This window comes from Pandoraea bronchicola (assembly GCF_902459805.1).
Lineage (GTDB): Bacteria > Pseudomonadota > Gammaproteobacteria > Burkholderiales > Burkholderiaceae > Pandoraea > Pandoraea bronchicola.
Window position 1 is genome coordinate 1 of the sequence record NZ_CABPST010000010.1, and the last position, 114,971, is coordinate 114,971.

The following is a 114,971-nucleotide window of genomic DNA, read 5'->3' on the forward strand; positions in this document are numbered from 1 at the left end:
TACCTGAAACTAGTGCGTCTACCAATTCCGCCATCTGGGCCCCGTCAGCTCGCTTACTGCTTGCTCGCTGCGAAGAAGTGAGATTATGCGGATACCGTGCGGGAGTGTCAACAGTTCTGCGGAAAAAAATTTCTTTTCCCTCGCACGCTGCCAACCCGACGCTCAAATTCCGCACAGGTGGCAGTTTTCGCGAGGTTTGCCGTATGATTGTCCCTGACTGTGCGACACCGCTATCCGCGCTACGCACAACCATCACGGACCGTCGGGCGCATGGTGCGCCACTCGGCCGGACTCAACCGGCACAGTAACGCTAGCGACCTTTGAGCAAATATCCCTATCCGATCCCGAGCCGCGAAGAAATCCTCGGTGTCCTGCGCACCGCCGACTCCGCGCTGTCCGCCAACGATATCGCCGAAGCCCTGGCCATCAAAAAGCAGGAACGCGAAGGCTTCTTCAAACGCCTCGCCGCGATGGAACGCGATGACCAGATTCGCCTCGACCGCCGCGGCTACTATCAACTGACCCACCCCTCGAACTTCATCGCCGGCCGTGTCATCGGACACCGCGACGGCTACGGCTTCGCCGTGCGCGACGATGACGGTGACGACCTCTTCCTTCCCAACGAGGAAATGAAAAAGGTCATGCACAACGATCGCGTCCTCCTGCGCATTGCCGGCTACGATCGCCGCGGCCGCCCAGAAGGTCACATCGTCGAAGTGGTCAGCCGCGCTAACACTTACGTTATCGGTCGCCTCCTGAACGAAAACGGCGTGATGGTCGTCGCCCCCGAAGACAAACGCATCGGACACGACATCCTCATTCCGCCTCGCGCCCAAGGCAAAGCCAAGGTCGGGCAGGTCGTCTCCGTCGAACTCACCGATTACCCCAGCCGGTATAGCCAGCCCATCGGCCGCGTCTCGGAAGTCCTCGGCGATATCGATGACCCCGGCATGGAAATCGAAATCGCCGTGCGCAAGTACGGCGTCCCCCATCAGTTTTCCGCCGAAGCGCTGGCCGCCGCCGGTGCACTCCCCGACGACGTTCGCGCCCCCGATCTGCGTCACCGCATCGATCTGCGCGATGTCCCGCTCGTGACCATCGACGGCGAAGACGCGCGCGACTTTGACGACGCGGTCTACTGCGAACCCGCCAAAATCGGCCGCACCAACGGCTTCCGCCTGATCGTCGCCATCGCCGACGTCTCGCACTATGTGACCCCCGGCGGTCCGCTCGACGCCGACGCACTCACACGCAGCACCTCGGTCTACTTCCCGCGACGCGTCATTCCGATGCTCCCGGAAAAGCTCTCGAACGGCCTGTGCTCACTGAACCCCGATGTGGATCGCTGTGTCCTCGTGTGCGATGCGCTCGTCGCCCTGAACGGCGAAGTGAAGGCCTATCAGTTCTACCAGGCCGTCATCCACTCGGCAGCACGCTTGACCTACACGGAAGTCGCCGCCGTCCTGGGTAACACCAAGGGCGCCGAAGCCCAACGCCGCGCCGCACTGCTGCCGCATCTGCAAAATCTGTACGAGCTGTACAAGGTGCTGGCCAAAGCCCGTAAGTCGCGCGGCGCCATCGAGTTCGATTCCACTGAGACCTACATCGTCTGTAACGCACAAGGCAAGATCGAGCAGATCCTGCCCCGCACGCGCAACGACGCCCACCGTCTCATCGAGGAATGCATGCTCACGGCCAACGTGTGCGCCGCCGATTTCCTCAAGCGTCACAAACAGCCGGGGCTGTACCGTATTCACGCAGGGCCGTCGGGCGAGCGACTTCAGGTGCTGCGCACGTTCCTCAAAACCCTCGGGCTCTCGCTCGGCGGCGGCGACGAACCTGCCACGTCCGATTACGCGGAACTGATGACGCAGATCGAATCCCGTCCCGATGCGCCCATGCTCCAGACCATGCTTCTGCGCTCGATGCAGCAAGCCGTCTACAGCCCGGACAATATCGGTCACTTCGGTCTCGCCTATCCGGCCTATACGCACTTCACCAGCCCGATTCGCCGCTACCCGGACTTGCTCACGCACCGCGCGATCAAGGCGATTCTTGTCGGCAAGAAGTACGAGCCGGAAATCCCTGCCGGTGTCGAGATGACGACCGGCCTGTCGCCGCACGCACGCAAGCTGCAAAAGGACGACGAAGCTGCCAAGGCCAAGAAGCCCGCCGGCGCGAAGAAGCGTGACGCCATCTGGGACGAACTCGGCCTGCATTGCTCCGCGAACGAGCGTCGTGCCGATGAGGCCTCGCGCGATGTCGAAGCCTGGCTCAAGTGCTACTTCATGCGCGACAAGCTGGGCGAAGAGTACGGCGGCACGGTCAGCGCCGTGACGTCGTTCGGCATCTTCGTGCAACTGGACGATCTCTTTATCGAAGGCCTCGTACACGTCACGGAACTCGGCAGCGATTACTTCCAGTTCGATGAAGTCCGCCACGAACTGCGCGGCGAACGGACCGGCATTCGCTATCGCCTCACCGATCGCGTTCGCGTGCAAGTGAGTCGCGTGGATCTGGACGCGCGCAAGATCGACTTCCGTCTCGTGCGCGAACCGAACGCGCGCACGCTCGCCAAGACGTCAGGTCGCGGTGAACGCGGTGGTGCCCCGGTGCCCGTGCCCGCTGCCGGCGCGCCCGGTATTGCCGGGTCGGCGAGCGTGGGGCCGGCCATCCGTCAGTTGCCCAAGGGCGGCGCACTGCTCAACGGCGTGCAGCCGGCGCCGGCAGGCAAGCGGCCCGCCAAGCCAAAATCGGCGAAAGTGAAAGACGCGCGTGCCGAGCGTGGCGCGGCACCGCCGATCCAGCGCACGGGCGGGGGCGGCAAGGCGCCTGCCAAACGTCCCGGAGGTCCGGCGAAGAAACCGCGTCGTTGATTTGCGCATCGTGTCGCCGCCGGTCCCTGTGGCCTCAGCGTGCAGCGTGGTGTGCGGTTTGCAGTAAGATGGGCGCCTTGTGCCGGTAGCGACCGGCATCTGATGCCCGCGATGGATTGCGGCGGCGGTGGCCCATGCGGGCTCCGCCGCCGTCGTGCTTTGTGCGGTGGCAGTTGCGAACGGCCGTGCGGGCACACGCTATTTTGAGGATGTGAAATGAGTCAATTGAAACTGCTGTTCGGCTTTCACGCCGTGACTGCGCGTCTGCGTCACGATGCGGGCAGCGTCGAAGAAATCTACTACGATCCGAGCCGGCGCGACCGCCGCATGACGGACTTCCTGAAGCATGTGGAGTCGGTCAAGGGCGCCCCGGGCGTCAAGATCAAGGTCATTCAGGCCGACGGCAAACGCCTCGACGGCATGGCCGGTTCGTCGCGCCACCAGGGCGTTGTCGCACGTGCCCAGGAAGTGTCGCTGGCGCTGAATCTCGACGAACTGCTCGACGGCATTTCGGGCCCGCCGCTGCTGCTGGTGCTCGATGGCGTGACCGATCCGCACAACCTCGGCGCATGCCTGCGCGTCGCGGATGGGGCAGGGGCTCATGCCGTGATCGCGCCGAAGGACCGTGCTGTCGGCCTGAACGCGACTGCGGCCAAGGTCGCCAGCGGCGCGGCCGAAACAGTGCCGTACATCATGGTGACGAATCTCTCGCGCACATTGCGCGAATTGCAAGAGCGGGGCATCTGGGTCGTCGGTACCTCAGACGACGCGCCCGCCGACATCTACGGCACCAAGCTCACCGGACCGATGGCGATCGTCATGGGCGCCGAAGGCGAGGGCATGCGCCGTCTCGTGCGCGAGACCTGCGACGAGTTGATGAGTATTCCGATGGCGGGCGGTTGCGAAAGCCTGAACGTCTCCGTGGCGAGCGCCGTGTGCCTGTATGAAGCGGTGCGCCAGCGCGCCGTGGCCGCCAAGGGCGCCAAGTAAGGGAAACAATGCCCGGCGAGCGTTCGCCGGCCATCGTCCTTTGTTCGCTTGGTTCGCTTCGTTCTCTTACCGTGCGGCGTCGATCAAGCCTTCGAGCTTGACGGTGTCGGCGGCAAATGCGCGAATGCCTTCCGCGAGCTTTTCGGTGGCCATCGCGTCGTCGTTGAGGGCGAAGCGGAACGACGGCTCATCCGTTCTCACGCGATCGATGTTCGCAGCGCGGGCGTCTTTCGCGTCGAGTTGGCGGGGCACCTCGTCTTGAGTCGTGCGGAGTTGTTCGAGCAGCGCGGGGCTGATGGTCAACAGATCGCAGCCTGCGAGCGCCAGAATCTGCCCGGTCGAGCGGAAGCTCGCGCCCATCACTTCCGTGTCGTAGTCAAAGTGCTTGTAGTAGCGGTAGATGGTGGCGACCGAACGCACGCCCGGGTCGTTTTTCCCGGCGTTGTCCGCTTCCACCCAGTTCGCGCCGGCCGACTTCTTGTACCAGTCGTAGATCCGGCCGACGAACGGCGAAATCAATCGTGCCCCCGCTTCCGCACAGGCGGCCGCCTGCACCAGCGAGAAAAGCAGCGTCATATTGCAGCGAATCTTGTCGCGCTCGAGAATCTCGGCGGCGCGAATCCCTTCCCACGTCGATGCAATCTTGATAAGCACACGATCGCGCTCGATGCCTTGCGCTTCGTACATCGCGATGAGCTTTCGTGCGCGGGCGACGGTGCCGGCTGTGTCGAACGACAGGCGTGCGTCGACTTCCGTCGAGACGCGACCTGGGACGATGTCGAGGATTTCTCGTCCGAAGGCGATCAGCAGACGGTCGATAATTTCGTCGGTGGATTCAGCGCGGTGTTCGTTGACGATGCGCGTGAGAATCGGACGATAGGTGTCTTTCTGGACGGCGCCGAGAATCAGGGAGGGATTGGTAGTGGCGTCTTGCGGCTTGTAGGCGTCCATTGCCTGGAAGTCGCCGGTGTCGGCCACGACGATGGTATGGCGTTTGAGCTGATCGAGCTGATTCATGAGAGCGCCCTTGCGAGAAATGCACTGCGTGACATGAAGTCCGGGATGCGCCCGGGCGACGAAAAACGGCGCGGCACGCCTGACTCCGGTAAACTTCCGACTTTACCAAACTTTGCCGGAAATCCCCATGACCCAAGACGAACTCAAGCGCCTGGTCGGCCAGGCAGCAGCCGACTATGTGAACAAGCACGTGCCCGAGGGCAGCGTGATCGGCGTGGGCACAGGGTCCACCGCCAACTGCTTCATCGACGCGCTCGCGGCTCACAAAGACCGTTATCGGGGCGCTGTTTCCAGTTCCGAGGCGAGTACCGAGCGTTTGCGCAAGCACGGCATCGAGGTGTTCGACCTCAACCAGATCGAGAGCTTGCCCGTCTACGTTGACGGTGCCGACGAGATCAATGCGCTCGGTCACATGATCAAGGGCGGCGGCGGGGCGCTTACGCGCGAAAAGATCGTCGCGTCGGTGGCAAAGGAATTCGTTTGCGTCGTCGACGCGTCGAAGGAAGTCGCCGTACTTGGTGTGTTCCCGCTGCCGGTTGAAGTGATCCCGATGGCACAGGCGAGCGTCGCCCGTGCGTTGGCGGTCCTTGGTGGCAAGCCGCAGGCGCGTGTGCGTGCCGACGGTAGTCCCTACATGACGGACAACGGCTGTGCGATTCTTGACGTCCACGGTCTTCAGATTCTGGACCCGGTGGCGTTCGAGGCGCAGGTCAACCAGATTCCGGGAGTGGTAACGGTTGGTCTTTTCGCGCAACGTGGCGCGGATATCACCTTGATGGGCACGCCGGAAGGGGTGCGCACCATCGATTACAAAAACTGATTCCGGGAGGGCAGGATGGCTGGATCGCGTCGTCTTCCCGAAACCTGGTTCCGTCGTGGCCTGTGGTTGATCGCCGTGTTGTTTGCGGCGTTTCTGATTGGTCTTGGCGGGCTCGTCGTAGATAGACTGCCGGGGGTCGCCCCTGCACCAACACTCGACTCGTTCGTTGATCGTGGGCAGGCCGAGCGCGCTGACGCTGCCATCAAGCAGGCGCAGGCGCAGCTTGAAGATGTCGAGAGTCAGCTTGAGACGGCGCGACTGCAGCTCAAAGCGCGCGGCACGGCGTATCGCAATGCGAGAGAGTCGTTCAACGATTGGGTTGCCACGCGTACGGCGACGGCGCAGGCCAGTCAGGATGCGGAGCTAGTCTCTCGCACGCGTGCGCTTGACACGTTGAAGGGGGCTGAGCGCGATGCGCAGACGCAGGTTGACGCGCTTGAAGCGAGGCAGTTGGATGCGCAGCGCGCGGTCCAGACGGCCCGCGCAGGACGTTATGCGCTCAATACGGCAGCGGGCGAGCAGTTGGCGGCGATTCAGCGCTCGCAGGAGCTGAAGGTCTTTGGTGTCCGGCTGGCGCTGACGCTGCCGTTGTTGGCGGTGGCGGGGTGGCTTTTTGTGCGGCAGCGCAAGAATACGTGGTGGCCGTTCGTATGGGGCTTCATCTTCTTTGCGCTATTTGCGTTCTTCGTGGAGTTGGTGCCGTATCTGCCGGACTATGGTGGCTATGTGCGTTATCTGGTGGGCATTGTGTTGACGGTGCTGATCGGGCGCTATGCCATAGTGTCGTTGCAAAGCTATCTGGCGCGCCAAAAGGCGGAAGAGCAATTACCGGATGAGGAGCGACGCAAGACATTGTCGTATGACTTGGCGCAGGCGCGGCTGGCGAAGTCGGTGTGTCCGGGGTGTGAGCGTGCGGTGAAGTTGGACGATGCTGACCGAGACTTCTGCGTGCATTGTGGCATATGTCTATTCGATCGCTGTGGCGCGTGCACGACGCGAAAAAATGCGTTCGCGCATTTCTGCCATCATTGTGGTGCGCGTTCTACGGGAACGAGCACAGCGGCGGCCAGCTAAAGACGAACGAAAACAAGAAGAGAAAAAAAAGAAAAAAAGGGCACACGAATCGGATCGATGCGTGTGCCCTTTTTGCGTTCCTGTCCGGACTGCGATGGGGCGAGTGCGGAGACGGATCGGAGTTCCTTTCTGCAGCGAGTTGGGTTTATGTCTGAGAGGCGGAAAGGGGCTCCGATCCGTCTGGAGGGCGGTGTTTATTCCGAGGGTGGCGGCACATAGCCCTGAGCCACATCGGCGCCGTCGCCGAAGAAGTACTTTTCGGTTTGTTTGACGAGGTATTGACGGGCGCGCGGATCGGCCATGTTGAGGCGGTTTTCGTTGATCAGCATGGTTTGTTGCTTGAGCCAGCCGGCCCAGGCTTCTTTCGATACGCTTTCCCAGAGGCGTTTGCCGAGTTCGCCGGGCATGGGGGGGAAATCGAGACCTTCGGCTTCCTTGCCGAGCTTGATGCATTGAACCATGCGGGCCATGGGGAGAACTCCTTTGTAATCTTGGTGAGGCGTGAGAGGGGGTGCCGTGGCGCGGGCGGCCGTCTACCGGAGGGGTTGACGGGCGCATCGGGCTGAGCGCGCCGGCGATGTATGGATATGGGGGCAGGGGTGCGAGACACAAGGGATGAAAACCTTGGGGGGGATGCGCACGGCCTGCCGATCCCGGGTTACAGCTTTTTGATGAGCACCAACGAGCGGCGCTGCCAGTTGTAGAGGCGGCGTCGATCGGCGGGCAGATCGTCGACGCCTGCCTTGACGAAGCCGCGCTTGAGGAACCAGTGTTCGGTGCGGGTGGTGAGTACGAACAGGCGTTCCAGGCCGCGGGCGCGGGCGCGTTGCTCGATGTGTTTGAGCAGGCGTTCGCCGTCCCCTGAGCCTTGAGCTTCCGGATCGACCGTCAGGCAGGCCATCTCGCCGATGCGTTCGGTTGGGTACGGGTAGAGCGCGGCGCAGCCGAAGAGGCGTCCATCGTGCTCGATGACTGAGAAATGATCGATATCGCGTTCCAGTTGGTGGCGGCCGCGTCGTACCAGGGTGCCGTCCGACTCGAGCGGTTCGATGAGTTGGAGAATGCCGCCGACGTCGTCGATTGTCGCCTCGCGCAGGCTTTCCAGGTTCTCGTACGAGATCATGGTGCCTACGCCGTCGTGTGAGAACAGTTCGAGCAGCATGCTGCCGTCGAGAGCGAAGGGGACGATGTGGGCGCGGCCGACGCCTGCGCGGCAGGCGCGTGTGGCGTATTTCAGATAGAAGGCAGAGTCGCGATCGAGCGTGCCTTGCGACTGTAGGCGCTGGGCGTCTTCGAGCGTGAGTTCGTGCTGCAACTCGTTGTATTCATTGAGAACGCCGGGCGTCTCGGTGATGAAAATCAGCTTGTCGGCGCGCAATGCAATGGCGGCCGACGATGCGACGTCTTCCATCGTCAGGTTGAACGACTGACCGGTGGGCGAGAAGCCCAGCGGTGAGAGCAGCACGATCTTGCCGTTGGCGAGCGACAGGCGGATCGATTCGGCGTCCACCTTGCGCACCACGCCGGTGTGCTGGAAATCGACGCCGTCGACGATGCCCACCGGACGGCCTGTGACGAAGTTGCCCGACACCACGCTGATGCGCGCGTTGCCCATCGGCGTATTCGGCAGCCCCTGGCTGATCGACGCCTCGATGTCCAGACGCAACTCACCCGCCGCTTCCTTCACCGCTTCGAGCGCGGCCGCGTCGGTAATGCGTAATTGTTGAGCGAAGTGCGATTCGATATGTCGCAGGCGCATTTGCTCTTCGACCTGGGGTCGTGAGCCGTGCACCAGCACGATGTGCATGCCCATGGCACACAGCAGCGCAACGTCCTGAATCAGCGAGTCGAGCCCGCCGGCGGCGACAAGCTCGCCACCGAAGGCGACCACAAAGGTCTTGTCGCGAAACGCATGGATATAGGGGGCGACCGATCGCAGCCAGTCCACGAACTGGGCTTGGTGGGCGGTCTCTTCGTCTTGTAGGGCGGGGTCGGGTTCGGTCAGCATGGGTGTACGTGCGCAAACATGCGCAGATTATATAATGCGCGCCCATGGCAAGTGATGAACGAAATCGACAATCTAAGCCCCCGAAGCCGAAAGTGACGGCGCCGGGGCATACGCGTGCCCAATCCACGGCCACTGCGTCAACTCTGCAGGCCGCCAAGGGCGCCCCCAAATCCTCGGTCTCGGGCAACGCCCGTGGCCAGAACCCCGCGGGCGGACGCCGTCTGACGGCCGCCGAGCGCGATGCGCGCGACGCCGAACGCCTGGCTGCCCGGCAGGCGGCGGCCAACCGCGTTCCCGAAATCCACTTCCCCGAAGCGCTGCCGGTCTCTGGCCGCCGCGAGGAGATCGCACGCGCCATCGCGGGCCACCAGGTCGTGATCGTGAGCGGCGAGACCGGCTCGGGCAAGACCACACAGCTTCCCAAAATATGCCTGGCGCTCGGGCGCGGACTCGGCGCCGGCGGCACCGGCCTGATCGGCCACACCCAACCGCGCCGGATCGCCGCGTCTGCCACTGCGCGCCGGATCGCCGATGAACTGAACACGCCGCTCGGTGAGATCGTTGGCTTCAAGGTGCGTTTCAACGACACGCTGTCGAACGGCGCGTCCGTCAAATTGATGACCGACGGCATTCTGCTCGCCGAGACGCAGACCGATCCGCTGTTGCGCGCGTACGACACCATCATCATCGACGAGGCGCACGAGCGCAGTCTGAACATCGACTTTCTGCTCGGCTACCTCAAGCAATTGCTGCCGCGTCGCCCCGATCTGAAGGTCATTATCACGTCGGCCACCATCGACGCGGATCGCTTCGCCCGCCACTTCGGCACCGGCGAGGGCGATGATCTGCGCCCGGCGCCCGTCATCGAGGTGAGCGGCCGCCTATACCCGGTGGAAGTGCGTTACCGGCCGATTCAGGATGACGTGCGCATCGCCAACGCCGAAGGGCGTGAGGGCAGCCGTGCCAGCGCTCGTGACCGCGAACGCGATCTCATGGACGGCATCGTCGATGCCGTCGACGAACTTTGCCGCGAAGGCTCTGGTGACGTGCTTGTGTTCCTGCCCGGCGAGCGCGAAATCCGCGAAGCAGCCGAGGCGCTGCGCAAGCACCACCCGCCGCACACCGAAATTCTGCCGCTCTTCGCCCGGCTCTCGGCGACCGATCAGGAGCGCGTGTTCAAGCCGTCCAACGCGCGTCGCATCGTGCTGGCAACGAACGTGGCGGAAACGTCGCTCACGGTGCCGGGCATTCGCTACGTGGTCGATGCAGGGACGGCACGCGTCAAACGCTATTCCTACCGCAACAAAGTCGAGCAACTGCAAATCGAGTCGATTTCGCAGGCGGCCGCCAACCAGCGGGCAGGGCGCTGCGGCCGTGTGGCCGACGGCGTATGCATTCGCCTGTACGACGAGACCGACTTTCAGGCGCGGGCGCGCTTCACCGACCCGGAAATCCTGCGCTCGTCGCTCGCCGCCGTCATTTTGCGCATGCAGTCGCTGCGGCTCGCGAAGGTCGAGGAATTCCCGTTCATCGAGCCGCCGCCCGGCCGTGCCATTGCCGACGGCTATCAACTGCTCAACGAACTGGGCGCTGTCGACGACACCAACCAGCTCACGCCGCTGGGGCGCGAACTGGCGCGTCTGCCGCTCGACCCCCGCGTGGGGCGCATGATCCTCGCCGCGCGCGACCATCAGTCGCTGCGCGAAGTGCTGATCATTGCGAGCGCGCTGGCCGTACAAGACCCGCGCGACCGGCCCATCGAGGCACAGGACGCCGCCGATAACGCCCATCGCAAGTTCGCCGACGAGAAGTCCGAATTCCTCTCGTGGCTCAAGATCTGGCAGTGGTTCGAAGAGGCGATTGCCCACAAGAAGTCGAACCGTCTGCTGGCGCAGGCGTGCCGCGACAACTTCCTGTCGCAGTTGCGTCTGCGCGAATGGCGCGATGTTCACAGCCAGTTGCTCACCGTCGTGCGCGAGCAGGGCTGGCGCATCAACGAATCGGAGGCGACCTACGAACAGTTGCACCTGGCACTGCTCGCGGGGCTGCTCGGCAACATCGGCTGCAAGGCCGACGACGATCCGCATTTCCTCGGCGCACACGGCATCAAGTTCCACATCTGGCCCGGGTCGTCGCTCGTGAAGAAGGCCGGGCGCTGGGTGATGGCCGGTGAGCTTGTCGAGACCAGCCGCCTTTACGCGCGGTGCATCGCGCGCATCGAACCGGAATGGATCGAACGCGTGGGCAAGCACCTCGTGAAAACGTCGCTCTCCGACGCGCATTGGGAAAAGAAGGCTGCGCAAGTTACCGCGTACGAACGCGGCACGCTCTACGGCCTGACGATCTACTCGCGCCGCCGCATGAACTTCGGCCCGCGCGATCCGCGCCGCGCCCGCGAGATATTCCTGCGCAGCGCACTCGTCGAAGGCGAATGGGAGACGAAGCTGCCGTTCTTCGCCCATAACCGCAAGCTGATCGCCGATATCGAACAGCTTGAGCACAAGTCGCGCCGGCAGGACGTGCTCGTCGACGACGAACTGATCTACGCGTTCTACGACGCCCATGTGCCCGAAGATCTCTACGACGGCACGAGCTTCGAGCATTGGTATCGCGAAACGGCCAAGGGCACACCGAAGTTGCTCTACCTCGTGCGCGACGATCTGATGCGTCACGAGGCCGCGGGTGTCACGACGGATCTGTTCCCGAAGAAGACGACCATCGCGGGCATCGAAATGGCGCTCACGTATCACTTCGAGCCGGGCTCGCCGCGCGACGGCGTGACGCTCGCCGTGCCGCTTTATGCCCTCAATCAGGTCGATGCCCGCCGTTGCGAGTGGCTGGTGCCGGGCATGCTCAAGGAAAAGGCGCATCTGCTGATGAAGTCGCTGCCGCAGAAGCTACGGCGTCACTTCGTGCCGTTGCCGGAGTACGCCGCGGGTTTTCTCGACCGGGCGACATTCGGTCAGGGTGCGCTGCTCGATGCCCTCATGGCCGACGCGCGCGAGTTGACCGGCGTCATGCTCAAATCGAGCGACTTCAAACTTGAGATGCTCCCGGCGCACTTGTCGATGAACTTCAAGGTGATCGACGAGCACGGACGGCAGCTCGGCATGGGACGCAATCTCGCGCAACTGCGCGCCGAACTCGGCCAGCAGGCGCAGCGCACGTTCCAGCAACTCGCGGCGAAGAGCGGCGCGACGCCGACCGGCGGCTCGGGCGTTGATGTGCAGGCACGCGGTTCGTCGGCCCCGGCGTCACCAACGTCACGAACGTCTGCGGCGGGCCGTGGCGACGGCAAGGGCGCGGGCAAGGCGGCGACGCAAGCCTTGCAGGCAACGCCCTCGGGGGCGGCTGTCGAACCCGGCCGTTACGACAACCTGACAACGTGGAGCTTCGGCGAACTGCCGGAGATGCTCGAGATCCGTCGTGGCGGCCAGACGCTGTTCGGCTACCCGGCGCTGGTTGACCGTGGCGATCACTGCGATCTCGAAGTGTTCGACGACCCGGACGAGGCGCAACGTCAGCATCGCGCCGGTCTGCGACGGCTCTTCGCGATTCAGTTGCGCGAGCAGGTGAAGTATCTGGAGAAGAATATTCCGGGCCTGCAGCAGATGGCGATGCAGTACATGAATCTGGGGACGCAGGAGGAACTGAGGGAGCAGATCGTTGATCTGGCGCTCGAGCGTGCGTGCCTCCAGTTGCCGTGGCCGAGCGACAATGCGTCGTTCGTCGCGCGTAAGGATGAGGGGCGAGGGCGTCTCACGCTACTCGCGCAGGAGATCGCACGGCTGGCCGGGCAGATTCTCACCGAGTACGCCGCGTTGCAGAAGAAGCTGGCGCAAGCCAAGCCGTTTGCGCAGGCATATGCAGATCTGAGCGCGCAATTGCAGCGGCTGGTCGGCAAGCGTTTCCTGATCGACACGCCGTATGCCCAACTGGCGCATTTCCCGCGTTATCTGAAGGCGATGACCGGGCGCATCGACAAGCTCAAGGCCGATCCTGCGCGTGACGCGCGTGCCATGGGCGAGCTCGGACCGCTGCTGCAGAACTGGCAGCGGGCGACGTCGCAACGCCGCGATCATGGCGACGCGCGACTCGAAGAGTTCCGCTGGTTGCTCGAGGAGTTGCGCGTCTCGCTGTTCGCTCAGGAGTTGCGCACGCCCATGCCGGTATCGGTTAAGCGTCTGCACAAGGTCTGGGAAGCGTTGCAACGCTGACGGGGCCGGATAGGGCGACGCGGGTGAGGCGGGGGATGCAAGGCATGCAAGGCATGCGGGGGATGCTGGCGATACAGGTGTTTCGCTCAACGAGCGAAGCACCGGAGCGATCGTGGCATCCGGCGTCCCCTCCGGACGCCATTTTTTTGTATGCAATCCGAGCGCCGGTTTGCGCTACATCAGGAAGTCCCCGAATAGCGTTTCGCCAGATCGAAAAAGGTGCGCCGGGGGCGCGTTGGCGGGGCGTTCCCGGCCTACAATATCGAGACTTTTTCGAAGCACCGTCCCCGCGCGCTTCATCATCGTTTCAGTCATTTTTCTGCCCATTTTTCTCCCGAGAGACTCTGCAATGCGCAAACTTCTGATCGCTGCCAGTCTGGCTGCCTCCCTGGGTCTGGCTGCGCTCGCCGGGCCGGCCAGCGCAGCCGCGCCGGCGCCCGACAATGTCGTGGTCGTGCTCAACTCGGCCGATGCCAGCGTCAGCCTGATCGACAAGGCGACGCAGAAGGTCATCCAGACGTTCCCGGTCGGCAAGGAGCCGCACCACCTGATGGCCACGCCCGACAATCAGTCGCTCATCGTGGCGAATTCGGTGGGCAATAACCTTGTCTTCCTCGATCCGAAGACGGGGCAGATTCAGCGCAAGATCGAGAACATCGAAGACCCCTACCAGATCGGCTTCTCGCCCGACAAGAAGTGGTTCGTCGCCAACGCACTGCGCCTGGATCGGGTGGACGTGTACCGCTTCGACGGCAAGAACCTGAACGTCGCGCAGCGCATTCCGCTCAAGAAGATGCCCAGCCACCTGGTCTTCACGCAGGACAGCAAGCTCGTGTTCATCTCGTTGCAGGAGTCGAACGAGATTGCCGCCATCGATCTGGCCACGCAGAAGGTGCTGTGGAAACTGAAGGTGGGCGACAGCCCGGCAGGCGTATGGCTCACGCCGGGTGACAAGTATCTGCTCGTGGGCATGACGGGGGCCGACTACGCGGCTGTCGTCGACTGGCGCAACCAGAAGGTCATCAAGACGATTCCGACGGGCAAGGGCGCGCACAACTTCCGTTCGCTCGCCGATGGCAAGCACGTGCTGATTTCGAACCGCGTGTCGAGCACGATCAGCATCATCGATCAGGACGCCCTCACGAACGTGGGCAACATCACCGGACTGCTGCCGGGACCGGACGACATGGAGCTTTCGGCCGACCGGAAGACCCTGTGGGTGACATTCCGCTGGGCGCGCAAGGTGGGCATCATCGATCTGGCGCAGCGCAAGCTGATCAATACCATTGCGGTGGGACGCTCGCCGCACGGGATCTATTTCTACGACCGCGCGCCGGTGCTGTAACATCGGAGCATTGCCGCAAAGGCCCCACTGACCGGGCGTCCTCACGACGCCCGGCCCCGTTACATGTTCGATTCGCTGGTCGACGGTTTCTCCACCGCCTTCCCGGCGGTGCAGACCGAGATCTACACCCGCATCGTGCCGCCGGTGCTGTTTGCCACCGGGCCGATGTCGCTCTCCGGCGATGCCTTCGATGGCGTCCCTTTGCTCCTGATCGGCGCGCTCCAGATCGTGCTCATGCGCGTGCTGCTGCGTCGCCCCAACGCTTCCGATTCCACTTCTCGTACCGACGGCGCCGGCCGTACCGAATCTGCATGAACGATATTCTTCGCGCGCTTGGCCGCGCGCTCGTGAGTCTGTTGCATCCGCGCATGTTGTGGCTCACCGCAATGCCCTTCGTCGTCTCCGGCCTGATCTGGGGCGCCGTGATCTGGTTCGGCTGGGAGCCGTTTACCGACTTCCTGCGCGTCTGGCTCGAACAGTGGCAGTTCACCCAGTGGATCTATCGCTTCTTCGGCTATTTCGGCGTGGACAGTGTGCGCATGGCGCTCGCGCCGTTCATCCTCGTGGCGCTGCTCGTCCCGCTGATCGTCGTGACGGCGCTGCTGCTCATCGCGGGATGGTCGATGCCTGCCGTGCTGCGTCACCTCTCGCGCCGCCACTTCATTCATCTGGAGGCGCGGCAGGGCGGCTCGTTCTGGGGCAGTCTCGGACAGTCGCTGGGGGCGACGGCGGTTTTTCTGATTGCGGCACTCGTGACGCTGCCACTGTGGCTCGTGCCGCCGTTCTTCGCCATCGTGCCGCCGCTGTTGTGGGGTTGGCTGACCTATCGCGTGATGACCTATGATGCGCTCGCGTTTCATGCGAGTGCCGAGGAGCGGCGCCGGATCATGCGCGAGCGCCGTTTGCCGCTGCTGGTGATCGGGGTCGCAACGGGGCTGCTCGGCTCGCTGCCGACGCTCTTGTGGGTCTCGTCCGTCATCATGATCGTGCTGTTCCCTGTCATTGCGTTGCTGGCAATCTGGCTCTATGTCGTGATCTTCGTGTTCTCGGCGTTGTGGTTTGCGCACTACTGTCTGCGCGCGTTGTCGCGCTTGCGCGCGCAGGAGGCCACATGGCACGAGCCGGCGCTCGCCGCGACGGTGCTGCCGGACGCGGCCATGCTGTCCCCCGAGAGCGAAGACCTGCCGCCCGCATTGCCGCCGCCCGTGCCGGGACCGGGGCGATCGAACGGTTCACCGTGAAAGTGGCACAATCGCTTCACTGCGCGCTGCCGCCGGGCGGCGCCGCGCGTTTCCCCAGGCTCTGACGACAAGACAAAGGAAGCATCATGGCGGTAGGCATCATCATCATTGGCGACGAGATCCTCTCGGGACGTCGTCAGGACAAGCATCTGCCCAAGTTCATCGAGTTGCTCACCGAGCGTGGCATGCAACTGGACTGGGCCGAGTACGTGGGCGACGATCCGGCGCGCATCACGGCAACGCTGCGACGCACGTTCGCCAGCGACGATATCGTTTTCGTGACCGGCGGCATCGGCGCCACGCCCGACGATCACACGCGTCAGTGCGCGGCGGCGGCGCTGGGTGTGCCGCTGGTGCTCACGCCGCAAGCCGAAGCCCTCATCATGGAGCGCATTGCCGACACGAGTCCGGATGGCCGCGCCGACATGAGCCAGCCCGATAACCGGCATCGTCTCAAGATGGGAGAATTTCCGGCCGGCTCGCGCGTGCTGCCGAACCCGTACAACAAGATTCCCGGTTTTTCGATCGAGAAGCACCATTTCATGCCCGGTTTCCCGGTCATGGCATGGCCGATGATGGCGTGGGTGCTCGATACGGACTACGCGGCGCTGCATCATCTGACGAAACACACCGAGCGATCGATACTGGTGTTCGGGCTCGCAGAGTCGACGCTGACGCCGCTTATGGAGACCATCGAGGCCGAGTACGACGGCGTGAAGGTGTTCAGTCTGCCCAGCGTGGGCGATGCACAGCGCGGCGACGTTTATGCGCGCCGTCACATCGATCTGGGCGTGAAGGGTGACCCGGCGCAGGTCGGCGCGGCGTTCGAGCGTCTGATTGCCGGGGTGAACGCACTGGGCGGCGAGATCATTCACCCGGCCGAGGCCGATGCGCAGCGAGAAGGCGTGGTGTCGTCGGCGAAGTGAGCGTCGGGATTCGACGCAAGTAGAAACGGCGCTTGCCCATGACGGGCTAGCGCCGTTTTTCTTTGGCTGAAGCCGATGAAACCTTCGCCGTGCGTGGCTCAGAACCCGGCGAGCACGAGCTTGCCGATCGTGCGCCCGCCTTCGAGCTGCGCATGCGCGCGGCGCAGGTTCGCCGCGTTGATCGGGCCGATCACTTCACCGACCGTTGTGCGCAGCGTGCCCGCATCGACGAGCCGCGCGACTTCGGTGAGCAGCTTGTGCTGGGCGATCATGTCCGGTGTCTCGTACATGGCGCGCGTGAACATGAATTCCCAGACGAACGTCGCGCTCTTGCTCTTGAGCAAGCCGATTTCGAGCGGGCCGGCGTTCTCGACAATCGAGCAGATCTTGCCCTGCGGCGCGACGGCTTCGGCCATGGCAGGGAAGTGGGCGTCGGTGTCGTTCAGACACAACACGAAATCCACCTGCGGCATGCCTGCTGCCTTCAATTGCGCGGGGATGTCCTGATAGTGGTTGATCACGTATTGCGCGCCGAGCTGACGGCACCAGTCGGCCGATTCTGGGCGCGACGCCGTTGCCACGATGCTCAGGCGAGCCAGGCGCCGTGCGAGCTGAATGGCAATGGAGCCTACGCCACCGGCACCGCCGACTATCAGGATCGACTTGCCTTCGTCGGCGCCGTCAGGGGCGATGCCGAGGCGGTCGAAGAGGGCTTCCCATGCGGTGATCGTCGTGAGCGGCAGGGCGGCCGCATTCGCGAAGTCGAGCGACGCCGGCATGTGACCGACGATGCGTTCGTCCACAAGATGAAATTCGCTGTTCGCGCCCGGGCGGGTAATGCTGCCTGCGTAGTAGACCGGATCGCCGACCTTGAAAAGCGTGACGTCCGGGCCGATGGCGGCGACGGTGCCCGCCGCATCCCAGCCGAGCACGCGCGGCGTGGCTTCGACTTTGTCTTTAGGCGCGCGGACCTTGGTGTCGACGGGGTTCACGGAAATCGCTTCAACCTTGACCAACACGTCGCGCCCGGCCGGGGTGGGCGTCGGCAGTTCAATGTCTTCGAGCGATTTGGGGTCGTCAATCGGCAAGTAACGGGTCAATCCAATGGCTTTCATCTGTATTCTCCTGAGGTTGCGGCACGCCGTGCGCGGTGATGCGACGACGCACCCAATGCGATAGCGAGAGACTACGGCGAGTCGATTGCTTTGATAATTCGCATAATGCAGAAAAGATCTTTTGGAAAATCCGTCAAATGGCATTGGACCTCGATACAGTGGCGTTGTTCGTGCGCGTGGCGGCGCTCGGTAATGTCTCGGCAGCAGGACGTGAGCGGGGACTTTCGCCAGCCACGGCGAGCACACGGCTGGTGCAGTTGGAAGGGACGCTGGGCGCACGGCTGCTGCACCGGACGACGCGGCGCGTCGCGCTGACACAGGAGGGGGAGGTGTTCCTGCTCCAGGCGCAGGCGCTGCTTGCCGCTGAGGCGCAGGCGCTGGCGTGCGTCGGGCAGGGGCAGGCGGCACCGCAGGGGCGCTTGCGGGTGTCGTGTTCGTCGTCGTTCGGGCGCCAGCATGTCTCGCCGGCATTACCCGAATTTCTCGAGCGCTATCCGGGTATTTCATTGGAGTTCCGGCTGACGGATCGGGTGGTCGACCTGATCGAGGAGGGCGTGGATCTGGCGATTCGCGTGGGAGCGTTGCGCGATTCGACGTTCGTGGCGCGCCAGCTCGCGACGAACCGGCGCACGTTGTGCGCATCGCCGGCGTATCTCGCGGCGCATGGTGCCCCGAAACACCCCGGCGACCTTGCCGGACACGAGTGCCTGATTCTCGGTGAGCAACGCGATTGGCGATTCGTCACGCCGGGCGGCACGCTGAACGTGCGTGTGGGCGGGCGTCTTGCTTCGGATAACGGCGAGGTGCTGCGCGACGCTGTGCTGGCGGGGCTCGGTATTGCGCTCAAGTCCACGTGGGACATCGGCGCGCATCTGCGGCGGGGAGAACTGGTGCCGGTGCTGCCGGCGTATCCGCTGGCGGAGGAGGTGGCGATCTGGGCCGTCTACCCGAGCCGGGTGTTCGTGCCGCCCAAGACGCATGCGCTGATCGAATTCCTGCAAGCGCGCTTCGGCCCCACGCCGTACTGGGATGCGATCGATATCCCGCTGGCGCCGCATTCGTCGTAGTGACGTGACGGGCGTCAGTGCAGGCGATGACTGCGGGCCTGCTGCGTGCTCGGTTCCTCGTGACCGATGGCCGGGCTGGCGTGATGCAGCGCGAGCCGCCAGCCGTCGGCCTCCTTCAGGTAGACGTTGGTGGCGAGCACGAAGGCGTAACGCGCCTCCGGATGCGTTTCGACCCGAATCTGCTCGAGCACGTTGTGGACGGCGCACAGCGGATTGCGTGCGACCTGCAAGTGACTTACCGCCACCTGTAACCCGCCGTTGGCGAGGATCTGGCGCCAACTCGTGCGCACGGCCGCCGGGCCGACATGCCTCGGCCCCGAGGGGTGAATGCAGACGATTTCTTCGTCTTCCGACCAGACATCCATCAGCGTATCGATGTCGCCAGCGCGCAGCGCCTCGTAGTAAGCGTGCTCGGCGTCTTCCGGACTCAGGAAAATGGCAGCGGGCATAACGGCAGCCTCCGTCGGGGGTGATGCGCCGGGCCGCGGGTGTGCCGCCTGGCGAACGCGCCGATTATGGAGGGTTTGCCCGACCTTGTCGAACGCCCGGCCAGCAGCGGCTGCGGTGAGCGATTCTTGATCTGGCGCAAGGCAAGGCCGGCGCAGGGCCGGTAGCTTATGGGTAACGCGGGGAAGCGTAAGCCAGCGAGGGGGGCTTGAGGGGAATGGCAGGCGGCGGGGACGCTCAGGCGCCCCCGGTAGCGGGTCTCAGCAGGGTGCGCCCGCGAGTTCACGCAGGGCCATGGCGTCGACGATCTTGACGTGACGCTGACGGATTTCGATCATGCCGTTCTGTGCGAAACGCGAGAACAGACGGCTGACGGTTTCGAGCTTGAGGCCGAGGAAACTGCCGATTTCTTCACGGCTCATGCGCAGGACGAATTCATTGGCCGCATAGCCGCGCGCGGCCAGCCGCTCGGAAAGATTGATCAGGAATACGGCCAGGCGCTCCTCGGCACGCATCGTCCCGAGCGCGAGCAGTTGCTGGTGTTCGTTGCGGATTTCCTGGCTCATCAGGCGGTGGAGCTGGCGTTGCAGCGACGGCAGTTGACGCGACAGCGTCTCCAGTTCGCCGAAGCGTGCGATGCACAACTCGCTGTCTTCGAGCGCGACGGCGGTGCTCGGGTGGTGGTTGTCGGCCACGGCGTCCAGGCCGATCAGCTCGCCCTGAAGGTGGAAGCCGACGACTTGCTCGCGACCGTCGGGCGCGGTGACGCAGCTTTTCAGCGAGCCGAAGCGGATGCCGTAGACGGCGTTCAGATCATCGTTGGCGTGATAAAGCACTTCGCCTTTCTTGAGGCGACGGCGCTCGCTTACGAGTGTGTCCAGTCGTTCCAGCTCGGTTTCCGGAATGCCGACGGGCAGACAGAACTGCCCCAGCGAACACGTGGAGCAACGGGGCTGGGCGACGGGAATGCGACCGATCTCGGTGGTCATGGAGGTCCCTGAAGTTATTAAGAGAGTTTATCATGGGGCGTCGACCTATCGTTTTCCCTGCCGAGACGTCAGGGTTTCGACGGCGCTTTACGGGCGTCGGTGTTTCAGTAATAATTGCGCACATACCGGACGTCCGTCTCGCCGAACCATCGGCCTGGGCGTTTTCCCGGCAGGTCGTTCGAAGCATCCAGGTTGCGCCGCCGTCACTACGACCGAACACAAACGGGCGCGCGCTTATGCGAAGCGGTTACGACCGCTTCTCGTGTTCCAAGCATCCATTTATTCCTGATACCGGGTCGCCAAGCCCCCGGTTTGCTTAGTCGCACATGAATACCCAAGAGGCGAAACTCGTCCTCGAGACCGCGTTGATTTGCGCGCAGGAGCCGCTCAAGGTCGGCGATCTGCGCAAGCTCTTCAATGACGCCGTGTCAGGTGACACGGTGCGCGCGCTGCTCGAGGAAATCCGCGTGCAATGGGATGGCCGAGGTGTGGAATTGGTGGCATTGGCCACCGGCTGGCGTTTCCAGAGCCGTCCGCGCATGCGTGAATACCTTGATCGCCTCAATCCGGAGAAGCCGCCGAAGTATTCGCGCGCCGTGATGGAGACGCTGGCGATCATTGCATACCGTCAACCGGTCACGCGAGGCGACATCGAAGAGATTCGCGGCGTGACGGTCAACACGCAGATCATCAAGCAGCTCGAAGATCGTGGCTGGATTGAGGTCATTGGTCATCGCGATGTGCCTGGGCGCCCTGGCCTGTACGCCACGACGAAGGACTTCCTCGACGATCTGGGGCTGCGTGCACTCGATGCGTTGCCGCCGCTCGAAGATCCGGCGGCGCAGGCGCAGATCGATCTGCTCGCGCAGCAAAACATCGAGTTCGGCGAGCGTGCCGAGGGCGAGGCGGGTGACGAGGCGGCGTCCGACGACGCGCCGGTGGCCGATGCCGATGCGCTGGCGCGTCTCGCGCAAGCCCGCGCCGACGACTTGCCGCTTGCCCAGGGGGTGCCGGAAGATCAGCGTCCTGCGGCGTTGGCCGAAGAAGAATTGACGCAAGACGCTTTGCTCGATGCGGTGTTGGCGGAAGGCGAAGGTTTGCCGGACGCGCTGCGCGAGGCGTCGGCAAAGGACTCGGCCGAAATTGCGCCAGACGCCGCGGAACTCGCGGACATCGCACGCGTCAGTGAGCAAGTCGATGCGACGCAGGGCGACGTGTCTGACGGCGATGTGCGCGACGAGGCAAAAGCTGCACTCGACACCGAACTGCCGGAGGGCGACATTTCCGGCCGGACAGCGAATGAGGCGCCGGACGAGGAATATTCCGAAGAATCGGGGTCTGTGGTGTCGGTCGGCGACGATCCGCCGCAAGATGCGCAGGACGTAGCGACGCAGGCGGCAGATCCCGCCGCGTCGGTCACGCAGGAGGTTTCCCCGCACGCTGTCGACTCGGCAGCGAATGAAGCCGCCGCCGGACAGCCCATGTCCGGTGCGATGGATGACGACGAGAACGACGGGGACGACAAGAATCTCGTCACCGGTACCTGAAGGCACCGGCGCCTGGCGCCGGGAACACCCGCGGGACCGTTAGCGATAAGAACGAAGTCGCGGCAAGAATTTGCCGCGCATTCATGGTGCGAACACGGATCAGGACAGCCATTTTTGCCTGCCCACGACGATCCCGTTTTCCAATGAGGTTGTGTTGAAACAAAACGAAGAATCCCAGGACCTGCACGCACGCGATGCCGGTGCCGAAGCACGTGCGCCGGAAGGCGAGGGCGGCGACGAAAAAGCGTCGCGCCGCGGTTTGCGCCGTGGTCCGCGCAGTCTGATCGCCCGCCGTCGTGCGGCTCAGCAAGCCAAGCGAGAAGGCGAGGACGGTGGCGCAGGTGAGGCCGCCGCACCGGACGCCACGCGAGGTGCTCCGTCTGACGACGCACCGCAAGGGCTCGCAACGGGCGCCGACGGTGCACCGTCGGCCGCTCAGGGGCGCCCCCGTAATGGCGCGCGCAAGCCGCGTGGCGGCAAGCGCGACGGTGCCTCGCAAGCATCGCAGCCCGCACAGGCCGGAGGCGGCGCCGCCGGCGGTGCAGCCCCTGGCGGCAAGGCGCCACAAGGGGCCAAGGGCCGTGGCCGCAAGGGCGCGCCCGGTGCTGGCGGTGCCCGAGGCAATGCCGGTGGCAAGGGCGGTGATGACGATCTGTTCTCGTTCGTGACGTCAGGCGGCTTCGACAGTGAGGAGTCCGATGGCGATGCCAAGGCTGCCGCCAAGCGCGGCCGCCGCCCGGCGGATCGCCGCGTGCTTTCGCCGGACGATGAGGCCCCGAAGCTGCACAAGGTGCTTGCCGAAGCCGGTATGGGTTCGCGTCGCGAGATGGAGGAACTGATTCTCGCCGGGCGCGTGTCCGTCAACGCGGAACCGGCTCACATCGGGCAGCGCATTCTGCCGACCGATCAGGTTCGCATCAACGGCAAGCTCGTCAAGCGTCGCATCACGAGTAAGCCCCCTCGCGTGCTGCTGTATCACAAACCGGCGGGCGAAATCGTCAGCCATGCCGATCCGGAAGGCCGCGCGTCGGTGTTCGACCGCCTGCCGCCGATGAAGACGGCCAAGTGGCTCGCCGTCGGCCGTCTGGACTTCAACACGGAAGGCCTGCTGATTCTGACGACGTCCGGCGATCTGGCGAACCGGTTCATGCACCCGCGTTATGAAATCGAGCGTGAATACGCCGTGCGTACCGTGGGGCAGTTGAGCGAAGCGTCGCGCCAGCAACTGCTGCATGGCATCAAGCTGGATGATGGCGAGGCCAACTTCCTGCGCCTGAAAGATGGCGGCGGCGAGGGTTCGAATCACTGGTATCACGTAGCGCTGGCTGAAGGCCGGAACCGCGAAGTGCGCCGTATGTTCGACGCGGCGGGGCTGATGGTGAGCCGCCTGATCCGCACGCGTTACGGCCCGTTGACGCTGCCGCGCGGCCTCAAGCGCGGTCGTTACGAAGAACTGGACGATGCACAGGTCCGCTCGCTGTTTGCGTCCGTCGGCATGAAGATGCCGGGTGCGAGCGCCGACGACAAGCCCAGGGGTGCTCGTGGCGGCAAGCCCGGTGTGCCGAAGGAGCCGCGTCGTCAACCGGATCCGATGCAGACCGCCCTGGGCGTATTCAGTCGCGAGCCGGGACAGTCGCGCCGCCCCCGTGCGAATCCGCTGACGGCGTTCGTCGGCCCGAGCGGCGGCTATCCGGGGCAGGCGCCTTCACCGCGCGGTGAAGGCAGACGCTTCGGCGGTGGTAACTCGACCGGCGGCGGTGGTTTCGGCGGCCGCTCGCGCGGCGGCAATGGTAACGGCGATGCCAATGGCAATCGCAGCCGGGGCGGCAACCGGGCGGGCGGCAGTGGCGGCGGCAACGGCAACAGCAACAGCGGTGGCGGTGGCGGTGGCGGTGGCGGTGGCGGTGGCGGTGGCGGTGGCGGTAATCACGGCAACCGTGGCAATCGCGGCGGTAACCGTTCGCGTTGAGGCTGCCCGAACGCCCCGACAGAGACGGCGTAGACGGATGGGCGGTGGTGAGCGATCGCTGCCCCCATCCTGCACCGCAACAACGTTGCATCGATGCCTGTCAGGCGGGCTTTTGGGGCGCCAAGCGTTGCAAATCGGCCCAAAATCATATAAAATCAATGAATAAGCTGGTTTGCGTGCCACGCGATCTGTTGCGGCGCGCACCTCATGCGCAATGAGGCTGTAAGAAATGGGCGTTTCGCCCATTTTTTTTTGCCGCGAGCGTTTTACGCGCGGCCGATGCCGCCGCGTCGGGGAGTGGGTGTGCCGACACAGGTACGCCGGCCCGGGCGGTCGAGGCAGGTATCGTGCGACGTCCCATGCGGGGCGCGCAGACATGTCGGGCGCTGCTAATGCGCGCGAGTTTTTCTAGGGTGAGCAAAGTTGCAATTGCCAGAACTGATCGAGACCACGGTCGAAGGCCTGGGTTACGAGCTGGTCGATCTTGAACGCGCCGGCGGTGGTTTGCTGCGTGTCTACATCGACAAGCCGGAAGGCATCACGATCGATGACTGCGAGACGGTGAGCCGTCAGCTCTCGCATGTCCTGATGGTCGAGAACGTCAATTACGACCGACTCGAAGTGTCGTCGCCGGGGCTGGATCGTCCGCTGCGCAAGCTGCGTGACTTCGAGCGTTTTGCCGGTGCGGAAGTGAGTCTTACGTTGCGTGTGCCGCTGGAAGGCCGCAAGCAGTTTCGCGGCATCCTGCAGGCACCGCAAGGCGAAAACTTGAGCCTGGAGTTCGAAGGCAAGGGCGGCCCGGCGCTGCTCGATTTCACCCTCGCGGATATTGACCGTGCGCGCCTTGTGCCGCAGATTGATTTTAGGAGTCGCAAACGATGAGTCGCGAAGTATTGCTGTTGGTCGATGCGCTCGCGCGCGAAAAGAACGTCGACAAGGATGTCGTGTTCGGCGCGCTTGAAGCAGCATTGGCTTCGGCCACCAAGAAGCGCTACACCGAAGACGTCGACATTCGCGTGCACATCGACCGCGAGTCGGGCGAGCACGAGAGCTTCCGTCGCTGGCTGGTAGTGCCGGACGAAGCGGGTCTGCAGGAGCCGGACAAGCAGATCCTGTTGTTCGAAGCAAAGGAAGAAAACCCGTCGATCGAAGTCGACGAGTTCATCGAAGAGCCGGTGGAATCGCTGGAGTTCGGCCGTATCGGTGCGCAGGCAGCCAAGCAGGTCATTCTGCAGCGTATTCGCGATGCCGAGCGCGAGCAAATCCTGTCGGACTTCCTCGATCGCGGCGAAAAGATCATGACCGGTACGGTCAAGCGTCTCGATAAGGGCAACCTGATCGTCGAGTCGGGTCGCGTCGAAGCGCTGCTGCGTCGCGATCAACTGATCCCGAAAGAAAACCTCCGTATCGGTGACCGCGTTCGCGCTTACATCGTGAAGGTCGACCGCACGGCACGCGGCCCCCAGATCGAACTCTCGCGCACCGCGCCGGAATTCCTGATCGAGCTGTTCGGCATGGAAGTGCCGGAAATCGAGCAAGGTCTGCTGGAGATCAAGTCGGCGGCTCGCGATCCTGGCGTGCGCGCCAAGATCGCCGTGGTGGCATACGACAAGCGCATCGATCCGATCGGTACTTGCGTGGGCATTCGCGGCACGCGTGTGCAGGCAGTGCGTAACGAGCTGGGCGGCGAGAACGTCGATATCGTGCTGTGGTCGGAAGACCCGGCGCAGTTCGTGATCGGCGCGCTGGCGCCTGCGGCGGTGCAGTCGATCGTCGTGGACGAAGAAAAGCACAGCATGGACGTCGTCGTCGACGAGAACGAACTGGCGGTGGCGATCGGTCGCAGCGGTCAGAACGTGCGCCTCGCGTCGGAGCTGACCGGCTGGCAAATCAACATCATGACGCCGGATGAATCGGCCGAGAAGCAGAACGAAGAGCGCGGCACGCTGCGTACGTTGTTCATGCAGCGTCTCGATGTGGATGAAGAAGTGGCTGACATCCTGATCGAGGAAGGTTTCTCGAGCCTGGAAGAGATTGCCTACGTGCCCCTGAACGAAATGCTCGAGATCGAAGCATTCGATGAAGACACGGTGCATGAGCTGCGCAATCGTTCGCGCGACGCACTGCTGACACAGGCGATTGCCACCGAGGAAAAGGTCGAGGGTGTTGCGCTCGATCTCAAGAGCCTCGACGGCATGACGCCCGAGTTGCTGGCCAAGCTGGCCGAGCATGAAATTCAGACGCGCGATGATCTGGCCGAGCTGGCTGTTGACGAACTGACCGAGATGACCGGCGTCGACGAAGAAGCTGCGAAGGCATTGATCATGAAAGCGCGAGAGCACTGGTTCCAATGATGACCTGCCCCGGCATGCATATGGAACAGTGAACTTTGAAGTTAACCGCAAGGCGCCTGGCCTTGCTTGAAGAGGTTTGAATGGCGAGCATCAACGTAGCCCAATTTGCTGCAGAACTGAAAATGCCGGCCGGCGTGTTGCTGGAGCAACTCAAAGCCGCCGGCGTGGACAAACTCAGCGCCGACGATTCGCTGACGGAAGCCGACAAGGCCCGTCTGCTGGAGCACCTGCGCCGGTCCCACGGCGCTGGCGACGGCGACAAAAAGAAGATTACTCTGACGCGTCGCCAGACCTCGGAAATCAAGCAAGCCGACGCGACCGGCAAGGCACGCACGATTCAAGTCGAAGTGCGCAAGAAGCGCACCTTCGTCAAGCGTGACGACGCCGTGGAAGGCGCGGAAAACGCGGCGGCGGCCGCCGCCGAAGACGAAGCCCTTCGTCAGCGTGAGGAAGACGCACGCCGCGAAGCGGAGCGTCTGGCGGCGGAAGCTGCCGAGCTCAAGCGTCGCCAGGAACAACTGGAGCGCGAAGAAGCCGAGCGTCGTGCGCGCGAAGAGAAGGAAGCTGCCGAGCGCCGAGCGCGTGAGGAAGCGGAGCGTGCGGCCGCAGCGGCCAAGGCAGCCGAAGAGCAGAAGGCCAAGGCCGAAGCCAAGGCTGACGCCGAAGCCGATAAGGTTGCCAGCGTGGACGCCGAAGCGGCTTCCAAGGCGGATGCCGAAAAGGCTGAAAAGGCCGAGCAAGCCGAAAAGGCGGCAGCGGCCAAGGCCGACGCCGAGCGCGAGCAGGCCCGCAAGGCCAGCGAAGAAGCGCGTGCCGCCGCCGAGAAGGCGAGCGCAGCCGCCGACAAGGCGCGTGCCGAAGAGGAAGCCATTCGCAAGCGTCGCGCTGCGGCGGAAGCCGAAGCGCGTGCGATTCGCGAAATGATGAATGCACCGCGTCGCGTGCTGAAGGCGCCGGAGCCGGCACCTGCCGCCGCCGTCGCGCCCAAGGCCGAAGCGAAGGGTACGTTGCACAAGCCGGCCAAGCCGGAAGGTGCCGCGGCCGCCAAGCCGGCGGACAAGAAGCCGGCCGCCGCAGCGCCGGCGTCGACGGCCGGTGCCGCAGACAAGAAGGACAAGAAGGGCGGGGCTTGGCAGAAGGATGCCGATAACCGTAACAAGCGTGGCGGCATGAAGACGCGCGGCGACGCCAGCGGTGGTTCGGATGGTTGGCGCGGCGGTGGCCGTGGCGGCCGCCGTGGCGATCGCCATTCGCAGGACGGTCAAGCCTTCCAGGCGCCGACCGAGCCGGTGGTTCGCGACGTGCATGTGCCGGAAACGGTCAGCGTTGCCGATCTCGCGCACAAGATGTCGGTCAAGGCCGCAGAAGTCATCAAGCTGATGATGAAGATGGGCCAGATGGTGACCATCAACCAGGTGCTGGACCAGGAAACGGCAATGATCGTGGTGGAGGAACTTGGCCACCGTGCGATCGCTGCGAAGCTGGACGATCCGGAAACGCTGCTGGAACTGGGCAACGAAGCGAAGGAAGTCGAATCGCTGCCGCGTCCCCCGGTCGTGACCGTGATGGGTCACGTCGACCACGGCAAGACCTCGCTGCTGGACTACATCCGTCGCGCCAAGGTGGCGTCGGGCGAAGCGGGCGGTATTACGCAGCACATCGGTGCGTATCACGTTGAAACGCCGCGCGGCACGGTGACGTTCCTCGACACGCCGGGTCACGAGGCCTTTACGGCCATGCGTGCCCGTGGTGCACAGGCAACGGACATCGTGATTCTTGTGGTCGCGGCGGACGACGGTGTGATGCCGCAGACGAAGGAAGCGATTGCTCACGCGAAGTCGGCCGGTGTGCCGATCGTGGTGGCGATCAACAAGATCGACAAGCCGGAAGCCAACCCGGAACGCGTGAAGCAGGAACTCGTGGCCGAAGGCGTGGTGCCGGAAGAGTACGGTGGCGATTCGCCGTTCGTGCCGGTGTCGGCCAAGACGGGTACGGGCATCGACGATCTGCTCGAGAACGTGCTGCTGCAGGCCGAAGTGCTGGAGCTGAAGGCGCCGGTCGACGCGCCGGCCAAGGGCATCGTGATCGAAGCGAAGCTGGACAAGGGTAAGGGTCCGGTGGCGACGATTCTGGTGCAGTCGGGTACGCTCAAGCGTGGCGACATGGTGCTGGCCGGCCAGGCTTACGGCCGTGTGCGCGCCATGCTGGATGAAACCGGCAAGAACGCGAAGGAAGCCGGTCCGTCGATCCCTGTGGAAATTCAGGGTCTGTCGGAAGTGCCGGGCGCCGGTGAAGAAGTGCTGGTGGTTCAGGACGAGCGCAAGGCGCGTGAAATCGCCCTGTTCCGTCAGGGCAAGTTCCGCGACGTGAAGCTGGCCAAGCAACAGGCCGCGAAGCTCGAGAACCTGCTGGAGCAGATGACCGAAGGGGAAGTGAAGACGCTGCCGCTGATCATCAAGGCCGACGTGCAGGGTTCGCAGGAAGCGCTGGCGCAATCGCTCAACAAGCTCTCGACGCCGGAAGTGCGTGTGCAGATCGTGCACGCAGCGGTGGGCGGCATCAGCGAAAGCGACGTCAACCTGGCAACGGCTTCGAAGGCGGTCATCATCGGCTTCAACACGCGTGCCGATGCACTGGCGCGCAAGCTGGCCGAGTCGAACGGTATCGACATTCGTTACTACAACATCATCTATGACGCTGTGGATGAAGTGAAGGCAGCGATGTCGGGCATGCTGGCGCCGGAGAAGAAGGAAGTCATCACGGGTCTCATCGACGTGCGCCAGACGTTCAGCGTACCGAAGATCGGGAAGGTCGCTGGCTGTATGGTCCTCGACGGCTTCGTCAAGCGTTCGTCGCATGTGCGTGTGTTGCGCGACAACGTGGTCATCTACACGGGCGAGCTGGATTCGCTCAAGCGCTTCAAGGATGACGTGAAGGAAGTCAAGTCCGGCTTCGAGTGCGGTCTGTCGGTGAAGAACTTCAACGACATCACGGAAGGCGACCAACTGGAAGCGTTCGAAATCACGGAAGTTGCGCGCTCGCTGTAACGCGATTTGCACAACCGATGTGAAATGGCCCACCAAGCCGGGAAACCGGCGGCGTGGGCCATTGCATTATTAGCGAGTTTGTTATGGCAAAGAAACGTGGCGTTCCGGGTCGGAATCTTCGTATCAACGACCAGATCCAGCGCGATCTGTCGGAGTTGATTCAGCGCGAAGTGAAAGACCCGCGTATTGGTCTGGTCACGCTGCAAAGCGTGGAAGTGACGCCTGACTATGCGCATGCGAAGGTGTTTTACACGACGCTCACCGGCGACCCGAAGGCCACCGGCGAGGCGCTCAACGAGGCGGCCGGCTATCTGCGCAATCTGCTGTTCAAGCGGTTGCACATCCACACGGTGCCGACGTTGCACTTCCACTTCGACCAGTCGATCGAACGTGCGATCGAAATGTCGCGGCTGATCGATACCGCCAACGCCACGCGCGCGAAAGAAGAGGCGGGCGAGGGCGACGCGCAGGACAGCGACAAGGAAGACGACGGCAAGTAAGCCGTCGATTGACGACGCAGCCTGCCGGGCTGGCCGATGGCGAGCCCGGTGGTCTTGCGATGCCTGAGCACTGGTAATGGGTGCCAGGGTTCGACTCCCACAAGACACTCTCAAGCAATCCCGCATCATGACGGACCCGCGTTCGCAGGCACCCCGCCAAAAACTCCCCCGTTTCGCCCTCGATGGCGTGCTGCTGCTGGACAAGCCACTGGGCCTGTCGTCCAATGACGCGCTGATCAAGGCCAAGCGTCTGTTGCAGGCGTTGAAGGCGGGGCATACCGGTACGCTCGACCCGTTGGCAACCGGTTTGTTGCCACTGTGTTTCGGCGAGGCGACCAAGTTCTCGCAGGACTTGCTCGAGGCCGACAAGACTTACGAGGCGCGTGTGCGTCTTGGTGAGACGACAACCACAGGCGACGCGGAAGGCGAGGTGCTGCTGACGCGCCCCGTGACCGTGGACGAAGCGGCGATTCGTGCGGTGCTGCCGCGTTTCACCGGACCGATCTCGCAGGTGCCACCGATGTACTCGGCGCTCAAGCGCGATGGCAAGCCGCTGTACGAATACGCGCGCGCCGGGCAGACCCTTGAGCGCGAAGCGCGCGAGATCACGATCCATCGGCTGGAAATGACGGCGTGCTCGTTGCCCGAAGCTGCCGAATTCACCTTTCTCGTGACGTGCAGCAAGGGCACCTACGTGCGCACGCTGGCAGAAGACATTGGCGAAGCGCTGGGCTGCGGGGCGCATTTGCGCGCGCTGCGCCGCACGGCAGTCGGGCCGCTGACGCTGGAAGGGGCCGTCACGCTGGAAGACCTCGCGGCGATCGATCACGCGCAACGCGTGGAGAAACTGGCGCCGGTCGATGCGCTTCTGAAGACGCTGCCCGCCGTTTGGCTCGACGAAACGCTGGCAAAGCGGTTCGCTCACGGGCAACGTCTGCGTCTGGACGAGACGCGCTGTCCCCAGCCGCTGCGCGCTTGCGCCGCATCACACGACGACCTTGAGGTGAAGGTCTACGCCGAAGCCGTCGGTGACGGCGCAGCGCGATTGCTGGGGGTTGCGCGGCTGGATGCAGAGGCGCTGCTCACACCGCAGCGCCTGTTGAAAACGCAGTAAGCGGTGGTTTCGGGGGGGGCGGTGGGCGGCGCGCTGTTGCGCCTCGCCGTCACCCGTTCCCGCTGGCACTCGTCAGTTGGCGACGTTCTCGGGCTTGAGTTCGACGATGGCGTCCAGCGCGGCCTTGACGTCCATTGCATACTTGGCCAACGCCTTTTGCTCTTCCGTCTTCGGCTCGAAGGACGGCACACTGACCGGGTGATTGCTTTCGTCGACGGCGACGAACACCATCAGGCAGTCGGTCGTCTGACGCAGTTCGCCCCACTTGGGATCGCCCGCATGCACCGATACATGGATGTGCATGCTGGTGCGGCCCGTCGCCACGATGCGTGCGCGCAGTTCCACCAGATTACCCACCAGAATCGGACGGCGGAAGCGGATGTTACCGACGCTGACCGTCACACAATAGCGCCCCGACCACGTGGCGGCGCAGGCATATGCCACTTCGTCGATCCACTTCATGAGGGAGCCCCCATGCACCTTGCCACCGAAATTGACGGCGGCCGGCTCGGCCAGGAAGCGGAAGGTGACTTCGGAGCGTTCGCTCTGATTCTGCGGGGTGTTCATGATGTTTGCGTGTGTGCGGGCTGATGGTTCTTTCCCTGCCGCCGTGCGGTCTTTGTGCCGCCAGTCGGGGGATGCGCAATGATACTGCGATTGCGTAAGGCGTGCCGGCGCCTCGCGCAAGTCCGCGCTCACGTGATTACCGCGTTTTGGCTGCTATAGCAGTCGCTTGCCCGCGCCGTCCTCTGCCATAAAAAAACCCCGCTAACCTCAGCGGGGTTCAAGAAGTGCCCGGTCGTACAGAGCAGGTCCGGGCACTCGGGGGGAAGACTTGGCTTCAGTGGGCGCCGGCCGCAGCGTCTGCGCCACCGCCACCGCCGCCCTTCATCGGGCGCGTGATCCACACCATCGCGATCATCAGCACGAACAGCATCGCCGAGATCCAGAAAATGTCGTTGGCACCGAGCATGGCCGACTGCTGTGTGACCAGCCGATCGATGTAGCCGTTGGCCTGTGGCGTTGTCATGCCGAGCTGGTTGAGGGTCTCTACCGAGGCATTGAACGTCGGATCGTACGGCGTGAGGTGCTCAGTCAACTGTGCATGGTGCAGTGTGATCCGGTTGTCCCACATGGTCGTTGCAATCGACGTACCGACTGCGCCGCACGTAATCCGCACGAAGTTGGATAGACCCGCCGCGGCCGGAATGCGATGGGCTGGCAACCCCGACAGAATGATGGCCGTGAGGGGGATGAAGAACATCGACATCGGCACCCCCTGAAGGAACGTCGGAATCATCAGCGTGCGCGTATCAACGAGCGTGTTGAAGTGCGAGCGCATCACGAACACCAGCGCGAACAGCATGAACGAGACGGTCACGACCCAGCGGGCGTCGAGCTTTGGCAGCGTCTTGCCGATGATTGGCGACAGAATGATGGCGAACAGCCCCACCGGCGCCATCACCAGACCGGCCTCCGTGGCCGTGTAGCCGAGGTAGATCTGCAACCACTGCGGCAGGATCACCAGGTTCCCGAAAAACAGGCCATAGCCGACCGAAATGGCCACCACGCCGCCGGTAAAATTGACCCGCTTGAAGAGCGTCAGGTCGACAACCGGATGCTTCTCGGTAATCTCCCAGATGACGAAGAAGCAGAACGACACCAGCGCCACGAGTGCGAGCGCGACAATGGTCGACGAATTGAACCAGTCGAGTTCCTTGCCTTTGTCCAGCATCACTTGCAGCGAGCCGACCCACAACACGAGCAAAGCCAGCCCGACGGTATCGATCGGTTTGCGTTGCGTAGGTGTTTCGCGCTTGGCGTAGATCAACCACGTGACGTACGCGGCGGCAATGCCGACCGGAATGTTGATGTAGAAAATCCAGGGCCAACGGTAGTTATCGGAGATCCAGCCGCCGAGAATCGGGCCCATCACTGGCGCGACGAGCGTTGTCATGCCCCAAAGCGCCAGGGCCATCGAACTCTTCGCGGGTGGATAGCTCGAGAGCAGCAGCGATTGCGAGAGCGGGATCATCGGCCCGGCCACGGCGCCCTGCAGCACGCGGGCCGCAAGCAGGATCTCGAGCGTGGGGGCCATGCCGCACAGCCACGAGGCCAGTACGAACAACAGGATCGATGTGATGAACAGTCGCACCGCGCCGAAGCGTTCGGTGAGCCAGCCCGTCAGCGGCACCGAAATGGCGTTGGCGACGGCGAACGACGTGATCACCCATGTTCCCTGGCTCGACGAGACACCGAGGTCGCCGGAAATGGCGGGAATCGATACGTTGGCAATCGAGGTGTCGAGCACGTTCATGAACGTGGCGAGCGACAACGCGATGGTGCCGAGTACCAACTGCCCCCCCGACAGGGGAGCAGGCGTGTTTTGATTTGCCATGAGATGTCAAAGGGGGTGGGGGGCACCCCCCTCCGCTTTACAGGGGACGTGCGCGAGCCGGTTGATTGCGCGTGTCGTTAGTGCCGCCGGCGCCAGAGGCAGCCGCAGCACCCGCGTTTTCGGTAATGATCTTGGCGACGATGTCGTCGGCGTCGTGGCCGACTTTGTCGTACACGTCGGTCGAGTACACCGGCAGCGTCGGCGCTTCACCCAGCTCCTTGCCGTCCGTGTTGCGCACGTTGACCTTGACCTGCATCGACAGACCGACACGCAGCGGATGCTCTTGCAACTGCTTCGCGTCGAGCGCGATACGCACCGGCAGACGTTGCACGACCTTGATCCAGTTACCCGTGGCGTTCTGCGCCGGCAGCAGCGAGAAGGCGCTGCCCGTACCTGCCGAGAAGCCCGCGACCGTGCCCTTGTATTCGACTGCCGAACCGTACACGTCAGCCGTGAGCGTCACCGGTTGACCCACGCGCATGTGCGCGATCTGCACTTCCTTGAAGTTGGCATCGACCCAGACTTGGTTGAGCGGCACCAGCGCCATGAGCGGGGCACCCGTCGCCACGCGCTGGCCCACCTGCACCGAGCGCTTGGCCACGTAGCCATCGACCGGGGCCGGAATCGACGTGCGGGCATAGTCCAGGTACGCCGCGCGCACTTGTGCTGCAGCCTGCTGCACGTTCGGATGCGTGGTCACCGAGGTCTTGTCCGTCAGCGCTTTGTTCGACACCAACTGTGCACGTGCCTGTTCGAGCCCGGCTTGTGCCGATTTCACGGCGTCCTGGGCGTGGGCCAGTTCTTCGCGCGACACGGCGCCCGTCGCAATCGCCATTTCGCGACGCTTCACGTCGGCCTGTGCCTTGGCCAGTTCCGATTCGCGCATTGCCACGGTAGCGGCATAGGCGTCGTTGTTCACGAAATACGTGCGCACCTGGCGCACGGTCTGCGCCAGATTCGCCTCGGACTTGAGCAACGCCACGCGGGCGTCGGTCTGATCCAGGGTGACCAGCGGCTGGCCGGCCTTGACCATCTGCGTGTCATCGACCTTCACGCCAGTGACGGTGCCTGCCACCTGCGGGGTGATCTGCACTACGTTGCCCGCGACATAGGCGTCGTCGGTATCTTCGTAGTAGCGCGCATACAGTGCGTAATAGGCACCGTAGCCGATGGCCGCGATGGCGATCACGGCGGTCAGCGTCAGCATCATGCGGCGGCGCTTGCCATTGCCTTGGGCCGGCTGGGCAGGGGCTTGTTGTTGGTTCTCGCTCATCATTTGCTCCGTACTAATCTCTCAATGTGCTTTGACGTTGTCTTGTGTGTTCTGTGTGACGTGCAGCTTGCCTTGCCGGTCAGTGCGTCTGTGCGGCGTCGCCTTCGGCGCTCGCCGGGCGTTCCTGACCCACGACGAGGCCCGACGCCTGCGCATCGAATCCACCGCCCAATGCCTTGATCAGGCCAATCTGCTGGTCGCGGCGTGCGCTGTCGATATTCACGCGCGCCTGTTCCTGCGCGAGCAGCGACGACTCTGCGGTGAGCACGGTCAACTGCGGCGTGAGCCCGGCTTTGTACCGGTCGACGGCCAGATCGTAGGCACGCTGTGCGGCGTCCTGCGCCACGCGCTGCGACACCATCTGCTTGTCGGCCGAACGGATCGACGACATGCGATCGGCAATGTCGCCAAGCGCCTTGTTGAGCGTCGAGTCGTAATTCGCGACCGCGCTCTCATATGCGGCGTACTGGCCCTTCAGGTTGGCGCGCAGACGGCCGCCGTCGAAGATGGGCAGCGAAATCACGGGGCCGGCCTGAATGGTCTGGCTGGTCGGATCGATCAATTTGCCCAGCCCGAAGGTGGAGAAACCGAACGCGGCGTTGAGGTTCACGTCCGGATAGAAACGTGCCTTCGCAACGTCCACGCCCTTGAGCTGCGCTTCCACACTCCAGCGTGCAGACACGATGTCGGGGCGACGGCCAAGTAGCGCGAGCGGCAGGTTGTCGGGCAGCGCCGGCGTGGGCAACTGGGCCAGCTTGGGCGGCGCGATTTCAAGGCCGCGGTCCGGCCCCTTGCCGAGCAACACGCCGAGTTGATGGCGCGTCAAGAGGATCTGGCCGTCGAGCTGGGCAATTTGCGTCTGAATGTCGGCAGTGTTGCTGTCGGCCTGCTTCTGCTCGACTTGCGTGTCGAGACCGGCGCGAACGCGATCCGAGGTGAGCTTGCCGAGGTTCTGGCGTTGCCGGCTGACACGCTCCAGGACATCGTGCAGTGCGTATTGCTGGGCGAGTTGGTTGTACGAGCGCGCGACGGCCGTTGCCAGCGCGAGCCGCACTTCCTGATCTTCGGCCGCTTCGGCACGCTCGGCCGACGTAGCTTGCGCACGTGCCGAGCGGTTCTTGCCCCACAGGTCGAGTTCCCACGACAGCGAGGCCGTCAGGTCGCCCTGCGTGAACCAGGTGCCACCGTAGCCAGGCGGGTAGATCGTGTTTTCGGTGAATTTTTCGCGATAGACGTCGGCCGAGAAGCCGACCGACGGCAGCAACGCTGCGGCGGCGCCTTCCGTCTGCGCCTGCGCCGCTTTCAGTCGGGCGGCAGCCATGGCCAGATCGGGGTTGCCTGCGAGCGCTTCGTCGATCAGAGCGACGAGCTGCGGATCGCCAAAGCGCTTCGCCCAGTCGGTGCCCGGCCATTGGCCGCCCTCGGAGGGCAGGCTGCGCTGGGTCTGATATTGATCGGGGGTGCTGATCTGCTTGTCGCTGTGGATGCCGGCGAAATTCGCACAACCGGCAAAGCCCAGCGTCACAGCCGCCAGGCAAAGGGCGGAAATCGCTGAACGGGCCCGCAGATGCGGGAGGAACGGTGAGGCCGCTTTCATCGCAAAACCTTTACGAGAGAAGTCTTGTACTGACAATAATCGGGAATTGGGCACCGACGAGCGTATGAAATAGTGGACTCGTCATGCTTTTCTGAGGCAAATCGGAACGGTTTTCGCCGTCACCCCGACTCGCCATTGGCGATCACCCGCCGCAACAGGCTCTTCAGAAAACCCACTTCTTCCACGCTGAAACCGCGCATCAGATGGTCGGCGGCACGCACGAAAATATCGGGCATCCGATCGGCCATCGCGTAGCCAGCTTCGGTCGCACTCAGGTTCACCGTGCGGCGGTCCATCTTGCTGCGCTCGCGCACCAGCAACCCATGTGCTTCGAGGCGGTCCAGCAGGCGCGTCACCGCGCTCGCATCGATACAGTAATCGCGCGCCAGATCGGCCGCCGTCTTGCTCTTGCCCGTGGCCACCTTATAAAGCATGGTCGCCTGCGTACTCGTCAGGCCGTACTGCGACGTTTCCTTCGTCAACTCGGCCAGGATCAACTGACGCACCCGGGCGACGAGATACCCGAGGGAATCATCGATGTCGTACGCATTGCGCGGAGGGTCACTCTGAGGCGCTTCCGGCTGTGACGTCGGCGCGGTCGCGGGGAGGGTGTCGGGCGGTTCGGCCATTTTCGTGTTGCTGCAATAGTTGACTAGTCACGATTATAGCGGTCACTTAATAAATTTCAAGGCCATGCAATAGTTGACTAGGCAAATATTGCGGAGAAAATTAGATCCTTTGCTCTAGATTGGTGCGCAACGGCAGGAAAGGAGGGGGTGGGGGCGAGAAGAATTTCGCGACGATGGCGCGCCAAAGCCGGCCGCCGTTGTTGCATTGCAGAAAGGCCATGACGTGAGACATGCGCAAGTGGTAGAATCGCGGATTCTCCAAAGGCTTTTTCGAGCATCTCTTTCATGACCCGCGCTCTCCGTAATATCGCCATCATCGCGCACGTCGACCACGGCAAAACCACGCTCGTCGACAAGTTGCTGCGCCAGTCGGGCACTTTCCGCGAAAACCAGCAAGTCGCTGAACGCGTGATGGACTCGAACGACATCGAAAAAGAGCGCGGCATCACGATCCTCGCCAAAAACTGCGCCGTCGAGTACGAAGGCACGCACATCAACATCGTCGATACCCCGGGACACGCGGACTTCGGCGGTGAAGTGGAGCGTGTGCTTTCGATGGTCGACAGCGTGTTGTTGCTCGTCGACGCCGTCGAAGGCCCGATGCCGCAAACGCGCTTCGTGACCCGCAAGGCTCTCGGCCTCGGTCTGAAGCCGATCGTCGTCGTCAACAAGATCGACCGTCCGGGCGCACGTCCGGAATGGGTGATCAACCAGACGTTCGACCTGATGGACAAGCTCGGCGCCACCGACGAGCAACTCGACTTCCCGGTTGTCTACGCCTCGGCCCTGAACGGCTTCGCCAGCCTCGACCCCAATGCGCGCGAAGGCACCATGCGCCCGCTGTTCGACGCCATTCTCGAGCATGTGCCCGTGCGTGAAGCCGATGCCGACGCGCCGCTGCAACTGCAGATCAGCTCGCTCGACTACTCGACGTTCGTTGGCCGTATTGGTATCGGCCGCATCACGCGTGGCCGCATCAAGCCGGGCCAGCAAGTGGTGATGCGCTTCGGTCCGGAAGGCGAAGTGCTCAAGCGCAAGATCAATCAGGTGCTGACCTTCGAAGGTCTGGAGCGCGTGATGTCGCCCGAAGGCGCGCAAGCCGGCGACATCGTGCTGATCAACGGTATTGAAGACGTGGGTATCGGCGCAACGATTTGCGACGTGGACACGCCGGAAGCCCTGCCGCTGCTGACTGTGGACGAGCCGACGCTCACCATGAACTTCTGCGTGAACACGTCGCCGCTGGCCGGCCGTGAAGGCAAGTTCGTGACGAGCCGTCAGATCCGCGATCGCCTGCACAAGGAACTGAATCACAACGTGGCGCTGCGCGTGAAAGACACGGCGGAAGACTCCGTCTTCGAAGTGTCGGGCCGTGGCGAACTGCACCTGACGATTCTCATCGAGAACATGCGTCGCGAAGGCTATGAACTGGCCGTGTCGCGTCCGCGCGTGGTGCTCAAGGAAATCGACGGCGTGAAGCACGAGCCGTACGAAATGCTGACCATCGACCTGGAAGACGATCACCAGGGCGCAGTCATGGAAGAAATCGGCCGCCGCAAGGGCGAAATGCTCGACATGGTGTCGGACGGCCGTGGCCGCACGCGCCTCGAGTACCGCATTCCGGCTCGCGGCCTGATCGGCTTCCAGGGCGACTTCCTGTCGATGACCCGTGGCACGGGCCTGATGAGCCACATTTTCGACGCTTACGCACCGCTCAAAGACGGTAACTTGGGCGAGCGCCGCAACGGCGTGCTGATCTCGCAGGACGACGGTGCTGCCGTGGCCTACGCGCTTTGGAAGCTGCAGGATCGCGGCCGCATGTTCGTGTCGCCGGGCGACGCCCTGTACGAAGGCATGATCATCGGTATCCACAGCCGTGATAACGACCTCGTGGTCAATCCGATCAAGGGTAAGCAGCTCACGAACGTGCGTGCGTCGGGTACCGATGAAGCCGTGCGTCTGGTGCCGCCGATCGCGATGAGCCTTGAATATGCCGTCGAGTTCATCGACGACGACGAGCTGGTCGAAGTCACGCCGCAGACGATCCGTCTGCGCAAGCGCTACCTCAAGGAACACGAGCGTAAGCGCGCATCGCGTGAAGAGAAGTAAAGCCGGAGATGGCGTTGCGGCGTAGCGGAGGAATGTCTGCTGCGCACTGACGCGGGTCTGTTGGAAAGAAAGCCGGTGCCTTGCACCGGCTTTTTTGTTTCTGTTGTGATTTCCGACATGCGGTGCACAGGTGCCTGCATGCTGTCGATAGCCCCCGAGAGGACCACGCCGTGTGCGCGTCCGTTCCGTTGACATTTCTGAAGCACTCGCCAGACATGACCGAATTTGTTCGAACCGAAATCCGCGGCCGTATCGGTTTTATTACCCTGACTCGCCCGAAGGCGCTCAATGCACTGTCGCATGACATGATTCGTGCGATGGCGGTGGCGCTTGACGCATGGCGTGACAATCCCACGGTGCTGGGTGTTGTTTTGCAGGGCGAAGGCGAGAAGGGACTGTGCGCGGGCGGCGACATTCGCTATTTCCACGAGGCCGTGAGTGCAGGGCGCACCGACATCATGGATTTCTTCACGGACGAATACACGCTCAACTACACGATCGCCACGTACCCGAAGCCCTACATCGCGCTGATGGACGGCGTGGTGATGGGCGGTGGCATGGGGCTCTCGCAGGGCGCTGCGTTGCGTGTCGTCACCGAGGCGACGCGCATGGCGATGCCAGAGACGGCCATCGGTCTGTTCCCTGATGTGGGCGGCGGATACTTCCTCGCGAATCTCGCGGGACATCTCGGTGAGTATCTTGGCACGACCGGTATCGTGTTCGGGGCCGTCGACGCGTGTGAGATCGGTCTGGCCGACGTCGTTGTCCCGCGCGCTTCGTTGCCGGCACTATGCGAGTTGCTGGCGAATGGCGAATGGCAAGACAGCGACGCCGTACTCAACGCTGCGCGAACGTTCGCCCGTGACAGTCTGCCGCCTGCCGGTCTGACGCCGGGCAAGCTCGCGCCGCTGCGCGATGTGATCGACAGCCACTTCGGCCTGTCGAGCATGCCCGCCATCTTGAAGGCGCTCAAGCACGAAGCGCGCTGCGAATACTCTGGCTGGGCGGAAGAGACGGAGCATCTGCTGCGCAGCAAGCGCTCGCCGTTGATGGTTTGCGTCACGCTGGCGCAGGTGCGTCGCGCACGAAATCTGTCGTTGGCTGACGAACTGCGCGAGGAGTGGTTGATGATGCGCAGCGTTTTCAATCTCGACGGCCGCACCGGCGCGGAGAGTGTCGAAGGCATTCGCGCACTGGTCGTCGATAAGGATCACACACCGCGTTGGCAGCACGCCGACATCGAGTCGGTGAAACCGGCAGACGTCGCGCGGTTCTTCGACGGAGAACGCCTTGGTGCCGACAATCCGCTGCGCCAGCTCGGGCAGTAGGTCAGCCCGTCGCGCCATGCAGCAGCGGTGAGCCGAGCGCTTACACCGCTGCCAGACAGAACTGCTCGCCGACCGCCTGATCGAGTTTGCGGCAGATGTCGGCGATGCTGCCGACCATCACGATGTGCGACACGTCGCGATACACGCGCACATCTTGACCTGCATTGGCTTCCTGCGAATCGCGACGTTGAAGTTCGCGTACGTTGCGCGATGCCTTGATGGCCCTTCCGGACGGGCATGCGCGACGCGTTGCCGACGCCACGGCAGCCGTGAGTGTGCGGGGCAGGGCGGTGGTGCGCGAGCGGGCGGGCACCGTGTAAGAGCGAGCGATGGCAGGGGCGGAAGCGAATGGGCCGGACAGGGCTGAGAGTCCGTACACGGCCGACAGCCGCGCTTGCGAGGAGACGCGCGCACGCGACTGACCAAAAGACGTACGCAGCAAACCAAAGAGTCGAGCCATGATGCGATCCTTGTTCCAATGTGGGTCAGAGGGGCGTGTCTTGCTGCGTATTTCGCAAATCGCGGGCGCAGCAGGGCACGGGCGCCGGACCCAGCCCGGCGCAGTCGGAAATGCAAACCTTCAGAGCGTGGGGTGCTGCGCTACGCGGCGCAGTCCCCGGAGTCGCGCTTAGAGATCGTTGTTGCGGATCAGGCCGACCGCAATCCCTTCCAGCGCAAAGTCGCCGCTACCTTCATCGACGTTGATGTTCTCGAAGTCGGGATTCTCGGCAATCAACTCGACGCCACCCGGCACCCGGTGGAAACGTTTGACGGTCACGTCGTCGCCAAGGCGCGCTACGACGATCTGGCCTTCGCGTGCGTCGGCGGCCTTCTGCACCGCGAGCAGATCGCCATCGAGAATGCCTGCGTCGCGCATCGACATCCCGCGCACCTTCAGCAGGTAATCGGGTTGGCGCGCGAACATGTTCGGATCGCACTGGAAGTTGCGCTCGATGTGTTCCTGCGCAAGGATCGGGCTACCGGCAGCCACGCGACCGACGAGCGGCAGCGACAACTGCATCAGGCCCATATGCGGCAACGTGAACTGGTGCGCACCGCCGGCTTCGTCCAGACGCTTGAGGCGGATGCCGCGCGACTGCCCCGCGGCCAATTCGATCACTCCTTTGCGCGCCAGCGCACGCAGGTGCTCCTCTGCGGCATTGGCGGAAGAGAAGCCGAGTTCGGCGGCGATTTCAGCGCGTGTCGGCGGAAAGCCGGTGCGCTCGATCGCTTGTCGGACCAGTTCGTAGACCTGCTGTTGACGGGCGGTAAGTTTGATCATGGCATCACTGTATGGAAGCACAGGTGGCTGTATTTTTGTACAGTGTTTGCAAAAAGGCAAGGGAAAACTTCAAGTAGTACATGAAGTCCATGAGGCCTCACCAAGAGATGACTTGTCTCTGCGCTCGTTCGTCAGGCTTGCAATAGCGGGTCGGCCGAGGGGGGAACGTGACGCCCCGCGCCGTGAACCAGCGGCAGAGCGCGCCTTCGGGTCAGTGCTGCCCACGCCATCCTCGCGCCCATCCGCCCATCGATACGGGGCCGATTTCGTCCCTCCGCACAATTTCTCTAATCCTTATTCCGGCATAAACAAACGAAAAAATATTATTTTTAATTATTTAGCCCCGCTCATAGACTGGCCTCCTACACACGAGAAGCAAACAAGGAGTGCAAGTCATGAGCAAAACAGCACGGGGATGGAAAGTTAAAAAGCTGGCAGTGGCACTGGGTGGCCTGGCGCTGGCCGCCGGCATGACGATCCAGGCGCAGGCGGCGAGCCTGTCGCTGCTCAACGTGTCGTACGACCCGACGCGTGAGCTGTACGCGGACTACAACAAGGCTTTCGAGGCCCACTACAAGCAGACCACCGGTGACACGGTGACGGTGAAGGCCTCGCACGGCGGCTCGGGCAAGCAAGCGCGTACCGTGCTCGATGGCGCCCCCGCCGACGTGGTCACGCTCGGCATCTCTGCCGACATCGACGAACTGGCACAGGCCGGTCTCGTGAGCAAGGATTGGCAGAAACGTCTGCCGGATAACGCCACGCCGTACACCTCCACCATCGTGCTGCTGGTGCGCAAGGGCAATCCCAAGGGAATCAAGGACTGGGGCGATCTCGTCAAGCCGGGCATCAGCGTCGTGACGCCGAACCCGAAGACGTCGGCGGGCGCTCGCTGGAACTATCTGGCCGCGTGGCTCTACGCGCTCAAGCAACCGGGCGGCAATGAGCAAACGGCGCAGGACTTCGTCAAGGCGCTCTACAAGAACGTGGGGGTGCTCGACTCCGGCGCTCGCGGCGCCACCACGACCTTCGTGGAACGCGGCATCGGCGACGTGCTGATCGCCTGGGAAAACGAAGCGCTACTGTCGGTGAAGGATCTCGGCCCGGACAAGTTCGACATCGTGGTGCCGTCGTCGTCGATTCTGACGGAGCCGCCGGTGGCGGTGGTCGACAAGAACGTCGACAAGCACGGTACCCGCAAGGCGGCAGAAGCCTATCTGCAATGGCTGTATTCGCCGCAAGGTCAGGAAATTGCCGCGAAGCACTTCTATCGTCCGCGCTCGCCGGAAATCGCGAAGAAGTACGCGTCGCAGTATCCGAAGCTCAAGCTCTACACGGTTGACGCCGATCTGGGCGGATGGACGAAGACGCAGGCCAAGCACTTCGCCGATGGCGGCATCTTCGACCAGATCTACACCAAGAAGTAACGTCACCACAAAAAGTACGAAGAGTACGAAGAGTACGAAGAGTACGAAAGGGACCATCGCATGAGTACTGCACTGTTTCCCCTCTGGCGCAAGCCGAGTGCCTTGCCGGGCTTTGGCCTGACGATGGGCTACACCGTCGCCTATCTGAGCCTTGTGGTGCTGGTGCCGTTGTTGATGGTCTTCATCAAGGCAAGCTCGCTCGACTGGGCGAGCTTCGTCGCCGCGGTGAGTTCGCCGCGCGTGCTGGCGTCGTATCGCCTTACGTTCGGCATCTCGCTGGCGGCCGCCATTCTCAACGCCATATTCGGTTTCATCCTGGCGTGGGTGCTGGTGCGCTACACGTTTCCAGGCAAGCGTTTCGTCGACGCGTTGATCGATCTGCCGTTTGCGTTGCCGACGTCCGTTGCGGGCATCGTGCTGGCGGCGATCTACGCGCCGAATGGCTGGGTCGGACGCTGGTTCGAACCGCTCGGCATCAAGATCGCGTTTACACCGCTGGGCATCTTCGTGGCGTTGACGTTCATCGGACTGCCGTTTGTGGTGCGCACGCTTCAGCCGGTGCTCGAAGAGTTCGAGCGCGAGCAGGAGGAAGCGGCGGCGTGCCTTGGCGCGACGCGCTGGCAGACGCTGCGGCACGTAATTCTCCCGGCCGTGCTGCCCGCGCTGCTGACCGGCTTTGCGCTGGCGTTTGCGCGCGCTGTGGGTGAGTACGGCTCGGTCATCTTCATTGCCGGCAACATTCCGATGGTCTCGGAGATCACTTCGCTGCTGATCGTGACCAAGCTCGAGCAGTTCGACTATGCAGGCGCTGCGGCACTGGCCGTGGTGATGCTGGTGATCTCGTTCGTGCTGCTGCTGCTTATCAATACCCTGCAATGGTGGCTGCAACGCCGCCATTCGGGCCGGCGCGCCAGTGGCGTGTGATGCCAGAAAACGATAGAGAACGTTTCGATCATGTCAGATTCACTCGCACTCTCGCAGGCGTTGCCGCAAGCGACCAAGGCCCGTAAGGCCGATCCGACTGACGAGCCCGCGCTCGTCAAGGCCGTGCTCATTGGGATCGCGCTGCTCTTCTTCGCTCTGTTTCTGGTGTTGCCGCTCGCGTCGGTCTTCGTGACGGCGCTGGGCAAGGGCTTTGCCGCTTACTGGGACGGCCTCACGAACGACGACGCGCTCTCGGCGATTCGGCTGACGGTGCTGATCGCCGCTATTGCGGTGCCGCTGAATCTGGTGTTTGGTGTCGCGGCGTCGTGGGCGATTGCGCGCTTCGACTTCAAGGGCAAGAGCGTGCTGACCACGCTCATCGACCTGCCGTTCTCCGTCTCGCCGGTGATCGCGGGTCTCACGTTCTTGCTGATCTTCGGGCGTCAGGGACCGATTTGGGACTTTCTGGATGCGCACAACCTGAAGATTGTTTTCGCGCTGCCGGGACTGGTGCTCGCAACCGTATTCGTCACGTTCCCGTTCGTGGCGCGGGAGCTGATTCCGCTCATGCAGGCGCAGGGCAGCGAGGAAGAGGAGGCCGCTCGTGTGCTGGGCGCCAGTGGCTGGCAGGTGTTCACGCGCGTGACGCTGCCGAAAATCAAATGGGGTCTGCTGTACGGCGTGATTCTGTGTAATGCCCGCGCAATGGGTGAGTTCGGTGCCGTGTCGGTCGTCTCCGGCCACATTCGCGGCGAGACGAATACGCTGCCGCTGCACGTGGAAATTGAATACAACGACTACCACACGGTGGGGGCATTCGCGGCAGCGTCGATTCTCGCATTGCTCGCGCTCGCCACACTGGCCCTGAAGCTCTGGGCGGAACGCAAGCTGGCGCAGGACAAGGCCGCACGTCGTGAAGACGCCGTGGCGGCCTGAGCGGACATCGCATCGAGGAGCAAGACAATGAGTATCCAGGTACAACAGGTTTCGAAGCGTTTCGGCGATTTCGCGGCGCTCGACGACGTCAGTCTCGAATTCCCCACGGGGGAGCTGGTTGCGCTGCTCGGACCGTCGGGCTGCGGCAAGACCACGCTGCTGCGCATTGTCGCGGGGCTGGAGTTTGCCGATGCCGGCCGTGTGGTGCTCAACGGCGAGGACGTGGCTTCGGTCGGCACGCGCGAGCGTCAGGTCGGCTTCGTGTTCCAGCACTACGCACTTTTCCGTCATATGACGGTGTTCGAGAACGTAGCGTTCGGCCTGCGCGTGAAGTCGCGCCGCGAACGCCTGCCGGACGCGCAGATTCGCAACAAGGTTCACGAACTGCTCGGCCTCGTGCAACTCGACTGGCTGGCCGACCACTACCCGGCGGAACTGTCGGGCGGACAGCGCCAGCGCATTGCACTGGCGCGCGCGCTGGCCGTCGAGCCGAAGGTGTTGCTGCTCGACGAGCCGTTCGGTGCGCTCGACGCCAAGGTCCGCAAGGAACTGCGTAGCTGGCTGCGACGTCTGCACGACGAACTGCACATCACGACGATCTTCGTCACTCACGATCAGGAAGAAGCGCTCGAAGTGGCCGACCGTATCGTGCTGATGAATCGCGGCAAGGTCGAGCAGATCGGCGCGCCGCAGGACGTCTACGATACGCCGCAAAGCGCATTCGTCTATGAGTTCCTCGGTGCCGCGAACCGGCTCTCGGGCGAACTGCGCACGCACGATTTCATTGCGGACGCCGGGGCGTATCGTGTCACGGTACACAAGGACGATCTGCCTGCCGTCCCGCAGGACGGCCGTGCGATTGCGTATGTGCGCCCGCACGATCTCGCGCTGCTGCCTGCGCACGACGGCGGCCCGGGCATCGACGTGGCAGTGCGCCGCGCGATTCCGCTGGGAGGCACCGTGCGCGTAGAACTCGCCGCACCCGGCGACGCGGTGTGGGAAGCGGAACTCACGCGCTCGGGCTGGCAGGCGCTCGGCGCCGATGCCGGTGCGACGCTGCGGGCGGTGCCCCGCCAGTTGCGGGTGTTTTCCGCACGGGCGTGAACGGCCCGGCGTATCGAACACAACAACAAGCTAAACCTATTTGGCACAGGTAATCGACGTCATCAGACGTCACGGACAGACAAGCAACAGGGCGGAGTCACATCATGAATTTCCAGCAATTGCGCTACGTGCGCGAAGCCGTTCGGCAGAACCTCAACCTGACGGAGGCGGCGAGTGCGCTGTACACGTCGCAGTCGGGCGTGAGCAAGCAGATCAAGGATCTCGAAGACGAACTCGGGGTGGACGTGTTCGTGCGTCGCGGCAAGCGCCTCACGGGACTGACCGAGCCGGGCAAGGCCGTGCTGCAACTGATCGAGCGCATGCTGCTCGACGCCGAGAACCTGCGCCGTGTGGCGCGTCAGTTCGCGGATCAGGATAGCGGGCATCTCGTGGTGGCCACGACCCACACACAGGCGCGCTATGCGTTGCCGCAGGTCATCAAGCAGTTCACGAGCGTGTTTCCGAAGGTGCATCTGGCGTTGCGTCAGGGCAGCCCGCGTCAGATCGCGCAGATGGTCATCGACGGGGAAGCCGACATCGGTATCACGACCGAGGCGCTGGACCGCTTTCCCGATATCGTCACGTTCCCGTGCTATTCCTGGCACCACGTTGCCGTCGTGCCGAAGGATCACCCGCTGGTCGGGCGTGAAAGCGTGACGCTCGCGGACATTGCCGACTATCCGATCATTACCTATGACGGCGATTTCACGGGCCGCTCGCACGTGGACAAGGCATTCTCCGATCAGGGGCTGGTGCCGGACATCGTGCTGACGGCACTCGATACCGACGTGATCAAGACGTACGTCGAACTGGGACTGGGCGTGGGGATCGTGGCAGCCATGGCCGTCGACCCTCGCAAGGATCAGGATCTGGCCGTGCTGGAGCTCGATAACGCGTTCGAGCCGAGCACCACGCGGATCGGCTTGCGTCGCGGCGCGTTTCTGCGCTCTTATGCTTATCGGTTCATTGAAATGCTTGCCCCGGCGCTCAAGGAGCAGGAAATCTCGACGCAACTGCGAGAAGCGCTGGAGTTCGCGGCCTGACGCGCGGCCTGACGCGCGGCTGAGGCGCGGCTGACGCGACCTCGCCTCGGGGCAGGCCGGAACACGTTTTCAGGCGTGCTCCGGCGCGTTCCCGTCGTTCGGCCGCGGTGTGGCCATCGATCCCGCCCAACGAGGCGGGATCGATATTTTCAGCGATTGGGAAGCCGGCCAGTATTGGATACAATCGTTGACATGACTTTGACCTCATTCAACCCGATTCCTCATTACACCGTGTCCTCGGGCGATCTGCCGCGCATTGCGCTGCTCGCCACGGGCGGCACGATCGCGGGCAGCGCGGCCGACGCGACGCGCACCGCCGGTTATCAGGCCGGTGCGCTCGGTGTCCAGGACCTGCTCGCGGCCGTCCCGGCGCTGGGCACCATCGCGCACATCCATGCGGAACAAGTCGCGCAGATCGATAGCAAGGACATGAGCGTGGCGCTCTGGCAGAAGCTGGCCGCCCGCGTGAACGCCTTGCTTTCGCAGCCCGATGTGGCGGGGGCGGTGATTACCCACGGTACCGATACGCTTGAAGAGACTGCGTATTACCTGCACCTGACCATCAACAGCCGCAAGCCCGTGGTGTTGACGGCCGCGATGCGCCCCGCGACGGCGCTGTCGGCGGACGGACCGCTGAACCTGCTCAACGCCGTGCGGGTGGCCACCGACCCGATTTCGGCGGGCCGTGGGGTGATGGTCGCCGTCAACAACCAGATTCACTGCGCACGCGACGTCATCAAGACGAGTACCTACAAGGTCGATGCCTTCCACTCACCGGAAATCGGCGTGCTCGGCTGGGTGCAGGACGAGCGCGTGGCCTTTCAGCGCGCGGCGTTGCAGTATCACACCGTCGAGAGCGAGTTTGTCGGACTCTCGGGCGAACTGCCTGCGGTGGAAGTGGTGTCGAGTTATGCGGGCGTCTCGCGCATCGCCGTCGACGCCCTCGTGGACGCGGGCGTGCAAGGCATCGTGGTCGCCGGCACGGGCAACGGCTCGCTGCATTCGTTGCTGCAACAGGCCCTGGCCGAGGCCGTGCAGCGCGGCGTGACGGTGGTGCGCGCCGCCCGCGTGGGCAGCGGACATGTCATGCACAACGGTGCAGCCCCCGACGATCAGTATGGCTTTGTAAGTGCGGGCAATCTGCATCCATTCAAAGCGCGTGTCTTGCTGATGCTGGCATTGCAGGCAGGCGTGCCGCGCGAGCGCATGCAGAGCCTGTTCGTCGAGTATTGAGCCGCAACCCATCGCCGGGACAACAAAATACGGCGCCAGTCGCTCATTCGATCGACTGGCGCCGTGAGGCTTGATGAGGGGCATGGTGCCGCTGACCCCTTGCCTGATCTCTGTGGAACCGGCTGTCGTCACTTTCTTCTCTCTGCTCACGGCTTTGACAGGGCTTTGATAGCCGCTTTCTTCGTCTTCTCGCGAACGACTCCGTGAACCGGTCGTTCCGATGTACAGCGCGACGAGCGTGCCGTGAGTCCGGATGTGACGTCGGTTGACGGATACCGGCCTTGCATTCCGGTATTCGCCAACGTCCGCCGAATCTCCCTGATTGCCTGACGTTACCGATCGGATCGATGCGTAACGCGTTACGCGTTACGCCACGGTATGGTTGGCGAGCATTTCCAGCGCGCGCACCATGCCCGAGTGATCCCACGCAGCGCCACCGTTCGCGGCGCAGGCGTTGAACAGCTCCTGGCACGTGGCCGTGTTCGGCAGCGACACGCCGAGGGCCTTGGCGCTTTGCAGGGCCAGATTCAGATCCTTCTGGTGCAGGGCGATGCGGAAGCCCGGCTCGAAGTTGCGCTTGACCATACGCTCGCCATGCACTTCGAGAATGCGCGACGAGGCGAAGCCGCCCATCAGCGCTTCACGCACCTTGGCGGGGTCGGCGCCGGCCTTCGACGCGAACAGCAGGGCTTCGCCGACGGCTTCGATGGTGAGCGCGACCACGATCTGGTTGGCGACCTTGCAGGTTTGACCGGCACCGCTTTCGCCCACGAGCGTGATGTTCTTGCCCATCAGTTCGAAGAACGGCTTCACGTCGTCGAACGCGGCTTGCGAGCCGCCGACCATGATCGACAGCGATGCGGCTTTCGCGCCGACTTCGCCGCCCGAGACCGGGGCGTCGAGGTACTCGGCGCCCAGCGCCTTGATCTTCTTGGCGTATTCCTTCGTTTCGATCGGCGAAATGGAGCTCATGTCGACGACGATCTTGCCCGCCGAGAGGCCTTCGGCCAGACCGTCCTGACCGAACAGCACAGCGCCCACGTCCGGGGTATCCGGCACCATCACGAAGACGATGTCGGCACGCTTGGCGACCTCCTTGGCCGACGTGCAGACGGTGGCCTGACCGTCGATCAGGTCCTGCGGCGGCGTGCGGCGCTCGTACAGGAACAGCTTGTGACCGGCGTTTTGCAGATGCTTCGCCATCGGCGCGCCCATGATGCCCAGACCAATGAAACCGAGTTGTGCCATTTCGAGACTCCTTGTTGCCAAAGTGTTAAGTGGGGTTCGCTGACGCCTGGACGAGCAGGGCGGTGGCGCGCGGGCGCGTCCCCCGTGCTCCGGCCGCATGCCCCCTGCATGCGGCCGGCGGGGCCCTTCCTCGTCGAAACCCGGTCAGCCGGCGTGCCGCTTCCTACGGCTGACTGCCGCTACGCCGTCGTGTCGTCTGCACGCCGCCGGGGGTGGCGTCGTGCGGGTGAAGGGGGGCGACTGAAAACTCAGGCGGCTTCGCGCAAGCCTGCCGCCTTGAACCAGCCGAGGCCATCGGTCGTGGTGGTGGCCGGTTTGTATTCGCATCCGATCCAGCCGTTGTAGCCAAGGCGGTCAAGGAACGCGAACAGATACGCGTAGTTGATCTCGCCCGTGCCCGGTTCGTTGCGGCCCGGGTTGTCCGCCAGTTGCACGTGAGCGATGCGCGCCAGATTCGTCTCGATGGTCTTGGCGAGTTCGCCTTCCATGCGCTGCATGTGATAGATGTCGTACTGCAGGAACAGGTTGTCCGAACCGACGGCGTCGAAGATCTCCAGCGCCTGCTTCGTGCGATTCACGAAGAAGCCGGGAATGTCGTACGTGTTGATCGGTTCGACCAGCAGGCGGATGCCTTCTGCCTTGAGCGCATTGGCCGCGAAGCGCAGATTTTCCACCAGCGTTTCCTGAGCCGTTTGCGTGGACAGGTCGGCGCCTTGCTTGCCCACGAGGCAGTTCAGTTGCTTCACGCCCAGCGCCTTGGCATAGGTGATCGCTTCGCCCACACCGTCGCGGAATTCGGCCACGCGATCCGGGAAGATGGCGATGCCGCGCTCGCCCGCATCCCAGTTGCCGGCGGGCAGGTTGTGCAGCACGAGGTCTAGCTGATACTGGTTCAGCTTGTCGGCGATCTGGTCGCGGTGAAACGAATAGGGGAACAGAAACTCCACGCCGCGAAAGCCCGCTGCGGCGGCCGCCTTGAAGCGGTCGAGGAACGGCACCTCGTTGAACAGCATGGTCAGGTTGGCGGCAAATTTCGGCATTGCGCTGACTCCTCTCTCTCTTTTTAGGGGGTGGTTTCGACGATTTCGATGCAAGGGTGTTGCCGGGTTGCGGGGCGCGCACTTTGGCCGTTCACGGGGTCTAGCCGAAAGCGGAGGGGACGCACGCGCCCCGCAATCCTTTTGCAGGTCTGGCCGGGTCCGGCTCAGGCCGTCACTGCGTTGTCTTCTTCCACGATGTCGATGATGTCTTCGAACTCATTGACGTTGTTGATCTCGGTACCCATTGCGATGTTGGTCACGCGCTCGAGAATCACTTCCACGATCACCGGCACGGAGAACTCGGCCATCAGCTTGCGGGCCTGAGCAAACGCGGGCTGGATGTCGTTCGGCTGGAACACGCGGATCGCCTTCACGCCGAGACCCTCGGCGACCTTCACATGATCGACGCCGTAGCCGTTCACTTCCGGCGAGTTCACGTTCTCGAACGCGAGCTGCACGCAGTAATCCATGTCGAAGTTGCGCTGTGCCTGACGGATCAGACCCAGGTACGAGTTGTTCACGACCAGATGGATGTACGGCACCTTGAACTGCGCAGCCACGGCCAGCTCTTCGATCATGAACTGGAAGTCGTAGTCGCCCGAGATTGCCACCACGTCCGACGACGGCGACGCCACCTTCGCGCCGATGGCGGCCGGCACCGTCCAGCCCAGCGGGCCCGCCTGACCGCAGTTGATCCAGTGACGCGGCTTGTTCACGTGCAGGAATTGCGCGGCGGCGATCTGCGACAGACCGATGGTCGAGACGTAACGCACATCGCGGCCGAAGAAGGCGTTCATTTCCTGATACACGCGCTGCGGCTTGATCGGCACCTGATCGAAGTCCGTGCGGCGCAGCATGGTGCGCTTGCGCTTCTGGCAGTCGGCCACCCATTGCGAGCGATCCGGCAGACGGCCGGCCGCCTTGAGCTCCTTGGCGACTTCCACGAATAGCTTGAGGGCGGCCTTGGCGTCGGAGACGATGCCGTAGTCCGGACCGAACACGCGGCCGATTTGCGTCGGCTCGATGTCGACGTGCACGAACTTGCGGCCCTGCGTGAAGACATCGACGCTGCCGGTGTGGCGGTTGGCCCAGCGGTTGCCGATGCCCATCACGAAGTCGGAGGCCAGCATCGTGGCGTTGCCGAAGCGATGCGAGGTCTGCAGGCCGACCATGCCGGCCATGAGCGGATGGTCGTCGGCGATGGTGCCCCAGCCCATGAGCGTGGGCACGACCGGCACGTTCACCGTCTCGGCGAACTCGACGAGCAGATCGGCGGCGTCGGCATTGATCACGCCGCCACCCGAGACGATCAGCGGGCGTTCCGAGGCGACCAGCATCTGAATCGCTTTCTCGATTTGCGCACGCGTCGCCGCAGGCTTGTACACCGGCAGCGGTTCATACGTTTCGGGATCGAAGTCGATCTCGGCGACCTGTACGTCGAACGGCAGGTCGATGAGCACCGGACCCGGACGGCCCGAGCGCATCAGATGGAAGGCCTGCTGGAACACGCGCGGCACGAGGGCCGGCTCGCGTACCGTCACTGCCCACTTGGTGACCGGTTTGGCGATCGATTCGATATCGACCGCCTGGAAATCTTCCTTGTACAGACGGGCGCGCGGGGCCTGACCCGTGATGCAAAGGATGGGGATCGAATCGGCCCATGCGGAGTAAAGGCCGGTAATCATGTCGGTGCCCGCTGGGCCGGAGGTGCCAATGCACACGCCGATGTTGCCGGCTTCGGCACGCGTGTAGCCTTCGGCCATATGCGACGCGCCCTCGACGTGGCGTGCGAGCACATGCTCGACGCTGCCAGCCTTGCGCAATGCCGAATAGAACGGGTTGATGGCAGCGCCGGGCACGCCGAATGCGGTGGTAATGCCTTCCTTCTCCAGCACTCGGACGGCGGCCTCTACGGCGGTCATCTTGGCCATGTGACTCCTCCAATGGGTAATTGATAGTGATGTTGGAGGTCACTTTAAGCCGGTACGATTTGTTTGATAAGATCACAAAAGATCGTTTTTTTAAGAACAAAAAGTATCGAATGGAGACGTGATGGACCGTTACAAACAGATCGAAACCTTCGTGCAGGTGGCCGAAGCGGGCAGTCTGGCCGCCGCGGCGCTGAAGGAAGGCGTCTCGCCGGTGATTCTCGGGCGGCGTATCGACGCGCTGGAAAAGCGGCTCGGCATCAAGCTGATGTACCGCTCGACGCGCCGGCTCGCGCTTTCGGAAGAGGGCGGCGCTTTTCTCGAGCGCTGCAAGCAGTTGCTTGGCGACTGGGAGATGGCGGAGAACGAGATCAGCGCAGGGCGTCACGCCGTGTCGGGGCACCTGATCGTGTCGGCGCCCGCAGCGTTCGGCCGCAAGCACGTGGCGCCGCATGCGCCGGCGTTTCTGCGCCTGCATCCCGAGGTCCAGATTTCGTTCAATCTGACCGACCGCGTGGTCGACATCGTGCGTGAGGGGTACGACATGGGCATACGCATCGGCGGCTCCGTCGACCCGAATTTCGTGGCCGTCAAACTCGCTCAGAACCGGCGCGTCGTGTGTGGCACGCCGGCTTATTTCTCGCGGTATGGGCGTCCGAAGACGCTGGAAGACCTGGCCAGGCACAATTGCCTCGCGTTCAACCTGCAAGGCGGCCAGCAGCGCGGCTGGTACTTCAAGCGGCAAGGCAAGCTCGTGACCATTCGCGTAGCGGGCAATCTGGACTGTAACGACGGCGAGTTGCTGCACCGCTGGGCGTTGGAAGGGCTGGGGCTGGGCTGGCGCTCGACGTGGGAGATCCAGCGCGAGTTGCTCTCCGGAGAGCTGGAGACCGTGCTCGACGAGTACGCGCTGCCCGACTACGACATTCTCGCCGTGTACCCGCAACAGCGTTTCCAGCCTGCACGGGTGCGCCTTTTCATCGAGCAGTTGCGGCAGATTTACGCCCGTCCGAACTACTGGCTCGAGAATGCCTGAGCCCGGGCTGACGGTGCCCGGAAGCGGGCGCCGGGCGGGTGGTTGGCGGGCACCGATAGGGCGGGAGTTGATGATCGACATGAATTCCGCTAGAATCGCGGGTTCTGCAACCTTGCTGCACTGGTTCTGACGCCCAGGCGGCTTTGTCCATAAGGAGCTCTATATGCGTCATTATGAAATCGTATTTATCGTTCACCCCGATCAGAGCGAGCAAGTGCCTGCGATGATCGAGCGCTACAAGGGCATGGTGACGGCCAAGGCTGGTCAGATCCATCGCGTCGAAGACTGGGGCCGTCGTCAACTGGCCTACATGATCGAGAAGCTGGCTAAGGCCCACTACGTCTGCATGAACATCGAGTGCGACCAGGAAACCCTGGACGAGCTGGAACACGCATTCAAGTTCAACGACGCCGTTCTGCGCCACCTCGTGGTTCGCATGAAGAAGGCCGAGACCGCGCCGTCGCCGATGATGAAGGAAGTGGCCCGCGAAGAAGCCAAGAAGGCTGCCGCCGTGCCCACGACCGAAGCCGCTGCTTCGTAATTAGCGCACCGGAACGCATCAGGGTGCCAACGGAAACATCGACCGCGTGAATCGTCTACGGCTCGAGGCCAGCATCGTCGAAATCGGCACGCTGCGCTATACCCCAGCCGGACTTCCTGTGATCGATGTCACGCTGGCCCATGCGGGAACAGTCGAAGAGGCGGGCGTGGCCCGTCAGGTCGAGTTCTCGGTGCCAGCGGTTGCGATCGGTCCCATCAGTGCCAAAGTCATGGCGTTGGGACTCGAGAAACCGGCTCAGTGGGCAGGTTTCCTGGCCAAAAAGCATCGCAATAGCCGCACTCTGGTGTTTCACATCACAGCATTGCAAGAATTTGAAAAGGATTGTTGAACATGCCGCGTCCTAACGGTAAAAACAAGAAGTTTGATCGCCGCCGCCAACAGCAAAACCCGCTGTTCAAGCGCAAGAAGTTCTGCCGCTTCACCGTCGCTGGTGTCGAGCAGATCGATTACAAGGATGTCGAAACGCTGAAGGACTTCATCGGCGACAACGGCAAGATCACCCCGGCTCGCCTGACGGGCACCAAGGCGCACTACCAGCGCCAGCTCGATACGGCCATCAAGCGCGCGCGTTTCCTCGCGCTGATGCCGTACACCGATCTGCACGGTGCTTAATCGCCAGTCGACGAAGGAGAATAGATAATGCAAGTGATTCTGCTGGAAAAGGTCGTCAACCTGGGTAACCTGGGCGACATCGTGAAGGTCAAGGATGGTTTCGCACGTAACTTCCTGATCCCGACCAAGAAGGCTCGTCGCGCCACCAAGGACGCGATCGCCGAATTCGAAGTTCGCCGCGCCGAACTGGAAAAGGCTGCCGCCGAGAAGCTGGCTGCTGCACAAGCCGAAGGCGAAAAGCTGAGCGGTCTGACCGTGCAAATCTCGCAGAAGGCAGGTGTTGACGGCCGTCTGTTCGGTTCGGTCACCAACTTCGACATCGCCGAAGCCCTGGGCACCCAAGGTTTCAAGGTCGAGAAGATGCAAGTGCGTATGCCGAATGGCCCGCTCAAGACCGTGGGCGACTTCCCGGTCCAAGTGGCGCTGCACACGGACGTCGTCATCGACGTGAACGTGTCGGTGCTGGGCGAGCACGCCTAAGCCGTATCCGCGTCAGCTTCCCGACGCGAATAAAAGACGGAAGCCGGTCCGCCGGCTTCCGTTTTTTTATGTCTGTCTGTTCTGTTTTGCGGGTGGCTGGGATTGTCCGGCTGCCGGTCATGCGCTGATCTATGCCGACCGCCTTCCGGTTGCGCTCCCTTCCACGTTCGTCACGTTCGATAGCTCCACCTTATGCTGCCTCCAGGGAAACTGCTGAACAAACCGCGCTCGGAAAAATCGTCGCGCAAGCGGGATTTTGCCGGGGGAGACCGTGATCGCGGGGACGGTATAATGCCCGGCATGAACGCGCCCGATCCCCAGCTCGATTCGCTCAAAGTGCCGCCGCACTCCATCGAGGCGGAGCAATCCGTGCTCGGCGGCTTGTTACTCGATAACAGCGCATGGGATCGTATCGGCGACTTTCTGGCCGACTCGGATTTCTACCGCTACGATCACCGGATCATCTATCAGCATATCGGGCGCCTGATCGCTGGCGACCGTCCTGCTGACGTCATTACCGTCTTCGAATCGCTCACGTCTGCCGGCAAAGCCGAGGATGTCGGTGGGCTCGCCTATTTGAACGCCCTGGCGCAGAACACGCCGAGTGCGGCGAACATCCGCCGTTACGCGGAAATCGTGCGCGACCGGGCGGTGCTGCGCAAGCTGGTGACGGTCGCCGACGAGATCGCCTCCGACGCTTTCAACCCGCAGGGCAAGGAAGTGCGTCAGATGCTCGACGAGGCGGAGGCGAAGGTCTTCGCCATCGCCGAAGAGGGTTCGCGCAGCACGAGCGGTTTCCTTGAATTGCAGCCGCTGCTCACGCAAGTGGTCGAGCGCATCGACGAGCTGTATCACCGCGAAGGCGGTAGCGATATCACCGGAATTCCCACCGGGTTCGTCGATCTGGATCGCATGACGTCGGGTTTCAACGGCGGCGATCTGATCATCGTGGCCGGTCGCCCGTCGATGGGTAAAACGACCTTCTCGATGAACATCGGCGAGCATATCGCCGTGGAAGAAGGACTGCCCGTCGCCGTGTTCTCGATGGAAATGCCTGGCACGCAGTTGGCCATGCGTATGCTCGGTTCGGTGGGGCGTCTCGACCAGCATCGCCTGCGTACCGGCAAGCTGGTCGACGAAGACTGGCCGAAGCTCACGCATGCCATGCAGAAGATGAACGAGACGCAGCTTTTCGTCGACGAGACGCCTGCGCTCAATCCGATGGAACTGCGTGCGCGCGCGCGTCGTCTGGCGCGTCAATGCGGCAAGCTGGGGTTGATCATTATCGATTACCTCCAGCTGATGAGCGGCTCGGGTGGCGGTGAAAATCGCGCGACCGAAATTTCCGAAATTTCGCGTTCGCTCAAAGGCCTCGCGAAAGAGCTGAACGTGCCGGTGATTGCGCTCTCGCAGCTCAATCGTAGTCTGGAACAGCGCCCGAACAAGCGTCCGGTCATGTCGGATTTGCGTGAATCGGGCGCTATCGAACAGGATGCCGACATCATTCTGTTCATCTACCGCGACGAAGTGTACAACCCCGATACGCCCGACAAGGGCACCGCCGAGATCATCATCGCGAAACAGCGTAACGGTCCTATCGGCCACGTGCGTCTGGCGTTCATCGGTGCCTACACGAAGTTCGACAATCTGGCAGGTCCCCAATACTGACGCATTGATTTCCGCCTATTAGTAAGGGCGTGCGGTGACGCGCGCCCGCAACGAGGTAGAATGTGACGTTTTTGTGTCGACCCGTCCCCTATTAATACCCGGAGTTTTCCAATAATGTTCGGTCGCTTCATGCCCACCGAGGGCAAGTTCTTTGAGCTGTTCAACCAGCATGCGGCATGCATGGTTGCCGGCAGTCGCGAGCTGTCTGCCATGCTCAACGATCTGCCCAATGCCGAGGCACGTACCGTTGCGGTGCAGAACAACGAGAAGAAGGCGGATCGCATCACGCACGAGACGATCGATCTGATGCACAAGACGTTCATCACGCCTTTCGACCGTGATGAGATCCATAAGCTGATCAGCACCATGGACGACATCCTGGATCTGATGGAAGACGTGGCCACGGCCGTGTGGATGTACGACGTCAAGAGCGTGCCCAGCGAAGCCCGTACGCTGGGCGAGATCTGCGTGAAGTGCTGCGAGCGTGTGCAAAGCACCGTGGCACTGCTCAGCGACATGGATCGCGCCCGCGACATCCTGAAGCTCTGCGAAGAAATCGACGGTCTCGAGTCGGAAGCCGACCGCCTGCTGCGCGCGTCGCTCTCGAAGTTGTTCCGCGAAGAATCCGACGTGAAGGAACTGATCAAGCAGAAGGCAGTGTCCGAATTGCTCGAATCGGTGACCGACAAGTGCGAGGACGTTGCCAACATCATCGAAGGCATTGTGCTGGAAAACGCCTGAGCGGAGACTTTCGATGGCAACGCTGCACATCAGCCTTTGGCTGATCGGACTATTGATCGCCCTGGCGTTCTTGTTCGATTTCATGAATGGCTTTCACGACGCCGCCAACTCGATCGCCACGGTGGTCTCGACGGGCGTGCTCAAGCCGCATCAGGCGGTGGCTTTTGCCGCCATGTTCAACGTCATCGCACTGTTCGTCTTTCACCTGAAAGTCGCGGCGACGGTGGGCAAGGGCACGGTTCACCCCGACATCGTCGATCACTATGTGATCTTTGGCGCCCTCATGGGCGCTATCGCGTGGAACATCATCACCTGGTACTACGGCATTCCGTCGAGTTCGTCGCACGCACTGATTGGTGGTCTGGTCGGTGCCGCGGTGGCCAAGGCGGGCACGGGGTCGCTCGTCGCGAGCGGCCTGCTGCAAACCGTGGCGTTCATTTTCATCTCGCCGCTGCTGGGTTTCGTGCTCGGTTCGTTCTTCATGCTGCTGGTGTCGTGGCTGTTCTTCCGCACGCCACCCGCTCGCGTGGATCGCTGGTTCCGTCGCCTGCAACTGGTCTCGGCCGGTATGTACAGCCTGGGGCACGGCGGTAACGACGCGCAGAAGACCATCGGTATCATCTGGATGCTGCTGATCGCTGCCGGCATGTGGCCGCAGGAAGCTGCGGAGCCGCCGCTGTGGGTGATCGTGGGCTGCTATCTGGCCATTGGTCTGGGCACCATGTTCGGTGGCTGGCGGATCGTGCGCACGATGGGACAGAAGATTACCAAGCTCAAGCCGGTAGGTGGCTTCTGTGCCGAAACGGGCGGGGCGTTCACGCTGTTCTTCGCTTCGTGGCTCGGTGTGCCGGTCTCGACCACGCACACGATTACCGGGGCTATCGTTGGCGTCGGCGCCACACGTAAGCTCTCGGCCGTGCGTTGGGGCGTGGCAGGCAACATCGTCTGGGCCTGGGTGCTGACGATCCCGGCCTCGGCGTTCATCGCCGCAATCGCCTGGTGGGTTGGAAAGCAGATCCTGTAATGCCTCTTCGGCATTACGCCGTCGTCTTGGTGGCGTAGTTGCCCGGAAAAACAAAAAGAGCGGCTTCGGCCGCTTTTTTTGTTTTTCCCTCCCGGTCGCGGACGGCATGCGGCATTGACATGCCATATGAGCGTCATGGGGAATATCAATTTCAATAGCAAATTACTACTGAGTATTATGATCAAATAGTTTTTGATGAAACCCGCTGGAGGCTAGTATGAGCACACTGATCCATCATTCCCTGCGAAGCCGTCCGATCGCTACGCTCATGGGCATGGCAATCAACATCGGTGGCGCTGCGACGCTGCTCGCGCATCTGCGCTAACTCCCCACGACACATTGCGCGCAAGGAGATGGTATGCAACGCGAAGCATTCGAGCGAGAACTGGCTCAGGAGGGGTTTGCGGAAGGGGTGACGGTGACGAGAGAGGCGGGCGATCTCGAAGCCCATACGCATCCGTTTGAGGCGAAGGCGCTGATTCTTTCCGGTGAGATCGCCATTCGCGTGGGCGACAGCGAGCGGGTATATCGTGAGGGCGACGTCTTCCATCTCAAGGCCAACGAAGTGCATGCTGAACGCTATGGCCCGGCAGGCGTGCAATATCTCGTTGGCCGGAAGACCTTACATTGAGCTGTTGGCAAAGCGGGCGATCGGATCGTCGTCCTGTGAGGGCGACGTGGCAAGGTTTGCCGTGTTCCCCGCTGGTGACACTTGCGGCGTTTCCACCGGTGACGACGTCGCTGCGGTGAGCGGCCGGTTTGGCAGGGCGTTCGGCGGCGCTACAGGGACGTTAGCCAGCGGCGCCGCGGCAGGTGTCTGGGCGAGGGTCGCCGGGGCAGAGCGATTGACGTACGTCGTGTTGCCGGCGGGTGCCTTGTTGGCTGCCACACGTCGAACGCCATCGATGCGGCGTGCCCAATACGGGATATAGAGGCTCTCCAGACGCACCGTGCCGCCCGTGTTCGGCGCGTGTACGAACTTCCCCTGACCGACATAGATGCCCACGTGCGAGTGGGCGCGTCCCGTCGTATTGAAGAAGATGAGGTCGCCCGACGCCAGGTCGTCGCGATCGAGCGGCGTGCCGACACCACTCATGTCGGCCGTCGTACGCGGCAGGCTCACGCCGGCGGCGCGCGCCACGACATAGCGCACGAGGCCGCTGCAATCGAAACCGGAGTCCGGGGTGTTGCCGCCGTAGCGGTAGGGAATGCCAACGAGGCTCATCGCTTCGAGCGTGATTTCCTCCTGACCTGCGCTGCGCTCGGGGCCCACCGTCCGGTTGCCATAGTTCGCAGTGCTGCCTTGTCTGACCGATGGGCCGGACGAGCACGCCGCGACCAGCAGCGTGAGTGCCAACGCGCTTGCGCACCGCCACAGCGCGTTCGACATTGCTGCCGGTTGCGTCACGTAGCGAGTATGAAATCGAGGCGTGCGGAGAGGGCGCTGAATTCGCATGCGACGAGTTTACGACGCTTGCCGGGCGAATGCATCGCAAAAGTGCCGAAATACAGGCATTTTGTGGCGTTGACGTCACAAATGCGCGGATTCCCGGGCGATCTTGCCGTCGATACGCCATGTTACTTGCATCGATGGCAAGAAAAAACGGCGCCCGAAGGCGCCGTCGTGGTGAGCGTTGAAGCGCGTACCGTTTCGCAAAACGTCAGAGAATTTCCCCGGCGTAGTCGGCCAGCCGCGAGCGTTCGCCGCGCGCGAGCGTGACGTGTCCGCTGTGCCCCCAGCCTTTGAAGCGATCCACCACGTAGGTGAGGCCCGAGCTGCCTTCGGTCAGGTACGGCGTATCGATCTGTGCGATATTGCCCAGACAGATCAGCTTGGTACCCGGGCCAGCGCGCGTGACGAGTGTCTTCATCTGCTTTGGCGTAAGGTTCTGCGCCTCGTCGATGATGACGAACTTGTTCACGAACGTACGGCCGCGCATGAAGTTCATGCTCTTGACCTTGAGTCGCGAGCGAATCAGTTCCTGCGTGGCTGCGCGGCCCCATTCGCCGGCCGAATCGTCCGTCTTTTGCAGCACTTCGAGGTTGTCGTCGAATGCGCCCATCCAAGGTTGCATCTTCTCTTCCTCGGTGCCCGGCAAGAAGCCGATATCTTCACCGACGGGCACGGTCGCGCGCGTGATGATGATTTCGTTGTAGCGCTTCTCGTCGAGCGTTTGTGCCAGACCGGCGGCAAGCGCGAGCAGCGTCTTGCCGGTACCCGCCTGCCCGAGCAGCGTGATGAAGTCGACCTCGGGATTCATCAGCAGGTTCAGCGCGAAATTCTGCTCGCGGTTGCGTGCCGTGATGCCCCACACGTTGTTCTTGTGGTGGCCATAGTCGCGCAGTGTCTGCAGCAGCGCCGTCTTGCCGTTGATCTCGCGAACCTGCGCATAGAACGGCGCCTCACCGTTGTTCGTCTCCAGATAGACGAACTGGTTGATGAGGAAGCTCATGCACAGCGGCCCGGTGATGCGATAGAACGTGGTGCCGGTCCGGTTGTCCTGCCAGCTTTCCATGCCCTTGCCGTGCTTGGTCCAGAAGTCCGGCGGCAGAGCCATCACACCCGAGTAGAGCAGATCGCTGTCCTCGAGCACCTTGTCGTTGAAATAGTCTTCCGCAGGCAGGCCGAGCGCATGCGCCTTGACGCGCATGTTGATGTCTTTCGACACCAGCACGACCTGACGATCGCGGAACTTGTCCTGCAACGCGCGCACGACACCGAGAATCTGGTTGTCGGCCTTGCCTTGCGGCAACCCTTCGAGCGGCGGCACTTCGGGCAGGTCGGTCTGGAAGTACAGGCGGCCCGCGGCGTCCTTGTTGCCGAGCCGCGAGAGCGGAATGCCCTCGGCCATCGACTGCGTGCCGCTTTCTGCGACCAGCCCATCGAGGGTGCGGCTTACCTGACGCGCGTTGCGCGCCACTTCCGACATGCCCTTCTTGTGGTTGTCGAGCTCTTCCAACGTCATCATCGGCAGATAGACGTCGTGCTCTTCGAAGCGGAACAGGCTGCTCGGGTCGTGCATGAGCACGTTCGTGTCGAGCACGAAGAGCTTGGCGGGTTCCTGATCCTTGTTGCGGGCACGCTTCGAACCACCGCTCGTCGCCGTCGATTTCACGGCCTTGAGAGACGGGGTTGCGCCGGTCGAGTCGGCTGCCGGAGGCGATTGGGGCGAGCGTGCTGCGGGCGACGGCTGTGGTGCAGTCTGCGTCGCCGGAGCGGTAATGGGAACGACCTTTAATTCGGCCGTGCCAGACGCACCGGACGTCTCGCCCAGTGCATGTTGTTCAGATGAGGGGATCGGTTTCTTGGCCTCCGTGCGCGAAGGTTTGAGGCGAGTGGGGAATTGTTCCGGGGCAAGCAGCGTGCCCGGTTTGGTCGGCGCCGATGGCAATGGCATAGATTTCCCGTTCAAGAAAACACAACACTACTCGGCCAGGACAGACAGCGATACCACACGTCCCGGCAACAAAAAAGCCGCCTGCCCGGACGCACCGGAGAGGCGGCTTGGCTGAAGGCGCCGCCGTGGCGACGCCTGCAATAGTCTCGTTCAATGCGCTTGATCATTACGGCCGACTATAACGTCTCTTGCCGTACTTGTATAGCGTCGAATGTCCTTGCTGGCGGGTCGCTATGGGCCTGTTCGCAACACCTGCCCGGATCGCGCTCGAGCCAGCTCGCCGGCGATGCCCGGCGCTCGTTCGTCCGGGGCATCGCTCATGCCCGCTGGTGTTCAGAGCGCCTGTACGGCAGCCAGGACTTCCGCAACGTGATCGGGCACGCGCACGCCGCGCCATTCCTTGCGCAACACGCCTTTTTCGTCGATCAGGAAAGTGCTGCGCTCGATGCCCATGTGTTCTTTGCCATACAGTTTTTTCAACTTGATGACACCGAACAGCTTGCAGACGGTTTCATCGCCGTCAGAGATCAGCGGGAAGGGCAGTTCGAGCTTTCGCTGGAAATTCTCATGCGAGCGCAGGCTGTCGCGCGACACGCCGATGATCTGCGCGCCAGCGGCCTGGAACTGGCCGTAGCTGTCACGGAAATTCATGCCTTCCGTCGTGCAGCCCGGGGTGTTGTCCTTGGGGTAGAAGTAGATCACCACCTTCTGGCCGCGATGCGCCTTGAGCGAAAAATCGCCGCCGGTGGCCGGTGCGGTGAAATCGGGCACGGGAGTGTCGATGGCTACCGTCACTATGGTCTCCTTGGGTGGCCTTGCGGGGCCGGAACGGGGAAGTGGGTCGAATCGGGTTCAGGCAGCCGCCTGGCCCTCGAGAATCAGATCGCCTGAGCGGCCCGGAATTTCGCCCCACACGACGGGATGCGCCGGTAGCGAGGCGAGATCGAGCGTCTCGTAGTACTGGCCCATCGTCACCAGATCGTGCCCTTGACGGCGCCATCCGGCCAGCAACTGACGGAACAGCGGCGCCAGCTTCTGGCCTTCGAGTTCTGCGTGTAGCGTGAACACGTGATGTTGCGCCGGATCGCGGGTGAGGGCAAGCAGATGCTCGGCCACGCCGTTGATGTCGCGGCCGTCGATGCCGAGCAGCTCATCGACCGTGGGCAGCGTCGTCGGCATCTGAACGTGTTTCAGGCGAACACCATCGACGATCGGGTAGTGGGGCGCCGTGCCGCGGCCATCCGAAGCGTATTTCATGCCCCAGGCGTCGATCTGCCGGAACGCGTCATGATTCATCTGCCAGCCGGCGGCGCCATGCGTGAGCGGCGGCGCGCCGAATATCTGCGTGAAACGCGCATAGGCTTGCGACATCTGACGCTGCGTCCAGGCGGCGTCGCGCGTGCGAACGTTGTCTTGCCAGTAGGTGTGGTCCCACGTGTGGATGCCGGTCTCGTGACCGGCGTCCCGCACGGTGCGCATGACGTCGGCGGCGCGCCGTCCGATGTCCGGGCCGGGAAGCAGGGTGCCGTACATGAGCGTCTTGAAGCCGTAGTGTTCGACCACCGACGTGCGCGAGACCTTCTTCAGGAAACCGGGGCGGAAGACGCGTTTGAGCGCCCAGCCGGTGTGGTCCGGCCCGAGGCTGAACAGGAACGTCGCCTGCGCGTCATGCTCGGCCAGTGCCGCGAGCAGATTGGGCACACCTTCGCGCGTGCCGCGCAGGGTGTCGACGTCGATCTTCAGGACAATCTTGGCCATAGCCGCCCTTGAATGGGATATCGCGCAGACGTCGCGCAATACCCGGAATGTCGAATGAAAATTGCTGAGTCAAAAAAGCCCGATGCGCCGAGGGCGCACCGGGCGTGCAGTGCGATGTGCGGCCCGCAACGCCAAGGCGGCGGGCCGGCCCTCTGCACGGTATGCGATTACTCGCCCTCGACCAGACGGCGAGCTTCGGCGACATGGCCGCGATACGCTTCGAAAATCTTGCGAAGTGCGTCGTCCATCGAGGTGGTCGGCGCCCAGCCGAGTTCCTGCATGGTGTTCTCGATCTTCGGCACACGGTTCTGCACGTCCTGATAGCCGTTGCCGTAGTAGGCGCCCGACGACGTTTCGACGAGCTGAACCTTCTTGGCCGTTTCGGCGTACTCAGGGTATTCGGCTGCCAGCTTGAGCATCATGTTGGCCAGCTCACGCACCGAGAAGTTGTTCGTCGGGTTGCCGATGTTGTAGATCTTGCCGCTGGCAACGTTGTTCTTGTTGTCGATGATGCGAACCAGGGCGTCGATACCGTCGTCGATGTCGGTAAAGGCGCGCTTCTGGTTGCCGCCGTCGACCAGGCTGATGTTCTCGCCACGTGCGATGTGACCGAGGAACTGCGTGACCACGCGCGACGAACCTTCCTTCGGCGTGTAGATCGAGTCGAGGCCGGCACCGATCCAGTTGAACGGGCGGAACAGCGAGAAATTCAGGCCTTCCTGCATGCCGTAGCCCCAGATCACACGATCCATGAGCTGCTTCGAGCAGGCGTAGATCCAACGCGGCTTGTTGATCGGGCCGTAGATCAGCGGCGAGTTCTCCGGATCGAATTCGCCGTCGGTGCACATGCCGTAGACCTCGGAGGTCGACGGGAACACCAGATGCTTGCCGTACTTCACGGCCGAACGCACGATCGGCAGATTCGCCTCGAAGTCGAGCTCGAACACGCGCAGCGGGGCCTTCACATAGGTGGCCGGCGTGGCGATGGCAACCAGCGGCAGAATCACGTCACACTTGCGAATGTGGTACTCGACCCATTCCTTGTTGATCGTGATGTCGCCTTCGAAGAAGTGCATGCGTTCATGGTTGACCAGATCGCCCAGGCGATCCGTGAGCATGTCCATGCCATAAACTTCCCAGTCGGTCGTCTCCAGGATGCGCTTCGACAGGTGGTGGCCGATGAACCCGTTGACACCGAGAATCAGGACTTTTTTCATATTACGGTCAGTGATTGAGCTGGGAAAACTGTTCCGGCGTGACAGGCTTGCCGTCCAGCAATAGTTCATGAATGACGATGGCATTTGCGTCGCCGCAAACGCCAAGGAGCGCATTATCCACTACTTGCAGTCCGCAGGGCAAACCGGCGGGAACCGGCGAGCGTGTCAGACGGGCGCGCGTGACGACCCAGCGGCGGTCCGCCACATCGGAAAATGCGCCCGGATAGGGGGGCGCCACGGCGCGAATCAGGTTGTAGACGTCCTGCGCGGGCTTCGACCAGTCGATACGGCCGTCTTCCGGCTTGCGTCCGCCGAAGTAGCTGCCTGAGCCCAGATCGTTGGTGTGACGCAGCGCCGTGCCGGCAATCAGGCCGGGCAGGCAGCGCCAGAGCGTCTGCTCGGCGGCGACCGTCACTTTCTCGAAAACCTCGCCAGCCGTATCGTCCGGCAAGATCGGCACGGCCGTCTGGTCGATGATGGCCCCGGCGTCCGGCTTGGCCGCCATTTCGTGCAGCGTAGCGCCGGTTTCCGTTTCGCCCTTCAAAACCGCCCAATTCACCGGCACGCGGCCGCGATACTTCGGCAGCAGTGAGCCGTGCATGTTGAAGGCGCCTCGCGGTGCGATCTCAAGCACCGCCACGGGAATCATGTGGCGATAGTAGAAAGAGAAAATGAAGTCGGGCGCGACGGCACGAATTTGCTCGGCAAGCGCCGGATCGGCAGGATCGTCGGGCGTGATGACCGGAATGCCATGCTCGGCGGCAACACTCGCGACGCTGCCGAACCAGATGTTTTCGTTCGGATTGTCCTGATGCGTCACGACGAGTGCGACGTCGACGCCGCGCGCGAGCAACACCTGCAGGCAGCGCACGCCAACGTTGTGATACGCAAAAACTACGGCCTTGGCGCTCATGACGCGTGCGATCCCAGTTCCGTCGCGCCGGTGGTCTGGCTGGTGCTCGAGGCAACGCCGACAGTGTTCTCCGATCGGCCGGACGGGTGCGCTTCCAGCACTGCCTGCACCAGGTAGCGCGGGCGCTGGCGAACCTGCTGATAAATGCGGCCGATGTACTCACCGAGCAGGCCCATGCCGAACAGAATCACGCCCAGCAGGCAGAAGGTGACAGCGAACAGCGTGAACACACCCTGGACTTCCGATCCGAAGAGGAAGCGGCGAGCGATCAGCACGATGAACAGCACGCCGGAGGCGGCAGACAGCGTAATGCCTACGCCCGAGAGCCATTGCAAGGGCACCACCGAGAAGCCGGTGACGAGGTCGAAGTTCAGGCGAATCAGGCTGTAGAGCGAATACTTCGACTCGCCCGCAAAACGTTCTTCGTGAGCGACATCCACTTCCGTGGGGTTTTGCGCGAACGTGTAGGCCAGCGCCGGAATGAACGTATTGATCTCACGGCATTGATTGACCGTGTCGACGATATGACGGCTGTAGCCGCGCAGCATGCAACCCTGATCGGTCATGCGGATGCGCGTGATGCGCTCGCGCAGGCGGTTCATGGCGCGCGAGGCATGGCGGCGGAACCACGTGTCCTGACGGTTCATGCGCACCGTACCCACGTAGTCGTGACCGGCAGCCAACTGCTCGACGAGCTTGCCGATTTCTTCGGGCGGATTCTGCAGATCGGCATCGAGCGTGATGACCCACTCGCCGCGCGTGTGCTCGAAGCCGGCCAGAATGGCCATGTGTTGTCCATAATTGCCGTTGAACAGCACGACGCGCGTCACATCCGGACGCGCACGGTACTGTTCGGCGAGCAGCGCGGCCGAACGGTCGCGGCTGCCGTCGTTGACGAACACCACTTCGTAAGTCACGCCCAGCTTGTCGAGCGCCGGGTATAGCCGGGCGAAGAGGGCGGCAAGCCCGGCTTCTTCGTTATAAACCGGGATGACGACGGAGAGTTGTGGACAATTCATTTTTGATGATCAGCGCAAATGGCATTAACGGCTTCGCAGACGCGCGCAACGTCGGCATTGGTCATGGCCGGGAAGAGCGGCAGCGTCAGGAGCGTACGGCCGAGGTGTTCCGCATGCGGGAACTGCCCCTCGTGGAAGCCGAGTGAACGATACATTGTAAACAGGTGGATGGCCGGGTAGTGGACACCGCTGCCGATGCCGCGTGCCTTGAGTCTTTCCATGACGCCGGCGCGGTCGATCGTGAGGCGCTCCAGCGGCAGCTCGACCTGAAACATGTGCCAGTTCGAGTTCGTGAAGTCGGCGTGCGGCAGGCCGAGGCCCAGCGCCACCGCCGGGCCACCCGCGAGCGTGTCGAAATACAGGCGGGCAAGTTCCGCGCGGCGGCGGTTAAACGCCGCCAGGTGCGGCATCTGGCCCAGGCCGACGCGAGCGGCGACGTCCGTCAGGTTGTACTTGCCGCCGAGCACGTCGACATCCATGCCGTCGAAACCGGTGCGGGTCACGCCCTGCAGACGATACTTCTCGGCCAGGCGAGCTTCGTCCTCATTATTGAAGATGAGGGCGCCGCCTTCGATGGACGTCAGGTTCTTGTTGGCGTGGAAGCTGAGTGAGACGAGGTCGCCGATGGCGCCGATGCGCTTGCCGCCCCAGGTGGATCCCATGGCTTGCGCCGCGTCCTCGATCACGCGCAGGTTGTGACGGCGCGCAATGTCATACAGCCGGTCCATGTCGACCGGGAGTCCGGCGAGATAGACGGGGATGATGGCGCGGGTCTTGGGCGTGATCGCCTTTTCGAGCAGATCGAGGTCGATGTTGCGCGTCGCCGGATCGACGTCGACGAACACGGGCGTCGCGCCGACTTCCAGAATCACGTTGGCCGTAGCGACCCACGACAGCGGTGTGGTGATGACTTCGTCGCCACCTTTCACGCCGGCGAGGCGCAGCCCGATCTCGAGCGTTGCGGTGCCCGAGTTGAACACGCGCACGGGGCGTCCGCCGAAATATTCGGAGAGTGCCTTCTCGAAGGCCTGGACCTGCGGACCCGAAGTGATCCAGCCCGAGCGCAGCACCTCGGTGACGCCGGCAATGGTGGCGTCGTCGATGCTCGGTCGCGTGAACGGCAGGAACGGTTGATTCGGTTGGGAGGTTGCCGAGTCGCTCATGATGTAAGACAAAGCCTCAGGTAAACATTGGGGGAGTGCGCCAGCGCTTGTTGCGGCGCGTCCGTCGATTCCATCGGGGCGCAGCTTTAGCTGCGCGCCAGAATATATACGCCGACCAGAATGATGCCGATCGCCACGACGCGCTGCATCGACAACGTCTCGCCAAACAAGTACCACGCTGCGATCGCGTTCACGACATAACCGAGCGAGAGCATCGGATAAGCGATCGAGACTTCGACGCGCGAGAGCGCCAGAATCCAGACGACCACGCTGATGGCATAGCAGACCAGCCCACCCATGATCGGTACTTGCGTGGCGAGCTTGATACCGATGGGCACGATATTCGCGCGCGTGAATTCGAGCGCGCCAATCGAGCCGGCACCGGCCTTGAGCAACAACTGGGCACAGGCGTTGAGCAGCACGCCCGTGAGAATAAGGGAAAACGTAGCGAGATTCATGGAACGTTTGTGAACGTTTGTGAATAAGTATGGACGTTGCAAGTTGGCTGGCGCTTGGACTTGCCAAGTCGCCAGCCTCTTTTTGCTCTCTTTGTACTGCCGTTTCCGTCTCGAATGATCGGGGGAAACGCGGCACTCGACCGGCAAGCGCGCTATTTTACGTTGTCTTCCGGCTGCGGTTTCGAGATCACCACGCGGCGGGTGTCGCGCGCGATGATCCGCATCGGCAAATGTTGTGCCTCGAGTTTGCCGAACGTGCCCGGGTCCACCAGCGCGAGGGCTTTGGGATCGGCGCGCCAGCGGGCGTAGAAGTCGTCGAGTGTCGGCAGCCATTTCTGCGGCTCCTGCTTCACGCCGAATTCGAGTTCGTCCGGGTGCTGCACCATGATCATCGTGTGGCCGAGGTAATACGGCATGGTGTGGTCGAGCACGTTCACGGAGTAGAACGGCACGTTCGGCCCGAGACGCTGCATCTCGGCCTTGATGGCCGGCACGAGTAGCACGCCCGAGCTTTGACGGCCGAAGACTTCATGGCCCATGCCGCCGACCGTCACGAGCAGCAGCATGGCGCCGGCAAACGTGAGCAGGGCGCGCCGCGCACTGTGCCGGGCCAGCCGCCACGCCAGGAGCGTTCCCGCCAGGCCGATGCCCAGCGCGAAGTACAGCCAGATCTGAAAGGCTTTGTACAACTCGTTCGGATTGCGCTCGCTGCCTGCGCGTCCGACGAAGATGGCCACCATGACGAGCGCCGCGATCAGGAAGATCGCGTAGCCAGCCAGATGCAGGCGTACCGTTTCGCGGCGCAACTGCGCCAGATACAGGCCGAAGAGCAGGGCCATGGCCGGCGCAATGGGCAGCAGATACGAAATCAGCTTGGAGTGCGAGGCGCTGAAAAAGGCAAAGATGAACAGCGACCACACCCAGAGCATCAGCGCCGGGGCAAAGCCGTTCGGCTGACGCGGCATGCGCAGCGTGGCGCGCACGGTGCCCGGCAGAACCGACAACCAGGGCAGGAAGCCGACGATGAACACAGGCACGAAGTACCACGGCGCGCCATCGCGGTTATGTCCCTCCATTGCGAAGCGGCGGAAGTGCTCGTTGATAAAGAAGAAATCGAAGAACTCGGGGTTATGAATCTGCACTAGGACAAACCACGGGGCCGCAATCGCCAAGAAGACGATCAGGCCGCTGCCGAGGTACAGACGCCGCCACAACGCCCAGTCGCGCGCGACGATCGTGTAGATCACGAGCACGCCGCCTGGCAGCACAATGCCGACCAGTCCCTTGCTCAGGACGGCGAGCGCCATGGCCGCCCAGCACAGCCACATCCAGCCGCGCACGGCGGCGCGGGCCAGCCCCGGCCGCTGGGCAAGCAGCAAGGCACACAACGAGAGCCCCATGAAGAACGACAGGCCCATGTCGAGCACGTTGAAGTGTCCGAGCAGCGACCACAGCGGCGCGCAGGCGAGCGCTGCGGCGGCGAGCAGGCCGACACGCGCATTGAACACCCGGCGGCCGGTAAAGCCGACCATCAGCACACCTGCGAAGCCGGTGAGCGCCGTCCATAGCCGCGCCTGCCATTCGCCGAGTCCGAATGCCGCAAACGTGAGCGCATTCATCCACGTTTGCAGGGGCGGCTTCTCGAAATACTTGTAGCCGTTGTAGCGCGGCGTAATCCAGTCGCCTGTGACCCACATTTCACGCGCCATTTCCGCATAACGCCCTTCGTCGCTCGCAATCAGGTGGCGATAGTCGAGCAGGCCGAACCACACAAGCGCGAACGCCACGAGTAGCAGCCAGAAAGCAGCAGGGGACAGCGGATAGGACGAGGGCAGCGCGTTGGACGCGGAAAGCGGGGGCGGAGCGAGCGGTTCGGCGGCCGGCAGGCCGGAGGCGAACGGGCGGCGGCTCACTCAGTCGCCTCGGTCTCGATGAGCAGGGCGAGCACGACGCGGCGCCCCTCGCTCATCAGGATGTTGTAAGTGCGGCAGGCCGCCTGGGTGTCCATGGAGTCGACGCCGATGCGGGTGCTGGTGAGCGTGCTGGTCAGCCGGGGATGCGCGAAGCGCAGGCGATCGCCGCTGCCGAAGATGACCACCTCGGGGTCGAGGGCGTGCAGCCTCTCGAAATGGGACGGCTCGAGCGCGTCGAAGCGCGACACCGGCCAGGCCTGAATCTCGCCCTCGGGTGCAATGATCACACTTTGATCGTGACGAATCTTGTTCACCTCGACGTAGCCGGGGCCATAGCCGGTGACTGTGTTCAATGCTTGCGACGGGTCTTGATGCAGTTTCACTTTCGAAAGATTCCCTACCCAGGGGTTACCCAATGGTTATTCAGTCTTGGATGAGCGCCGGCGGGGCATACAACGGCCGGGCATCTTGCCTCGCGTGGCGCAAACCGTCAATGATGCATTGCCGAACTCTGTCATAATTGGCTAAATTATAGCTTTTTGCCGTACGCAGCACGGCAAAACCGTTGCAGTGCGGCATTTGCCACGCCGAAACCGGGGGAAACGCGGTGTCATGTGCGCTTCGCGCACGCCGCCGGACCGCCAGTTCGCCGTGCGTCCCGCCTGCTGCCGGTCCGTCCGGACCCTGCGCCGCCCGCCAAGACCACAACCGCCGTGAAACCGATCCTCAAATCGCAGAAATTGCAGAATGTCTGCTACGACATTCGTGGGCCCGTGCTCGAACATGCCAAGCGCATGGAAGACGAAGGTCATCGCATCATCAAGCTGAACATCGGCAATCTGGCGCCGTTCGGTTTCGAGCCGCCCGACGAGATCGTGCAGGACATGATCCGCAATCTGCCGAATTCGGCGGGTTACTCGGACTCGCGAGGCGTGTTCGCGGCGCGTAAGGCGATCATGCACTACTGCCAGCAAAAGCGCATCAAAGACGTGCAGCTCGACGACATCTACCTCGGCAACGGGGCGTCCGAGCTGATCGTGATGGCCATGCAGGCTTTGCTCAATGACGGCGACGAAGTCCTCGTGCCGGCCCCGGACTATCCGCTCTGGACGGCCGCGGTCAGCCTGTCGGGCGGCACGCCGGTGCATTACATCTGTGACGAACAGGCGGACTGGCAGCCGGATCTGGCGGATATCCGCAAGAAGATCACGCCGAACACCCGCGCCATCGTCATCATCAACCCGAACAACCCGACCGGTGCGTTGTACTCCGACGAACTCCTCAAGGAGATCGTCTCGCTTGCCCGGGAGCACAAGCTCATCATTTACGCCGACGAGATCTACGACAAGATCATCTACGACGGCGCATCGCATACCTCGATCGGGTCGCTGTCCGAAGATGTGCTCACCATTACGTTCAACGGCCTGTCCAAGAGCTATCGTGCGTGCGGCTACCGCGCGGGCTGGATGGTCGTGTCGGGTGACAAGCGTCCGGCGCGCGACTACATCGAAGGGCTCAACATTCTGGCCTCGATGCGCCTGTGTCCGAACGTGCCGGGTCAGTACGCCGTTCAGACGGCGCTGGGTGGCTATCAGAGCATCAAGGACCTGATCGTGCCGGGCGGACGCCTGTACGAGCAGCGCGAGATTGCCTACCGCATGCTCACCGACATTCCCGGTGTGACCTGCGTGAAGCCGAAGGCGGCGCTGTACCTGTTCCCGCGTCTCGATCCGGCGGTGTATCCCATCGCCAACGATCAGGAGTTCATCCTCCAGTTGCTGCTCGAAGAGAAGGTCCTGCTGGTGCAGGGCAGCGGCTTCAACTGGATGCATCCCGACCATTTCCGCGTAGTGTTCCTGCCTCACGAGGGCGACCTGGAAGACGCCATCAGTCGCATTGCCCGCTTCCTGGACGGTTATCGCCGTCGCCACGGCAAGTGATGCGCGCCAACCGATTTCGACTTTTGAGTAAAACTGCATGAAACCGATCAAATTGGGCCTGCTCGGCCTTGGCACGGTAGGCTTCGGTGCCTTCCAGGTACTGGCTCGCAACCAGGAAGAAATTCAACGTCGCGCCGGCCGGGGGATCGAGATTACGAAGGTCGCGGTGCGCAATGTGGAACGCGCCCGCGGACTCGTTGGCCACGCGGCTGTCGTGACGGGCGATCCGTTTGAGGTGGTCAACGATCCGGCCATCGACGTCGTGGTCGAAACCATCGGTGGCTACGACCTCACCAAGGAACTGGTGCTCAAGGCGATCGAAAACGGCAAGCACGTGGTGACGGCCAACAAGGCGCTGCTCGCCGTCTACGGCAACGAGATCTTCGCCGCGGCGCGCAAGGCCAACGTGATGGTCGCCTTCGAGGCGGCCGTCGCCGGTGGCATTCCCATCATCAAGGCACTGCGCGAAGGCCTGACCGCCAATCGCATTCAGTGGATCGCCGGCATCATCAACGGCACCACGAACTTCATTCTCTCGGAGATGCGCGACAAGGGCATCGACTTCGACGTGGCGCTCGCCGACGCACAGCGTCTGGGCTACGCAGAAGCCGATCCGACGTTCGACATCGAGGGCGTCGACGCCGCGCACAAGCTCACGCTCATGAGCGCGATCGCGTTCGGCGTGCCCGTGCAGTTCGACCGCGCGTATATCGAAGGCATCACCAAGCTGTCGGCACTCGACATCAAGTACGCGGAAGAGCTGGGCTATCGCATCAAACTGCTGGGCATCACGCGTCGCGTGGACGCGGGCATCGAACTGCGCGTCCACCCGACCCTGATCCCGGCCAAGCGCCTGATCGCCAACGTGGAAGGCGCCATGAACGCCGTGCTGGTGCAAGGTGACGCCGTCGGCGCCACGCTGTACTACGGCAAGGGCGCGGGCGCCGAGCCGACCGCCTCGGCCGTCGTCGCCGACATCGTCGACGTGACGCGTCTGCAAACGGCCGATCCGGAGCATCGCGTGCCGCATCTGGCTTTCCAGCACGACGCGCTGTCGAACACGCCGGTGCTGCCGATCGACGAAGTCACCACGAGCTACTACCTGCGTCTGCGCGTGGTCGATCGTGCGGGTGTGATGGCGGCACTCACGCGTATCCTCGCCGATCTGGACATCTCCATCGACGCGCTGCTGCAAAAGGAGTCGCGCGAAGGCGAACACCAAACCGACATCATCATCCTGACGCACCAGACCCAGGAGAAGCACATCAACTCGGCGATCGCGAAGATCGAGGCCATGGAAACGGTGCTCTCGAAGGTCACGCGCATCCGTATGGAGGCGTTGAGCTGAGCGCTTTGGCGCCGGCTTCTGGCCACACGAACCGATACGACAGGATACGACCCACATGAAATACATCTCCACGCGCGGCGCGGGCCTGACCTCGGGCGAACCGCAATCGTTCTCCAGCATTCTGCTCGGCGGTCTGGCGCCGGACGGCGGCCTGTATCTGCCGACGCAATACCCGCAGGTGACGGCCGACGAGTTGCGTGCCTGGCGTCAGTTGTCGTACGCCGAACTGGCCGCCAAGGTGTTGGCCAAGTTCGCGGGCGACATTCCGGCTGAGATTCTGGCGGACCTGACGAAGCGCACATACACCGCCGAGGTGTATCGCAACGTGCGTCCGGGGGAGGATGCCGCCGAGATCACGCCGCTGCTGCCGCTGGGCATCGAGAAGGACACGCAGCTCTCGCTGCTGGCGCTCTCGAACGGCCCGACGCTCGCGTTCAAGGACATGGCCATGCAGTTGCTGGGCAACCTGTTCGAGTACGCCCTGGCGCAGCACGGCGACGCGCTCAATATTCTCGGCGCGACGTCCGGCGATACGGGCAGCGCGGCCGAGTATGCCATGCGCGGCAAGGAAGGCATTCGCGTGTTCATGCTCTCGCCCGCAGGCAAGATGAGTGCGTTCCAGACGGCGCAGATGTATAGCCTGCAGGACCCGAACATCTACAACCTCGCGGTCGAAGGCGTGTTCGACGACGCGCAGGACATCGTCAAGGCGGTCTCGAACGATCACGCCTACAAGGCGCGCTACAAGATCGGTACGGTCAACTCGATCAACTGGGCGCGAGTCGTGGCGCAGGTCGTCTACTACTTCAAGGGTTACTTCGCGGCGACGGGCGGCAAGTCGGGGCAGGGCGGTGAAGTGTCGTTCACGGTGCCGTCGGGCAACTTCGGCAACGTCTGCGCGGGCCACATCGCACGCATGATGGGCCTGCCGATCCGCAAGCTGGTCGTGGCGACGAACGAAAACGACGTGCTCGACGAATTCTTCCGCACCGGGCGTTACCGCGTGCGCAAGTCCGCCGAAACGTTCCACACGAGCAGCCCGAGCATGGATATCTCGAAGGCATCGAATTTCGAGCGCTTCCTGTTCGATCTGCTCGGTCGCGATGCGACGGCGACCGCCGATCTGCTCTCGAAGGTCGAGCGCGAAGGCGGCTTCGATCTGTCGGGCACCGAGGCGTTTGGCCGTGTGACGCAGTTCGGCTTCGTGTCGGGCCGCAGCACGCACGCCGATCGCGTGACGACGATTCAGGATGTTGCCGGGCGCTACGGCGTGGTCATCGATACGCACACGGCCGACGGCGTGAAGGTTGCCCGCGAAGCCCTCGAACCGGGCGTGCCGATGGTGGTGCTCGAGACCGCCCAGCCGGCGAAGTTTGCCGAGACGATTCGTGAGGCACTGCATCGTGAGCCGCCGCGTCCTGCCGGGTTCGAACAGCTTGAGTCGCTGCCGCAGCGCTTTGAGACCGTGCCGAACGACGTGGCACGCGTGAAGGCTTACATCGCAGAGCACACCGGCCTGTAAGCCGGCGATTGTTTCGTCCCCTGACTTCCGGGCCATTCGTCATGCTGAGTACACAAGAAGCCCTCGACGCCGTGCTGGCGGCTGCCCGCCCGCTCGGCCAGAGGGAGACGGTCGACACGCTCGCGGCCAATGGTCGGGTGCTGGCGGCCGACGTGATTGCCACACTCGACGTGCCGCCCATGGACACGAGTGCCATGGACGGTTATGCCGTGCGCAGCGCCGACTTGCAGGGGGGCGAAACGGTGTTGCCGGTCTCGCAACGCATTCCTGCCGGTCACGCGCCCGAGCCGCTCGCCAGCGGCACAGCAGCGCGCATCTTCACCGGGGCGCCGGTGCCGCGAGGCGCCGATGCCGTCGTCATGCAAGAGCAATGCGAGGTTCGCGACGATGGCTCGGTTGTGATTCGTCATTCGCCTGCCGAGGGCGAGTTCGTCAATCGGCAGGGGGCGGACATTCGCCGTGACAGCGTGGTGCTCGCCGCAGGCACTCGGCTGACTGCGCCAGCGCTGGGGCTCGCCGCGTCCGTCGGTATTGCGAAGCTGCAAGTCGCGCGCCGCCTGCGCGTCGCGGTGTTCTTCACCGGCGACGAACTGACGATGCCTGGCGAGGCGTTGCGCGCGGGCAGCATCTACAACTCGAACCGCTTCGTGCTGCGCAGCCTGCTGGAGAATCTGGGCTGCGAGATGACCGACTATGGCATCGTGCCTGACAATCTGGCCGCCACGCGCGCGATTTTGCGCGACGCTGCGCGCGCCAACGACCTGATCATCACGTCCGGCGGCGTGTCGGTGGGTGAGGAAGATCACGTCAAGCCTGCGGTGGAAGCGGAAGGCCGTTTGACTCTGTGGCAGATCGCCCTCAAGCCGGGCAAGCCGCTGGCTTACGGTGAAGTCAATCGCGCGAGCGGCGAGACGGCGCACTTCATCGGCTTGCCGGGCAATCCGGTGTCGAGTTTCGTGACATTCCTGCTGTTCGTGCGTCCGTTTATCCTGCGGTTGCAAGGGGTCACGGACGTGACGCCGCGCCGCATCGCCATGCGTGCCGACTTCACGCAGACGAAGGCGGATCGCCGCAATGAATTCGTGCGTGCCCGGATCAATGCTCTGGGCGGCCTCGAAGCCTTTCCCAACCAGAGTTCGGCGGTACTTACGTCGACGGTCTGGGGCGACGGACTCATCGACAATCCCCCGGGCCACCGCATCGAAGCCGGGCAGACGGTGGCGTTCCTGCCGTTCTCCGACCTCCTATATTGAGAGACAGGCTCGCCGCGTTTGCGACGAGCCAGCCAGACTATGCAAATCGATCTTCGCTTTTTCGCCAGCGTCCGCGAGGCGCTGAATGTCGCTGAGGAGCGTGTGGAAGTCCCGGCCGGGATTGCCACGGTGGGAGACGTGCGTCACTGGCTTTGCGCCCGCGGCCCGATCTGGGCGGAGACGCTCGGCGAGCAGCGCTCGCTGCGCATGGCGCTGAACCACACGATGGTGCCTGCCGCCACGCGACTGACCGAGGGCTGCGAAGTCGCGTTCTTCCCGCCCGTCACGGGCGGTTGAGCCGCATTCCCTCGTTAGCTAGCGAAACGCGGAACTGGAGACATCCCCATCATGCCGATTCGTGTACAGACGCAGGATTTCGACTTGTCGGAGGAGATTCGGCAACTGCGCGCGGGCGATCTGCGCGTGGGGGCCGTGGCGAGCTTTGTCGGCACGGTGCGCGATCTGAACGATGGCAAGGACGTCTCGCGCATGACGCTCGAGCACTATCCGGGCATGACGGAGAAGGCGCTGGAGGCGATTGTCGTGCAAGCCCGCGAGCGTTGGCGCCTGTTCGACGCGCTGGTGATCCACCGCTACGGCGATCTGGGGCCGGGCGATCAGATTGTGCTGGTGGCTGTCACGTCGGCCCACCGGGGTGACGCTTTCGCTGCGTGCGAATTCATCATGGACTACCTGAAGACCGAAGCGCCGTTCTGGAAGAAGGAATCGACGCCACAGGGCGAGCGCTGGGTCGATGCGCGAGAGACCGACACGGCGGCGCGAGAGCGCTGGGCGACTGGCGAAAAGTCGAATCCGATGGAAAATCGCTGATTTTCGGTTATTTCTTCGGAACGCCGGTGAATTTCTTATATATTCGCTGATCGTTTTATTCTTGCGGCCTAGCCGGTCGCGCCTGTGTCACGCTGTCGAGTAGCGCCTTCTGCGCCGGGGGCAGCGTGTACTCCCATCCGAACAGATTCAATTGCAGGCTCTGCGCGATGCGGATGGCCGGTTCTGCAAAGGCGAAGGCGGCCTGAGGCTCGAACAGCTTGTCCAGCGTATCGAAGAAGAGGGCGAGCCAGCGGCTGAAGTGCTCGCCGCTCAGGTGAGCAAAGGGCTGATGGGCTTGCGTCACATTGCCGCGGTACCGTTTGGCGCCGAGCACGATGCTGGACCAGAACGCCACCATTTTTTCCAGATGCATGTCCCAGCGGCCCTCGAGCGATTGGCGGAAAACCGGTCCGAGCATGTCGTCGTCGCGAATTCGCCCGTAGAACGTGTGGACGAGGAGGCGCACGGCGTCTTCGTCGATCTCGGCGATGCGCCTTGCGGGCCATTCGGCCAGCGTTTGGGGAGACATTTCAGCAGACATTTCAACGGACAGCGAGGGTGAGCGCGCGAGCCACTTTTCTGATGCCAGCGCCAGGACGACGCATGGTGTGGCGCGCTGAAAGTGGCTATTATGGACCTCAAACCCTGACGTGTCCTGCGGTGGCTTCATGACCCCGAGATTCCCGCCGCAAGCCCTGATGCCGGCCTTTGCCCGGCGTCGCGCGAAATGTCGATCGTCGCGCTGTAATGCCCCTTGAAACCACAGGGGATTGTCCGCACATCCGATGCAGAAAGATTTCTTACCGGAGCACTAGATGCGACAAGACAAATTCACCACGCAGTTCCTGGAAGCGCTGGCTGATGCCCAAAGCATGGCAGTCGGTCGCGACCAGCAATATATCGAGCCCCTGCACCTTCTCGCTGCGCTGATCGCCCAACCCGAGGGCGCTGCGCGCTCCTTGCTGCAACGCGCAGGCGTGCAGGTTCAGCCGCTGGCGCATGATGTCGAGACGGCCATCGCGAAGTTGCCGCAGGTGCAGGGCACCGACGGTAACGTGCAGGTCAGCCGCGAACTCGCTGGCCTGCTCAATCAGGCTGACAAGGAAGCGCAAAAGCATGGCGACAGCTATATCGCCAGCGAAATGTTCCTGCTGGCGCTCGCCGACGACAAGGGCGACACGGGCAAGCTCGCTCGCGCCCGTGGCCTGACGCGCAAGGCGCTGGAAGCGGCCATCGAAGGCGTGCGCGGCGGTCAGTCCGTCAATAGTCAGGATGCCGAAGGCCAGCGCGAAGCCCTCAAGAAATACACGCTCGATCTGACCGAACGCGCTGCCCTTGGCAAGCTCGACCCGGTGATCGGCCGCGACGACGAAATCCGCCGCACGATCCAGATCCTGCAACGCCGCACGAAGAACAACCCGGTGCTCATTGGTGAGCCGGGCGTGGGCAAGACCGCTATCGTGGAGGGCCTTGCCCAGCGTATCGTCAACGGCGAAGTGCCGGAGTCGCTCAAGAACAAGCGCGTGCTCGCCCTCGACATGGCGGGCCTGCTCGCAGGCGCGAAGTTCCGCGGCGAGTTTGAAGAACGTCTGAAGAGTGTGCTGAACGACATCGCCAAGGACGAAGGCCGCACGATCCTGTTCATCGACGAGATTCACACGATGGTCGGCGCAGGTAAGGCCGAGGGCGCGATGGACGCCGGCAACATGCTCAAGCCAGCGCTCGCGCGTGGTGAGCTGCATTGCATCGGTGCCACTACGCTCGACGAATACCGTAAGTACATCGAGAAGGACGCCGCCCTGGAGCGTCGTTTCCAGAAGGTGCTGGTGGACGAGCCGAGCGTCGAGGCGACCATCGCGATTCTGCGCGGCCTGCAGGAAAAGTACGAACTGCACCACGGTGTGGAGATCACCGACCCGGCGATCGTGGCGGCGGCAGAACTCAGCCAGCGCTACATTACCGACCGGTTCCTGCCGGACAAGGCCATCGATCTGATCGATGAGGCGGCGTCGAAAATCAAGATGGAAATCGACTCGAAGCCGGAAGTGATGGACAAGCTCGATCGCCGGTTGATCCAGTTGAAGATCGAGCGTGAGGCCGTCAAGAAGGAAACCGACGAAGCGTCGCAGAAGCGTCTGGCGTTGATCGAGGAAGAGATCTCGCGTCTGGAACGTGAGTACGCCGACCTCGAAGAAATCTGGACGGCCGAGAAGGCAGCCGTGCAGGGCAGCGCAAAGGTCAAGGAAGAGATCGACCGCGTGCGCGCCGAGATCACGAAGTTGCAACGCGAGGGCAAGCTCGACAAGGTGGCCGAGTTGCAATACGGAAAGTTGCCGCAGCTTGAGGCGCAGTTGAAGGATGCCGACGCCGCAGAAGCGGCAGGCCAGCAGGCACATCCGCGTCTGTTGCGCACGCAGGTGGGCACCGAAGAGATTGCCGAAGTGATCTCGCGAGCCACCGGCATTCCGGTCTCGAAGATGATGCAGGGCGAGCGCGAAAAGTTGCTCAACATGGAGGCCAAGCTGCATGAGCGCGTGGTCGGGCAGGACGAGGCGATTACCGCCGTGGCCGATGCCATCCGCCGTTCGCGTGCAGGGCTGGCCGACCCGAACCGTCCGTATGGGTCGTTCCTGTTCCTCGGGCCGACCGGGGTGGGCAAGACCGAGCTTTGCAAGGCGCTGGCGATGTTCCTGTTCGACTCGGAGGATCACCTCATCCGTATCGACATGAGCGAGTTCATGGAAAAGCACAGCGTGGCGCGTCTGATCGGTGCGCCGCCGGGCTATGTCGGCTACGAAGAAGGCGGGTACCTCACGGAAGCCGTGCGTCGCAAGCCGTACAGCGTGATTCTGCTCGACGAAGTCGAAAAGGCGCATCCGGATGTGTTCAACGTGTTGCTGCAAGTGCTTGACGACGGTCGGATGACCGATGGGCAGGGCCGCACCGTGGACTTCAAGAACACGGTGATCGTGATGACGTCGAACCTCGGGTCGTCGATGATTCAGTCGATGGTCGGTGAGCCGCAGGAGCGGATCAAGGACGCCGTGTGGACGGAGATCAAGGAACACTTCCGTCCGGAATTCCTGAACCGGATCGACGAAGTCGTGGTGTTCCACGGGCTCGACCAGAAGCACATCGAGTCGATTGCCACGATCCAGATCGAGATCCTGCGTCAACGTCTGGCCAAACTCGACATGACGCTCGACGTCAGCAAAGCGGCGCTCATGCATGTGGCGCGCGAAGGTTTCGACCCGGTGTTCGGGGCGCGGCCGCTCAAGCGGGCGATCCAGCAGGAGATCGAGAACCCGGTCGCCAAACTGGTGCTGGCGGGCAAGTTCGGGCCGAAGGACACTATCCCGGTCGACTGGCGCAACGGACGCTTCACCTTCGAGGGCGAAAGCGCTCAGCAGGTGGGCAAAGCGACCGAAGCTGCCGCTGAGTAAGTCGTAGCACGACTCGCTTGATCCGTCCCCGCGTTCCGAGAGGAGCGCGGGGATTTTTTTGTCTTTTTTTTACGCGCGGCACCCCGCATCGTCATGTCACAATCGTCGGCGAAAATGCGCGACCGCAGCGCGTCACCGTGTAATGCTTGCCGCTTGCCGCTTGCCGCTTGCCGCTCACGCCGGACATCCGCCGTTGGCGGCGTGTAGCCACCATTCGTCGCAAGGCGGCTGCGCGCGTCCGGACAGGCTTTTATCGTAGCGCCATGATCCAGACACGGCGAGGACGTCATGGCGATAGTGGTAGGAATGCATCTGGCCGCTGCAGTAGCGGCGGTGCTGTTGGGCATCGGTATTCTGCTCATGCGGCGCGGCACGCCGCAGCACCGGCGGGCCGGTCGATTGTGGGTGACGGCGATGGCCGTGACGGCCGTGACGAGCTTCGGCATCCGCGAACTTGATGCGGGCCATTTCTCGTGGCTGCACGCCCTTTCGGCCTATGTGCTGACTGGTCTGGTACTGGCGGTGATGGCGATTCGGCGGGGCAACGTAAGCGCGCATCGGCGGCAGATGCTGGGTCTGTATGCCGGACTGGTGATTGCCGGCGGGGCGGCCGTCGCGGTGCCGGGGCGAGTGCTCAACAGTGCGTTGGCACAGATGTGGCACCATGGGGCAGCCGTGGCATCGGGCAGTGCGAGGGGGGAGGGCACGCCGGCCATACCGCGGCGCACGAACAGCGATAAGCAAGCAGCGGCACTAAAACAAACGCAAGGGGCGCCGAAGGCCGGGCCAGGCTCGCTCGCCATGACCGGCGGGGAGGGCGCATGACACTCACGTCGAAAATGAAGCCATCGCAATCCGTCAAGACCACGTACGCGGGCCCCGTCAAAGTGACGCGCGGCCTGTGGCAGACGTTTTTTCGCGAACTCGCGGGCGTGATCCTTTTCAACACCGCCATCGCCCTGATTCTTTTTTTCGTCGGGTTCGGCGGCACCTTTGTACAGAACTTCGTTTTCAGCCAGTGCATCGGCATTTCCATCACCGTGCTTGTTGACGGCGGGCGGCGCGCCGTCTGGCGTGACGGCGCCCCCTCGATGGTGCCGTTCCTGCTGCTCGTGGGGTTCGGTTGCGCGGCCGGGCTGGTGTTGGGCATCCTCATGGGTACGGTGCTGTTGGGATTGCCGATGTCGATGTGGCGGCCGTCGAACGGGCACTCGGTGCCCATCGTGCTGCTCATCGCGCTGCTTGCGACTGGCATCGGCACGTATCACGGCTGGTCGCGCGCGCGGCTGGCGCAACTGCGCGAGGCGGCGGCGCATCAGGCGCTGCGCGAAGCGGCGGCACAGCAGCAACTCGTCCGCGCGCAATTGCAGACGATGCAAGCGCAATTGGAGCCGCATTTTCTATTCAATGTGCTGGCCAATCTGGACTCGCTCATCGTGAGCGATCCGGCGCGAGCAAGGACCTTGCTCGGGCATCTCAACCGCTTCTTGCGCGCGTCGCTCGCCGCCACACGGGCCGAGGTCACGACACTGGCCGACGAGTTCGCGCTCCTCGAAACCCTGATGGCGATCCAGCAAGTGCGCTTCGGTGAACGGCTGCGTTACACGCTCGATCTGCCCGAGGATTGCCGCACATTGCAGGTGCCCCCCATGCTTGTGCAACCGCTGGTCGAGAACGCCATCAAGCACGGTGTTGAGCCGCTCGCTGGCGGCGCTGCGGTGGACGTCAGCGCCCGGCGCGAGCGTTCGGCGCACGGCGGGTGGCAAGTGGTGCTGCGCGTGGCGGACGACGGTGCGGGTTTCCGTGCCGCGGTGGGCGCCGGTGGGGACGAGCGCGTGGGTGGTATCGGCCTGACGAATATTCGAGAGCGCCTGCGGGTGCTCTACGGCGACGCCGCGCGCCTCACGCTCACCGAGGGCGTGCCGCGAGGTGTCGTCGCAACGTTGCGTCTGCCCGTGGGGTTGCCCGGGCCGCAAACGGTGCCAACGGCATAGGTTTCTAGTCCCAGAGAGTGGAGTGCATGACATCCCCCGTCGCCCTGATTGCCGAAGACGAACCTTTGCTCGCCGATGCGCTGCGCACCATGCTCGCACACGCGTGGCCAGCGTTGCATGTGCTGCCCGTAGCCCCGGACGGGACGTCGGCGATTGCCGCCATCGCTCAGGCGCAGCCGGATGTCGTTTTTCTCGATATCTCGATGCCGGGCGCTACCGGACTTGACGTTGCTCGCGCCTGCGCGCGACTGGCCCGGCCGCCGCAGATCGTGTTCGTCACGGCATTCGACCGGTTCGCGCTGGACGCCTTCGACGCGGCCGCTGTCGACTATCTGCTCAAACCGGTGGAACCCGACCGTCTCGCCCGGACAGTGGCGCGGGTGCGCGAGCGCCTGGCCACACCTGACGCCGGCATGCTCACGCAATTGCTGGCCACGTTGCGCACGCATCTTGAAGCGGGGGCGGCGCCGGGGCAGCGCGCCGCACCGGTGCCGGACACTCGCGAGTATCTGCACTTCGTGCGGGCATCGGTACGCGACGAGATTCGTATCGTCCCCGTCGAGGATATTTGCTTTTTTGAGGCGGCTGACAAGTACGTGGTGGTGGCGACTGCCGACGGCGATCTGCTGATCCGTACCAGCTTGCGGGAATTGATGCCGCAACTGGATCCGTCGCGCTTCTGGCAGGTGCATCGCAGTACGGTAGTCAACGTTGCCGAAGTCGTGAGCGCGCAGCACACCCCGCTGGGCCGTCTCACGCTCAAGCTAAAGCATCGCAAGGATCGCGTGGCGGTCAGTCGTCAGTACGCCCACCTTTTCCGGCAGATGTAGTGTCGGGAACGGTGGCGAAGAACTCGCTGGGTGTGCGTCCGAAGGTGCGCTTGAACATCGCGGAGAATGCGCTCTGGCTGCGGTAGCCCAATTCCCGGGCAATGCGGGCGAGCGGATATCCCTTCGACGCGAGCGGAATGGCCTGCGCCAGCACGACCTGCTGACGCCACTGCACGAAGCTCATGTTGAGTTCCTGCCGGAACAGCCGGCCGATGGTGCGCGGGCTGGCGCCAGCGTAGCGGGCCCATTGATCGAGTGTCCAGGCGCGCGCCGGGTCGGCCAGCATGGCATTGCACAGCGTGAGCAGCCGCTTGTCGCGCGGTAGCGGCACTTCCAGCGGCAGTGGCGACGCGCGCCGCAATTCGTCGAGAATCAGGCCCCCCAGCAGTTGCTCGCGAGGGGCGTCGAGCGTGTCTTCCGGCACGTCGATGGCCGCAATCAACTCGCGCAGCAACGGTGACACCTCCACCACGCGGCAGTGATCCAACCCGGCCGGGATGACCTCCGGGTGGACATAAAGCGTGCGCAGATACGACGGCTCATTGACCTGCAGGCTGTGTACGACATTCGGCGGAATCCAGATCGCGCGCGACGGCGGCACGATCCACGCCGCGTCGGCGACCGCAATCTGAATCACACCCCGTGGTGTGTACGCGACCTGAGCCCAGGCGTGCAAATGGTCGGGCACGCGGATGCCGTCGCGCAGCGGCCGCGCGCGCAGCCGCACCGGACGCTCCCGGGTCGGCATGAACGCCGTCGGCAAGAAGTACGGATCAGGCGCGATCGGTGCGGCGGCATCGGCACCGACACCGGCATCGAGGCTCGGCTCGGTATCCAACAGTCCTGACGGCGCCGGCATAAGGTTGGGCATGGCGTAAGCGCGACAATTCGGGTTTCATAAGTGTAAATCAGCCGCGCGCGGGCCGTTGCGTCTCCCTGCGGCGTCGGGGCGCAAGCACCGGGCGCTTGACAGCTTTCCCGGCGGCAAAGGCGCTATGATCGATGGCAGTACGCGAAGGACGTAGTTGTGTGGTGGGCCGGCGCGTATTTCCTCCATTCCCCGACGTTGTCCAGGCCCAGCGTCGACCCTTTCCGATTGGGATGTTCGTGATGACAACGGCAACGCGCGACCTGTGTGACGCTCATGACTCACCTGACGAGGCGATCCATGTGTTCGTGTATGGCACGCTGCGTGCTGGAGAAATCAACGACATGATGCGCGCCGCCGCACGTCATGGCATCGCGGCGCCGATCCACATCGGCACGGCGTCGCTCGGTGGCCAGCTCTATGATTTTGGGCGCTACCCGGGCATGGTGCTCGACGCGGCGGGCCATGGTGTGGTCGGCGATATCTACCGGATTCCGGCGGCGCTGATCCCCGTGCTCGACGAGATCGAAGCCGTCTATCCGGGGGAGGTGGGGTTGTTCGTTCGAGAGATGCACGACGTCGCGTGCAACGGCGCGACGTACGCATGCATCGTTTATCCCGTGAGTGAGTCGGCTGTCGGCCAATTGCCACAGATTCCCGGTGGCGACTGGGTGGCTTATCGCCGGGCGCGCGACGCGAACGCGGCGTGCGCCTGACGGTGCAGCGCTGATAGCGGCGAGGGCTTCAGCCTGCGTTGCTATCGAGTGAATCGACTGACAGTGAGTTGCCGGAGCATCGACATCCGAAAACCGAACGGATTCAGCGAAGTCCCGATGTCGTAGTGATCGATGCCGTCTGTGCGCTTGAGCAACCGCGCCAGGCCGACCGTGAGCGGCAGCACCAGCCATTGCAGCGCGCACTTGAAGACGAACTCGAGCCCGGCCATTCGTGCCATGGCATCGAGGTCGAGAACATAAGCGAACGCGACCAGCACAAACACGACCGAGTCGAGCATGGCAGCAATTGCGCTGCCCGCGACGAGGCGAAGGCTTGCCAGCCGGCCGTGCATTGCCACCTTCATGCGCGCGAGCGTGGCGGCGTTCGCGAACTCGCCCACAAGGCATGCGCAGACCGACGCGAGGAACATGTGAGCAATCGCCTCGAACCAGTGACGTTGCACCTCGTCAGTGAAGCCCGTTTGCGCAGCCCAGGCGGCATCCGTCGGCAGCCGTGACATCAGCCACAGAAACCCGATCATCACCAGATTGGTCGCGAGCCCGCTCCAGATCACGATACGGCTGATGCGATAGCCGTAGACCTCCGTGAGTACCGACGAAAACAGATAGGCGAACGGAAAACTGATCAGCGCGGCGGAGAATGTCAGCCGGAATGGCTCGTCTGTGTCCGACCAGGGCAGCGTGACTTCACACACGCGAGCGCCGAGCGCGTTCGAGATCAGCAGGAAGCTCACGAAGGCAATGGCAAGCACGATCACCGCAGGGGTGATGCGTGTGGCCTGACGTGAAGGGACGGCGGCAGACGGTAACGGGGAAGCGGCGGGATTGGTCATTGACGGACGGTGCGGATGTTGGTGATGGCAATGGCATGCGTTGAGCGCACGGGGTTGATATCGATGCCGTGACGTCGTGTAAATCGCGCGCCGATGGCCAGCCGTGTTGGGCTGCATTGCGCGAGCACATCGGCAAAGAGGGTCTCCGCACATTGCTCGATGAACATCGCGCTGTCGCGATACGACAGCACGTACGCCAGCAGTGAGTGACGGCAGATCGGCTCGCCCGTGTAGTCGAACCAGACAGTTCCGTAGTCAACGCCATCGGTCAGCGGGCATCGCACGCTCAACAGATCGGAGGTCAGGCATTCGCGGATTGGCGATGCCGCAGCGTTGGCATCGCTGGCTCGGCGCAAGAGATTTGCCTGTACGCCACCGCGCACCACGCTAACCGGCTCGAGGTCCAGGCTCTGTGCGCCCGGACCGCACGCGGTGGTGGTGCGTACGGCTTGCCTCACGGGCGTGGTGCGCACCAGCACGTAGGCTTGCAGGCAGCGCGATAGCTCGCCCGCCACGTGCGCTTCCAGCGCGTCGGTGGATTCAAAGCGCTGGTCGCGCAATGTGAGGAAATAGCGGTGCGCGTCCGACATCTCCAGCGTGTATGGGGAGTCGCACGGAATCACGAGTTCCACGACAGCGATCTGCGGCCGCTCGTGCATGTCGAGCCACGCGACTTCATAGTGATTCCAGAGGTCGTAACCTCTCGGCGTCACTGTCTGCGAGGAACTTGGCGAGGGGGCTTGATGCGGCAGGCGCAAGCGAGGCATTGGACGGATGCCGGTGTCTTGGTCAGACGGTGACGCGCTGGACGGATAACGCCCATTCAGAGGAGATAAGGCGTGCGAAGCATGTTGCGTCATGGCGTATGAAATCTCTGATAGGTCGATCGATCACCATATCGCGTGATGTCTTCCCTGTTCAATGCGTGGATTCTGAAAACGCACAAGACGTCACGCGCAATACCGGGTCATCAGGTTTGCCGACGGACTGAATCGTGTCTGTGCCGCCATGTCCGATTATGACCAGCGCGTCAGACGCCGATGTGGGACGATTCGCGCATTCCCATGCTTCCGGCGGCCATTTGTGCCGTCTCTCCCGCCATGCGTTCGTCCGACATTGCCCGTTTGCTGACGCTCTCCGCCATCTGGGGCGCGAGCTTTCTTTTCATGCGCATCATCGTTCCCGCGCTCGGCCCACTGCCGACGGCCTTTCTGCGCGTAACACTCGGCGCTGTCGGTCTTGCGGTGATTCTGCTGGTGCTGCGAGTGCGCTGGGAGTTCAAGGGGCTGCTGGGGGCGTCGATGGTGCTTGGCGTGATCAACTCGGGCATTCCGTTCGTGATGTACTGCCTCGCCGCCCGAGTGCTGCCCGCCGGTTACTCGGCCATCCTGAACGCAACGACGCCGCTCATGGGCGTCGTCATCGGCACGCTGTTCTTCCGTGAGCGTCTGACCGGCGCCAAGGGCTTGGGCGTGTTGCTTGGGCTGGCCGGTGTCGCCGTGCTCACGCGCACCGGACCGGTCTCGATGTCGGGGCCGGTCGTCATGGGCGCATTGGCGTGTCTCGTTGCCACGTCCTGCTATGGTCTGGCGGGCTACCTCACCAAGCGCTGGATCACTGAACGAGGCGGCCTCGACGCGAAGCTCGTGGCGTTCGGCAGCCAACTGGGTGCTGCCGTGGTACTGCTGCCGTTCTTCGCTTATGTGTCGGCGACGTCCGGCATGCCTGGCCCGGCCACCGGCGGCGTCTGGGCGGCGATGGCGGCGCTGGGCTTCCTGTGCAGTGCGGTGGCCTATATGTTGTTCTTCCGTCTGATCGCGGATCTCGGCCCGCTGCGCTCGCTGACCGTGACCTTCCTCATTCCGCCGTTCGGCGTACTTTGGGGAGCCCTGTTCCTGAACGAAGCGGTCACCATGGCTCACTTCTTCGGCGGCTGTTTCATCGCGCTCGCGGTGTGGCTCGTGTGCAAACCGTCGAAGGTCCTGGCGTCGGCCAGCCGCGCGGCGTCATGACCCGCTCGAGGTGAATCGCCCTGTCAAAGGGGCGGGCTTCGATCAAAGCCGGCACCTGCCTTCACCTGGCCTTTTCAAGATGTGGAATGTCTTTGCGGTGCGTAAAAATTTGCGCTGCTTGGCACAACGGCGCGATTTCAGGAAGGGAAATATCGTTTCATATTGGGAAATTATTTTGATATCTATTTGATTTGTATAAATAAAAAATATTCGCCTGGCCGGCAATTCGTTCTGTTGCAACGCATGAGAAATCCCTAAACTCTTATACAAGACCTGTCGATTTGGAGAGGCCGAAAGCGGTCACCCGCTATCTCGGCGGTCCTGAGGCAGGAGAGAGTCACTCCTCTTTATTTGTATCGAGAATCCAGGAGAGAACATCATGACGACGCGTCAAGAGCAAGTGAAGCAACTCGAGCAGGACTGGGCGAACAATCCGCGCTGGAAGGGGATCAAGCGTGGTTACTCGGCCGAAGACGTGGTGCGTCTGCGTGGTTCGATCCAACCGGAACAAACGCTTGCCCGTCGCGGTGCGGAGCGTCTGTGGAGCATGATCAACGATGAGCCGTTCGTGAACGCGCTTGGCGCGTTGACGGGCAACCAGGCCATGCAGCAGGTCAAGGCTGGCCTTAAGGCCATCTATCTGTCGGGCTGGCAGGTCGCGGGCGACGCCAACCTTGCAGGCGAAATGTACCCGGACCAATCGCTGTATCCGGCCAACTCGGTGCCGCAGGTCGTGCGCCGCATCAACAACACCTTCACCCGTGCCGACCAGATTCAATGGTCGGAAGGCAAGAATCCGGGCGATGAAGGCTATATCGATTACTTCGCGCCGATCGTGGCCGACGCAGAAGCCGGCTTCGGCGGCGTGCTCAACGCGTTCGAACTGATGAAGGCAATGATCGAAGCGGGCGCCGGCGGCGTCCACTTCGAGGACCAGCTCGCCTCGGTCAAGAAGTGCGGTCATATGGGGGGCAAGGTGCTCGTGCCGACGCGCGAAGCCGTGGCGAAACTGGTGGCCGCGCGTCTGGCCGCCGACGTGCTCGGCGTGCCGACCGTACTGATCGCCCGCACCGATGCCGAGGCCGCCGATCTGATCACGGCCGACGTCGATCCGATCGACCAGCCGTTCTGCACGGGTGAGCGCACGGTCGAGGGCTTCTACCGCACGCGCAATGGCCTCGATCAGGCGATCGCACGCGGTCTTGCCTATGCGCCGTATGCCGATCTGGTGTGGTGCGAGACCGGCAAGCCGGATCTCGAATTCGCCAAACAGTTTGCCGAGGGCATCCACAAGCACTTCCCGGGCAAGATGCTTTCGTACAACTGCTCGCCGTCGTTCAACTGGAAGAAGAACCTCGACGACGCCACCATCGCCAAGTTCCAGAAGGAACTCGGTGCCATGGGCTACAAGTTCCAGTTCATCACGCTGGCTGGCTTCCACAGCCTGAACTACTCGATGTTCAACCTGGCGCACGGCTACGCTCGCCGTCAGATGAGCGCCTTCGTGGAGTTGCAGGAAGCCGAATTCGCCGCTGCCGACAAGGGCTTCACGGCAGTTAAGCACCAGCGCGAGGTGGGTACGGGCTATTTCGACGCCGTCACGCAAACGATTGAGCGCGACGCATCGACTACGGCCCTGAAGGGTTCGACGGAGGACGAACAGTTCTTCGACGAAAAGAAGGCGCAGGTCAAAGTCGCCTGACAGGGCGAAGGGAGGGCGCGGTGCGCCCGCTGGCAACGATGCGCGTGGGGGCACGTCGTCGTCAGTGGAACGTCACTTCGCCATGACCGCGCGTCCGGCTTATCCGGCCGGGCGGCCCTGACTGCGGTCCCGTCGCGGTCAGGGCTGCAATGCACGCCTGAACGAGAAGAGGCTCGTGAGCTTATCCCGCTCACGGGCCTTTTTTCATGGATTGCCGGGTTGCCGGAATGGCGCAGGTGGATCAGCGATAGACGAGTACCGGGATCTTCGAGTGTACGAGAACGCGCTGCGTCTCACTGCCCAGCAACAGGCTGGTGAGGCCGCGCCGTCCGTGCGAGGCCATCAGAATGACGTCGCACCCGTGGCGCTCTGCCGCGTCGATGATGCCCAGGTATGGGGCGGGAAAGGTCGAACTGTCGCGGTCGAACGGCACACCCGCCGCCGCTGCGGCCTCGGCCAGTTTGTCGAGGTGCGCGCAGGCCTCTTCGGCAATGCGCTCACTGAAGGTGGCGGGCGCTTCGAGCACATATTCGCTGAAGGGCGAGTAGGGATACTCGGCGAGGCAGCAATAGCCCGTCACTCTCGCGCCGAGCGCGCGCGCCAGTTCGAGTCCGCCGGTGACGGCCTTTTCGGATAGCTCCGAGCCGTCGGTCGGAATGAGGATGTGGGTAAACAACATATGACCTCCCGCAGTTGGCGTTGCTGAACACGCGTTCACAGGCTCGCGCAGGTATGACACGGTCTTGCGCCCAGCCTGCTGTCTCGATGGATTCGATGCCTATTCCTGCGTTGAAACCATTATCGTCAACAGACCCTTCGTTTCGATTCTATGGCTTTGGCGCGACGCAACAACGGGGGCAAACCCGGTAGTGGCGACCGTGTCTTTAAGATGCCTTGTACGCAACAAACGTTCATCAAGCCCCTTGCGTCAGATCGACGCGCCCTGAGACGTGCATCGGCGATGGGGCGTCCTGCCAGTAGGCCGAACTGCTGTAGTGATGTTTGAGGTGGTCGATGAACAGACGCACGCGCAGCGGCAGATGGCGGCGTTGCGCAAAGACGGCATGAATGCCGATGGGCGGTGCGGCAAAGTCGTCGAGTATTGTCACGAGTCTTCCGGCGCGAATGTCGTCGCCCACCTCCCACCACGAGCGCCACGCCAGACCATAGCCTTGCAGACACCAGTCGTGCAATACGGCGCCGTCGGTGCATTCCATGTTGCCGTTCACGCGAATGGTCACGACCTTGCCGTTCTGCGCAAATGTCCAGCCGCGTTGCTGATTGGCGGTCGATCCGAAGGCGAGGCAATTGTGGCTGGCAAGGGCGTCGAGGGATTCGGGGCGTCCATGCCTCGCGACATAGTCGGGGGAGGCCACGCAGACGCGTCGATTCTCGCCCAGTCGCAGCGACACGAGACTCGAATCAGGCAACTCGCCCAACCGGATCGCGCAGTCGAAGCCTTCGTTGACCAGATCGACGAGCCGATCCGAAAGATCGAGCGTGACGGTGACGTCCGGATGCGATTCGATAAACATCGGCAGCAGCGGCGCGACGTGACGCCGTCCGAACCCGGCCGGTGCCGATAGCCGCAGATGACCGCTCGCCTTGACGCCGCCAGCCGACACGGTGGCCTCGGCGTTGTGCATCTCGTTGAGAATGCGTTGGCAGTCCTCGAGAAATGCCGAGCCCTCGAACGTGAGCGTGACGCGCCGGGTCGTGCGCACGAGCAACTTCACGCCCAGGCGGGATTCGAGGGCGTCAATGCGGCGCCCGATCACGGCAGGCGCCACCCCTTCGAGCGTCGCGGCGGCTGACAGACTTCCCTTGCCGGCCACGGCGACGAACGTTTCGATTTGTTTGAAGCGATCCACGCGGCGGATTATGTACTAAAAAGTCAAAGATAAAGTGATTTTTGTGCACTTTTATGGCGCTGTATATCAATAATACAATCGGCATGCAAAGACAAGTGATGCCGAGTCAGGCAAAAGGGGTACCAAGCTGATGACTTCCCGCATTCAGGCAGTGATCTTCGACGCTTACGGCACGCTGTTCGACGTGTACTCCGTCGCAGCGGCCGCCGAGCAGCAATTCCCCGGCCGCGGGGCGGCGCTCGCCGAGCTGTGGCGCTTGAAGCAGATCGAATACACACAACTGCGTACGCTCTCGGGCCCACAGGGTGAGCGCTATCGCCCGTTCTGGGACATCACCGCCGATGCGCTGCGCTATGCGGCGGCCCGCCTGAATCTCACGCTCTCGCCAGTGGCTGAGAAGCGTCTGATGGACGAATACACCTGCCTGTCCGTGTTCCCGGAGAACCCGCCGGTCCTGCGCGCATTGCGTGCCATGGGCCTCGGGCTTGGCGTGCTGTCGAATGGCGATCCCCGAATGCTGGACGTCGGCCTGAAGAGCGCGGGCATGAAGGATCTGTTCGATCACGTGCTGTCGGTCGATGTCGTGCGCAAATACAAAACGGCCCCCGAGGCCTACCAACTAGGACCTGATGCGTTCGGCTTGCCTGTCGACGCCATCGTTTTCGTCTCCAGCAACGGCTGGGACGCGGCCGGTGCCACCTGGTTCGGATACCCGACGTTCTGGGTCAACCGGGCCGGGCTGCCGGTCGAACAACTCGGCGTAACGCCGCAAGGGATGGGGCGCGACATGCGCGACTTGCAGCGGTTCGTCGAGGCAGTGACGGGAGCGCGTGCCTGACATCTCACGCGATGTCAGGCTTTGTGCAAAGCCCCTGAAGTTCCTCCTTGCGGCGCACTCCCTTATATAAATCAAGATAGTTGGAGATCCCTGATGTCCCGCGTGTCCCTTACGCTGCCCCCTGGCATGCAACTGCATGTCGATGCCACCGATATTCATCCCGAGTACGAAGCAATCCTGACCCCCGAGGCGCTCGCTTTCGTCGCCAGGCTGCACCGCGCGTTCGAGCCGCGCCGCCAGGCATTGCTCGCCGCCCGTGCCGCGCGGGCCGCGCGACTCGATGCCGGCGAAGTGCCGGACTTTCTGCCTGAGACACAAGCGATTCGCGAGGCCGACTGGCGTATCGCGCCGTTGCCGGCGGCGCTGCAATGCCGTCGAGTGGAAATCACGGGGCCGGTCGAGCGCAAGATGATCATCAACGCGCTGAATTCGGGGGCGGACAGCTACATGACCGACTTCGAAGACTCGAACGCGCCGAACTGGCACAACCAGTTGCAAGGTCACCTCAACGTGCGCGACGCCGTGCGAGGCACCATCAGCCTCGAGCAGAACGGCAAGCAGTACCGACTGAACGACAAGGTCGCGACGCTGATTGTGCGTCCGCGCGGCTGGCACCTCGACGAGAAGCATGTCAGCGTCGACGGTGTGCGCATGTCGGGCAGTCTGTTCGACTTCGGTCTGCACTTCTTCCATAACGCCAAGGCGTCGCTCGAGCGCGGCTTCGGGCCCTATTACTATCTGCCGAAGCTCGAGAGCCACCTCGAGGCACGTCTGTGGAACGACGTGTTCGTGCTCGCTCAAAACGAGCTGGGTGTGGCGCAGGGCACGATCAAGGCGACGGTGCTTGTCGAGACCATTCTCGCCGCGTTCGAAATGGACGAGATTCTGTATGAGTTGCGCGAGCATAGCTCGGGGCTGAACGCTGGGCGGTGGGACTACATCTTCTCGTGCATCAAGAAGTTCAAGGTCGACGCCGACTTCTGTCTGGCCGATCGCAGCCGTATCAACATGACGGTGCCGTTCATGCGTGCGTACGCGCTGTTGCTGCTCAAGACTTGCCACCACCGCCACGCGCCTGCCATCGGCGGCATGAGCGCGCTGATTCCGATCAAGAACGATCCGGAAGCCAACGAGAAGGCGATGGCCGGTATTCGTGGCGACAAGGAACGCGATGCCACCGACGGTTACGACGGCGGCTGGGTTGCGCATCCGGGCCTCGTGCCGGTGGCGATGGAAGCGTTCGTGAAGGTGCTGGGCGATCGTCCGAACCAGATCGACAGGCAGCGCGACGATGTGAACGTCAAAGGCCGCGATCTGCTGGAGTTCAAGCCCGAAGCGCCGATCACCGAAGCTGGCTTGCGTAACAACATCAACGTTGGCATCCACTATCTGGGCGCATGGCTTGCGGGCAATGGCTGCGTGCCGATTCACCATCTGATGGAAGACGCCGCAACGGCCGAGATCTCGCGCTCACAGGTGTGGCAATGGATCCGCTCGCCGAAAGGCAAGCTCGAGGACGGCCGCAAAGTGACCGCCGAACTGGTGCGCGAACTGATTCCGCAGGAACTGGCCAACGTCAAGGAACTGGTGGGGCAGGTGGCGCCGACGTACGATCGCGCCGCCGTCATCTTCGAGCAGATGAGCACGAGCGAGAACTTCGTCGATTTCCTTACGTTGCCGCTCTATGAAGAGGTCTGACGCAAGCCGGAAGACTTGCGGTAACGCGTCGCGCGACTGACGACGTGCCCGATACGCAACGAATGGGACGATGGCGACATCGTCCCATTTCATTTTGTGCGAGTGCTTTGTCTTGTTTGGGGCACCGCGCTACACTGAACTGCGACGTATTTGTCCCCGTCCTGCTCGTCCAAGTGTTCGCCGTCGGCGTGGCGTACGCGCGAAACGTTGACGACGCACTGGCCATTGTTCACGTGAGGATGCCGATGTCAGCCGACTTTCCCGATGATGCAGTCCCCAATGTGCAGAGCGATCCGCGCGCGCAGACGCGTGCCTCGCACGGCGAGTCAGGCAAGGTCATAGAGACGCGCCCGGATACGCTGCGCGGTTTGTATCCGCCTGTCGAACCCTTCGAGAGCGGCATGCTCGATGTCGGCAACGGGCATCGCATTTACTGGGAGCGGTGCGGCAATCCGCTCGGCAAACCTGCGGTGTTTTTGCACGGTGGCCCTGGCGGCGGGTGTACGCCGGAGCATCGGCGGTTGTTCGATCCTGCCAAATACTGCATCACGCTGTTCGATCAACGCGGCTGCGGACGTTCGGTCCCGCACGCGAGTCTCGACCACAACACGACGTGGGATCTGGTCGACGACATCGAGCGGCTGCGCGCGAGGTTCGGATATGAACGATGGCTGGTGTTCGGTGGCTCGTGGGGCAGCACACTGGCGCTTGCTTATGCGCAGGCGCACGTCGACCGTGTGAGCGAACTCGTCGTGCGGGGCATTTTTACGGTGCGTCGCGAAGAGTTGCATTGGTACTACCAGGCGGGCGCCTCATGGTTGTTCCCGGATCGCTGGGAGACGTTTCTGGCGCCGATCCCGCTCGAGGAACGTGGCGATCTGATGCGCGCCTATCGGAAGCGGCTGACGCATCCGGATGAGGCGGTCAGAATCGAGGCGGCGCGCGCGTGGAGCATGTGGGAGGGCAGCACGATCACGTTGCTGCCTGACGACCAGCTCGCGGCAGCCTTTGGCGATCCGCACTACGCGATTGCATTTGCTCGCATCGAGAATCACTACTTCGTGCACGACGGCTTTCTCACACCCAATCAGTTGATCGACGGCGCGCACCGTTTGCGCGGCATTCCGGGCGTGATCGTTCAGGGGCGCTACGACATGGCGACACCTGCGCATACGGCGTGGGAGCTGCACAAGGCTTGGCCGGAGGCGGATTTTTATTGGGCGCCGGATGCCGGGCATGCGTTCAGCGAGCCCACCATTCTGCATTGGCTGATCGAAGCGACGGACCGGTTTGCCGCTATGAGGTGACTAGATAGCGGGGTGACGGAGTGACGGGGTGACGCGTCAACGGCGTTCCGGCGTCAGCGATCCGTAGGGGACATGCATTTTCTCGCGCGCAAATGAGAAAAACCCCGGCATTGACGATTGACGTCAACCTCCGGGGTTTTCAGGCATTCGTGCAGTGCCGGTGATTGACCGGCACTGTCGATGTCAGGCGATTCAGCCGCTGCGACGCTTGCTGAAGCCGCCGCCGCCGCTGCGACTGCCGAAGCCACGGTCCTGACGCGGTGCATCGAAGCTACGGCCGCCACGATCCTGACGGTTGCCGTCGGCCGGACGCGGCGAGCGACGCTCGAAGCGGTCGGTCGCGCTGCCGTTCGAGAAGCCATTGCCGCCGTTGCCACCTTCGCTCTGCTGGTAGCCCCCTTGGGAGCCGCTGCTTTCGCGGCGCTCGAACGGGGTGCCAGCCGGCTTGTTGCCGCCAAAACGTTGGCCGCCCTGATAGCCGCCACTGCCACCGTTGCCACCATTGCCGCTGCCGTAGCGCGGCGCGCTATTGCTGTTGCTCCAGCGACCACCGCCGTTGCCTTGACCATGACGCGGACCGCCACGGCCCTGGCCCGGACGCTTGCTGCCAGCACCCCCCTTCGGCGGCGAGCGACGCGGTTCGAAACCGGCCACCACATTCACCGGCAGCGGCTCACGCGTGTAGCGCTCGATGCGGCGCACGGCGCCGATCTCACCGTGGGCGGCGAGGCTCACGGCCACGCCACGACGACCGGCACGGCCCGTACGGCCGATACGGTGCACGTAATCTTCTGCAAACTTCGGCAGATCGTAGTTGAACACGTGCGTGATGCCCGGGACGTCGATACCACGCGCTGCCACGTCGGTGGCCACCAGCACGCGCACACGACGCTCGCGCAGTGCGCGCAACGTGCGGTTACGCACGCCTTGCGGCATGTCGCCATGCAGTGCGGCGCTGTCGAAGCCGGCTTGTTCGAGCTGATCGGCCAGCAGGTCTGCGTCGCGCTTGGTCGACGTGAACACGATGGCCTGATCGAGCGCATCGTTGCCGAGCAAGTGCGTAAGCAGGCGATCCTTGTGGGCGCGGTCGTCCACATAGTGGAGCGTTTGCTCGATGTTGGCGTTGGTGCGTTGTTCGCTGCCGCGCGTGATCTCGATAGTTTCCGGATTACGCAGCAGACGACGCGTGATTTCACCCATGCGGCCGTCGATCGTTGCCGAGAACAGCAGCGTCTGACGCGATTCCGGGGTAGCGTCGACGATGGTCTGAATGTCGTCGATGAAGCCCATGTCAAGCATGCGGTCGGCTTCGTCGAGCACGAGCATCATCAGTTGCGACAGATCGATCTTGCCGCTCGAGATGTGATCGAGCAGACGGCCCGGCGTTGCCACGATGATTTCGGGCTGCTTGGCCAGCATTTCGAGCTGACGCGGGTAGGGCATGCCGCCCAGAATACTGACCGTGCGCAGACGGCGCAGTTGCTTGCCGTACGTATCGGCTGCGGTCGAGACCTGTTGCGCCAGTTCGCGGGTCGGCGTGAGCACGAGCAGCAGCGGCTGAGCAGCCACGCGACGCACGCGCTGGCCCTTGCGGGGCTTTTCGCCCGGTTCGGCCGGCTGGTTGCGCGGGTGGGCTGCGGGGGCGCGGTTGCTCAACTCGCCGCTTGCCTGCATTTCTGCGAAGCGATGGATGGCCGGCAGCATGAAGGCTGCCGTCTTGCCCGAACCCGTCGGGCTGGACACGAGCAGATCGCGACCGGCGAGCGCAGCGGGAATCGCGCGCTGCTGGACCGGCGTCGGGCTGGTGTAGCCAGCGGTGGTCAGGGCCGTCAGGATGGCCGGGTTCAGGCCGAGTTCGGCGAACGTGGGCTGACCGTCGGCGCTGGCGGCCGGCACCGTGCCTACTGCCGTGGCGGCATCAACAATAGCGTCGGCGTTTTCTTCGGACGAAGGGAAGTACGTCTGCGCGAGCGCAGACAGCTTGGAAGTCTGTTCCATGAATCCTCTTGCGGATTGATAAGGTTATGTCGGGGCGTTGGCGCCAATCGGCAAACCCAATTCGTCGCAAGCAGGAAGCAAATCGCGGATGGGGCAGAAAGCGGATCGAAATCCGTATCGTAAGCCAGGGACGGTGGCGGGTCGTTCCATCAGGAACGCCAGTACCGGCAAGAACTACAGCGGCTTATCACAGGATTGGGGCAAAACGCGGTTTTTCGTCGCTTGACGGGGTATTTCATAGAATCCCGCGAAGCGAAGCGCGGATTATACCTGTATTTTGAGAAAAGTGCACGTTCGGATTTGCACGGATGGGTGCGGGCTGCCCGGGCAGGCGTTTCAAGGGGATGAACATGGCAGGTGGCGCGAGCTTTGGCGCGGGTTGCCGTCAATCCCGCTAGGTCGCTCGCCACGCGCCCGATTACAATAACGCCATGTCTTCGATTACGCTTCTCGCCCTCGATACCTCGACCGAGTTCTGTTCGGTCGCGCTGTATCGTCACGACCCCGCCGGTGGGGCGCCAGCCCTTGTGCTCGAGCGCCATCTCGACACCGGCCCCGTCTCCAGTACCCATATTCTTCCTGCGGCGCGCGAAGTGCTGCGCGAGGCCGGTGTGACGCTCGCCGAATGCGATGCGATTGCCTTTGGCGCGGGTCCCGGCTCGTTTACCGGGCTGCGCACGGCGTGCGGTGTCGCGCAGGGGCTGGCCTTTGGTGCCGGCCTGCCCGTCGTGCCGGTAGGTACGCTTCTCGCCTGTGCCGAAGCGGCGCGTGCATCGCGTGTCGACACGCAACGTGTTCTCGTCGCGCTTGATGCACGCATGAACGAGGCTTATTGGGCCGACTACGCCTGGGACGCCTCGGCCGGTGAGTGGCGCGAAGTGCAGCCGCCGTCGCTCGACGCGGCCGAACAGGTGCGCGCACCTGATGCGGCGTTCGTCGTTGCCGGGAATGCCGTGCTGGCGTTTGGCGAGCGTTTGCAGGCGAGCGTGCAGGCGCAGGCCGTGCTGGCCGATGCCATGCCGCGTGCCCGTTATGTCGCCGCGCTGGCGGCACGCGCTTTCGCCCGAGGCGAGGCGATTCCCGCCGATCAGGCCATGCCCGTGTACATCCGCAACAAGGTGGCGCAGACGACGGCAGAGCGCGAGGCCATCAAACAACGGGTGGCTGGGCAGCAGGGCAGTGGCAAGGAGGCGCCCTGATGCGCCAGACCGGCCCGAACCATTTTTCACCGATGACGCTGGCCGATCTCGATGAGGTCGTCGCCGTCGAGGTGCGCGCGTATCCGTTTCCGTGGACGCGCCAGAATTTCTTCGATTCGCTGGACGCCGGGCATCAGGGTGTCTGCCTGCGTGCGGTCGATGGAGCGCTGCTGGGCTATTTTCTGCTGATGCCGATCGTCGACGAGTCGCATTTGCTCAACGTGTGCGTCGCGCCGGAAATGCAGGGCAACGGCCTGGGTGTGCAGTTACTGGAAGAAGTGGTGCGCGTGTCGCGTGCGCAGGGCATGGGCGGGGTGCTGCTGGAAGTGCGTCCGTCGAACATGCGGGCATTGCGCATCTATGAGCGCTTCGGTTTCGAGCAGATTGGCCGGCGCAAGGGATACTATCCGGCGAGCGGGCGTCGTGAAGACGCCATTGTGATGCGCCTGTCGTGGGAGACTGATCGTGCCGTGGCCTAAAGCAATTCTGGAAGAGTTCGGGCTGTGGCCGGTGTGGATGTCGCACGATGCGGTGGCCCGGGCGGCGGTGACGTCTGCTGAAGATGGGGATGTGGCAACGCTTGCCGAACCTGTAGCCTCGCAGAGCGGCGCGCAAACCGACGATCTGCCGCCGTGGGATGTGACACCGTCCGTCGCGCCGGAAGTCGTGCGGCCCGTCGCGCGTGCCGCGACCGTGGATCAGGCTCCCGCTGCACCCGCTGCACCCGCTGCACCCGCTGCACCCGCTGCACCTGCAGCACGTCTTGCGCCTGCGCCTGTCCGGCGTGAAGCCGCGCCGGTATCCGCACCGAGCCGCGGTGAGAACCGCCGCATGGCGGATCTGCCGCCCGACGATATCCCCATGTGGCTCGATAGCGATGGCAACGGTGACGGCGATGCGGCTGCCGATGCTGCGTTGTGGTCGATCGTGCGAGAAGCGGGCGGGGCCGATGCGCCGTCGCGCCCCGCATTGCCGGGTGTCGAGACGCTGGACTGGGAGGCGCTGACTGAGCGCGTCGCCAATTGCCGCTTGTGCGGTCTGTGCGAGAAGCGTACGCAGACGGTTTTCGGCGTGGGGGATCGCGAGGCCGACTGGTTGCTCGTGGGCGAAGCGCCGGGGCAGCAGGAGGACTTGCAGGGTGAGCCGTTCGTCGGTCAGGCCGGCAAGCTGCTCGACAACATGCTGCGTGCTTCGGCGTTGCAGCGAGGCGAAAACGTCTATATCGCGAACGTCCTCAAGTGCCGTCCGCCGAACAATCGCGATCCGGAAGCGGATGAAGTGGCGAGCTGCGAGCCGTACCTGAAACGTCAGGTCGCGCTGCTCAAACCGCGCGTGATTGTCGTGATGGGACGTTTCGCGGCGCAGAGTATCCTGCGTACGCAGTCGAGCATTGCCAGCTTGCGCGGGCGTGTGCATGAGTATGAAGGGGTGCCGGTGATCGTGACGTACCATCCGGCCTATCTGTTACGCAGTCTGCCTGACAAGGCCAAAGCCTGGACGGATTGGTGCCTGGCGCGGGCCACCTACGAGGCAGTGTGCGAATCGACTCCGGCCAACAAGCCTACGGCGAACTGATCGAAACGCTACGCGAGGCGCCGGTGCGCGACCTCGCGTGGTTGTTGCTGTCTGCCGATCTCCTCAGCGCTGCGCGCTTCCCGGCGGCACTCGCCCATTTCGATAGCGTTCAGGCGGCGGCCGATGTGGCTCCCGCCCCCATCGCTGCCGCCTCCGGCGCTTTGCCCGGGGCGCATCCCGGTGCCTCGGAGCCGGTTTTCCATTCCCGGTTACTGCACGATTGGCTGCTGGCTTGCGATGCGAATCCCGAGCCATTACGTGAATTTCTCGCGCGCGGCGAAAGCAACCGGCTGGGCCGTTATGCAGAGCAACTGCTGCATTTCGCGCTGCTGCACAGTCCTCGCTTCGATCTGCTTGCGGCTGGCTTGCAAGTGCGCGATCCCCGGCGGGGCAATATGACGCTCGGCGAGTGTGACTTCCTGCTCACGCGTCGGGCAGACCAGCAATTGCTGCATTGGGAGCTGGCGGTGAAGCTGTATTTGTTCGTGCCGCCGGCACGACCCGCGTCGGCGCTCGACGAGCGCGCTGCTCAGTTTCATTGGCTGGGGCCGAATCTTGCCGACAGTCTTGCCGACAAGGTCGCGCGGCTGCTCAGTCACCAATTGCGTCTGACGACACTGGAGGCCGCGCGCGGTGCATTGCCTGCTGCCGGGCCGTGGCTGCCGCAGGTGTATCTCAAGGGCTGGTTGTTCCATCCGCTCACGCAGCGCGGGCAAGTGCCGCAGGTGGCGTCCGAATCGCACGGCCGGGGTTGGTGGGCAACGCTCGACGAGTGGTGGGCGCATGCACAATCGGCGTCTCACGGAAGCGGCGTGCCGGATGCGCGGCGCTGGGCCATGTTGCCGCGGGCTCGTTGGCTCGCGCCCGCGCGTGTGGACGACTCGGCGGCGCTCCCGCTCGATGCGATGCATGAGCGTATCGAGACGCATTGGCGCGAACGGGGTGTCGCCGAGCCGTTGTTGCTCGTCGCGTTGGCGCGGCGCACGGGCGAAGGGGATTGGTTCGAGTGCGAGCGCGGATTTATCGTGCCGGACTATTGGGCGCCGCGTGCCCGTCATCGCATTGAGGAATTGAGCGAGCGGGCTGATGCGGCGGCGCGTCGTGCGCTCGCGCGAAGTGCCGACGACGGCGCGCCGTCGATCTGAGTCGGCGCGTTCGCGGCGTTCGCGGCGTCAGCGCCTCAACCCTTGGGCCAGACCGCGTGGAAGTGGTGTACGGGCCCGATGCCGTGGCCGATGTGCAGTTCGTCGCTGGCGGCGAGTGCGCCGTTGAGATACGCCTTGGCGTCGCGTACGGTGTCCGGCCAGCCTTCGCGACGGGGCCGCAACGCGGCCAGCGCGGCAGAGAGCGTGCAGCCGGTGCCGTGCGTGTTGTGGGCAGCGATGCGGGGTGCGTTGAAGCGTTCGACCCCCGCAGCGCTCACGAGCCAGTCCGGGCTCTGATCGCCGGCCAGATGGCCGCCTTTGACCAGCACATTGCGAGCCCCCAGTGCGCGCAATGCTTGCGCTTGCCGCTCCATCTCGTTTTCATCGGTGGCGGGCTCGACGCCGAGCAACGCGGCGGCTTCCGGCAGGTTAGGGGTAATCAGGTCCGCCAGGGGCAATAGTTCGTCGCGCAGCGCGGCAACGGCGTCGGGCAGCAGCAGCGCGTGCCCGCTCTTCGAGATCATCACGGTATCGAGCACGACGAAGCGCGGCTGGTAGCGCCGCAATCCGGCGGCCACTGCGCGCACGACCTCGGCGTTGGCAAGCATGCCGAGCTTGACCGCATCGACTTCCAGGTCTTGAAACACCGCGTCCATTTGCGCAGTGACGAAACTTGCCGGTGGCGTATGGATGCCGGTCACGCCTTGCGTATTCTGCGCGGTGAGGGCGGTAATCACGCTGGCCCCGTAAGCGCCAAGCGCGGAAAACGCCTTGAGATCGGCCTGGATACCTGCACCACCGCTGGAGTCGGAGCCGGCGATGGTGAGGGCAATGGGAACAGACGACTGACGCAAAATCATATCAATGCTTGACTTCGCCAATGAGCGATACCGAATCGAATTCTCGCTGATTGGCCTGGTGACGCTTCATGACGAGCCACATCGTGCCCGACACGAACACGCCGAACAGAATAATGACGACCCCGACCGGCACATTGCACCAGATCAGCAGTGCATAGAGGCACAGCATGATAAGCACGGACAGGTTTTCGTTGAAATTCTGCACGGCGATGGAGTGACCTGCGGAAAGCAGCACGTGGCCACGATGCTGGAGCAGGGCGTTCATCGGCACCACGAAGAAGCCCGCGAGCGCGCCGACGATGATGAGGAAGATGTACGCGATGATCAGATACAGCGGCACTTTCCACTCGGTGCCGTAGGGCAGCAGATCTTTCGAGAAGAACGCCATCGCCATCACCGCGAGACCCATGGCGATGCCCACCGGCAACACCGAGAGCGAGCGTTTGAGCGGAATGCGGGAGGCCGCCAGGATGGCGCCGATGGCGACGCCCACAGCCGATACGGCTTGCAGAATGGCGCCTTCGGACAGCGTCATGCCGAGCGCCTTTTCCGCCCAGCGCAGCACGATGAACTGCAGCGTCGCGCCTGCGCCCCAGAACAGCGTGGTGACGGCGAGCGAGATCTGACCCAGCTTGTCGCGCCACAGCGTGACGAAGCAGTCGGCGAAGTCGGAGACGAGCTTGATCGGATTGCGTTCCTGTCGCGCGTAACGCGCGCCGGTGTCGGGAATGCGCAGATTGAACAGCGCGGCAATCACATAAATGCCCATGATGATGACCATCGCGGCCATCGCCGGCGAGCTGATCACCTCAGGGGTACGTTGGAGCACCCACTCCGAGATGTGCGGACTGATGAGTGCGCCCCCCAGCACGGTGCCGAGAATGATCGAACTGACGGTGAGGCCTTCGATCCAGCCGTTGGCGGCGACCAGCTTCTCGGCGGGCAGCAGTTCCGTGAGAATGCCGTACTTCGCGGGCGAGTAGGCCGCCGCGCCGAAGCCCACTACGCCATACGCTATCAGAGGGTGTGAGCCGAACAGCATCATCAAACAGCCTGCGACCTTGATCGAGTTGCTGATGAACATGACTTTGCCCTTGGGCATGGAGTCGGCGAAGGCGCCCACGTAAGCGGCAAGAATGACGTACGAGAGAACGAAGAAGAGTTTGAGCAGCGGGGTCATCCACTGCGGGGAATGCAGATCTTTCAGGAGCGCGATTGCGGCGATGAGCAATGCATTGTCGGCCAGCGACGAAAAAAACTGCGCGGCCATGATGGTATAAAAGCCTTTCTTCATCGGTACTTGAGTCGATCCCGTGCGGCGTAAAACTTGCGTGTCTCGGTTGTCGGAATCCGCGGTGCCCGCGAGGGGCTCCCATACGGGAAGAAACCGGGCTTAAACACAGGGGTATCTGCGCGCATCAATCATGCAAATGTCGCCAATCAACCGTATGTTCGGTCTTGGAGCCCCCGTGTCGGGCGCCCGGTCGCCCTCGGTCTGAGACCGATATTGTTATCGGGAAAAAGATTTCGGCAAAACAAGTTGTGCGCACGGCTTTATAACACGAAAATATGCCGATGCGTTATGCCGCCAGCCTGTCCTGGCGAGCTTGTCCTCCGATTCTGTATCCGCCCATGCCACGTCCGATCAAAGTCTCGATTCACACCGCAGCCCTTGCCCATAATCTCGATGTTGCCCGTCGCCATGCGCCCAACGCCAAGGTGTGGGCGGTGGTCAAGGCCAATGCCTACGGGCATGGCATCGATAACGCGTTTCCCGGATTGCGCGACACCGACGGCTTCGGCCTGCTCGATCTCGACGAAGCCGTGCGTTTGCGCGAACTCGGCTGGGCCGGCCCCATTTTGCTGCTCGAAGGGTTCTTCAAACCCGAGGATCTGGCGATCGTCGACGAGTACGGTTTGACGACCACGGTGCACAGTGACGAACAGTTGCGCATGCTGGAGATGGCGCGTCTGAAAAAGCCGCTCAATGTTCAGCTCAAGATGAATTCCGGGATGAACCGCCTTGGTTTCTCCCCCGAGCGTTACCGCGCAGCGTGGGAGCGCGCCCGTGCCATTCCCGGCGTGAGCCAGATCGTGCTGATGACCCACTTTTCCGATGCCGACGGCCCGCGCGGCATCGAGTATCAAATGGAAGCGTTCGAGCGCGGCGCATGCGACGTCCCGGGAGAACGCAGCCTTGCCAACTCCGCAGCCACCTTGTGCCATCCCCAGACACACGGCGCGTGGGTTCGTCCGGGCATCATGCTCTATGGCTCCTCGCCGAAGGGGCTCGAGGTTCCGGCGGCGAAGTTCGATCTGCAGCCGACGATGACGCTCGAATCCGAGTTGATCGGCATTCAGGAAGTCCCGGCGGGCGGCACGGTAGGGTATGGCAGTGTCTTCACCGCCGAAACGCCGATGCGCGTAGGCACGGTCGCTTGCGGTTATGCGGACGGTTATCCGCGTGTCGCACCGACCGGCACGCCGGTGCTCGTCGATGGTGTGCGCACCCGCACGTTGGGCCGCGTGTCGATGGACATGCTGTCTGTCGACCTCACGCCGGTGCCGCAGGCACGGGTGGGGTCGCCCGTCACGCTGTGGGGTCGTGGTCTGAGCATCGACGAGGTCGCCGCCTCGGCCGGCACGCTCGGCTACGAGCTGATGTGCGCCGTGGCGCGTCGTGTGCCGGTGCACGCGAACTAAGCGTCACCACAGGATTTCCACGCATGGCCAAAGCCAAGACTGTCTACATCTGTACCGAATGCGGCGGGCAGACGCCCAAGTGGGCGGGGCAATGCCCCAACTGCAACGGCTGGAATACGCTCGTCGAGTCGGTGGCGGAAACGACGACCGGTCATCGCTATCAATCGCTCGCCAAGAGCACGCCGGTGCGCAAGCTGGCGCAGATCGAGGCGGCTGATGTGCCGCGCTTTTCCAGTGGCGTGAGCGAGTTCGACCGCGTGCTGGGCGGCGGTCTGGTGGCGGGCGGCGTGGTGCTGATCGGGGGCGACCCCGGTATCGGCAAGTCGACGCTGTTGCTCCAGTCGCTCGCACATCTGTCGCGCGAGCGTCGTGCGCTATACGTCAGCGGCGAAGAGTCGGGCGCTCAGATCGCTTTACGGGCGCAACGGCTCGGCCTTGGCGCAGCGGGAGAGGGCGGTGGCGAACTGGACCTGCTCGCGGAAATTCAGCTCGAAAAGATTCTGGGCGTCATCGAATCGGAAAAGCCGGACGTGGTGGTGATCGACTCGATTCAGACGGTCTATTCCGAAGCACTCAGTTCTGCACCCGGCTCGGTGGCGCAGGTGCGCGAATGCGCGGCGCAACTCACGCGAAGCGCAAAGCAGAGCGGCGTGACCGTCATCATGGTCGGCCACGTGACCAAGGAAGGCAGCCTCGCGGGGCCTCGCGTGCTCGAGCACATCGTCGACACGGTGCTGTATTTTGAAGGGGATACGCACTCGTCGTATCGCCTGGTGCGCGCATTCAAGAATCGTTTCGGTGCCGTCAACGAGTTGGGCGTGTTTGCGATGACCGAAAAGGGGCTGCGCGGCGTGGCGAATCCGTCGGCGCTGTTCCTCTCGCAGCATGAACAGAGCGTGCCCGGGTCTTGCGTGTTGGTGACGCAAGAGGGAACGCGTCCGTTGCTCGTCGAGGTGCAGGCGCTGGTCGATACGGCGCAGGTGCCCAATCCGCGTCGTCTGGCGGTGGGGCTTGAGCAGAACCGGCTGGCGATGTTGCTGGCGGTGATGCATCGCCATGCCGGCATCGCCTGTTTCGATCAGGACGTGTTCCTGAACGCCGTAGGTGGTGTGAAGATCACTGAGCCGGCGGCGGATCTGGCGGTGTTGCTGGCGATTCATTCGTCGTTGCGCAACAAGCCTCTGCCGCGAGGGATTGTGGCGTTTGGCGAAGTGGGGCTGGCGGGGGAGATCCGTCCGAGTCCTCGTGGTCAGGATCGTCTCAAGGAAGCCGCCAAGCTCGGTTTTTCCATCGCGATCATTCCGAAAGCGAACGCACCGAAACAGCCCATCGACGGTCTCGAAGTCCACGCAGTCGACCGGCTGGAGCACGCGATTTCCGTGGTGGCGGGGTTGTAGGCTTGCGCGCTGAGCGCGTCAGGCGGCGAGAATAAAAAAAGCCCGGTCCCATCGACCGGGCTTTTCTTTGGGCGGAGTACGGCGACACTTGACCGTGTGGCATGGCCGCCGCTTTCGCGTCAGGCGATCTGCTCGAGGGCTTCCTGGGCTTCGAGCCATTCGGCTTCGACATCCGAGAGCCTGGCCGTCACGTCGGCCTGTTGCTTGAGGCTATCGGTCAGCAGGGCCTTCTTCGCGTCTTCGTAAGTGCTACTGTCCGCGAGGATCGCGTCGAGCCGGGCCTTTTCGTCCGACAGCTTCGCCATCGACTGCTCGAGCTTTTCGATCTTCCTTTGCAGTGGCTTGCGCAGTTGCGACAACCGCTGACGTTCCTGCGCCTCGGCGCGCTTCTGATCCTTGCGATTGACGCCGTCGCCGCTGTCGAGCCCTTCGCCGCTGCCGCTACCGGCGTCTCGCGCCGCCGCGCGTTGATCGGCGGCGTGTTGCAGCAGCCAGTCGCGGTAGTCGTCGAGATCGCCGTCAAACGGCTGCACTTCGCCGCCGGCCACCAGCAAAAACTGATCGGTGGTCGCGCGCAGCAAATGCCGATCGTGCGAGACGAGAATCAGCGTGCCGTCGAACTGAGCCAGGGCCATCGTAAGGGCGTGGCGCGTCTCGAGGTCCAAGTGGTTGGTCGGCTCATCGAGCAGCAGCAGATTCGGCTTGCGCCAGATGATGAGTGCCAGCGCCAGACGCGCCTTCTCGCCGCCGGAGAACGGCGCAATCGATGACGTCGCCATGTCGCCGCGGAAGTTGAATCCGCCGAGAAAATCGCGCAGCTCCTGTTCGCGCGTGTCGGGCGCGAGGCGTTGCAGATGCTGCAACGGCGAATCGTCGTGACGCAGCGTTTCGACCTGATGCTGGGCGAAGTAGCCGATCTGCAACCCTTTGCCGGTCTTCACTTCGCCGGCCAGCGGCGCAAGCGTGCCTGCGAGCGTTTTGATGAGCGTCGATTTGCCTTGACCGTTCGCGCCCAGCAGGCCGATACGTTGCTCGTTCTGTACCGACATCGTGACGCGCGGAAGGATGACCTTCTCGCTGCCGTCTTCGAGCGGATAACCGCAACGCACGGCATCGAGGACGAGCATCGGGTTTGGCGCACTGTCGGCCGGGCGGAACTCGAACGTAAACGGCGACGCGATATGCGCGGGCGCGATGCGCTCCATCTTCTCGAGCGCCTTCATCCGGCTCTGTGCCTGACGCGCCTTCGTCGCCTTGGCCTTGAAGCGCGTGATGAACGATTCCAGGTGCGCAATCGTTTTCTGTTGCTTGTCGAACGCGCTTTGTTGCAGCACCAATTGCTGGCCGCGCAAGATCTCGAACTGGCTGTAGTTGCCGCCGTAGCGCTTGATCTGCTGATTCTCGATATGCAGTGTGACGTTGCAGACCTCGTCGAGAAACTCGCGATCATGCGAGATCACGATCAGCGTGCCCGGGTAGCGCTTGAGCCAGTCTTCGAGCCAGACGATCGCATCGAGGTCCAGGTGGTTGGTCGGTTCGTCAAGCAACAACAGATCGGACGGGCACATGAGCGCCTGTGCCAGATTCAGGCGCATGCGCCAGCCACCCGAGAAGCTGGCGACGGGCAACTGTGTCTGCGGGAGCGTGAAACCCAGGCCGAGCAGCAGGGCTTCGCCGCGGGCCGGCGCCGTGTAGCCGTCGGCGTCGGCAAACGCGGCGTGGGCCTCGGCTTGTGCGTGACCGTCATGGGCGGCTTCGGCGGCGGCGATGGTCGCCTCGATCTCGCGCAGCCGGGTATCGCCGTCGAGCACGTAGTCGAGGGCGGTTCGCTCGACGGCAGGCGTCTCCTGCATCACGTGCGCGACGCGCCAACTGCTGGGCACGAAGACATCGCCGCCATCGGCGTGCAACTGAGCGCGCAGCAAGGCGAAGAGCGTGGATTTACCCGCGCCGTTGGCACCGACCAGGCCGACGCGCTCGCCCGGATTGAGCGTTACGGAGGTGTCCTCGAAGAGCGGTTTGGTGCCGCGGGCGAGGGTGAGATGTTCGAATCGAATCACGAAAAAGGCCGAGGGGAAAGCGGGTCAGTTCGTCCTGGGGCCACGCGCGGCGAGCCGGTGTCGCCGATCCGTTGGGGAGCGAACGAGCCGTGCGTCGAAACCCTGGCGCAGGGGACGGCAAAACCGGCATTTTACCGGTCTGCGCGCGCGAAAGCGATGCGCGCGGCGCGGCGCCTACAGAATTGGGGCGAAAAGCCGTGCGATACGCATCACAATCTGACGCCATTTCGGAATCTTCCGAAACGCGTCCTTGTCCAGCAGGACCGCCTGTTCGAAGTCATGCGTGAGCATGTACGCGACGTCGTCTGCAAAGGCGCGGTTGACCGTGAGCAGCATGATTTCGAAGTTGAGCCGGAACGACCGGTTGTCGAGATTGGCGCTGCCGACGGCGGCGGCGCTGTCGTCGATCAGCACGACCTTCTGGTGAATGAAACCATGCTGATAGCGATAGACATTGATGCCGCTGCGCGCGGCTTCTAACGCATACGAGGTCGTCGCTTCGAACACCACGTAGTGATCGGGCCGGTCGGGGATCAGAATGCGCACGTCCACGCCCCGCAGTACCGCGAGACGCAACGCGGAGAACACGGCCTCGTCGGGCACGAAATAGGGCGTGGTAAGCCATACCCGTTTCTGTGCGGCATTGATGGCCGTGACAAAGAAGAGCGACGACGTCTCCAGACGGTCGGCCGGGCCACTCGGCACCACCTGGCAGTGCATGTCCTCACCGGAGGCGGCCGGCTGACGGTTGAGTTCCGGTACCGCGCCCGTACTCCAATGCCAGTCTTCGGCGAATGCCCGCTGAATGCCGACCACCGCCGGTCCGCGCACGGAGATATGCGTGTCGCGCCAGGGCGCCAACGGCGGTTTCTCACCGAGGTATTCGACCCCGACATTGTGCCCGCCGATGAACGCTTCGTTGCCGTCGATCACCACGATCTTGCGGTGGTTGCGGAAATTGAGCTGAAAGCGATTGACGAAAATGCCGCGTTTGGCGGCCGCGAACTCGTGGACCATCACGCCGCCCTGGCGCAGCTTCTCGCAATAGCTGCGCGGCAGATCGTGACTGCCGATCCGATCGTAGAGGAAGTAGACCTTTACGCCCGTCGCGGCGCGCGCGAGCAGCCGGGCGGACAGGGCGCGTCCGAGCGGGTCGTCCTTGACGATGAAGAACTGGACGATGACGTAGTCGCGTGCGCGGTCGATGGCGGCGAAGATGGCATCGAACGTGGCCCGGCCGTTCACCAGCAGACGCACGCGATTGCCCGCCACGAAGGACATGCCCGTCATGGCGGTGAGTGCTGCAAACTCCTGGTGAGCTTCCACGGCGACAGGTGCCTCGCCGCGCCATTGCGTCTCGCCGATGCGCGACTGCAGTGCCTCGTTGCGCGCGCGACGCGCTTCGACATAGCCAATGAACTTCGATCGCCCGAGGAACAGATAGGGGATGAGCGTGAGGTAGGGCATTGCCACGAGCGATACTGCCCACGCCACCGCGCCTTGCGAAGTCCGTACTGTCAGAACGGCATGGATGGCGGCGATGATCCCCATTGCGTGGAGACAGGCGACGGCAAAGCCGACGTCGAGCCAATTGAACGTCATGACGGACAACCTTCCTCCATGCCTTGAGTCGCGCGGACCCGGGAACCCGAGTGTAACCGGGGTACATGAACTTAGGCGAGGGCTCGCTGAAAGGCGCGAGCCCCGAGGGAGTTACGGTATCAAGGCAGGTCGGCTGCCTGCACCAGAAACACCATATCGTCGCCAGCGCTCGTTGCCAGCCATGTCATCGGCAGGTCGGGGAACGCGGCTTCGACAAAATGGCGTTCGTTGCCGATCTCCACAATCAGAACACCGTTGTCGGTCAGATGCTTGCGGGCACCGGCAATGATGCGTCGGACCACATCCATGCCATCGTCGCCGCCTGCCAGCGCCAGACGCGGCTCGTGGCGATACTCCGCCGGCAGCACCTGCATCGAGCCTTCGTTGACGTACGGCGGATTGGTGAGAATGACTTCGTAGCGCTTGCCTTGGGGCAGCGGTGCATACAGATCGCCCAGATGCAGCGCGATGCGGTCTTCAAGGCCATAGTCGGCCACGTTGATCTTCGCCACGGCCAAGGCATCCGGGGAAATGTCGACAGCATCGATCTGCGCAGCCGGGAAGGTCTCGGCCGCGAGGATCGCGAGACAGCCTGAGCCGGTGCATAGCTCGAGCACGTCAGTGACGTCCTCAGCGTGATTGACCCACGGCTGCAAGGCGTCTTCGAGCAACTCGCCCACGAACGAGCGCGGCACGATGACGCGCTCGTCCACGTAGAACCGGTGGCCGTGCATCCACGCCTCGTTCGTGATGTAGGAGGCGGGTACACGTTCACCTGCGCGACGGTTGATGACCGACAGGACGCGCTGGATTTCCTCGGGCAGCAGGCGGGCGTCGAGAAAGGGATCCAGCGTATCGATGGGCAGGTGCAGCGTATGCAGCAGGAGATACGCGGCTTCGTCGTACGCCGTAGCCGTGCCGTGTCCGAAGGCCAGCTCGGCCTCGGTAAAGCGCGAAACGGCGTAGCGCAGCAGATCGCGCAAGGTCTGGAAGGGGTGGGTCGCTTGAGTCGTCATGGTGATTGCCTCGCGCGCCTCAGGCCACCAGACGCTTCAACACGCCCCGGTAGATGTTCTTGAGCGGCTCGATATCGGCGACGGCAATGTGTTCGTCGATCTTGTGAATGCTGGCGTTGCACGGGCCGAATTCGATGACCTGCGGGCAGACGCGTGCGATGAAGCGGCCGTCCGAGGTGCCGCCTGTCGTGGAGAGTTCGGTTTGCAGCCCCGTTTCCTCTTGGATGGCGCTCGAGAGCGCTTCCGACAGATCGCCGCGCGGCGTGAGGAAAGGCTGGCCGCTGATCGACCAGTCGAGCGTGTAGGTCAGGCCGTGGCGGTCGAGCAGTTCATGCACGCGCTGCTGGAGACCCTCGGACGTGCTGGCCGTCGAGAAGCGGAAGTTGAACATCACCGTCAGTTCGCCCGGAATGACGTTGGTCGCCCCGGTGCCTGCGTGAATGTTCGAGATTTGCCACGTGGTGGGCGGGAAATACTCGTTGCCATTGTCCCAGACGGTCTGTGTCAGTTCGGCGAGCGCCGGTGCGAACAGATGCGTCGGATTCTTGGCGAGATGCGGATAGGCGATGTGACCCTGTACACCCTTGATCACGAGCTTGCCCGACATCGACCCGCGGCGGCCATTCTTGACCATGTCGCCCAACTGCTGGCTCGACGTCGGCTCTCCCACTACGCAATAGTCCAGGCGCTCGCCACGCGCCGTCAGTGCTTCGACAACCTTCACGGTGCCGTCGGTCGCGGGGCCTTCCTCGTCGCTGGTCAACAGAAAGCCGATCGCGCCGGCGTGATCCGGATGCTGGGCGACGAATTCCTCCGAAGCGACCACGAACGCGGCGAGCGACGTCTTCATGTCTGCGGCGCCGCGACCATAGAGCATGCCGTCGCGATGCGTCGGGGCAAACGGATCGGAATGCCATTGCTCGAGCGGGCCAGTCGGTACCACGTCGGTGTGGCCTGCAAAAACAAGCAGCTTGCCGTCGGTGCCGCGCGTGCCGCGCTTGACCGCCCACAGGTTGGTCACGCCATTCGATGCGATGGTCTCGCACGCGAAGCCGATAGCTTCGAGGCGGCGCGCCAGAATGGCCTGGCAATCGCGGTCTTCGGGCGTCACGGAATGACGGGCGATCAGTTGCTCGGTGAGCGCCAGCGTGGCGCCGTGGGAGGAAGTCATGAAATCAGAATCGTGAGGCGTAACTGTCGGGCGTGAAGCCCACGGAAACCTTGCCGTTCGCCACCAGCACGGGGCGCTTGATGAGCGACGGGTTTTCGATCATCAGGGTGCGCGCGACCGACGCGTCGTCAGCCGCAGCCTGTTGTTCTGGCGAGAGCTTGCGCCACGTTGTGCCTTTGCGGTTGAGCAACGTGGTCAGCGGCACCTGATCGAGCCAGATGCCCAGCAATGCGTTGTTCACGCCCGCCTTCTTGAAGTCGTGGAAGTCGTACGCCACGCCGTGCTCGTCGAGCCACGTGCGCGCCTTCTTCACGGTATCGCAGTTGGGAATGCCGTACAGCACTGCCGTCATCGCCAGAACTCCTGATGTCGCGATTACAAAAAACGAGGCGCAAACGTCGCAGTCAAGACTGCCACTGCGCCTCGCTGGGTGCCGCGTAGACTTATTCGCCGCGCAGCAGGTCGTTGATCGCCGTCTTGGCGCGCGTTTGCGCGTCGACCTTCTTCACGATCACGGCGCAGTACAGGCTGTACTTGCCATCTTTCGACGGCAGGTTACCCGGCACGACAACCGAACCGGCCGGCACGCGGCCGTAATGCACTTCACCCGTTTCGCGATCGTAGATCTTGGTCGACTGACCCAGATACACGCCCATCGAGATCACCGAGTTCTCTTCGACGATCACGCCTTCCACGACTTCCGAGCGGGCGCCGATGAAGCAGTTGTCTTCGATGATGACCGGGTTGGCCTGCAGCGGCTCGAGCACGCCGCCGATGCCGACGCCGCCCGAAAGGTGAACGTTCTTGCCGATCTGGGCGCACGAACCGACCGTGGCCCACGTGTCGACCATCGTGCCTTCGTCAACGTAGGCGCCGATGTTCGTGTACGACGGCATCAGCACGACATTTTTGCCAATGAACGAGCCACGTCGCGCCACCGCCGGCGGCACCACACGGAAGCCGCCGCGTGCGAAGTCTTCGGCGGTGTAGTTGGCGAACTTGCTCGGCACCTTGTCATAGAACTGTGTGAAGCCGCCGGCCGGCATGACAGCATTGTCTTCAAGGCGGAAAGAAAGCAGCACGGCCTTCTTGATCCACTGGTTCACGATCCACTGGCCGTCTTGCTTCTGGGCCACGCGCAGGGTGCCTTTGTCCAGCTCGGCGATGACGTGGGCGACAGCCTCACGCACATCGGCAGGTGCCGACTTGGCCGAGATCTCGGCACGGTTTTCCCAGGCTTGGTCGATGATGGTTTGCAGTTGTTGCGACATGGCGAGAATCGGTTACGGTAGGGATTAAAGGGATTGGCAGAACTGCACGATGCGCTGGGCGCCTTCGGTGCATTCGTCCACATCGGCCACAAGGGCGATGCGCACATAGTTCTCGCCCGGGTTGGTGCCGTGCGCCGCGCGGCCCAGGTACGACCCGGGCAGTACGGCCACATTGTATTGCGCCAGCAATTGGCGCGTGAATTCCGTGTCGGACAGGCCGGTTTTCGTGTCCACCTTGGCCCACAGGTAGAAGCCCGCGTCCGGCAGACGCACGTCGAGCACTTCGGCGAGCATCGGGGTGACGGTCTGGAACTTCTTCAGGTACTTGCTGCGGTTCAGGCGAACGTGGGCTTCGTCGTTCCACGCCGCGACACTCGCTGCCTGAACGGCGGGGCTCATTGCGCAGCCGTGGTACGTGCGGTACAAGAGGAATTTCTTCAGAATCGCCGCGTCGCCCGCCACGAAACCCGAGCGCATGCCCGGCACATTCGAGCGCTTCGACAGGCTGGAGAACACCACCAGACGCTCGAAGCCACGACCCAGTTGGTGGGCTGCCGCCAGGCCGCCCAGCGGGGCGCGCTCTTCGTCGAAATAGATCTCGGAGTAGCACTCGTCGGACGCGATCACGAAACCGTACTGGTCCGAGAGTTCGAACAGCCGCTTCCAGTCGGCAAGGCCCAGCACGGCGCCAGTCGGATTGCCAGGCGAGCAGAGATAGACGAGTTGGACGTCGCGCCAGACCTCTGCGGGCACGGCGTCGTAATTCGGGGCAAAGTTACGCGCCGGGTCGCTGTCGACATAGTAGGGCGCAGCGCCGGCAAGCAACGTTGCGCCTTCGTAGATCTGGTAGAACGGGTTCGGACACAGCACCCGTGCGCCGGGCTTGCTGCCGTCGACGACTGCCTGCGCAAACGAGAAGAGCGCTTCGCGCGACCCGGTGACCGGCAGCACTTCGGTGGCCGGGTTCACATTGGGCAGCGCGTAGCGGCGCTCCAGCCACCCGGCGATGGCGGCGCGCAGCGGCTCGCCGCCCGCCGTGGCGGGGTAGTTCGAGAGGCCGCCCAGCCCTTCGATCAGGGCTTCCTTGATGAACTGGGGCGTCGGGTGCTTGGGTTCACCGATGCCGAAGCTGATGGCCTTGTACGTGCTGGCGGGCGTGACATCCGCCACCAGCGACTTGAGGCGTTCGAAGGGGTAGGGCTGGAGCTTGTCGAGTAATGGGTTCACGAGAATTCAAACAGACTCAGGGCTAGGGTTCGCGATGCCATTCAAGGCAACGTTCGAGGCAATTCGGGCCGCGCGAGGCGGCTGGGCGAGAGTTGCCGGGCTTCGGTGCGCCGTGACGCGGTTTCCGGGACCGGACTTGCGAATGACAGGCCACACATGGGCTCACACTTATCTGTCACATCACGCGAAGGGGTTCCCGGACGCGCTCAAGAATGGCAAGATCGGCAAAGCGAAAATTATACCGTCACAGCGCCCACAAAGCGCGACCACCGCGTAATTCAGCACATTCCGAGGCGCCAATGGGGCAAGTCTGCGGAGTATCTCAGGTTTTTCAGGAGTCAACAGTATGACCGTAGCCGGCAACGGCGCGCACAGCCCGGCGTCGACCCCCGGCGCTTCGCTGCGCACCCGGGCGGCGCCCGCCTTGGCCATTCTCATCGGTTCTTCCGTGTGGGGGCTGGCCTGGTTTCCCTACCGCGTGCTCGCCCAGTGGGGCGTGGCGGCGGTGCCTGCGCAGATCTGCACCGCGAGCGTCGCGCTGCTGCTGCTCACTCTGGTCTATCGCCGCTCGCTCGGCACGCTGCGCTGGTCGTGGC

Annotated in this window: 101 protein-coding genes and 1 pseudogene (1 of these 102 running past the window's edge); 58 read left to right on the forward strand and 44 right to left on the reverse strand. The window is 63.2% G+C overall.

The window, feature by feature from the left end; translation table 11 throughout:
• Window positions 1-320 precede the first annotated feature (320 nt).
• Entirely contained in the window at window positions 321-2,876 is a 2,556-nt protein-coding gene (gene rnr, locus PBR20603_RS17185; protein ID WP_150560725.1) for a ribonuclease R, read from the forward strand.
• Between the two features lie 216 nt (window positions 2,877-3,092).
• Entirely contained in the window at window positions 3,093-3,866 is a 774-nt protein-coding gene (gene rlmB, locus PBR20603_RS17190) for a 23S rRNA (guanosine(2251)-2'-O)-methyltransferase RlmB (protein WP_150560726.1), read from the forward strand.
• A 66-nt stretch (window positions 3,867-3,932) separates the two neighbouring features.
• On the opposite strand, the gene tal is transcribed toward rlmB, so the two are convergent.
• Window positions 3,933-4,883, reverse strand: a complete 951-nt coding sequence (gene tal / locus PBR20603_RS17195; RefSeq protein ID WP_150560727.1) for a transaldolase — start codon at window positions 4,881-4,883, stop codon at window positions 3,933-3,935.
• Between the two features lie 127 nt (window positions 4,884-5,010).
• Between tal and rpiA the strand changes: the two genes are divergently transcribed.
• Both rpiA and PBR20603_RS17205 read left to right on the forward strand, forming a co-directional pair.
• Window positions 5,011-5,703, forward strand: a complete 693-nt coding sequence (gene rpiA, locus PBR20603_RS17200) for a ribose-5-phosphate isomerase RpiA (protein WP_150560728.1) — start codon at window positions 5,011-5,013, stop codon at window positions 5,701-5,703.
• 15 nt (window positions 5,704-5,718) lie between these two features.
• Window positions 5,719-6,777: a serine endopeptidase gene (locus PBR20603_RS17205; protein ID WP_150560729.1), complete on the forward strand. Its 1,059-nt coding sequence runs from the start codon at window positions 5,719-5,721 to the stop codon at window positions 6,775-6,777.
• A 194-nt stretch (window positions 6,778-6,971) separates the two neighbouring features.
• On the opposite strand, the gene PBR20603_RS17210 is transcribed toward PBR20603_RS17205, so the two are convergent.
• Both PBR20603_RS17210 and argA read right to left on the reverse strand, forming a co-directional pair.
• Window positions 6,972-7,247, reverse strand: coding sequence for an oxidative damage protection protein (locus PBR20603_RS17210; protein ID WP_010804639.1), 276 nt, complete (start codon window positions 7,245-7,247; stop codon window positions 6,972-6,974).
• 188 nt (window positions 7,248-7,435) lie between these two features.
• The gene (gene argA, locus PBR20603_RS17215) at window positions 7,436-8,785 is read right to left on the reverse strand and encodes an amino-acid N-acetyltransferase (RefSeq protein ID WP_150560730.1); all 1,350 of its coding nucleotides are present in this window, start codon (window positions 8,783-8,785) and stop codon (window positions 7,436-7,438) included.
• Window positions 8,786-8,877: 92 nt separating this feature from the next.
• Here argA and hrpA point away from each other — a divergent pair, with 92 nt between their 5' ends.
• The 5 genes from hrpA (at window position 8,878) to PBR20603_RS17240 (ending at window position 16,514) form a co-directional block, all read left to right on the forward strand.
• Window positions 8,878-13,002, forward strand: a complete 4,125-nt coding sequence (gene hrpA, locus PBR20603_RS17220) for an ATP-dependent RNA helicase HrpA (protein WP_425495828.1) — start codon at window positions 8,878-8,880, stop codon at window positions 13,000-13,002.
• 349 nt (window positions 13,003-13,351) lie between these two features.
• Window positions 13,352-14,347, forward strand: a complete 996-nt coding sequence (locus PBR20603_RS17225) for a YVTN family beta-propeller repeat protein (protein ID WP_150560732.1) — start codon at window positions 13,352-13,354, stop codon at window positions 14,345-14,347.
• Window positions 14,348-14,410: 63 nt separating this feature from the next.
• On the forward strand, window positions 14,411-14,662 hold the full coding sequence (locus tag PBR20603_RS17230; RefSeq protein WP_150560733.1) for a hypothetical protein: 252 nt from the start codon (window positions 14,411-14,413) through the stop codon (window positions 14,660-14,662).
• Window positions 14,659-15,588, forward strand: a complete 930-nt coding sequence (locus PBR20603_RS17235; RefSeq protein WP_150560734.1) for an EI24 domain-containing protein — start codon at window positions 14,659-14,661, stop codon at window positions 15,586-15,588. The genes PBR20603_RS17230 and PBR20603_RS17235 overlap by 4 nt, the downstream gene beginning before the upstream one ends.
• Window positions 15,589-15,674: 86 nt before the next feature.
• Window positions 15,675-16,514, forward strand: coding sequence for a competence/damage-inducible protein A (locus PBR20603_RS17240; RefSeq protein ID WP_150560735.1), 840 nt, complete (start codon window positions 15,675-15,677; stop codon window positions 16,512-16,514).
• A gap of 98 nt (window positions 16,515-16,612) precedes the next feature.
• On the opposite strand, the gene PBR20603_RS17245 is transcribed toward PBR20603_RS17240, so the two are convergent.
• On the reverse strand, window positions 16,613-17,629 hold the full coding sequence (locus PBR20603_RS17245) for a zinc-binding alcohol dehydrogenase family protein (RefSeq protein WP_150560736.1): 1,017 nt from the start codon (window positions 17,627-17,629) through the stop codon (window positions 16,613-16,615).
• A gap of 137 nt (window positions 17,630-17,766) precedes the next feature.
• Here PBR20603_RS17245 and PBR20603_RS17250 point away from each other — a divergent pair, with 137 nt between their 5' ends.
• Complete coding sequence (locus tag PBR20603_RS17250) at window positions 17,767-18,696, forward strand: LysR family transcriptional regulator (RefSeq protein WP_150560737.1); 930 nt, start codon at window positions 17,767-17,769, stop codon at window positions 18,694-18,696.
• Window positions 18,697-18,710: 14 nt separating this feature from the next.
• Here the strand turns inward: PBR20603_RS17250 and PBR20603_RS17255 are convergent, their stop codons facing one another.
• Both PBR20603_RS17255 and fnr read right to left on the reverse strand, forming a co-directional pair.
• Window positions 18,711-19,145, reverse strand: a complete 435-nt coding sequence (locus tag PBR20603_RS17255; protein WP_150560738.1) for a YybH family protein — start codon at window positions 19,143-19,145, stop codon at window positions 18,711-18,713.
• Between the two features lie 258 nt (window positions 19,146-19,403).
• Window positions 19,404-20,132, reverse strand: a complete 729-nt coding sequence (gene fnr, locus PBR20603_RS17260) for a fumarate/nitrate reduction transcriptional regulator Fnr (protein ID WP_150560739.1) — start codon at window positions 20,130-20,132, stop codon at window positions 19,404-19,406.
• Window positions 20,133-20,458: 326 nt separating this feature from the next.
• On the opposite strand from fnr, the gene scpB reads away from it, so the two are divergent.
• The 7 genes from scpB (at window position 20,459) to truB (ending at window position 30,663) form a co-directional block, all read left to right on the forward strand.
• Entirely contained in the window at window positions 20,459-21,679 is a 1,221-nt protein-coding gene (gene scpB / locus PBR20603_RS17265; RefSeq protein ID WP_150560740.1) for an SMC-Scp complex subunit ScpB, read from the forward strand.
• A 181-nt stretch (window positions 21,680-21,860) separates the two neighbouring features.
• Complete coding sequence (locus PBR20603_RS17270; protein WP_246174808.1) at window positions 21,861-23,648, forward strand: pseudouridine synthase; 1,788 nt, start codon at window positions 21,861-21,863, stop codon at window positions 23,646-23,648.
• Between the two features lie 423 nt (window positions 23,649-24,071).
• Window positions 24,072-24,530 (forward strand): ribosome maturation factor RimP, encoded by a 459-nt coding sequence (gene rimP / locus PBR20603_RS17275; RefSeq protein ID WP_150560742.1) that lies wholly within the window; start codon window positions 24,072-24,074, stop codon window positions 24,528-24,530.
• Window positions 24,527-26,002 carry a transcription termination factor NusA gene (nusA, locus tag PBR20603_RS17280; RefSeq protein WP_150560743.1) on the forward strand — a complete coding sequence of 492 codons (1,476 nt, stop codon included), beginning with the start codon at window positions 24,527-24,529 and terminating at the stop codon, window positions 26,000-26,002. Before rimP ends, nusA begins: the two co-directional genes overlap by 4 nt.
• An 80-nt stretch (window positions 26,003-26,082) precedes the next feature.
• Window positions 26,083-29,049, forward strand: coding sequence for a translation initiation factor IF-2 (gene infB, locus PBR20603_RS17285; RefSeq protein ID WP_150560744.1), 2,967 nt, complete (start codon window positions 26,083-26,085; stop codon window positions 29,047-29,049).
• Between the two features lie 83 nt (window positions 29,050-29,132).
• The gene (gene rbfA, locus PBR20603_RS17290) at window positions 29,133-29,549 is read left to right on the forward strand and encodes a 30S ribosome-binding factor RbfA (protein ID WP_042115707.1); all 417 of its coding nucleotides are present in this window, start codon (window positions 29,133-29,135) and stop codon (window positions 29,547-29,549) included.
• A gap of 127 nt (window positions 29,550-29,676) precedes the next feature.
• Entirely contained in the window at window positions 29,677-30,663 is a 987-nt protein-coding gene (gene truB, locus PBR20603_RS17295) for a tRNA pseudouridine(55) synthase TruB (protein WP_150560745.1), read from the forward strand.
• A 72-nt stretch (window positions 30,664-30,735) separates the two neighbouring features.
• Here truB and PBR20603_RS17300 read toward each other — a convergent pair whose 3' ends face one another.
• The 6 genes from PBR20603_RS17300 to PBR20603_RS17325 form a co-directional block, all read right to left on the reverse strand.
• Window positions 30,736-31,230, reverse strand: coding sequence for an acyl-CoA thioesterase (locus tag PBR20603_RS17300; RefSeq protein ID WP_039371959.1), 495 nt, complete (start codon window positions 31,228-31,230; stop codon window positions 30,736-30,738).
• A 274-nt stretch (window positions 31,231-31,504) separates the two neighbouring features.
• On the reverse strand, window positions 31,505-33,061 hold the full coding sequence (locus tag PBR20603_RS17305; protein ID WP_150560746.1) for a DHA2 family efflux MFS transporter permease subunit: 1,557 nt from the start codon (window positions 33,059-33,061) through the stop codon (window positions 31,505-31,507).
• Between the two features lie 37 nt (window positions 33,062-33,098).
• Complete coding sequence (locus tag PBR20603_RS17310) at window positions 33,099-34,334, reverse strand: HlyD/EmrA/EmrK family protein (protein ID WP_150560747.1); 1,236 nt, start codon at window positions 34,332-34,334, stop codon at window positions 33,099-33,101.
• Between the two features lie 79 nt (window positions 34,335-34,413).
• Window positions 34,414-35,931, reverse strand: coding sequence for an efflux transporter outer membrane subunit (locus tag PBR20603_RS17315; RefSeq protein WP_150560748.1), 1,518 nt, complete (start codon window positions 35,929-35,931; stop codon window positions 34,414-34,416).
• Window positions 35,932-36,050: 119 nt separating this feature from the next.
• Entirely contained in the window at window positions 36,051-36,560 is a 510-nt protein-coding gene (locus PBR20603_RS17320) for a MarR family winged helix-turn-helix transcriptional regulator (RefSeq protein WP_150560749.1), read from the reverse strand.
• A 77-nt stretch (window positions 36,561-36,637) separates the two neighbouring features.
• Window positions 36,638-36,847, reverse strand: coding sequence for a hypothetical protein (locus tag PBR20603_RS17325; protein WP_150560750.1), 210 nt, complete (start codon window positions 36,845-36,847; stop codon window positions 36,638-36,640).
• Between PBR20603_RS17325 and typA the strand changes: the two genes are divergently transcribed.
• Window positions 36,846-38,669: a translational GTPase TypA gene (gene typA / locus PBR20603_RS17330; RefSeq protein ID WP_150560751.1), complete on the forward strand. Its 1,824-nt coding sequence runs from the start codon at window positions 36,846-36,848 to the stop codon at window positions 38,667-38,669. The two genes, PBR20603_RS17325 and typA, sit on opposite strands and share 2 nt — an antisense overlap.
• A 215-nt stretch (window positions 38,670-38,884) precedes the next feature.
• Window positions 38,885-39,997, forward strand: a complete 1,113-nt coding sequence (locus tag PBR20603_RS17335) for an enoyl-CoA hydratase/isomerase family protein (RefSeq protein ID WP_150560752.1) — start codon at window positions 38,885-38,887, stop codon at window positions 39,995-39,997.
• A 40-nt stretch (window positions 39,998-40,037) separates the two neighbouring features.
• Here the strand turns inward: PBR20603_RS17335 and PBR20603_RS17340 are convergent, their stop codons facing one another.
• Together PBR20603_RS17340 and lexA are read right to left on the reverse strand one after the other, a co-directional pair.
• Window positions 40,038-40,457, reverse strand: coding sequence for a hypothetical protein (locus PBR20603_RS17340; RefSeq protein WP_150560753.1), 420 nt, complete (start codon window positions 40,455-40,457; stop codon window positions 40,038-40,040).
• Window positions 40,458-40,625: 168 nt separating this feature from the next.
• Entirely contained in the window at window positions 40,626-41,279 is a 654-nt protein-coding gene (gene lexA, locus PBR20603_RS17345; RefSeq protein WP_094067760.1) for a transcriptional repressor LexA, read from the reverse strand.
• A gap of 395 nt (window positions 41,280-41,674) precedes the next feature.
• On the opposite strand from lexA, the gene PBR20603_RS17350 reads away from it, so the two are divergent.
• The 7 genes and pseudogenes from PBR20603_RS17350 to PBR20603_RS17375 all read left to right on the forward strand — a co-directional run bounded on the left by PBR20603_RS17350 (window position 41,675) and on the right by PBR20603_RS17375 (window position 47,946).
• Window positions 41,675-42,706: a sulfate ABC transporter substrate-binding protein gene (locus PBR20603_RS17350; RefSeq protein ID WP_150560754.1), complete on the forward strand. Its 1,032-nt coding sequence runs from the start codon at window positions 41,675-41,677 to the stop codon at window positions 42,704-42,706.
• A 60-nt stretch (window positions 42,707-42,766) separates the two neighbouring features.
• Complete coding sequence (cysT, locus tag PBR20603_RS17355; protein WP_150560755.1) at window positions 42,767-43,630, forward strand: sulfate ABC transporter permease subunit CysT; 864 nt, start codon at window positions 42,767-42,769, stop codon at window positions 43,628-43,630.
• 30 nt (window positions 43,631-43,660) lie between these two features.
• On the forward strand, window positions 43,661-44,566 hold the full coding sequence (cysW, locus tag PBR20603_RS17360; protein ID WP_150560756.1) for a sulfate ABC transporter permease subunit CysW: 906 nt from the start codon (window positions 43,661-43,663) through the stop codon (window positions 44,564-44,566).
• A gap of 27 nt (window positions 44,567-44,593) precedes the next feature.
• Window positions 44,594-45,329: pseudogene (locus PBR20603_RS17365) on the forward strand (sulfate/molybdate ABC transporter ATP-binding protein); the annotation flags it as partial.
• Window positions 45,330-45,433: 104 nt separating this feature from the next.
• Window positions 45,434-45,670, forward strand: coding sequence for a TOBE-like domain-containing protein (locus PBR20603_RS24620; protein WP_425495829.1), 237 nt, complete (start codon window positions 45,434-45,436; stop codon window positions 45,668-45,670).
• Window positions 45,671-45,774: 104 nt separating this feature from the next.
• A complete protein-coding gene (locus tag PBR20603_RS17370; protein WP_150560758.1) occupies window positions 45,775-46,713 on the forward strand; it encodes a CysB family HTH-type transcriptional regulator in 939 nt (312 codons plus the stop codon).
• 192 nt (window positions 46,714-46,905) lie between these two features.
• Window positions 46,906-47,946 (forward strand): asparaginase, encoded by a 1,041-nt coding sequence (locus PBR20603_RS17375; RefSeq protein WP_150560759.1) that lies wholly within the window; start codon window positions 46,906-46,908, stop codon window positions 47,944-47,946.
• Window positions 47,947-48,312: 366 nt separating this feature from the next.
• Here PBR20603_RS17375 and glxR read toward each other — a convergent pair whose 3' ends face one another.
• The 3 genes from glxR to gcl all read right to left on the reverse strand — a co-directional run bounded on the left by glxR (window position 48,313) and on the right by gcl (window position 52,165).
• On the reverse strand, window positions 48,313-49,293 hold the full coding sequence (gene glxR / locus PBR20603_RS17380) for a 2-hydroxy-3-oxopropionate reductase (RefSeq protein WP_281356062.1): 981 nt from the start codon (window positions 49,291-49,293) through the stop codon (window positions 48,313-48,315).
• A 149-nt stretch (window positions 49,294-49,442) separates the two neighbouring features.
• Window positions 49,443-50,234 (reverse strand): hydroxypyruvate isomerase, encoded by a 792-nt coding sequence (gene hyi / locus PBR20603_RS17385; protein WP_150560761.1) that lies wholly within the window; start codon window positions 50,232-50,234, stop codon window positions 49,443-49,445.
• A gap of 164 nt (window positions 50,235-50,398) precedes the next feature.
• Entirely contained in the window at window positions 50,399-52,165 is a 1,767-nt protein-coding gene (gene gcl, locus PBR20603_RS17390) for a glyoxylate carboligase (RefSeq protein WP_150560762.1), read from the reverse strand.
• A 121-nt stretch (window positions 52,166-52,286) separates the two neighbouring features.
• Between gcl and PBR20603_RS17395 the strand changes: the two genes are divergently transcribed.
• The 9 genes from PBR20603_RS17395 to PBR20603_RS17435 all read left to right on the forward strand — a co-directional run bounded on the left by PBR20603_RS17395 (window position 52,287) and on the right by PBR20603_RS17435 (window position 58,916).
• Complete coding sequence (locus tag PBR20603_RS17395; protein WP_150560763.1) at window positions 52,287-53,198, forward strand: LysR family transcriptional regulator; 912 nt, start codon at window positions 52,287-52,289, stop codon at window positions 53,196-53,198.
• Between the two features lie 163 nt (window positions 53,199-53,361).
• On the forward strand, window positions 53,362-53,739 hold the full coding sequence (rpsF, locus tag PBR20603_RS17400) for a 30S ribosomal protein S6 (protein WP_039372000.1): 378 nt from the start codon (window positions 53,362-53,364) through the stop codon (window positions 53,737-53,739).
• A 46-nt stretch (window positions 53,740-53,785) separates the two neighbouring features.
• Window positions 53,786-54,088: a primosomal replication protein N gene (priB, locus tag PBR20603_RS17405; protein WP_150560764.1), complete on the forward strand. Its 303-nt coding sequence runs from the start codon at window positions 53,786-53,788 to the stop codon at window positions 54,086-54,088.
• 2 nt (window positions 54,089-54,090) lie between these two features.
• A complete protein-coding gene (gene rpsR, locus PBR20603_RS17410) occupies window positions 54,091-54,372 on the forward strand; it encodes a 30S ribosomal protein S18 (protein ID WP_039372005.1) in 282 nt (93 codons plus the stop codon).
• 27 nt (window positions 54,373-54,399) lie between these two features.
• A complete protein-coding gene (gene rplI, locus PBR20603_RS17415; RefSeq protein WP_039372009.1) occupies window positions 54,400-54,852 on the forward strand; it encodes a 50S ribosomal protein L9 in 453 nt (150 codons plus the stop codon).
• A gap of 300 nt (window positions 54,853-55,152) precedes the next feature.
• On the forward strand, window positions 55,153-56,520 hold the full coding sequence (locus PBR20603_RS17420) for a replicative DNA helicase (protein ID WP_039372107.1): 1,368 nt from the start codon (window positions 55,153-55,155) through the stop codon (window positions 56,518-56,520).
• A 114-nt stretch (window positions 56,521-56,634) separates the two neighbouring features.
• A complete protein-coding gene (locus PBR20603_RS17425; RefSeq protein ID WP_150560765.1) occupies window positions 56,635-57,261 on the forward strand; it encodes a DUF47 domain-containing protein in 627 nt (208 codons plus the stop codon).
• 13 nt (window positions 57,262-57,274) lie between these two features.
• Window positions 57,275-58,285, forward strand: coding sequence for an inorganic phosphate transporter (locus PBR20603_RS17430; protein ID WP_150560766.1), 1,011 nt, complete (start codon window positions 57,275-57,277; stop codon window positions 58,283-58,285).
• Window positions 58,286-58,643: 358 nt separating this feature from the next.
• Window positions 58,644-58,916, forward strand: coding sequence for a cupin domain-containing protein (locus PBR20603_RS17435; RefSeq protein ID WP_150560767.1), 273 nt, complete (start codon window positions 58,644-58,646; stop codon window positions 58,914-58,916).
• Here PBR20603_RS17435 and PBR20603_RS17440 read toward each other — a convergent pair.
• The 11 genes from PBR20603_RS17440 to PBR20603_RS17490 all read right to left on the reverse strand — a co-directional run bounded on the left by PBR20603_RS17440 (window position 58,908) and on the right by PBR20603_RS17490 (window position 70,507).
• On the reverse strand, window positions 58,908-59,675 hold the full coding sequence (locus tag PBR20603_RS17440; RefSeq protein WP_150560768.1) for a C40 family peptidase: 768 nt from the start codon (window positions 59,673-59,675) through the stop codon (window positions 58,908-58,910). The two genes, PBR20603_RS17435 and PBR20603_RS17440, sit on opposite strands and share 9 nt — an antisense overlap.
• A 271-nt stretch (window positions 59,676-59,946) precedes the next feature.
• Window positions 59,947-61,683 carry a PhoH family protein gene (locus PBR20603_RS17445; protein WP_150560769.1) on the reverse strand — a complete coding sequence of 579 codons (1,737 nt, stop codon included), beginning with the start codon at window positions 61,681-61,683 and terminating at the stop codon, window positions 59,947-59,949.
• A gap of 333 nt (window positions 61,684-62,016) precedes the next feature.
• Window positions 62,017-62,478, reverse strand: coding sequence for a peroxiredoxin (locus tag PBR20603_RS17450; RefSeq protein ID WP_150560770.1), 462 nt, complete (start codon window positions 62,476-62,478; stop codon window positions 62,017-62,019).
• A 57-nt stretch (window positions 62,479-62,535) separates the two neighbouring features.
• Complete coding sequence (locus tag PBR20603_RS17455; RefSeq protein ID WP_150560771.1) at window positions 62,536-63,441, reverse strand: polysaccharide deacetylase family protein; 906 nt, start codon at window positions 63,439-63,441, stop codon at window positions 62,536-62,538.
• 167 nt (window positions 63,442-63,608) lie between these two features.
• A complete protein-coding gene (locus tag PBR20603_RS17460) occupies window positions 63,609-64,658 on the reverse strand; it encodes a bifunctional UDP-4-keto-pentose/UDP-xylose synthase (RefSeq protein WP_150560772.1) in 1,050 nt (349 codons plus the stop codon).
• 7 nt (window positions 64,659-64,665) lie between these two features.
• Window positions 64,666-65,571 (reverse strand): formyltransferase, encoded by a 906-nt coding sequence (locus PBR20603_RS17465; RefSeq protein WP_150560773.1) that lies wholly within the window; start codon window positions 65,569-65,571, stop codon window positions 64,666-64,668.
• Complete coding sequence (locus PBR20603_RS17470; RefSeq protein ID WP_150560774.1) at window positions 65,568-66,590, reverse strand: glycosyltransferase; 1,023 nt, start codon at window positions 66,588-66,590, stop codon at window positions 65,568-65,570. The genes PBR20603_RS17465 and PBR20603_RS17470 overlap by 4 nt, the downstream gene beginning before the upstream one ends.
• Window positions 66,587-67,753 carry a DegT/DnrJ/EryC1/StrS family aminotransferase gene (locus PBR20603_RS17475; protein WP_150560775.1) on the reverse strand — a complete coding sequence of 389 codons (1,167 nt, stop codon included), beginning with the start codon at window positions 67,751-67,753 and terminating at the stop codon, window positions 66,587-66,589. Before PBR20603_RS17475 ends, PBR20603_RS17470 begins: the two co-directional genes overlap by 4 nt.
• Before the next feature lie 86 nt (window positions 67,754-67,839).
• Window positions 67,840-68,211 (reverse strand): SMR family transporter, encoded by a 372-nt coding sequence (locus tag PBR20603_RS17480; RefSeq protein WP_150560776.1) that lies wholly within the window; start codon window positions 68,209-68,211, stop codon window positions 67,840-67,842.
• A 152-nt stretch (window positions 68,212-68,363) separates the two neighbouring features.
• A complete protein-coding gene (locus PBR20603_RS17485; RefSeq protein WP_425495830.1) occupies window positions 68,364-70,097 on the reverse strand; it encodes a glycosyltransferase family 39 protein in 1,734 nt (577 codons plus the stop codon).
• Window positions 70,098-70,120: 23 nt separating this feature from the next.
• Window positions 70,121-70,507, reverse strand: a complete 387-nt coding sequence (locus PBR20603_RS17490) for an Mth938-like domain-containing protein (protein ID WP_150560778.1) — start codon at window positions 70,505-70,507, stop codon at window positions 70,121-70,123.
• A gap of 330 nt (window positions 70,508-70,837) precedes the next feature.
• Here PBR20603_RS17490 and PBR20603_RS17495 point away from each other — a divergent pair, with 330 nt between their 5' ends.
• From PBR20603_RS17495 to moaE, 6 genes are read left to right on the forward strand one after another with little or no spacing between them, the layout of a single operon-like run.
• Window positions 70,838-72,064 carry a pyridoxal phosphate-dependent aminotransferase gene (locus PBR20603_RS17495; RefSeq protein WP_150560779.1) on the forward strand — a complete coding sequence of 409 codons (1,227 nt, stop codon included), beginning with the start codon at window positions 70,838-70,840 and terminating at the stop codon, window positions 72,062-72,064.
• Between the two features lie 37 nt (window positions 72,065-72,101).
• Entirely contained in the window at window positions 72,102-73,412 is a 1,311-nt protein-coding gene (locus tag PBR20603_RS17500) for a homoserine dehydrogenase (RefSeq protein WP_150560780.1), read from the forward strand.
• Between the two features lie 55 nt (window positions 73,413-73,467).
• Window positions 73,468-74,934 carry a threonine synthase gene (gene thrC / locus PBR20603_RS17505; RefSeq protein ID WP_150560781.1) on the forward strand — a complete coding sequence of 489 codons (1,467 nt, stop codon included), beginning with the start codon at window positions 73,468-73,470 and terminating at the stop codon, window positions 74,932-74,934.
• Window positions 74,935-74,975: 41 nt separating this feature from the next.
• Window positions 74,976-76,187 carry a molybdopterin molybdotransferase MoeA gene (locus PBR20603_RS17510; RefSeq protein WP_150560782.1) on the forward strand — a complete coding sequence of 404 codons (1,212 nt, stop codon included), beginning with the start codon at window positions 74,976-74,978 and terminating at the stop codon, window positions 76,185-76,187.
• Between the two features lie 39 nt (window positions 76,188-76,226).
• Window positions 76,227-76,484 carry a molybdopterin converting factor subunit 1 gene (gene moaD, locus PBR20603_RS17515; protein ID WP_150560783.1) on the forward strand — a complete coding sequence of 86 codons (258 nt, stop codon included), beginning with the start codon at window positions 76,227-76,229 and terminating at the stop codon, window positions 76,482-76,484.
• Between the two features lie 51 nt (window positions 76,485-76,535).
• On the forward strand, window positions 76,536-77,018 hold the full coding sequence (gene moaE, locus PBR20603_RS17520) for a molybdopterin synthase catalytic subunit MoaE (protein WP_150560784.1): 483 nt from the start codon (window positions 76,536-76,538) through the stop codon (window positions 77,016-77,018).
• Window positions 77,019-77,073: 55 nt separating this feature from the next.
• On the opposite strand, the gene PBR20603_RS17525 is transcribed toward moaE, so the two are convergent.
• Window positions 77,074-77,688 (reverse strand): group III truncated hemoglobin, encoded by a 615-nt coding sequence (locus tag PBR20603_RS17525; protein ID WP_246174793.1) that lies wholly within the window; start codon window positions 77,686-77,688, stop codon window positions 77,074-77,076.
• Window positions 77,689-77,833: 145 nt separating this feature from the next.
• Here PBR20603_RS17525 and clpB point away from each other — a divergent pair, with 145 nt between their 5' ends.
• From clpB to PBR20603_RS17545, 4 genes are all read left to right on the forward strand, one after another.
• Entirely contained in the window at window positions 77,834-80,461 is a 2,628-nt protein-coding gene (gene clpB, locus PBR20603_RS17530) for an ATP-dependent chaperone ClpB (protein ID WP_150560785.1), read from the forward strand.
• Window positions 80,462-80,749: 288 nt separating this feature from the next.
• A complete protein-coding gene (locus tag PBR20603_RS17535) occupies window positions 80,750-81,286 on the forward strand; it encodes a DUF2306 domain-containing protein (RefSeq protein WP_150560786.1) in 537 nt (178 codons plus the stop codon).
• Window positions 81,283-82,455 (forward strand): sensor histidine kinase, encoded by a 1,173-nt coding sequence (locus PBR20603_RS17540; RefSeq protein ID WP_150560787.1) that lies wholly within the window; start codon window positions 81,283-81,285, stop codon window positions 82,453-82,455. The genes PBR20603_RS17535 and PBR20603_RS17540 overlap by 4 nt, the downstream gene beginning before the upstream one ends.
• A 26-nt stretch (window positions 82,456-82,481) precedes the next feature.
• Window positions 82,482-83,285, forward strand: a complete 804-nt coding sequence (locus PBR20603_RS17545; protein WP_150560788.1) for a LytR/AlgR family response regulator transcription factor — start codon at window positions 82,482-82,484, stop codon at window positions 83,283-83,285.
• On the opposite strand, the gene PBR20603_RS17550 is transcribed toward PBR20603_RS17545, so the two are convergent.
• The gene (locus PBR20603_RS17550) at window positions 83,248-84,033 is read right to left on the reverse strand and encodes an AraC family transcriptional regulator (protein WP_150560879.1); all 786 of its coding nucleotides are present in this window, start codon (window positions 84,031-84,033) and stop codon (window positions 83,248-83,250) included. The two genes, PBR20603_RS17545 and PBR20603_RS17550, sit on opposite strands and share 38 nt — an antisense overlap.
• Window positions 84,034-84,395: 362 nt before the next feature.
• Here PBR20603_RS17550 and PBR20603_RS17555 point away from each other — a divergent pair, with 362 nt between their 5' ends.
• On the forward strand, window positions 84,396-84,869 hold the full coding sequence (locus PBR20603_RS17555) for a gamma-glutamylcyclotransferase family protein (RefSeq protein ID WP_150560789.1): 474 nt from the start codon (window positions 84,396-84,398) through the stop codon (window positions 84,867-84,869).
• Between the two features lie 41 nt (window positions 84,870-84,910).
• Here the strand turns inward: PBR20603_RS17555 and PBR20603_RS17560 are convergent, their stop codons facing one another.
• Window positions 84,911-85,723: a VUT family protein gene (locus PBR20603_RS17560; RefSeq protein ID WP_174977958.1), complete on the reverse strand. Its 813-nt coding sequence runs from the start codon at window positions 85,721-85,723 to the stop codon at window positions 84,911-84,913.
• Entirely contained in the window at window positions 85,720-86,490 is a 771-nt protein-coding gene (locus PBR20603_RS17565) for a hypothetical protein (RefSeq protein WP_174977959.1), read from the reverse strand. Before PBR20603_RS17565 ends, PBR20603_RS17560 begins: the two co-directional genes overlap by 4 nt.
• Window positions 86,491-86,823: 333 nt before the next feature.
• Here PBR20603_RS17565 and PBR20603_RS17570 point away from each other — a divergent pair, with 333 nt between their 5' ends.
• Together PBR20603_RS17570 and aceA are read left to right on the forward strand one after the other, a co-directional pair.
• The gene (locus PBR20603_RS17570; protein ID WP_150560792.1) at window positions 86,824-87,735 is read left to right on the forward strand and encodes a DMT family transporter; all 912 of its coding nucleotides are present in this window, start codon (window positions 86,824-86,826) and stop codon (window positions 87,733-87,735) included.
• A 379-nt stretch (window positions 87,736-88,114) separates the two neighbouring features.
• Complete coding sequence (gene aceA / locus PBR20603_RS17575; protein WP_042115747.1) at window positions 88,115-89,437, forward strand: isocitrate lyase; 1,323 nt, start codon at window positions 88,115-88,117, stop codon at window positions 89,435-89,437.
• 241 nt (window positions 89,438-89,678) lie between these two features.
• Here the strand turns inward: aceA and PBR20603_RS17580 are convergent, their stop codons facing one another.
• Together PBR20603_RS17580 and PBR20603_RS17585 are read right to left on the reverse strand one after the other, a co-directional pair.
• A complete protein-coding gene (locus tag PBR20603_RS17580; RefSeq protein WP_174966385.1) occupies window positions 89,679-90,113 on the reverse strand; it encodes a universal stress protein in 435 nt (144 codons plus the stop codon).
• 238 nt (window positions 90,114-90,351) lie between these two features.
• Window positions 90,352-91,308, reverse strand: a complete 957-nt coding sequence (locus PBR20603_RS17585) for a LysR family transcriptional regulator (protein WP_150560793.1) — start codon at window positions 91,306-91,308, stop codon at window positions 90,352-90,354.
• A 130-nt stretch (window positions 91,309-91,438) separates the two neighbouring features.
• On the opposite strand from PBR20603_RS17585, the gene PBR20603_RS17590 reads away from it, so the two are divergent.
• The 3 genes from PBR20603_RS17590 to pip all read left to right on the forward strand — a co-directional run bounded on the left by PBR20603_RS17590 (window position 91,439) and on the right by pip (window position 95,151).
• The gene (locus PBR20603_RS17590; RefSeq protein ID WP_150560794.1) at window positions 91,439-92,146 is read left to right on the forward strand and encodes a haloacid dehalogenase type II; all 708 of its coding nucleotides are present in this window, start codon (window positions 91,439-91,441) and stop codon (window positions 92,144-92,146) included.
• 93 nt (window positions 92,147-92,239) lie between these two features.
• Entirely contained in the window at window positions 92,240-93,844 is a 1,605-nt protein-coding gene (aceB, locus tag PBR20603_RS17595; protein WP_150560795.1) for a malate synthase A, read from the forward strand.
• Between the two features lie 368 nt (window positions 93,845-94,212).
• Window positions 94,213-95,151 carry a prolyl aminopeptidase gene (pip, locus tag PBR20603_RS17600; protein WP_150560880.1) on the forward strand — a complete coding sequence of 313 codons (939 nt, stop codon included), beginning with the start codon at window positions 94,213-94,215 and terminating at the stop codon, window positions 95,149-95,151.
• 192 nt (window positions 95,152-95,343) lie between these two features.
• Here pip and PBR20603_RS17605 read toward each other — a convergent pair whose 3' ends face one another.
• Window positions 95,344-97,149 carry a DEAD/DEAH box helicase gene (locus PBR20603_RS17605; protein WP_150560796.1) on the reverse strand — a complete coding sequence of 602 codons (1,806 nt, stop codon included), beginning with the start codon at window positions 97,147-97,149 and terminating at the stop codon, window positions 95,344-95,346.
• 431 nt (window positions 97,150-97,580) lie between these two features.
• Here PBR20603_RS17605 and tsaB point away from each other — a divergent pair, with 431 nt between their 5' ends.
• From tsaB to PBR20603_RS17625, 4 genes are read left to right on the forward strand one after another with little or no spacing between them, the layout of a single operon-like run.
• The gene (gene tsaB / locus PBR20603_RS17610) at window positions 97,581-98,348 is read left to right on the forward strand and encodes a tRNA (adenosine(37)-N6)-threonylcarbamoyltransferase complex dimerization subunit type 1 TsaB (protein WP_150560797.1); all 768 of its coding nucleotides are present in this window, start codon (window positions 97,581-97,583) and stop codon (window positions 98,346-98,348) included.
• Entirely contained in the window at window positions 98,348-98,827 is a 480-nt protein-coding gene (rimI, locus tag PBR20603_RS17615) for a ribosomal protein S18-alanine N-acetyltransferase (protein WP_150560798.1), read from the forward strand. The genes tsaB and rimI overlap by 1 nt, the downstream gene beginning before the upstream one ends.
• Window positions 98,814-99,923, forward strand: a complete 1,110-nt coding sequence (locus PBR20603_RS17620) for a uracil-DNA glycosylase (RefSeq protein WP_150560799.1) — start codon at window positions 98,814-98,816, stop codon at window positions 99,921-99,923. The genes rimI and PBR20603_RS17620 overlap by 14 nt, the downstream gene beginning before the upstream one ends.
• Window positions 99,884-101,068 (forward strand): DUF1853 family protein, encoded by a 1,185-nt coding sequence (locus PBR20603_RS17625; RefSeq protein WP_246174796.1) that lies wholly within the window; start codon window positions 99,884-99,886, stop codon window positions 101,066-101,068. The genes PBR20603_RS17620 and PBR20603_RS17625 overlap by 40 nt, the downstream gene beginning before the upstream one ends.
• Window positions 101,069-101,103: 35 nt before the next feature.
• Here the strand turns inward: PBR20603_RS17625 and thiD are convergent, their stop codons facing one another.
• Window positions 101,104-101,928, reverse strand: a complete 825-nt coding sequence (gene thiD, locus PBR20603_RS17630; protein ID WP_150560800.1) for a bifunctional hydroxymethylpyrimidine kinase/phosphomethylpyrimidine kinase — start codon at window positions 101,926-101,928, stop codon at window positions 101,104-101,106.
• A 1-nt stretch (window position 101,929) separates the two neighbouring features.
• Window positions 101,930-103,222 (reverse strand): lysophospholipid transporter LplT, encoded by a 1,293-nt coding sequence (lplT, locus tag PBR20603_RS17635; protein ID WP_150560801.1) that lies wholly within the window; start codon window positions 103,220-103,222, stop codon window positions 101,930-101,932.
• A 338-nt stretch (window positions 103,223-103,560) separates the two neighbouring features.
• Here lplT and alr point away from each other — a divergent pair, with 338 nt between their 5' ends.
• Entirely contained in the window at window positions 103,561-104,631 is a 1,071-nt protein-coding gene (alr, locus tag PBR20603_RS17640) for an alanine racemase (RefSeq protein ID WP_150560802.1), read from the forward strand.
• Window positions 104,632-104,654: 23 nt separating this feature from the next.
• Complete coding sequence (radA, locus tag PBR20603_RS17645) at window positions 104,655-106,028, forward strand: DNA repair protein RadA (RefSeq protein ID WP_150560803.1); 1,374 nt, start codon at window positions 104,655-104,657, stop codon at window positions 106,026-106,028.
• Window positions 106,029-106,147: 119 nt separating this feature from the next.
• Here radA and PBR20603_RS17650 read toward each other — a convergent pair whose 3' ends face one another.
• The 7 genes from PBR20603_RS17650 to dapC form a co-directional block, all read right to left on the reverse strand.
• Complete coding sequence (locus PBR20603_RS17650) at window positions 106,148-108,088, reverse strand: ATP-binding cassette domain-containing protein (RefSeq protein WP_150560804.1); 1,941 nt, start codon at window positions 108,086-108,088, stop codon at window positions 106,148-106,150.
• 174 nt (window positions 108,089-108,262) lie between these two features.
• Window positions 108,263-109,690 carry a cardiolipin synthase gene (gene cls / locus PBR20603_RS17655; RefSeq protein ID WP_150560805.1) on the reverse strand — a complete coding sequence of 476 codons (1,428 nt, stop codon included), beginning with the start codon at window positions 109,688-109,690 and terminating at the stop codon, window positions 108,263-108,265.
• A gap of 119 nt (window positions 109,691-109,809) precedes the next feature.
• The gene (gene prmB / locus PBR20603_RS17660; protein WP_150560806.1) at window positions 109,810-110,706 is read right to left on the reverse strand and encodes a 50S ribosomal protein L3 N(5)-glutamine methyltransferase; all 897 of its coding nucleotides are present in this window, start codon (window positions 110,704-110,706) and stop codon (window positions 109,810-109,812) included.
• A 19-nt stretch (window positions 110,707-110,725) separates the two neighbouring features.
• Window positions 110,726-111,877, reverse strand: a complete 1,152-nt coding sequence (dapE, locus tag PBR20603_RS17665) for a succinyl-diaminopimelate desuccinylase (protein ID WP_150560807.1) — start codon at window positions 111,875-111,877, stop codon at window positions 110,726-110,728.
• 4 nt (window positions 111,878-111,881) lie between these two features.
• Complete coding sequence (locus tag PBR20603_RS17670; RefSeq protein WP_150560808.1) at window positions 111,882-112,229, reverse strand: ArsC family reductase; 348 nt, start codon at window positions 112,227-112,229, stop codon at window positions 111,882-111,884.
• 91 nt (window positions 112,230-112,320) lie between these two features.
• Window positions 112,321-113,148: a 2,3,4,5-tetrahydropyridine-2,6-dicarboxylate N-succinyltransferase gene (gene dapD, locus PBR20603_RS17680; RefSeq protein WP_150560809.1), complete on the reverse strand. Its 828-nt coding sequence runs from the start codon at window positions 113,146-113,148 to the stop codon at window positions 112,321-112,323.
• A 24-nt stretch (window positions 113,149-113,172) separates the two neighbouring features.
• Window positions 113,173-114,375 carry a succinyldiaminopimelate transaminase gene (dapC, locus tag PBR20603_RS17685; protein ID WP_150560810.1) on the reverse strand — a complete coding sequence of 401 codons (1,203 nt, stop codon included), beginning with the start codon at window positions 114,373-114,375 and terminating at the stop codon, window positions 113,173-113,175.
• A 346-nt stretch (window positions 114,376-114,721) separates the two neighbouring features.
• Here dapC and PBR20603_RS17690 point away from each other — a divergent pair, with 346 nt between their 5' ends.
• Window positions 114,722-114,971, forward strand: partial view of a DMT family transporter gene (locus PBR20603_RS17690; RefSeq protein ID WP_150560811.1) — the start only. 737 nt of this gene lie beyond the right edge of the window; 250 of the gene's 987 nt are visible here — the first part of the coding sequence; it begins with the start codon at window positions 114,722-114,724; its stop codon lies off the right edge, out of view.

What these genes read in the sequence shown, in the direction of transcription:
- alr (WP_150560802.1), top strand. Translation starts at nt 103,561, where the DNA reads ATGCCACGTCCGATCAAAGTCTCGATTCACACCGCAGCCCTTGCCCAT.
- PBR20603_RS17245 (WP_150560736.1), bottom strand. Translation starts at nt 17,629, where the DNA reads ATGAAAGCCATTGGATTGACCCGTTACTTGCCGATTGACGACCCCAAA.
- PBR20603_RS17310 (WP_150560747.1), bottom strand. Translation starts at nt 34,334, where the DNA reads ATGAGCGAGAACCAACAACAAGCCCCTGCCCAGCCGGCCCAAGGCAAT.
- PBR20603_RS17250 (WP_150560737.1), top strand. Translation starts at nt 17,767, where the DNA reads ATGGCATTGGACCTCGATACAGTGGCGTTGTTCGTGCGCGTGGCGGCG.
- PBR20603_RS17225 (WP_150560732.1), top strand. Translation starts at nt 13,352, where the DNA reads ATGCGCAAACTTCTGATCGCTGCCAGTCTGGCTGCCTCCCTGGGTCTG.
- nusA (WP_150560743.1), top strand. Translation starts at nt 24,527, where the DNA reads ATGAGTCGCGAAGTATTGCTGTTGGTCGATGCGCTCGCGCGCGAAAAG.
- dapD (WP_150560809.1), bottom strand. Translation starts at nt 113,148, where the DNA reads ATGTCGCAACAACTGCAAACCATCATCGACCAAGCCTGGGAAAACCGT.
- PBR20603_RS17205 (WP_150560729.1), top strand. Translation starts at nt 5,719, where the DNA reads ATGGCTGGATCGCGTCGTCTTCCCGAAACCTGGTTCCGTCGTGGCCTG.
- infB (WP_150560744.1), top strand. Translation starts at nt 26,083, where the DNA reads ATGGCGAGCATCAACGTAGCCCAATTTGCTGCAGAACTGAAAATGCCG.
- radA (WP_150560803.1), top strand. Translation starts at nt 104,655, where the DNA reads ATGGCCAAAGCCAAGACTGTCTACATCTGTACCGAATGCGGCGGGCAG.
- PBR20603_RS17590 (WP_150560794.1), top strand. Translation starts at nt 91,439, where the DNA reads ATGACTTCCCGCATTCAGGCAGTGATCTTCGACGCTTACGGCACGCTG.
- PBR20603_RS17445 (WP_150560769.1), bottom strand. Translation starts at nt 61,683, where the DNA reads ATGCCATTGCCATCGGCGCCGACCAAACCGGGCACGCTGCTTGCCCCG.
- PBR20603_RS17560 (WP_174977958.1), bottom strand. Translation starts at nt 85,723, where the DNA reads ATGACCAATCCCGCCGCTTCCCCGTTACCGTCTGCCGCCGTCCCTTCA.
- thrC (WP_150560781.1), top strand. Translation starts at nt 73,468, where the DNA reads ATGAAATACATCTCCACGCGCGGCGCGGGCCTGACCTCGGGCGAACCG.
- cls (WP_150560805.1), bottom strand. Translation starts at nt 109,690, where the DNA reads ATGACGTTCAATTGGCTCGACGTCGGCTTTGCCGTCGCCTGTCTCCAC.
- PBR20603_RS17535 (WP_150560786.1), top strand. Translation starts at nt 80,750, where the DNA reads ATGGCGATAGTGGTAGGAATGCATCTGGCCGCTGCAGTAGCGGCGGTG.
- PBR20603_RS17300 (WP_039371959.1), bottom strand. Translation starts at nt 31,230, where the DNA reads ATGAACACCCCGCAGAATCAGAGCGAACGCTCCGAAGTCACCTTCCGC.
- PBR20603_RS17500 (WP_150560780.1), top strand. Translation starts at nt 72,102, where the DNA reads ATGAAACCGATCAAATTGGGCCTGCTCGGCCTTGGCACGGTAGGCTTC.
- PBR20603_RS17670 (WP_150560808.1), bottom strand. Translation starts at nt 112,229, where the DNA reads ATGACGGCAGTGCTGTACGGCATTCCCAACTGCGATACCGTGAAGAAG.
- dapE (WP_150560807.1), bottom strand. Translation starts at nt 111,877, where the DNA reads ATGACTTCCTCCCACGGCGCCACGCTGGCGCTCACCGAGCAACTGATC.
- PBR20603_RS17440 (WP_150560768.1), bottom strand. Translation starts at nt 59,675, where the DNA reads ATGTCGAACGCGCTGTGGCGGTGCGCAAGCGCGTTGGCACTCACGCTG.
- PBR20603_RS17425 (WP_150560765.1), top strand. Translation starts at nt 56,635, where the DNA reads ATGTTCGGTCGCTTCATGCCCACCGAGGGCAAGTTCTTTGAGCTGTTC.
- PBR20603_RS17465 (WP_150560773.1), bottom strand. Translation starts at nt 65,571, where the DNA reads ATGAGCGCCAAGGCCGTAGTTTTTGCGTATCACAACGTTGGCGTGCGC.
- hyi (WP_150560761.1), bottom strand. Translation starts at nt 50,234, where the DNA reads ATGCCGAAATTTGCCGCCAACCTGACCATGCTGTTCAACGAGGTGCCG.
- rpiA (WP_150560728.1), top strand. Translation starts at nt 5,011, where the DNA reads ATGACCCAAGACGAACTCAAGCGCCTGGTCGGCCAGGCAGCAGCCGAC.
- PBR20603_RS17335 (WP_150560752.1), top strand. Translation starts at nt 38,885, where the DNA reads ATGACCGAATTTGTTCGAACCGAAATCCGCGGCCGTATCGGTTTTATT.
- glxR (WP_281356062.1), bottom strand. Translation starts at nt 49,293, where the DNA reads ATGCGGCCGGAGCACGGGGGACGCGCCCGCGCGCCACCGCCCTGCTCG.
- PBR20603_RS17455 (WP_150560771.1), bottom strand. Translation starts at nt 63,441, where the DNA reads ATGGCCAAGATTGTCCTGAAGATCGACGTCGACACCCTGCGCGGCACG.
- rpsR (WP_039372005.1), top strand. Translation starts at nt 54,091, where the DNA reads ATGCCGCGTCCTAACGGTAAAAACAAGAAGTTTGATCGCCGCCGCCAA.
- argA (WP_150560730.1), bottom strand. Translation starts at nt 8,785, where the DNA reads ATGCTGACCGAACCCGACCCCGCCCTACAAGACGAAGAGACCGCCCAC.
- PBR20603_RS17255 (WP_150560738.1), bottom strand. Translation starts at nt 19,145, where the DNA reads ATGCCCGCTGCCATTTTCCTGAGTCCGGAAGACGCCGAGCACGCTTAC.
- PBR20603_RS17240 (WP_150560735.1), top strand. Translation starts at nt 15,675, where the DNA reads ATGGCGGTAGGCATCATCATCATTGGCGACGAGATCCTCTCGGGACGT.
- rbfA (WP_042115707.1), top strand. Translation starts at nt 29,133, where the DNA reads ATGGCAAAGAAACGTGGCGTTCCGGGTCGGAATCTTCGTATCAACGAC.
- PBR20603_RS17460 (WP_150560772.1), bottom strand. Translation starts at nt 64,658, where the DNA reads ATGAAAAAAGTCCTGATTCTCGGTGTCAACGGGTTCATCGGCCACCAC.
- PBR20603_RS17370 (WP_150560758.1), top strand. Translation starts at nt 45,775, where the DNA reads ATGAATTTCCAGCAATTGCGCTACGTGCGCGAAGCCGTTCGGCAGAAC.
- rpsF (WP_039372000.1), top strand. Translation starts at nt 53,362, where the DNA reads ATGCGTCATTATGAAATCGTATTTATCGTTCACCCCGATCAGAGCGAG.
- PBR20603_RS17470 (WP_150560774.1), bottom strand. Translation starts at nt 66,590, where the DNA reads ATGAATTGTCCACAACTCTCCGTCGTCATCCCGGTTTATAACGAAGAA.
- truB (WP_150560745.1), top strand. Translation starts at nt 29,677, where the DNA reads ATGACGGACCCGCGTTCGCAGGCACCCCGCCAAAAACTCCCCCGTTTC.
- aceA (WP_042115747.1), top strand. Translation starts at nt 88,115, where the DNA reads ATGACGACGCGTCAAGAGCAAGTGAAGCAACTCGAGCAGGACTGGGCG.
- PBR20603_RS17315 (WP_150560748.1), bottom strand. Translation starts at nt 35,931, where the DNA reads ATGAAAGCGGCCTCACCGTTCCTCCCGCATCTGCGGGCCCGTTCAGCG.
- clpB (WP_150560785.1), top strand. Translation starts at nt 77,834, where the DNA reads ATGCGACAAGACAAATTCACCACGCAGTTCCTGGAAGCGCTGGCTGAT.
- PBR20603_RS17210 (WP_010804639.1), bottom strand. Translation starts at nt 7,247, where the DNA reads ATGGCCCGCATGGTTCAATGCATCAAGCTCGGCAAGGAAGCCGAAGGT.
- rimI (WP_150560798.1), top strand. Translation starts at nt 98,348, where the DNA reads ATGCGCCAGACCGGCCCGAACCATTTTTCACCGATGACGCTGGCCGAT.
- gcl (WP_150560762.1), bottom strand. Translation starts at nt 52,165, where the DNA reads ATGGCCAAGATGACCGCCGTAGAGGCCGCCGTCCGAGTGCTGGAGAAG.
- PBR20603_RS17565 (WP_174977959.1), bottom strand. Translation starts at nt 86,490, where the DNA reads ATGCCTCGCTTGCGCCTGCCGCATCAAGCCCCCTCGCCAAGTTCCTCG.
- PBR20603_RS17430 (WP_150560766.1), top strand. Translation starts at nt 57,275, where the DNA reads ATGGCAACGCTGCACATCAGCCTTTGGCTGATCGGACTATTGATCGCC.
- tal (WP_150560727.1), bottom strand. Translation starts at nt 4,883, where the DNA reads ATGAATCAGCTCGATCAGCTCAAACGCCATACCATCGTCGTGGCCGAC.
- PBR20603_RS17230 (WP_150560733.1), top strand. Translation starts at nt 14,411, where the DNA reads ATGTTCGATTCGCTGGTCGACGGTTTCTCCACCGCCTTCCCGGCGGTG.
- PBR20603_RS17510 (WP_150560782.1), top strand. Translation starts at nt 74,976, where the DNA reads ATGCTGAGTACACAAGAAGCCCTCGACGCCGTGCTGGCGGCTGCCCGC.
- scpB (WP_150560740.1), top strand. Translation starts at nt 20,459, where the DNA reads ATGAATACCCAAGAGGCGAAACTCGTCCTCGAGACCGCGTTGATTTGC.
- PBR20603_RS17375 (WP_150560759.1), top strand. Translation starts at nt 46,906, where the DNA reads ATGACTTTGACCTCATTCAACCCGATTCCTCATTACACCGTGTCCTCG.
- PBR20603_RS17435 (WP_150560767.1), top strand. Translation starts at nt 58,644, where the DNA reads ATGCAACGCGAAGCATTCGAGCGAGAACTGGCTCAGGAGGGGTTTGCG.
- PBR20603_RS17325 (WP_150560750.1), bottom strand. Translation starts at nt 36,847, where the DNA reads ATGAAAGAGATGCTCGAAAAAGCCTTTGGAGAATCCGCGATTCTACCA.
- fnr (WP_150560739.1), bottom strand. Translation starts at nt 20,132, where the DNA reads ATGACCACCGAGATCGGTCGCATTCCCGTCGCCCAGCCCCGTTGCTCC.
- moaE (WP_150560784.1), top strand. Translation starts at nt 76,536, where the DNA reads ATGCCGATTCGTGTACAGACGCAGGATTTCGACTTGTCGGAGGAGATT.
- PBR20603_RS17550 (WP_150560879.1), bottom strand. Translation starts at nt 84,033, where the DNA reads ATGCCGACCCGGGAGCGTCCGGTGCGGCTGCGCGCGCGGCCGCTGCGC.
- PBR20603_RS17395 (WP_150560763.1), top strand. Translation starts at nt 52,287, where the DNA reads ATGGACCGTTACAAACAGATCGAAACCTTCGTGCAGGTGGCCGAAGCG.
- PBR20603_RS17525 (WP_246174793.1), bottom strand. Translation starts at nt 77,688, where the DNA reads ATGAAGCCACCGCAGGACACGTCAGGGTTTGAGGTCCATAATAGCCAC.
- aceB (WP_150560795.1), top strand. Translation starts at nt 92,240, where the DNA reads ATGTCCCGCGTGTCCCTTACGCTGCCCCCTGGCATGCAACTGCATGTC.
- rplI (WP_039372009.1), top strand. Translation starts at nt 54,400, where the DNA reads ATGCAAGTGATTCTGCTGGAAAAGGTCGTCAACCTGGGTAACCTGGGC.
- prmB (WP_150560806.1), bottom strand. Translation starts at nt 110,706, where the DNA reads ATGACGACTCAAGCGACCCACCCCTTCCAGACCTTGCGCGATCTGCTG.
- PBR20603_RS17480 (WP_150560776.1), bottom strand. Translation starts at nt 68,211, where the DNA reads ATGAATCTCGCTACGTTTTCCCTTATTCTCACGGGCGTGCTGCTCAAC.
- rlmB (WP_150560726.1), top strand. Translation starts at nt 3,093, where the DNA reads ATGAGTCAATTGAAACTGCTGTTCGGCTTTCACGCCGTGACTGCGCGT.
- tsaB (WP_150560797.1), top strand. Translation starts at nt 97,581, where the DNA reads ATGTCTTCGATTACGCTTCTCGCCCTCGATACCTCGACCGAGTTCTGT.
- PBR20603_RS17555 (WP_150560789.1), top strand. Translation starts at nt 84,396, where the DNA reads ATGACAACGGCAACGCGCGACCTGTGTGACGCTCATGACTCACCTGAC.
- PBR20603_RS17340 (WP_150560753.1), bottom strand. Translation starts at nt 40,457, where the DNA reads ATGGCTCGACTCTTTGGTTTGCTGCGTACGTCTTTTGGTCAGTCGCGT.
- thiD (WP_150560800.1), bottom strand. Translation starts at nt 101,928, where the DNA reads ATGATTTTGCGTCAGTCGTCTGTTCCCATTGCCCTCACCATCGCCGGC.
- typA (WP_150560751.1), top strand. Translation starts at nt 36,846, where the DNA reads ATGACCCGCGCTCTCCGTAATATCGCCATCATCGCGCACGTCGACCAC.
- lexA (WP_094067760.1), bottom strand. Translation starts at nt 41,279, where the DNA reads ATGATCAAACTTACCGCCCGTCAACAGCAGGTCTACGAACTGGTCCGA.
- PBR20603_RS17540 (WP_150560787.1), top strand. Translation starts at nt 81,283, where the DNA reads ATGACACTCACGTCGAAAATGAAGCCATCGCAATCCGTCAAGACCACG.
- PBR20603_RS17570 (WP_150560792.1), top strand. Translation starts at nt 86,824, where the DNA reads ATGCGTTCGTCCGACATTGCCCGTTTGCTGACGCTCTCCGCCATCTGG.
- PBR20603_RS17305 (WP_150560746.1), bottom strand. Translation starts at nt 33,061, where the DNA reads ATGGCAAATCAAAACACGCCTGCTCCCCTGTCGGGGGGGCAGTTGGTA.
- PBR20603_RS17605 (WP_150560796.1), bottom strand. Translation starts at nt 97,149, where the DNA reads ATGGAACAGACTTCCAAGCTGTCTGCGCTCGCGCAGACGTACTTCCCT.
- PBR20603_RS17350 (WP_150560754.1), top strand. Translation starts at nt 41,675, where the DNA reads ATGAGCAAAACAGCACGGGGATGGAAAGTTAAAAAGCTGGCAGTGGCA.
- PBR20603_RS17545 (WP_150560788.1), top strand. Translation starts at nt 82,482, where the DNA reads ATGACATCCCCCGTCGCCCTGATTGCCGAAGACGAACCTTTGCTCGCC.
- PBR20603_RS17320 (WP_150560749.1), bottom strand. Translation starts at nt 36,560, where the DNA reads ATGGCCGAACCGCCCGACACCCTCCCCGCGACCGCGCCGACGTCACAG.
- cysT (WP_150560755.1), top strand. Translation starts at nt 42,767, where the DNA reads ATGAGTACTGCACTGTTTCCCCTCTGGCGCAAGCCGAGTGCCTTGCCG.
- PBR20603_RS17235 (WP_150560734.1), top strand. Translation starts at nt 14,659, where the DNA reads ATGAACGATATTCTTCGCGCGCTTGGCCGCGCGCTCGTGAGTCTGTTG.
- PBR20603_RS17420 (WP_039372107.1), top strand. Translation starts at nt 55,153, where the DNA reads ATGAACGCGCCCGATCCCCAGCTCGATTCGCTCAAAGTGCCGCCGCAC.
- moaD (WP_150560783.1), top strand. Translation starts at nt 76,227, where the DNA reads ATGCAAATCGATCTTCGCTTTTTCGCCAGCGTCCGCGAGGCGCTGAAT.
- cysW (WP_150560756.1), top strand. Translation starts at nt 43,661, where the DNA reads ATGTCAGATTCACTCGCACTCTCGCAGGCGTTGCCGCAAGCGACCAAG.
- PBR20603_RS17475 (WP_150560775.1), bottom strand. Translation starts at nt 67,753, where the DNA reads ATGAGCGACTCGGCAACCTCCCAACCGAATCAACCGTTCCTGCCGTTC.
- lplT (WP_150560801.1), bottom strand. Translation starts at nt 103,222, where the DNA reads ATGAAGAAAGGCTTTTATACCATCATGGCCGCGCAGTTTTTTTCGTCG.